Annotated in this window: 101 protein-coding genes, 2 pseudogenes and 1 riboswitch (1 of these 104 only partly in view); of the genes and pseudogenes, 46 read left to right on the forward strand and 57 right to left on the reverse strand. The window is 72.8% G+C overall.

The genetic code is table 11. From position 1 onward, the window contains the following. Positions 1 to 164: 164 nt before the first annotated feature. Complete coding sequence (locus ACFUJY_RS06505; RefSeq protein ID WP_383295439.1) at positions 165 to 911, reverse strand: SigE family RNA polymerase sigma factor; 747 nt, start codon at positions 909 to 911, stop codon at positions 165 to 167. A gap of 212 nt (positions 912 to 1,123) precedes the next feature. Between ACFUJY_RS06505 and afsQ1 the strand changes: the two genes are divergently transcribed. The 5 genes from afsQ1 to ACFUJY_RS06530 all read left to right on the forward strand — a co-directional run bounded on the left by afsQ1 (position 1,124) and on the right by ACFUJY_RS06530 (position 4,861). Next, positions 1,124 to 1,801: a two-component system response regulator AfsQ1 gene (afsQ1, locus tag ACFUJY_RS06510; protein ID WP_026171255.1), complete on the forward strand. Its 678-nt coding sequence runs from the start codon at positions 1,124 to 1,126 to the stop codon at positions 1,799 to 1,801. After that, a complete protein-coding gene (locus ACFUJY_RS06515) occupies positions 1,798 to 3,339 on the forward strand; it encodes an ATP-binding protein (RefSeq protein ID WP_383295443.1) in 1,542 nt (513 codons plus the stop codon). The genes afsQ1 and ACFUJY_RS06515 overlap by 4 nt, the downstream gene beginning before the upstream one ends. Continuing rightward, the gene (locus ACFUJY_RS06520; RefSeq protein ID WP_383295445.1) at positions 3,336 to 3,947 is read left to right on the forward strand and encodes a hypothetical protein; all 612 of its coding nucleotides are present in this window, start codon (positions 3,336 to 3,338) and stop codon (positions 3,945 to 3,947) included. The genes ACFUJY_RS06515 and ACFUJY_RS06520 overlap by 4 nt, the downstream gene beginning before the upstream one ends. Before the next feature lie 71 nt (positions 3,948 to 4,018). Next, the gene (locus tag ACFUJY_RS06525; RefSeq protein WP_383295448.1) at positions 4,019 to 4,567 is read left to right on the forward strand and encodes a VanZ family protein; all 549 of its coding nucleotides are present in this window, start codon (positions 4,019 to 4,021) and stop codon (positions 4,565 to 4,567) included. Positions 4,568 to 4,657: 90 nt separating this feature from the next. Then, a complete protein-coding gene (locus ACFUJY_RS06530) occupies positions 4,658 to 4,861 on the forward strand; it encodes a PspC domain-containing protein (RefSeq protein WP_164403039.1) in 204 nt (67 codons plus the stop codon). 74 nt (positions 4,862 to 4,935) lie between these two features. On the opposite strand, the gene ACFUJY_RS06535 is transcribed toward ACFUJY_RS06530, so the two are convergent. Together ACFUJY_RS06535 and ACFUJY_RS06540 are read right to left on the reverse strand one after the other, a co-directional pair. Continuing rightward, positions 4,936 to 5,250 (reverse strand): hypothetical protein, encoded by a 315-nt coding sequence (locus ACFUJY_RS06535; RefSeq protein ID WP_383295451.1) that lies wholly within the window; start codon positions 5,248 to 5,250, stop codon positions 4,936 to 4,938. Between the two features lie 135 nt (positions 5,251 to 5,385). After that, entirely contained in the window at positions 5,386 to 6,540 is a 1,155-nt protein-coding gene (locus ACFUJY_RS06540; RefSeq protein ID WP_383295453.1) for an adenosine deaminase, read from the reverse strand. Between the two features lie 139 nt (positions 6,541 to 6,679). On the opposite strand from ACFUJY_RS06540, the gene ACFUJY_RS06545 reads away from it, so the two are divergent. After that, a complete protein-coding gene (locus ACFUJY_RS06545; RefSeq protein ID WP_383295456.1) occupies positions 6,680 to 7,444 on the forward strand; it encodes an alpha/beta hydrolase in 765 nt (254 codons plus the stop codon). Between the two features lie 6 nt (positions 7,445 to 7,450). Here ACFUJY_RS06545 and ACFUJY_RS06550 read toward each other — a convergent pair whose 3' ends face one another. Both ACFUJY_RS06550 and ACFUJY_RS06555 read right to left on the reverse strand, forming a co-directional pair. After that, a complete protein-coding gene (locus tag ACFUJY_RS06550) occupies positions 7,451 to 9,160 on the reverse strand; it encodes a phosphodiester glycosidase family protein (RefSeq protein ID WP_383295458.1) in 1,710 nt (569 codons plus the stop codon). Between the two features lie 74 nt (positions 9,161 to 9,234). Beyond that, the gene (locus tag ACFUJY_RS06555; RefSeq protein WP_383295461.1) at positions 9,235 to 10,188 is read right to left on the reverse strand and encodes a LysR family transcriptional regulator; all 954 of its coding nucleotides are present in this window, start codon (positions 10,186 to 10,188) and stop codon (positions 9,235 to 9,237) included. A 63-nt stretch (positions 10,189 to 10,251) separates the two neighbouring features. On the opposite strand from ACFUJY_RS06555, the gene ACFUJY_RS06560 reads away from it, so the two are divergent. The 3 genes from ACFUJY_RS06560 (at position 10,252) to ACFUJY_RS06570 (ending at position 13,485) form a co-directional block, all read left to right on the forward strand. Then, a complete protein-coding gene (locus ACFUJY_RS06560; RefSeq protein ID WP_383295464.1) occupies positions 10,252 to 11,550 on the forward strand; it encodes an MFS transporter in 1,299 nt (432 codons plus the stop codon). Positions 11,551 to 11,653: 103 nt separating this feature from the next. Further along, positions 11,654 to 12,370, forward strand: a complete 717-nt coding sequence (locus tag ACFUJY_RS06565; protein WP_383295466.1) for a L,D-transpeptidase family protein — start codon at positions 11,654 to 11,656, stop codon at positions 12,368 to 12,370. A 98-nt stretch (positions 12,371 to 12,468) separates the two neighbouring features. Next, positions 12,469 to 13,485, forward strand: a complete 1,017-nt coding sequence (locus tag ACFUJY_RS06570; RefSeq protein WP_383295468.1) for a sigma-70 family RNA polymerase sigma factor — start codon at positions 12,469 to 12,471, stop codon at positions 13,483 to 13,485. Between the two features lie 48 nt (positions 13,486 to 13,533). Here the strand turns inward: ACFUJY_RS06570 and ACFUJY_RS06575 are convergent, their stop codons facing one another. Continuing rightward, positions 13,534 to 13,953, reverse strand: coding sequence for a DUF4265 domain-containing protein (locus ACFUJY_RS06575; protein ID WP_383295471.1), 420 nt, complete (start codon positions 13,951 to 13,953; stop codon positions 13,534 to 13,536). A gap of 547 nt (positions 13,954 to 14,500) precedes the next feature. Here ACFUJY_RS06575 and ACFUJY_RS06580 point away from each other — a divergent pair. Continuing rightward, positions 14,501 to 15,089 (forward strand): annotated as a pseudogene (locus ACFUJY_RS06580) (site-specific integrase); the annotation flags it as partial. Positions 15,090 to 15,339: 250 nt separating this feature from the next. On the opposite strand, the gene ACFUJY_RS06585 reads toward ACFUJY_RS06580, so the two are convergent. The 9 genes from ACFUJY_RS06585 to ACFUJY_RS06625 form a co-directional block, all read right to left on the reverse strand. Further along, complete coding sequence (locus ACFUJY_RS06585; RefSeq protein ID WP_383295474.1) at positions 15,340 to 17,250, reverse strand: RHS repeat-associated core domain-containing protein; 1,911 nt, start codon at positions 17,248 to 17,250, stop codon at positions 15,340 to 15,342. Positions 17,251 to 17,575: 325 nt separating this feature from the next. Further along, positions 17,576 to 18,172 (reverse strand): Uma2 family endonuclease, encoded by a 597-nt coding sequence (locus ACFUJY_RS06590; protein WP_383295476.1) that lies wholly within the window; start codon positions 18,170 to 18,172, stop codon positions 17,576 to 17,578. 98 nt (positions 18,173 to 18,270) lie between these two features. Beyond that, complete coding sequence (locus tag ACFUJY_RS06595; RefSeq protein ID WP_383295479.1) at positions 18,271 to 19,548, reverse strand: thymidine phosphorylase; 1,278 nt, start codon at positions 19,546 to 19,548, stop codon at positions 18,271 to 18,273. A gap of 120 nt (positions 19,549 to 19,668) precedes the next feature. Then, positions 19,669 to 20,073: a cytidine deaminase gene (locus ACFUJY_RS06600; protein WP_383295482.1), complete on the reverse strand. Its 405-nt coding sequence runs from the start codon at positions 20,071 to 20,073 to the stop codon at positions 19,669 to 19,671. After that, positions 20,070 to 21,359 carry an ABC transporter permease gene (locus ACFUJY_RS06605; protein WP_383295484.1) on the reverse strand — a complete coding sequence of 430 codons (1,290 nt, stop codon included), beginning with the start codon at positions 21,357 to 21,359 and terminating at the stop codon, positions 20,070 to 20,072. The genes ACFUJY_RS06600 and ACFUJY_RS06605 overlap by 4 nt, the downstream gene beginning before the upstream one ends. After that, complete coding sequence (locus ACFUJY_RS06610; protein ID WP_383295486.1) at positions 21,356 to 22,471, reverse strand: ABC transporter permease; 1,116 nt, start codon at positions 22,469 to 22,471, stop codon at positions 21,356 to 21,358. Before ACFUJY_RS06610 ends, ACFUJY_RS06605 begins: the two co-directional genes overlap by 4 nt. Continuing rightward, the gene (locus ACFUJY_RS06615) at positions 22,468 to 24,057 is read right to left on the reverse strand and encodes an ABC transporter ATP-binding protein (protein WP_383295488.1); all 1,590 of its coding nucleotides are present in this window, start codon (positions 24,055 to 24,057) and stop codon (positions 22,468 to 22,470) included. The genes ACFUJY_RS06610 and ACFUJY_RS06615 overlap by 4 nt, the downstream gene beginning before the upstream one ends. 309 nt (positions 24,058 to 24,366) lie before the next feature. Then, positions 24,367 to 25,410: a BMP family protein gene (locus ACFUJY_RS06620; RefSeq protein ID WP_383295490.1), complete on the reverse strand. Its 1,044-nt coding sequence runs from the start codon at positions 25,408 to 25,410 to the stop codon at positions 24,367 to 24,369. Between the two features lie 138 nt (positions 25,411 to 25,548). Beyond that, positions 25,549 to 26,778: an amidohydrolase gene (locus ACFUJY_RS06625; RefSeq protein ID WP_383296454.1), complete on the reverse strand. Its 1,230-nt coding sequence runs from the start codon at positions 26,776 to 26,778 to the stop codon at positions 25,549 to 25,551. Positions 26,779 to 27,108: 330 nt separating this feature from the next. Between ACFUJY_RS06625 and ACFUJY_RS06630 the strand changes: the two genes are divergently transcribed. Then, positions 27,109 to 27,351 (forward strand): type II toxin-antitoxin system Phd/YefM family antitoxin, encoded by a 243-nt coding sequence (locus ACFUJY_RS06630; protein ID WP_383295493.1) that lies wholly within the window; start codon positions 27,109 to 27,111, stop codon positions 27,349 to 27,351. Beyond that, a complete protein-coding gene (locus ACFUJY_RS06635) occupies positions 27,351 to 27,725 on the forward strand; it encodes a type II toxin-antitoxin system VapC family toxin (protein ID WP_383295496.1) in 375 nt (124 codons plus the stop codon). The genes ACFUJY_RS06630 and ACFUJY_RS06635 overlap by 1 nt, the downstream gene beginning before the upstream one ends. Before the next feature lie 18 nt (positions 27,726 to 27,743). On the opposite strand, the gene ACFUJY_RS06640 is transcribed toward ACFUJY_RS06635, so the two are convergent. From ACFUJY_RS06640 to ACFUJY_RS06655, 4 genes are read right to left on the reverse strand one after another with little or no spacing between them, the layout of a single operon-like run. Next, positions 27,744 to 28,802 carry a hypothetical protein gene (locus ACFUJY_RS06640; protein WP_383295499.1) on the reverse strand — a complete coding sequence of 353 codons (1,059 nt, stop codon included), beginning with the start codon at positions 28,800 to 28,802 and terminating at the stop codon, positions 27,744 to 27,746. A gap of 11 nt (positions 28,803 to 28,813) precedes the next feature. Further along, entirely contained in the window at positions 28,814 to 29,749 is a 936-nt protein-coding gene (locus ACFUJY_RS06645; RefSeq protein WP_383295501.1) for an N-acetylneuraminate synthase family protein, read from the reverse strand. A gap of 11 nt (positions 29,750 to 29,760) precedes the next feature. Beyond that, entirely contained in the window at positions 29,761 to 30,993 is a 1,233-nt protein-coding gene (locus ACFUJY_RS06650) for a cytidylyltransferase domain-containing protein (RefSeq protein WP_383295504.1), read from the reverse strand. Positions 30,994 to 31,025: 32 nt separating this feature from the next. Beyond that, complete coding sequence (locus ACFUJY_RS06655) at positions 31,026 to 32,375, reverse strand: DUF6716 putative glycosyltransferase (RefSeq protein WP_383295506.1); 1,350 nt, start codon at positions 32,373 to 32,375, stop codon at positions 31,026 to 31,028. Positions 32,376 to 32,584: 209 nt separating this feature from the next. Here ACFUJY_RS06655 and ACFUJY_RS06660 point away from each other — a divergent pair, with 209 nt between their 5' ends. The 4 genes from ACFUJY_RS06660 (at position 32,585) to ACFUJY_RS06675 (ending at position 38,446) form a co-directional block, all read left to right on the forward strand. Further along, a complete protein-coding gene (locus ACFUJY_RS06660) occupies positions 32,585 to 33,562 on the forward strand; it encodes a glycosyltransferase family 2 protein (protein WP_383295509.1) in 978 nt (325 codons plus the stop codon). Continuing rightward, on the forward strand, positions 33,562 to 34,953 hold the full coding sequence (locus tag ACFUJY_RS06665; RefSeq protein WP_383295513.1) for a polysialyltransferase family glycosyltransferase: 1,392 nt from the start codon (positions 33,562 to 33,564) through the stop codon (positions 34,951 to 34,953). The genes ACFUJY_RS06660 and ACFUJY_RS06665 overlap by 1 nt, the downstream gene beginning before the upstream one ends. Positions 34,954 to 34,956: 3 nt before the next feature. Beyond that, positions 34,957 to 37,440 (forward strand): YfhO family protein, encoded by a 2,484-nt coding sequence (locus ACFUJY_RS06670; protein ID WP_383295515.1) that lies wholly within the window; start codon positions 34,957 to 34,959, stop codon positions 37,438 to 37,440. A 79-nt stretch (positions 37,441 to 37,519) separates the two neighbouring features. After that, positions 37,520 to 38,446, forward strand: a complete 927-nt coding sequence (locus ACFUJY_RS06675; protein WP_383295517.1) for a class I SAM-dependent methyltransferase — start codon at positions 37,520 to 37,522, stop codon at positions 38,444 to 38,446. An 18-nt stretch (positions 38,447 to 38,464) separates the two neighbouring features. On the opposite strand, the gene leuE is transcribed toward ACFUJY_RS06675, so the two are convergent. After that, positions 38,465 to 39,133 (reverse strand): leucine efflux protein LeuE, encoded by a 669-nt coding sequence (gene leuE, locus ACFUJY_RS06680; RefSeq protein ID WP_383295519.1) that lies wholly within the window; start codon positions 39,131 to 39,133, stop codon positions 38,465 to 38,467. Positions 39,134 to 39,334: 201 nt separating this feature from the next. On the opposite strand from leuE, the gene ACFUJY_RS06685 reads away from it, so the two are divergent. Then, positions 39,335 to 40,252 carry a L,D-transpeptidase family protein gene (locus tag ACFUJY_RS06685; RefSeq protein ID WP_383295521.1) on the forward strand — a complete coding sequence of 306 codons (918 nt, stop codon included), beginning with the start codon at positions 39,335 to 39,337 and terminating at the stop codon, positions 40,250 to 40,252. Positions 40,253 to 40,417: 165 nt separating this feature from the next. On the opposite strand, the gene ACFUJY_RS06690 is transcribed toward ACFUJY_RS06685, so the two are convergent. The 5 genes from ACFUJY_RS06690 to ACFUJY_RS06710 form a co-directional block, all read right to left on the reverse strand. Beyond that, positions 40,418 to 41,551, reverse strand: a complete 1,134-nt coding sequence (locus tag ACFUJY_RS06690) for a hypothetical protein (RefSeq protein WP_383295525.1) — start codon at positions 41,549 to 41,551, stop codon at positions 40,418 to 40,420. After that, positions 41,551 to 42,372: an RNA polymerase sigma factor gene (locus tag ACFUJY_RS06695; protein ID WP_383295527.1), complete on the reverse strand. Its 822-nt coding sequence runs from the start codon at positions 42,370 to 42,372 to the stop codon at positions 41,551 to 41,553. Before ACFUJY_RS06695 ends, ACFUJY_RS06690 begins: the two co-directional genes overlap by 1 nt. Positions 42,373 to 42,687: 315 nt before the next feature. Beyond that, positions 42,688 to 43,260, reverse strand: coding sequence for a hypothetical protein (locus ACFUJY_RS06700; protein WP_383295531.1), 573 nt, complete (start codon positions 43,258 to 43,260; stop codon positions 42,688 to 42,690). 158 nt (positions 43,261 to 43,418) lie between these two features. Then, positions 43,419 to 44,243 (reverse strand): DUF4328 domain-containing protein, encoded by an 825-nt coding sequence (locus tag ACFUJY_RS06705; protein ID WP_383295534.1) that lies wholly within the window; start codon positions 44,241 to 44,243, stop codon positions 43,419 to 43,421. Between the two features lie 130 nt (positions 44,244 to 44,373). After that, positions 44,374 to 45,963 (reverse strand): glycoside hydrolase family 20 protein, encoded by a 1,590-nt coding sequence (locus ACFUJY_RS06710; protein ID WP_383295536.1) that lies wholly within the window; start codon positions 45,961 to 45,963, stop codon positions 44,374 to 44,376. A 309-nt stretch (positions 45,964 to 46,272) separates the two neighbouring features. Between ACFUJY_RS06710 and ACFUJY_RS06715 the strand changes: the two genes are divergently transcribed. The 6 genes from ACFUJY_RS06715 to ACFUJY_RS06740 all read left to right on the forward strand — a co-directional run bounded on the left by ACFUJY_RS06715 (position 46,273) and on the right by ACFUJY_RS06740 (position 51,326). Continuing rightward, positions 46,273 to 46,782, forward strand: coding sequence for a 2-oxo-4-hydroxy-4-carboxy-5-ureidoimidazoline decarboxylase (locus tag ACFUJY_RS06715; protein WP_383295539.1), 510 nt, complete (start codon positions 46,273 to 46,275; stop codon positions 46,780 to 46,782). A 243-nt stretch (positions 46,783 to 47,025) separates the two neighbouring features. Next, complete coding sequence (gene sdhC, locus ACFUJY_RS06720) at positions 47,026 to 47,406, forward strand: succinate dehydrogenase, cytochrome b556 subunit (protein WP_026171265.1); 381 nt, start codon at positions 47,026 to 47,028, stop codon at positions 47,404 to 47,406. 5 nt (positions 47,407 to 47,411) lie between these two features. Further along, entirely contained in the window at positions 47,412 to 47,885 is a 474-nt protein-coding gene (locus tag ACFUJY_RS06725; protein ID WP_383295542.1) for a succinate dehydrogenase hydrophobic membrane anchor subunit, read from the forward strand. 30 nt (positions 47,886 to 47,915) lie between these two features. Beyond that, entirely contained in the window at positions 47,916 to 49,670 is a 1,755-nt protein-coding gene (sdhA, locus tag ACFUJY_RS06730; protein ID WP_383295545.1) for a succinate dehydrogenase flavoprotein subunit, read from the forward strand. Continuing rightward, positions 49,670 to 50,446: a succinate dehydrogenase iron-sulfur subunit gene (locus ACFUJY_RS06735; RefSeq protein ID WP_383295548.1), complete on the forward strand. Its 777-nt coding sequence runs from the start codon at positions 49,670 to 49,672 to the stop codon at positions 50,444 to 50,446. Before sdhA ends, ACFUJY_RS06735 begins: the two co-directional genes overlap by 1 nt. Positions 50,447 to 50,534: 88 nt before the next feature. Further along, positions 50,535 to 51,326: a hypothetical protein gene (locus ACFUJY_RS06740; RefSeq protein ID WP_383295550.1), complete on the forward strand. Its 792-nt coding sequence runs from the start codon at positions 50,535 to 50,537 to the stop codon at positions 51,324 to 51,326. Position 51,327: 1 nt separating this feature from the next. Here the strand turns inward: ACFUJY_RS06740 and ACFUJY_RS06745 are convergent, their stop codons facing one another. Continuing rightward, positions 51,328 to 51,837: a MarR family transcriptional regulator gene (locus ACFUJY_RS06745; RefSeq protein WP_361023918.1), complete on the reverse strand. Its 510-nt coding sequence runs from the start codon at positions 51,835 to 51,837 to the stop codon at positions 51,328 to 51,330. Positions 51,838 to 51,935: 98 nt separating this feature from the next. Here ACFUJY_RS06745 and ACFUJY_RS06750 point away from each other — a divergent pair, with 98 nt between their 5' ends. Together ACFUJY_RS06750 and ACFUJY_RS06755 are read left to right on the forward strand one after the other, a co-directional pair. Further along, on the forward strand, positions 51,936 to 53,183 hold the full coding sequence (locus ACFUJY_RS06750; RefSeq protein WP_383295554.1) for an MFS transporter: 1,248 nt from the start codon (positions 51,936 to 51,938) through the stop codon (positions 53,181 to 53,183). Between the two features lie 27 nt (positions 53,184 to 53,210). Next, positions 53,211 to 53,939: a TetR family transcriptional regulator gene (locus ACFUJY_RS06755; RefSeq protein WP_383295557.1), complete on the forward strand. Its 729-nt coding sequence runs from the start codon at positions 53,211 to 53,213 to the stop codon at positions 53,937 to 53,939. Between the two features lie 39 nt (positions 53,940 to 53,978). Here ACFUJY_RS06755 and ACFUJY_RS06760 read toward each other — a convergent pair whose 3' ends face one another. From ACFUJY_RS06760 to ACFUJY_RS06770, 3 genes are all read right to left on the reverse strand, one after another. Beyond that, the gene (locus ACFUJY_RS06760; RefSeq protein WP_383295559.1) at positions 53,979 to 55,532 is read right to left on the reverse strand and encodes an ABC transporter substrate-binding protein; all 1,554 of its coding nucleotides are present in this window, start codon (positions 55,530 to 55,532) and stop codon (positions 53,979 to 53,981) included. A gap of 220 nt (positions 55,533 to 55,752) precedes the next feature. Next, a complete protein-coding gene (locus tag ACFUJY_RS06765; RefSeq protein WP_383295562.1) occupies positions 55,753 to 57,021 on the reverse strand; it encodes a metallophosphoesterase in 1,269 nt (422 codons plus the stop codon). 65 nt (positions 57,022 to 57,086) lie between these two features. Further along, complete coding sequence (locus tag ACFUJY_RS06770; protein WP_073964337.1) at positions 57,087 to 57,332, reverse strand: SCO4848 family membrane protein; 246 nt, start codon at positions 57,330 to 57,332, stop codon at positions 57,087 to 57,089. 121 nt (positions 57,333 to 57,453) lie between these two features. Between ACFUJY_RS06770 and ACFUJY_RS06775 the strand changes: the two genes are divergently transcribed. Beyond that, positions 57,454 to 58,728 carry a D-alanyl-D-alanine carboxypeptidase family protein gene (locus ACFUJY_RS06775; protein ID WP_383295565.1) on the forward strand — a complete coding sequence of 425 codons (1,275 nt, stop codon included), beginning with the start codon at positions 57,454 to 57,456 and terminating at the stop codon, positions 58,726 to 58,728. On the opposite strand, the gene ACFUJY_RS06780 is transcribed toward ACFUJY_RS06775, so the two are convergent. Beyond that, positions 58,676 to 59,644 (reverse strand): YihY/virulence factor BrkB family protein, encoded by a 969-nt coding sequence (locus tag ACFUJY_RS06780; protein ID WP_383295567.1) that lies wholly within the window; start codon positions 59,642 to 59,644, stop codon positions 58,676 to 58,678. The two genes, ACFUJY_RS06775 and ACFUJY_RS06780, sit on opposite strands and share 53 nt — an antisense overlap. Before the next feature lie 140 nt (positions 59,645 to 59,784). Between ACFUJY_RS06780 and ACFUJY_RS06785 the strand changes: the two genes are divergently transcribed. Further along, on the forward strand, positions 59,785 to 61,125 hold the full coding sequence (locus ACFUJY_RS06785; RefSeq protein ID WP_383295569.1) for an FAD-binding oxidoreductase: 1,341 nt from the start codon (positions 59,785 to 59,787) through the stop codon (positions 61,123 to 61,125). A gap of 32 nt (positions 61,126 to 61,157) precedes the next feature. Then, the gene (locus ACFUJY_RS06790; RefSeq protein ID WP_383295571.1) at positions 61,158 to 61,946 is read left to right on the forward strand and encodes a decaprenylphospho-beta-D-erythro-pentofuranosid-2-ulose 2-reductase; all 789 of its coding nucleotides are present in this window, start codon (positions 61,158 to 61,160) and stop codon (positions 61,944 to 61,946) included. Between the two features lie 4 nt (positions 61,947 to 61,950). Here the strand turns inward: ACFUJY_RS06790 and ACFUJY_RS06795 are convergent, their stop codons facing one another. Both ACFUJY_RS06795 and trpS read right to left on the reverse strand, forming a co-directional pair. Beyond that, positions 61,951 to 62,544, reverse strand: a complete 594-nt coding sequence (locus ACFUJY_RS06795; protein WP_383295574.1) for a 2'-5' RNA ligase family protein — start codon at positions 62,542 to 62,544, stop codon at positions 61,951 to 61,953. A 106-nt stretch (positions 62,545 to 62,650) separates the two neighbouring features. Then, positions 62,651 to 63,664: a tryptophan--tRNA ligase gene (gene trpS, locus ACFUJY_RS06800; protein WP_383295577.1), complete on the reverse strand. Its 1,014-nt coding sequence runs from the start codon at positions 63,662 to 63,664 to the stop codon at positions 62,651 to 62,653. A 343-nt stretch (positions 63,665 to 64,007) separates the two neighbouring features. Between trpS and rocD the strand changes: the two genes are divergently transcribed. Beyond that, the gene (rocD, locus tag ACFUJY_RS06805) at positions 64,008 to 65,213 is read left to right on the forward strand and encodes an ornithine--oxo-acid transaminase (protein ID WP_383295579.1); all 1,206 of its coding nucleotides are present in this window, start codon (positions 64,008 to 64,010) and stop codon (positions 65,211 to 65,213) included. Positions 65,214 to 65,307: 94 nt separating this feature from the next. Here rocD and ACFUJY_RS06810 read toward each other — a convergent pair whose 3' ends face one another. After that, positions 65,308 to 66,714 (reverse strand): PLP-dependent aminotransferase family protein, encoded by a 1,407-nt coding sequence (locus tag ACFUJY_RS06810; protein ID WP_383295581.1) that lies wholly within the window; start codon positions 66,712 to 66,714, stop codon positions 65,308 to 65,310. Positions 66,715 to 66,761: 47 nt separating this feature from the next. Here ACFUJY_RS06810 and ACFUJY_RS06815 point away from each other — a divergent pair, with 47 nt between their 5' ends. Both ACFUJY_RS06815 and ACFUJY_RS06820 read left to right on the forward strand, forming a co-directional pair. Further along, positions 66,762 to 67,271, forward strand: a complete 510-nt coding sequence (locus ACFUJY_RS06815; RefSeq protein ID WP_383295583.1) for a carboxymuconolactone decarboxylase family protein — start codon at positions 66,762 to 66,764, stop codon at positions 67,269 to 67,271. A gap of 8 nt (positions 67,272 to 67,279) precedes the next feature. Further along, positions 67,280 to 68,002, forward strand: a complete 723-nt coding sequence (locus tag ACFUJY_RS06820; RefSeq protein WP_383295586.1) for an isocitrate lyase/phosphoenolpyruvate mutase family protein — start codon at positions 67,280 to 67,282, stop codon at positions 68,000 to 68,002. An 87-nt stretch (positions 68,003 to 68,089) separates the two neighbouring features. Here ACFUJY_RS06820 and ACFUJY_RS06825 read toward each other — a convergent pair whose 3' ends face one another. The 3 genes and pseudogenes from ACFUJY_RS06825 to ACFUJY_RS06835 form a co-directional block, all read right to left on the reverse strand. Next, complete coding sequence (locus tag ACFUJY_RS06825; protein ID WP_361023876.1) at positions 68,090 to 69,079, reverse strand: malate dehydrogenase; 990 nt, start codon at positions 69,077 to 69,079, stop codon at positions 68,090 to 68,092. A 356-nt stretch (positions 69,080 to 69,435) separates the two neighbouring features. Beyond that, positions 69,436 to 69,837: pseudogene (locus ACFUJY_RS06830) on the reverse strand (DUF3017 domain-containing protein); the annotation flags it as partial. Between the two features lie 102 nt (positions 69,838 to 69,939). Then, positions 69,940 to 70,809, reverse strand: coding sequence for a bifunctional methylenetetrahydrofolate dehydrogenase/methenyltetrahydrofolate cyclohydrolase (locus ACFUJY_RS06835; protein WP_383295588.1), 870 nt, complete (start codon positions 70,807 to 70,809; stop codon positions 69,940 to 69,942). A 226-nt stretch (positions 70,810 to 71,035) separates the two neighbouring features. On the opposite strand from ACFUJY_RS06835, the gene ACFUJY_RS06840 reads away from it, so the two are divergent. Further along, positions 71,036 to 71,617 (forward strand): RDD family protein, encoded by a 582-nt coding sequence (locus ACFUJY_RS06840; protein WP_383295591.1) that lies wholly within the window; start codon positions 71,036 to 71,038, stop codon positions 71,615 to 71,617. Between the two features lie 84 nt (positions 71,618 to 71,701). On the opposite strand, the gene purH is transcribed toward ACFUJY_RS06840, so the two are convergent. Further along, entirely contained in the window at positions 71,702 to 73,255 is a 1,554-nt protein-coding gene (purH, locus tag ACFUJY_RS06845; protein WP_383295593.1) for a bifunctional phosphoribosylaminoimidazolecarboxamide formyltransferase/IMP cyclohydrolase, read from the reverse strand. Next, positions 73,242 to 73,898 carry a phosphoribosylglycinamide formyltransferase gene (gene purN / locus ACFUJY_RS06850; protein WP_383295595.1) on the reverse strand — a complete coding sequence of 219 codons (657 nt, stop codon included), beginning with the start codon at positions 73,896 to 73,898 and terminating at the stop codon, positions 73,242 to 73,244. Before purN ends, purH begins: the two co-directional genes overlap by 14 nt. Before the next feature lie 319 nt (positions 73,899 to 74,217). Here purN and ACFUJY_RS06855 point away from each other — a divergent pair, with 319 nt between their 5' ends. Then, a complete protein-coding gene (locus ACFUJY_RS06855) occupies positions 74,218 to 75,102 on the forward strand; it encodes a hypothetical protein (protein ID WP_383295598.1) in 885 nt (294 codons plus the stop codon). Between the two features lie 130 nt (positions 75,103 to 75,232). Beyond that, positions 75,233 to 75,403 (forward strand): hypothetical protein, encoded by a 171-nt coding sequence (locus tag ACFUJY_RS06860; protein ID WP_383295601.1) that lies wholly within the window; start codon positions 75,233 to 75,235, stop codon positions 75,401 to 75,403. A gap of 52 nt (positions 75,404 to 75,455) precedes the next feature. On the opposite strand, the gene ACFUJY_RS06865 is transcribed toward ACFUJY_RS06860, so the two are convergent. Next, the gene (locus ACFUJY_RS06865) at positions 75,456 to 77,177 is read right to left on the reverse strand and encodes a DUF6350 family protein (protein WP_383296456.1); all 1,722 of its coding nucleotides are present in this window, start codon (positions 77,175 to 77,177) and stop codon (positions 75,456 to 75,458) included. A 125-nt stretch (positions 77,178 to 77,302) separates the two neighbouring features. Here ACFUJY_RS06865 and ACFUJY_RS06870 point away from each other — a divergent pair, with 125 nt between their 5' ends. Then, positions 77,303 to 78,613, forward strand: coding sequence for a helix-turn-helix domain-containing protein (locus tag ACFUJY_RS06870; protein WP_383295604.1), 1,311 nt, complete (start codon positions 77,303 to 77,305; stop codon positions 78,611 to 78,613). A 102-nt stretch (positions 78,614 to 78,715) separates the two neighbouring features. Here the strand turns inward: ACFUJY_RS06870 and sucD are convergent, their stop codons facing one another. From sucD to ACFUJY_RS06895, 5 genes are all read right to left on the reverse strand, one after another. Next, positions 78,716 to 79,600, reverse strand: coding sequence for a succinate--CoA ligase subunit alpha (gene sucD / locus ACFUJY_RS06875; protein WP_383295607.1), 885 nt, complete (start codon positions 79,598 to 79,600; stop codon positions 78,716 to 78,718). Positions 79,601 to 79,621: 21 nt separating this feature from the next. Then, positions 79,622 to 80,803, reverse strand: coding sequence for an ADP-forming succinate--CoA ligase subunit beta (gene sucC / locus ACFUJY_RS06880; RefSeq protein ID WP_073964356.1), 1,182 nt, complete (start codon positions 80,801 to 80,803; stop codon positions 79,622 to 79,624). Between the two features lie 189 nt (positions 80,804 to 80,992). Next, complete coding sequence (locus ACFUJY_RS06885; protein ID WP_383295609.1) at positions 80,993 to 82,198, reverse strand: VWA domain-containing protein; 1,206 nt, start codon at positions 82,196 to 82,198, stop codon at positions 80,993 to 80,995. Further along, entirely contained in the window at positions 82,195 to 84,588 is a 2,394-nt protein-coding gene (locus ACFUJY_RS06890) for a DUF5682 family protein (protein ID WP_383295612.1), read from the reverse strand. Before ACFUJY_RS06890 ends, ACFUJY_RS06885 begins: the two co-directional genes overlap by 4 nt. Then, positions 84,585 to 85,697 (reverse strand): AAA family ATPase, encoded by a 1,113-nt coding sequence (locus tag ACFUJY_RS06895; RefSeq protein WP_383295615.1) that lies wholly within the window; start codon positions 85,695 to 85,697, stop codon positions 84,585 to 84,587. The genes ACFUJY_RS06890 and ACFUJY_RS06895 overlap by 4 nt, the downstream gene beginning before the upstream one ends. A gap of 129 nt (positions 85,698 to 85,826) precedes the next feature. Between ACFUJY_RS06895 and ACFUJY_RS06900 the strand changes: the two genes are divergently transcribed. Further along, complete coding sequence (locus ACFUJY_RS06900) at positions 85,827 to 87,227, forward strand: SWIM zinc finger family protein (protein WP_383295618.1); 1,401 nt, start codon at positions 85,827 to 85,829, stop codon at positions 87,225 to 87,227. A 29-nt stretch (positions 87,228 to 87,256) separates the two neighbouring features. Further along, positions 87,257 to 88,921 carry a DUF5691 domain-containing protein gene (locus ACFUJY_RS06905; protein WP_383295621.1) on the forward strand — a complete coding sequence of 555 codons (1,665 nt, stop codon included), beginning with the start codon at positions 87,257 to 87,259 and terminating at the stop codon, positions 88,919 to 88,921. 497 nt (positions 88,922 to 89,418) lie between these two features. Here ACFUJY_RS06905 and ACFUJY_RS06910 read toward each other — a convergent pair whose 3' ends face one another. Then, positions 89,419 to 89,832, reverse strand: a complete 414-nt coding sequence (locus tag ACFUJY_RS06910) for a cobalamin B12-binding domain-containing protein (RefSeq protein ID WP_383295624.1) — start codon at positions 89,830 to 89,832, stop codon at positions 89,419 to 89,421. A 339-nt stretch (positions 89,833 to 90,171) separates the two neighbouring features. Between ACFUJY_RS06910 and ACFUJY_RS06915 the strand changes: the two genes are divergently transcribed. Further along, positions 90,172 to 91,029 (forward strand): esterase/lipase family protein, encoded by an 858-nt coding sequence (locus tag ACFUJY_RS06915; protein WP_383295627.1) that lies wholly within the window; start codon positions 90,172 to 90,174, stop codon positions 91,027 to 91,029. Between the two features lie 198 nt (positions 91,030 to 91,227). Beyond that, entirely contained in the window at positions 91,228 to 92,673 is a 1,446-nt protein-coding gene (locus ACFUJY_RS06920) for a peptidoglycan DD-metalloendopeptidase family protein (protein WP_383295630.1), read from the forward strand. Between the two features lie 57 nt (positions 92,674 to 92,730). Here the strand turns inward: ACFUJY_RS06920 and pcrA are convergent, their stop codons facing one another. Beyond that, the gene (gene pcrA, locus ACFUJY_RS06925) at positions 92,731 to 95,169 is read right to left on the reverse strand and encodes a DNA helicase PcrA (protein WP_383295633.1); all 2,439 of its coding nucleotides are present in this window, start codon (positions 95,167 to 95,169) and stop codon (positions 92,731 to 92,733) included. Positions 95,170 to 95,330: 161 nt separating this feature from the next. Beyond that, positions 95,331 to 95,481, forward strand: a riboswitch (cyclic di-AMP (ydaO/yuaA leader). On the opposite strand from pcrA, the gene ACFUJY_RS06930 reads away from it, so the two are divergent. Further along, positions 95,480 to 96,640, forward strand: coding sequence for an NlpC/P60 family protein (locus tag ACFUJY_RS06930; protein WP_383295637.1), 1,161 nt, complete (start codon positions 95,480 to 95,482; stop codon positions 96,638 to 96,640). (Overlaps the previous riboswitch by 2 nt.) Before the next feature lie 48 nt (positions 96,641 to 96,688). On the opposite strand, the gene ACFUJY_RS06935 is transcribed toward ACFUJY_RS06930, so the two are convergent. Then, on the reverse strand, positions 96,689 to 97,042 hold the full coding sequence (locus tag ACFUJY_RS06935) for a hypothetical protein (protein WP_361023816.1): 354 nt from the start codon (positions 97,040 to 97,042) through the stop codon (positions 96,689 to 96,691). Positions 97,043 to 97,352: 310 nt separating this feature from the next. Between ACFUJY_RS06935 and ACFUJY_RS06940 the strand changes: the two genes are divergently transcribed. Both ACFUJY_RS06940 and ACFUJY_RS06945 read left to right on the forward strand, forming a co-directional pair. Next, positions 97,353 to 98,399, forward strand: coding sequence for an NlpC/P60 family protein (locus ACFUJY_RS06940; protein ID WP_383295640.1), 1,047 nt, complete (start codon positions 97,353 to 97,355; stop codon positions 98,397 to 98,399). A 46-nt stretch (positions 98,400 to 98,445) separates the two neighbouring features. After that, a complete protein-coding gene (locus tag ACFUJY_RS06945; protein WP_383295643.1) occupies positions 98,446 to 99,216 on the forward strand; it encodes a GNAT family N-acetyltransferase in 771 nt (256 codons plus the stop codon). Here ACFUJY_RS06945 and ACFUJY_RS06950 read toward each other — a convergent pair. Together ACFUJY_RS06950 and ACFUJY_RS06955 are read right to left on the reverse strand one after the other, a co-directional pair. Next, entirely contained in the window at positions 99,213 to 99,917 is a 705-nt protein-coding gene (locus ACFUJY_RS06950) for a LuxR C-terminal-related transcriptional regulator (protein WP_383295645.1), read from the reverse strand. The genes ACFUJY_RS06945 and ACFUJY_RS06950 overlap by 4 nt on opposite strands. Next, positions 99,901 to 101,199, reverse strand: a complete 1,299-nt coding sequence (locus tag ACFUJY_RS06955; protein WP_383295648.1) for a PspC domain-containing protein — start codon at positions 101,197 to 101,199, stop codon at positions 99,901 to 99,903. Before ACFUJY_RS06955 ends, ACFUJY_RS06950 begins: the two co-directional genes overlap by 17 nt. Before the next feature lie 186 nt (positions 101,200 to 101,385). Here ACFUJY_RS06955 and ACFUJY_RS06960 point away from each other — a divergent pair, with 186 nt between their 5' ends. Both ACFUJY_RS06960 and ACFUJY_RS06965 read left to right on the forward strand, forming a co-directional pair. Continuing rightward, entirely contained in the window at positions 101,386 to 102,699 is a 1,314-nt protein-coding gene (locus tag ACFUJY_RS06960) for a PspC domain-containing protein (RefSeq protein WP_383295651.1), read from the forward strand. Beyond that, positions 102,686 to 102,949, forward strand: a complete 264-nt coding sequence (locus ACFUJY_RS06965) for a hypothetical protein (protein ID WP_383295654.1) — start codon at positions 102,686 to 102,688, stop codon at positions 102,947 to 102,949. The genes ACFUJY_RS06960 and ACFUJY_RS06965 overlap by 14 nt, the downstream gene beginning before the upstream one ends. Here the strand turns inward: ACFUJY_RS06965 and ACFUJY_RS06970 are convergent. The 8 genes from ACFUJY_RS06970 to ACFUJY_RS07005 form a co-directional block, all read right to left on the reverse strand. After that, a complete protein-coding gene (locus tag ACFUJY_RS06970; RefSeq protein WP_383295656.1) occupies positions 102,856 to 103,377 on the reverse strand; it encodes a DoxX family protein in 522 nt (173 codons plus the stop codon). The genes ACFUJY_RS06965 and ACFUJY_RS06970 overlap by 94 nt on opposite strands. A gap of 114 nt (positions 103,378 to 103,491) precedes the next feature. Next, positions 103,492 to 104,757 carry a hypothetical protein gene (locus ACFUJY_RS06975; RefSeq protein WP_383295659.1) on the reverse strand — a complete coding sequence of 422 codons (1,266 nt, stop codon included), beginning with the start codon at positions 104,755 to 104,757 and terminating at the stop codon, positions 103,492 to 103,494. Between the two features lie 146 nt (positions 104,758 to 104,903). After that, a complete protein-coding gene (locus ACFUJY_RS06980) occupies positions 104,904 to 105,659 on the reverse strand; it encodes an SAM-dependent methyltransferase (RefSeq protein ID WP_383295662.1) in 756 nt (251 codons plus the stop codon). Positions 105,660 to 106,051: 392 nt separating this feature from the next. Beyond that, positions 106,052 to 106,414: a GntR family transcriptional regulator gene (locus tag ACFUJY_RS06985; RefSeq protein WP_383295665.1), complete on the reverse strand. Its 363-nt coding sequence runs from the start codon at positions 106,412 to 106,414 to the stop codon at positions 106,052 to 106,054. A gap of 2 nt (positions 106,415 to 106,416) precedes the next feature. Further along, positions 106,417 to 107,400, reverse strand: coding sequence for a DUF1648 domain-containing protein (locus ACFUJY_RS06990; protein ID WP_383295668.1), 984 nt, complete (start codon positions 107,398 to 107,400; stop codon positions 106,417 to 106,419). A 112-nt stretch (positions 107,401 to 107,512) separates the two neighbouring features. Then, positions 107,513 to 108,187, reverse strand: a complete 675-nt coding sequence (locus tag ACFUJY_RS06995; protein ID WP_383295670.1) for a DUF6304 family protein — start codon at positions 108,185 to 108,187, stop codon at positions 107,513 to 107,515. Between the two features lie 95 nt (positions 108,188 to 108,282). Continuing rightward, positions 108,283 to 109,326 carry a family 2 encapsulin nanocompartment cargo protein polyprenyl transferase gene (locus ACFUJY_RS07000; RefSeq protein ID WP_383295673.1) on the reverse strand — a complete coding sequence of 348 codons (1,044 nt, stop codon included), beginning with the start codon at positions 109,324 to 109,326 and terminating at the stop codon, positions 108,283 to 108,285. A gap of 131 nt (positions 109,327 to 109,457) precedes the next feature. Further along, complete coding sequence (locus ACFUJY_RS07005) at positions 109,458 to 110,864, reverse strand: family 2B encapsulin nanocompartment shell protein (protein WP_383295675.1); 1,407 nt, start codon at positions 110,862 to 110,864, stop codon at positions 109,458 to 109,460. 223 nt (positions 110,865 to 111,087) lie between these two features. Here ACFUJY_RS07005 and ACFUJY_RS07010 point away from each other — a divergent pair, with 223 nt between their 5' ends. Both ACFUJY_RS07010 and ACFUJY_RS07015 read left to right on the forward strand, forming a co-directional pair. Beyond that, positions 111,088 to 111,537: an RrF2 family transcriptional regulator gene (locus ACFUJY_RS07010; protein ID WP_383295678.1), complete on the forward strand. Its 450-nt coding sequence runs from the start codon at positions 111,088 to 111,090 to the stop codon at positions 111,535 to 111,537. 88 nt (positions 111,538 to 111,625) lie between these two features. Further along, positions 111,626 to 111,972, forward strand: the beginning of a protein-coding gene (locus ACFUJY_RS07015; protein WP_383296459.1) for a globin domain-containing protein. 847 nt of this gene lie beyond the right edge of the window; only the first 347 of its 1,194 coding nucleotides appear in the window; its start codon is at positions 111,626 to 111,628; the stop codon falls past the right edge of the window.

Below are 111,972 nucleotides of genomic sequence, written 5' to 3' on the forward strand. Positions count from 1 at the left end.
TTGAGGAGCGGGGGTCCGGGGGCAGAGCCCCCGAAACGCGCCGCGGGGTCGGACGGGACCCCCCGGCCCGTCCGACCCCGCGACTTCCCCGTATCCCCGTTGCCCCCCGTAACAACACCACCGCGTCCCCCAACGCGGCAGCGCGCCCCCGTTCCCCCCAGCCTTCAGGCCACCAGCTCGCCGAAGGACTCCTCCTCGTCACGGCCGAAGCTCAGGACCTCGTCCTCGCGCAGCCGGCGGAGCGACCGCCAGATGCTCGACTTCACCGTGCCGACACTGATGTCGAGGATGGACGCGATCTCGGGGTCCGTACGGCCCTCGTAGTACCGCAGGACGAGCATCGTGCGCTGCAGCTCGGGGAGGCGCGCCAGCGCCTGCCAGAGCACGGCGCGCAGCTCCGTACCGCGCATCGCGTCCGTGTCGCCCGCCGTCTCCGGCAGCTCCTCGGTCGGGTATTCGTTCAGCTTGCGCCTGCGCCAGGCGCTGATGTGCAGATTGGTCATCGTGCGGCGCAGATAACCGCCGACAGCGGCCTTGTCGCTGATGCGGTCCCAGGCCCGGTACGTCGAGAAGAGGGCGCTCTGGAGCAGGTCCTCCGCCTCGAACCGGTCACCGGTCAGGTGGTAGGCGGTGGCGTACAGGGAGGCGCGGCGCTCCCGGACGTAGGCCGTGAACGCCGCTTCGGCGTCCCCGGACCGCTCCGGTGCCTTCCGCTCCCCCGAGTCCTCCCCGTACGCGCTTCCCCTGTTGCCCCCCGCGTCAACCACCGTCATGAATGACGTGTGCTGACGCCCGGCGCCTCGAACGCACCCCCGTCCGTTCACCGCGGCGCCGGACTTCTCGGTGCTCCGCCCGACATCGTGGAGACGCGTGACAACTGCGCTTGCGTTGATGCTGTGAGTTGCGTTCATCTCGCGCCCCCCATCGGTGGAGTCCGTCCGTTCCTTGTGCCAACGAGCTTGCCGGGGCAGTTTCATGGCGCTGTCCGCCGACTGTCACAGGGCTGTCACAGGGCCTGGCGACGGCACGAATCCGTGCTTCCGGATGCATGAGGGACGTATGGGGCACGCATCAGGGGGGACCAACTGTCGAACTGGGACGTCCCATGGGTCAGAATGACCAAGTGCCTTTCCTGTTGCTGATCGAGGACGACGACGCCATCCGCACGGCCCTCGAACTCTCGCTGTCACGCCAGGGCCACCGTGTGGCCACCGCGGCGACGGGAGAGGACGGCCTCAACCTGCTGCGCGAGCAGCGCCCCGACCTGGTCGTGCTGGATGTGATGCTGCCCGGGATCGACGGTTTCGAGGTGTGCCGGCGCATCCGCCGCACCGACCAGCTGCCGATCATCCTGCTGACCGCCCGGAGCGACGACATCGACGTCGTGGTGGGTCTGGAGTCCGGCGCCGACGACTACGTCGTCAAGCCGGTGCAGGGCCGGGTGCTCGACGCCCGTATCCGCGCGGTGCTGCGCCGCGGCGAACGGGAGTCGACCGACTCCGCGACGTTCGGGAACGTGGTGATCGACCGCTCCGCCATGACCGTCACCAAGAACGGCGAGGACCTTCAGCTCACGCCGACCGAGCTGCGCCTCCTGCTCGAACTGAGCCGCCGCCCCGGCCAGGCCCTGTCCCGCCAGCAGCTCCTGCGCTTGGTCTGGGAGCACGACTACCTGGGCGACTCCCGGCTGGTCGACGCCTGTGTCCAGCGGCTGCGCGCCAAGGTGGAGGACGTACCGTCGTCGCCGACCCTGATCCGTACGGTGCGCGGCGTGGGTTACCGGCTGGACTCGCCGCAGTGAGCACGGCTGTGCGGCGGGGCCTGCGCGCCGGGCTCCGCTGGACCAGCCTGCGACTGCGGCTCGTCATCGTCTTCGGCCTCGTCGCGCTGACCGCCGCCGTGTCGGCCTCCGGCATCGCGTACTGGCTCAACCGCGAGGCGGTGCTGACGCGTACCCAGGACGCGGCGCTCGGCGACTTCCGCCAGGAGATGCAGTCCCGGGCGGCCTCGCTGCCGCTGCGCCCCACCAAGGAGGACCTGCAGACGGCCGCCGTGCAGATGGCGAGCAGCAGCCCCGGCTACAGCGTGCTGCTGATCGACGAGCGCGATCCGGGCAAGCCCATCGTCGGCAACAGCGACCTGGACACCTTCACCCGCGACAACGTGCCGCTGTCGTTGCAGGAGCAGGTGGACCGCAAGCAGCCGGTCAAGGCGGGCAACAAGTACGAGTACCACCTGTTCTGGCAGCGCACCTCGATACGCGGTACGCCGTACCTCGTCGCCGGTACGAAGATCATCGGCGGCGGGCCGACCGGCTACATGCTGAAGTCGCTGGACCAGGAGCGGCAGGACCTCAGCTCGCTCGCCTGGTCGCTGGGGATCGCCACGGCGCTCGCCCTGGTCGGATCGGCGCTGCTCGCGCAGGCGGCGGCGACGACCGTGCTGCGGCCGGTGCAGCGGCTCGGGGACGCGGCCCGCAAGCTCGGCGAGGGCAAGCTCGACACCCGGCTCGCGGTGTCCGGCACCGATGAACTGGCCGATCTTTCGCGGACGTTCAACCGGACCGCCTGCTCGCTGGAGAAGAAGGTCGCGGACATGAGCGCCCGCGAGGAGGCCAGCCGCCGGTTCGTCGCCGACATGTCGCACGAGCTGCGTACGCCGCTGACGGCGCTCACCGCGGTCACGGAGGTGCTGGAGGACGAGGTCGACAGCCTCGACCCGATGATCGCCCCCGCGGTGAACCTGGTGGTCAGCGAGACCCGCCGGCTGAACGACCTCGTGGAGAACCTGATGGAGGTGACCCGCTTCGACGCGGGCACCGCCCGCCTGGTCCTGGACGACGTGGACGTCGCCGACCAGGTGACCGCCTGCATCGACGCCCGCGCCTGGCTGGACGCGGTCGAACTCGACGCGGAGCGCGGCATGATGGTCCGCCTCGACCCGCGCCGGCTCGATGTGATCCTGGCGAACCTGATCGGCAACGCGCTCAAGCACGGCGGTTCGCCGGTACGGGTCGCGGTGCGGATCGAGGGCGAGGAGCTGGTGATCGAGGTCCGGGACCACGGCCCCGGCATCCCCGAGGACGTCCTGCCGCACGTCTTCGACCGGTTCTACAAGGCGAGCGCCTCCCGGCCGCGTTCGGACGGCAGCGGGCTCGGCCTCTCCATCGCCATGGAGAACGCGCACATCCACAACGGCGACATCACCGCCCGCAACTCCCCCGACGGCGACGGCGCGGTCTTCGTGCTGCGCCTGCCGCGCGACCCCGGGGCGCCGAGCGGCACCGCCGGGGATCACGACGCACCGATACCGGACCACCAGGAGGACGACGCGACGTGAGGCGCAGCGAACGCCGGGGACACCGAACCGCCGCCGCCCTGGCAGGTGCCGCACTCTGTGCCGTGCTGGCGGCGGGCTGCGGAATCCGTACGACATCGGTGCCGGTGGACGCCGGCGCCGCCCCGTCCAGGGTGCCGTGCGCGATGCCCGCCGAGGACGCCGCGGCCCAGGCCCGGCGGGGCATCCCCGTGCAGGTGTACCTGGTCTGCGCCTCGCAGCTGGTGACGGTGGACCGGGCGGTGCAGGTGCAAGGGGCCGGGTCGGACCGGCCGGCGATCGCCACGGAGCTGCTGGACGAGTTGCGCAGGCAGCCCTCGGCGGGCGAACGGCAGGCGGGTTTCTCCACCGATGTGCCCGCGTCGCTCCGCGTCCTCGGCCCCCGCCCGGGCGACGCGAAGGACGCGCTGCGGCTCAACGAGCAGCCGGAGGACCTGCCGGCCGAGGCCCTGGCCCAGGTCGTCTGCACCTTCGCGGACAGCGATTCCCTGACCCCCGGCGACACGGTGACGCTGGGCGGCCCGGGCGACTACCCGGCCCGCGGCTACCTCTGCACGGCGGAGACGAAGGCCAGCCCGAAGGCGGTTCCGAGCACGGTGGGGGTGCCGTAGGGGGCCGTGGTGAGCCAGGTCTCCCCGGGTCCTGCGGAACCGATCCTGCCGCCGCCCGCGTCTAGGGCTTCGTGCGTCAAGGTACGGACGGCCGGGCCGTCATCCGCTTCCGCGCGGTCGGGGTGTCGCTGCTCCTCGCGCATCTGCTGCTCGTCGGGTGGCTCACCCTGCGTCCGCTGGACGTGCCGTGGATGGACGCCGCCAACCTCTCACCGTTCGCCGGTATCAAGGCCGATCTGTCACTCGGTCCCGCCGCCGCGTTCCGCCGGATCGGGGGCGGGCTCCTCCTGCTGGCGCCGCTGGGCGTGCTGCTGCCGATGGCCGGGGGCCGGCTGTACGTGTCCCCGTGGCTCTCGCTGGCCCGTACGGTCGCGGCCGGTTCGCTGATCTCGCTGGCCATCGAGCTGGGGCAGACCGGGGTGCCCGGCCAGGTGGTGGACGTGGACTCGCTGTTCCTGAACACGGCGGGCGTGGCCCTCGCCCACGCCCTGGTGGTCCCCGCGTGCCGGGCGCGCCTGCGCCGGCGGGGCGGACCGGAGCCGCGGGTGGCGTCGCGGAGCGGGCACGAGGCCCCTCAGGGTTCGACCCCGACGATTTCCGGGGTCGGAATGGCCCCGTAGAGCGAGGCTTCGTCCGGTTCGTCGCGCGACGATGGATGCATCGGGAGCACAACGGACTGCTCCCCGCAACGGTTCGCGAAGGAGCCCACCATGGCCGCACTTGCCCGCCCCCGCGACGGACGCATGATCGGCGGAGTGTGCGCAGCGCTGGCGCGGCGTTTCGGCACGTCGGCGAGGACCATGCGCATCATCTTCCTGGTCTCGTGCCTGCTGCCGGGACCGCAGTTCCTGCTCTACCTGGCGCTGTGGCTGCTGCTGCCCCAGGAGCGGCCGTCGTCCTCGGCGGCCTGGTAGCCGTTCCCGCGCCCATGCCTGTGGGCGGGCACCCCGGCCGGGGTGCCCGCCCACAGACGTGTTCCGGCTCGGGCTCAGCGACCGAGCGGCAGACCGTTGGCGGACAGGCCGCTGGTGGTCAGACCGCCGGCCGGCATGCCGCCGAGGAGGCTCTTGACAGGGGTGGTGGCGTCGCCGAGGACCTTGGTCTGGCTGGTGCCGAGGAGCTGGTCGGCGGTGTCCTGGACCGGCAGCGTCGAGGTGGCGTCGGCCACGGCACCGGCGACGGGCAGGACGCCGGTCACGGTCTCCAGCGGCAGCGCGGAGGCGGAGGCGGTACCGGCGGCGGCAGCGGCGAAAGCGGCACCGAGAGCGGCGACACCGAGCGTCCTGGCGGCAGACTGCTTCATATGACATTCATCCTTGGGGAAGGGGATGTGAGCGGCTATGCAACGTAGTCAGCCGCAGCCCCGCTCCGCAAACATCCGCCACCACGGAAAAACGGCCGGGAAAACCTCTTCCCGGCCGTTCCCCGCACGACTCCGTCAGCCGGCCAACGAGGAAGACACGCTGGTCGCAGCGGTCTGCTCGAAAAGCCATTCGGATTTCAGCTCGGCGTACCCGGGCTTGATGACGTCATTGATCATCGCCAGACGTTCATCGAAAGGAATGAATGCGGACTTCATTCCATTGACGGTGAACCATTGCATGTCGTCGAGCGTGTATCCGAAAGCCTCGGTCAGCTTCTCGAATTCCTGACTCATGCTGGTGCCGCTCATCAGCCGGTTGTCCGTGTTGACGGTGGCCCGGAAGTGCAGCTTGCGGAGCAGCCCGATGGGGTGCTCCGCGTACGAGGACGCGGCCCCGGTCTGGAGGTTGGACGTCGGGCACATCTCCAGCGGGATGCGCTTGTCCCGTACGTAGGAGGCGAGCCGGCCCAGCTTCACCGAGCCGTCCTCCGCGACCTCGATGTCGTCGATGATGCGGACCCCGTGCCCGAGCCGGTCGGCGCCGCACCACTGGATGGCCTGCCAGATCGACGGCAGCCCGAACGCCTCGCCCGCGTGGATCGTGAAGTGGTTGTTCTCGCGCTTGAGGTACTCGAACGCGTCCAGGTGCCGGGTGGGCGGGAACCCGGCCTCGGCGCCCGCGATGTCGAAGCCGACGACGCCCTGGTCCCGGTACCGGTTGGCGAGTTCGGCGATCTCCAGGGAGCGCGCGGCGTGCCGCATGGCGGTGAGCAGGGCGCCGACGCGGATGCGGTTGCCGTCCTGCCGGGCCCGCCGCTCGCCCTCCCGGAACCCCTCGTTGACGGCCTCGACCACCTCTTCGAGGGTCAGCCCGGCCTCCAGGTGCTGCTCGGGGGCGTACCGCACCTCGGCGTAGACGACACCGTCGGCCGCCAGGTCCTCGGCGCACTCGGCGGCGACCCGGACCAGCGCGTCACGCGTCTGCATGACCGCACAGGTGTGGGCGAAGGTCTCCAGATACCGCTCCAGCGAACCGGAGTCCGCGGCCTCCCGGAACCAGATGCCGAGTTTGTCGGGCTCGTTCTCGGGAAGCGCGTCGTATCCGATCGCCGCCGCGAGATCGACGATCGTTCCGGGGCGCAGACCGCCGTCGAGGTGGTCGTGCAGAAGGACCTTGGGGGCACGCCGGATCTGGTCCGGGCCGGGCACATGGAGGGTCGGGCTCATCATCCAGGCACTGTAGCGCCTACGCGCGTAGAGCGGGCTAGTCGTTGCATAACGGTACGGTCGAGCCTTCGCGCGCCCCGCTGCGTAACAGACCCCGCGAACGGGGGTGGCGGACCCGCGCCCGTCTGACACTGTGTACGCCATGGCACAGCGCGCACTCCCCCAGCCGGCGGCACGGCTGGGACGGGCCGTCGGAGCGGCGGCCGGAACATCAACGGTCGGCGGCGTGGTCCTGCTGCTCCCGGACGGCGAGCCCCACTCGCACCGCCGCCCCTCCTCCCTCTCCCACGCCCGCCTGCTCCCGCTGGCCCGCGCCCTGGCCCACGCGGGCCGCACCGACGGCCTCACCGCCCATGTGGTGCGCTACCGCTGCCGCGGCTGGAACGAGGACGACGCCCACCTCGCGGCGGACGCCGAGTGGGCGGTGGACGAGGCCGTACGCCGCTACGGCGACGTCCCCCTCTGCCTGGCCGGCCACGGCATGGGCGCCCGGGCGGCCCTCCGCGCGGGCGGCCACCCGGCGGTCGGCGCGGTCATGGCCCTGGCCCCCTGGCTCCCCGGCGACCCGTCCGCCGACCCCGAACCGGTCAAGCACCTGGTCGGCCGCCCGGTCCTGCTGGTCCACGGCACCAACGACACCCGCTGCGCCCCGGAGCTCTCCTTCCGCCTGGCCGAACGCGCCAAGAAGACCAACCGCGACACCTGCCGCTTCGAGGTCCACTCGGACGGCCACGGCTTTCGGCAGCACCGCTCCGAAGTCGCCGCCCTGGCCGCCGACTTCGTACGCGGCACACTGTTCGGCCACGCGTACGCCCGCCCGGTGACGGACGCGCTGGCGGCCCCGCCGCCGTTGGGGTTGCGGATGCCGCTGGCGGTGGGGTTCGGGGAGTCGCTGGGGGTGGGGTGAGGGGCCCTACGAACGCGGCACCACGACCACGACGTTGCTCATCCTGCGCTCGCGGAGAGCGGTGTCCTCCCACTCGTCCCAGGGCCGGTTGTAGAGGCTGCCGCCCACGACCATCGTGGTGTCTCCTCCGCTGCCGAGGCCCACGGCGTCCCGGGCACCGAGCCAGCGCATCACCTCTGCGGCTTCCGGCAGCGTCACGCCCACGCTGTACGCCGGGTTGCGGCCGTCGATGGTGACGAGCATCAGGTGACCGTCCGCCGAGATGCCCGCCAGGGTACGGGCGTGCCGTGAGGTCAGCACCCCGCTCGGCCGGCAGCCGCTCGCGGGGGCGGGCAGGACGCAGGAGGCGTGGGCCATCCCGTTGACAGCCGGGTTGAGCATGATCTCGCCGTCCCGCAGCAGGGCGGGGGTCCCGCCCCCGACGGCGGAGAAGGCCGGCGAGGTCACCGAGACACCGTCCGGATCGGTGATCGTGGTCCGCGGCGTGACCTTCTCGCCGGGAGTGAGGGAGGCGAGCCACGTGCCGCCTCGGCCGATGCCCTGCAACACCCGGCCGCCCGCCGGGATGGGGCCCGGGGCGTGCCGTACGGACAGCACCTCCCAGTTACCGTTCATCACCACTTCGGTGACTGCGGCATCAGCCCACTTCTTGGCCGGCCCAGGGGTGGTGGCTCCCCATTCCGGGCGGAACACCACGATCTCGTCCGGGTCGTAGCAGGTGCCGTTGCGCACCGGGTCCGTCCAGGGCTTCGGGCCGTCGGGGAACTCCCTGAAGTCACCGCCGACCCCACCGCAACCGAGTATCTGGCCCGCCACCCGGTTCACCCCGTCCACGTCCCGCTCCCCCTTGCCCGGGACGGACACCCAGGTCCGGGAGGTGGTTTCGGTGATGCGGTGGCCACCCCCGGCGGCGTTGAGCAGGAGCGCGGTGCGGCCGTTGTTGGGAGCGCCCAGCAGGACGTTGTTCCGTACGTACAGCCCCTGGGGAACTCCCTCGTAGCCCATGAAGGACGGGTTGTTCGGCGACGCGATGTCGAACTCGGTACCGTTGACGGCCGCCAGCGCACCGGAGGCGTTCGCCATCTGCTTCACCGTCTGGGAGGTGGAGACGTCCGTACCGTGCTCGGTGCGCACGTCGACCTCGGCGCCGGGCGCCACGGTGATCACGCGGATCTGCCAGGGGCCCCGGGACTCAGGGTTCGTCTCGGCCGTGAAGAACGTGCGGGTGCTGGGGTAGCCCGCCGCCTTCAGCCGGGTCCGGGTGTCCGCCGCGGCGGCAGCGGTACCGTACGGGCCGACGTGCACGCCGTAGAACGTCATGGCGTACGTGTCCGTGGTGGCGGGCGAGGTCAGGGGTACCGCCTCGGCGGGAAATCCGGCGTCCCGCAACTTCTGCGCGTACGCCGTCGCCGTGGCGGCGACGGTAATCATTTCCTGCCCGTCGGGGTACCGCACCCACACGGCCCATCCGTCGCTCGCCGCCGTCCCCTGTGAGTACACCCGGTAGGTGACACCGGAGCCCAGCTGCGTGATCCCGCTCCTCGGTGCCGAGCCGTCTCCGAGCGGGAAGACGGAGCCGACGGGGGGATAGTCCGGAACGGCGGCCGCCGCCACGACCTCCGACGCGCGGGCGGACGGAATGAGCAGGGAGGCCAGGACCATGGCAGCGGCCAGGCTCGCCGCCGCCCGGTGGGGTCTCAGACGTGAGGTGATCATGGCGGGATGATTCGCGCTTCCGTACGAATCTGTCCAGTTCGCCATACGGCAGGTATGCGGCGGGCTTTTCCCCCTCACCCCGGCAGCAAGCTCCCCCTCCGCCCCAGCAGGAACTTCTTGAACGCCGCCACCGGGGCCGTGTCCGGGTGCCCGTCCAGCCAGGCCACCCCGATCTCGCGCACCGCCCTCGGCGCCGTCACCGTCAGCTCCACCACGCCCGGGCGGGCCACCGCGGGCGGTGGGAGGAGGGCCACGCCCAGGCCCGCCGCCACCAGGCCCCGCAGGGTCTCCGCCTCCTCGCCCTCGAAGGCGACGCGGGGGACGAAGCCGGCCGCCGCGCAGAGGTCGTCCGTGATGCGGCGGAGGCCGTAGCCGGGTTCCAGGGTGACGAAGGTTTCGTCGGCGGCTTCGGCGAGGCGGATGCGGCGGCGGGTGGCGAGGCGGTGGTCGTCGGGGACGACCAGGCGCAGGCGTTGCTCGTCGAGGCGGCGGGTGACCAGGTCGGGGGCGTCCGGGACCGGGGAGGTGAGGCAGAGGTCGAGGCCGCCGGCGCGGAGGCGTTCGATCATGGCCTCGCCGTAGTTCTGGACGAGCTGGAACCGGACCCGGGGGTGGTCGGCCCGGAAGGCGCGGATGAGGGCGGGGACCGTTTCGGAGCCCATCGTGTGGAGGAAGCCGAAGGCCACCTTGCCCGCGGTGGGGTCGGCGTCGGCGCGTACCGAGTCGGCTGCTTTCTCCACCTCCGCGAGGGCGCGCTCGGCCGAGCCGAGGAAGGTGCGGCCGGCCGGGGTCAGGGAGACCGTGCGGCCCTTGCGCGCGAACAGGGCGACGCCCAGGTCGTCCTCCAGGCGCACCATCGCGCGGGAGAGGGTGGACTGCGGGACGCCCAGTTCCTGGGCGGCGCGCGTGACGTGCTCGTGGCGGGCGACCGCCTCGAAGTACGCGAGGCGCGGTGCGAGGACCGCGCGGATGTCTTCTTCGTAACTACTCGGTGACAGCCGAGGCCGTGAGCTGTGCTGATGCGCCATGGGATTGATTATTCGCTGTTTGTGCATTGGACGCATGAATCCCGCGCGTCCTACCGTCGTCGCATGCCTCCTGCCAGTACCGGGGCGTCCACCCTCACCGTGGCCGCCTCGACCCAGTCGTCCCCCGTCGCCGACACCACCGGCCGGCTCGAACCCGGGCGCCCCGGCTACCGCCGGATGAGCTTCGCCCTCTTCGCCGCCGGTGTCGCGACGTTCGCGCTCCTCTACTCCACGCAGGCGCTGCTGCCCGCCGTCTCCGCGTCGTTCGGCGCGACGGCCGGGCAGGCGAGCTGGACGGTGTCCGCGGCGACCGGCGCGCTGGCGCTGTGCGTGCTGCCGCTGAGCGCGCTGTCCGAGCGGTTCGGGCGGCGGCAGATGATGACCGCCTCGCTGGCGATCGCGGTGACGGTCGGGCTGTTCGTCCCGTTCGCGCCCTCGCTGGGCACGCTGATCGCGCTGCGCGCCGTCCAGGGCGCCGCGCTCGCCGGACTGCCCGCCTCCGCGATGGCGTACCTGGCGGAGGAGGTGCGGCCCAAGGCGCTCGTCGCCGCGATCGGGCTGTTCGTGGCCGGGAACAGCATCGGCGGGATGACCGGCCGCATCCTCACCGGCTGGATCGCGCAGCTGTGGGGCTGGCGTGCGGCGGTCGGCGCGGTCGGGCTGCTGGCCGTGGCGTGCGCGATCGTCTTCCACTTCATGATCCCGCGCGCCCGGCACTTCACCCCGGGCACGCTGAACCCGAAGGCGCTCGCGAAGACCGTCGGCTCGCACCTCGCCAATCCGCTGCTGCGGCGGCTGTACGCGATCGGCGCGCTGTTCATGACGGTGTTCGGCGCCGTGTACACGGTCATCGGATACCGGCTCGTGGAGGCCCCGTTCAACCTGCCGCAGGGCATCGTGGGCTCGATCTTCCTGGTGTACCTGGTCGGTACGGTCTCCTCCGCCGCGGCCGGACGGCTGGTCGCGCGGCTGGGGCGGCGGGGCGCGCTGTACCTCGCCGTCTCCACCACGGCCGCCGGGCTGCTGCTGTCGCTGGGCGACCGGCTGGCCGCCGTGCTCCTCGGCCTGGTGCTGATCACGGCCGGCTTCTTCGCCGGGCACGCGGTCGCCTCCTCGTCGGTGAGCCGTACGGCGACGACGGGCCGCGCCCAGGCGTCGGCGCTGTACCAGTCGGCGTACTACCTCGGCTCCAGCGCGGGCGGCACGCTCGGCGCGGTGGCCTTCCACGCCGGCGGCTGGGCGGGCACGGTCGCGCTGGGGCTGCTCGCGGTCCTCGGAGTCGTATCCATCACGCTCTACGGGACGCGGGCCGCCCGCGCCGAACGGCTGCGGCCCGCGGCCGTGGCGCCCGTACAGAACTGAGACATTCGGCGCACAACCCGTCGCCCCCCTTCGCGCATCTAGCAGGCGGAATCACCGCAGTGCGCGCGAAGGGGAGTTGGCGTACATGGGAGTCAGGAAGAACATGCGGAACCTACGGGACATCACGGGCACACGGGCGCGAAGGGGGCTCGTCCTGTCCGTCGCGGGTCTGACCGCGATACCGGCGTTCGTCCTCGGTACGGGCACCGCCGCGCAGGCGGCGTCCTGCACGACGTCCACGGGCCCGTACCAGAAGCAGGTCGAGAAGTACCTGCACCTGAAGGTCGACGGCAGGCAGTCGGCGGCCGACTGCAAGAAGATCCGGTCGTTCCAGAGCACGTACGGGGTCACCCCGACCATCGGTTACGCGGGACCGGTCACCTGGCGCACGATGCAGACGCTCACCGCGCAGAAGGCGGCCGGCAAGAACCCGAACAAGGCCGGGAAGTGCCCGACGAACAAGGGGCGCATCGCCTGCGTCGACCTGACGCGCCAGATCAGCTGGATTCAGGACGGCAAGAAGCTGAAGTTCGGGCCGGTGCCGGTGCGGACGGGGAGGGACAAGTACGAGACGCGGACGGGCGCCAAGAAGGTCTACTGGCGCCACAAGAACCACGTGTCGTCCCTCTACCACGTGGCCATGCCGTACTCGCAGTTCTTCGACGGCGGCCAGGCGTTCCACGCGGTCGGCGTGAAGATGTGGAATCCGCCGGGGTCGCACGGCTGTATCAACATGCGCACCTCGGACGCGAAGTCATACTGGAACCTGTTGAAGAACGGCGACGACGTCTACGTGTACGGCCGCAAGCCGGGGACCTGACGGCTGCCGCTCGCCCGCCCCGTTGTCAGTGCCCCGCTGTAGCTTCCGAAGTGCTGGATGAAGTGAGCGGTGTCACGGCACGACAGGGTGGATCGGCGATGAGTGGACTGACAGCGGCGGCAGCGGGTCCCGGCGCCGGGACCGGTGCTCCAGGCGACATCGACCGTCGCTTGGAGGGGCACCGGGTCGAGCTGACCGGTTACTGCTACCGGATGCTTGGCTCGGCGTTCGAGGCGGAGGACGCGGTCCAGGACACGCTCGTACGGGCCTGGCGCGGCTTCGACAAGTTCGAGGGCCGGTCCTCGATACGGTCCTGGCTGTACCGCATCGCCACCAACGTCTGCCTGGACATGCTGAACGCGGGCAAGCGGCGGGCCCGGCCGGTCGATCTGACCGGGCCGACGCCGCTCGCGCAGGCCGCGCTCAATCCACTGCCGGAGCACACCTGGCTGGAGCCCATGCCGGACGGCCGGATCATTCCGACGACCGACGATCCGGCGGAGGCGGCGGTGGCGCGCGAGTCGGTGCGCCTCGCGTTCGTCGCGGCGCTCCAGCACCTGCCGCCGAAGCAGCGCGCCGTGCTCATCCTGCGCGAGGTGCTGGCGTGGAAGGCCGCGGAGGTCGCGGAGCTGCTCGGCACCTCCGTCGCCTCGGTCAACAGCGCCCTCCAGCGGGCCCGGGCGACCCTGACCGACCACGAGTCCGTGGCCGCCGACGCGGCGGACCCGCTGGACGAGGAGCAGACGGCCCTGCTCGAACGGTACGTGGCGGCGTTCGAGGGCTACGACATGAAGGCGCTGACCGCCCTCCTCCACGAGGACGCGGTGATGACGATGCCGCCGTTCGACCTGTGGCTCCGGGGCCACGACGACATCACCGGCTTCATGACGTCCCTGGGCGCGGGCTGCGCCGGCTCCCGCCTGCTCGCGACCTCCGCCAACGGCTCCCCGGCCTTCGCCCACTACAAGCCGGACCCGGAGGGCCCGGGCTTCGTCCCGTGGGCGGTCCAGGTCATCGACATCCGGGACGGCGCGATCACGGGCCTGCACTGCTTCCTGGACGTGCCGCGCTGGTTCCCGCTGTTCGGGCTGCCGGAGCGGCTGGAGGCGGCCTGAGCGGTCCCCGGCGGCGATTCGTGAAACCCCCACCGCCCGGGATCAGCCTCAGCGGATTACTTCATTTTCCCAGGCGTCTCCGACGCATGACTCCTCGTAATCCCACCAGCCTTCCTTGCCGCCTTGCGCCAGAAGTCGCTTCACGGCTGCGATATCGACCGCCGGAGGCACATTCAGCCCGACCATACGGAATTGCCCCACCACCTCTGCCGCCACACCCAGAGGCTCAAACAGGGCGACAACGCGCGCCAGATCCCCGCGGAGGGCACCCGACGCATAGGGAATGACGCGAATGGTGCAGTTTCCCGACCAGCGAATCCTTTCGACCGGTTCCACATCGCCCGAGCCGGAATTTTCGCGCGTGCTCACGAGATCGCCCAGAGCAAGATTGGGAACGAACCACGGGATATTGTCGATGCGCACCAGCTCCGCACTCAACGGAGTCGCCCATACGCGTTCGACGGCCACAGGGGGCCACCTCTCGTCCTGCTCAAGCTCGAAAACCACTCGAACACGGTCATGAGCCGTTTCACGCTCAGACATCTTCACCCCGCCCGCATGCACCCTGCTTCGACCCGGACCGTGAACGCAGCCGAGACCACCACCCACCCACACCCCATCGCTGCCGTCGCCCCATACCCGTGCCGACTCGACCTCAAGCAAGTAAACCCTTACGCCCTGGGCCAGGGTAAAGCCCACGAAGCCGACCGGCCCCACCTCCGGGCCTGGCGCTCGCCGTGCTGGCGTGTCCGGCTTCTCCGCGCTTCCGGTCGTTCGCTGTGCTGTCTTTGTGCGGCCTGGTCGCTGGCCGGCCCGTGGTGGCAGAGTCGAGAGCGGGCGGGTGGGTGGCCGTGCCGCGCGACCCGCGTCAGCGGGTCGCCTTGAAGACGTAGAGAAAGTTTGGACGCAACCCACTTCGGCGGTACGCCCTGGTTGTCGGATGAAGCGTTCGGTTGGACTGTAGGCCTGGTGGGATGGTCTGTGGCGTGTGGGTCCTGTTCCGGATGTCGGTGGGGCTCGCGCCGACCGGCTCCACGTGCTGTACGAACTTGCCCTGCGCACCGGACTCCGTAAAAGTGAACTCCTCGGCCTTCACTGGGATGACCTCGACGTCAACGCCGGAACAGCCAGCATCCGCCACTCGCTCCAGCGCACCCGCACCGGCGGCCTAACCCATCTACCCATCAAGACCCGAACGTCCGAACGCCGTATCGCCCTCCCCACCGAATGCCTCCGCTCCCTCAAGGAGCACAAGCAGCAGGCCACGGAGCGCGAGACGGCAGGGTCAACATCGGCCTCGTCTTCACCACGCTCACAGGACGGCCTCTCGACCCGGCCAACCTCACCCGCCGCTTCCTCAACCGGGCCGGGCTCCGCCGCATCCGCTTCCACGAACTCCGCCACTCAACCGCCGCCCTGCTGCTGGAAAGAGGCGTCGACCTCGTCGTGATCAAAGACCTCCTCGGCCACGCCCACATCGGCAACACTGCCGCGTCTACGCACCCGTCCGACTCCAGCGCCAAGCCACCGACACCCTGGGCACCGCACTCGACCTGGACAACGACGAACCTGACGACCCATCCGACGCAGCAGCCGTCCGCTGACGTTGCCGTCAGCGTTGCCGTCAAACGTCCAGAGAGCCCTGCCGGACTGCATTCGGCAGGGCTCTCTGTCTTGACATTTTTCCGCAGCGCTTCCCCTTCACTGCCTGGGACTTACTTACAGGCCCGAAGTAGCGAAGTGACTTACCCGCGGTCGCACCGCACGCTCCGAGTGCTCCGGTCGTGAAGCAGTCCAGGGCGTCTGTGATGCCGAGTTCGTCGGCTGCGATCTTGGCCAGTTCCTTGGCCGCGGCTATCGCGCGCTGCTTGCGATGTCCGCGTCCGTCTGGGCCCGGCGGGCCTTGTACTGCGCCGGGGTCTCGGTGGGCGCCTGCACCCCGTAGTAGGTGTAGTACTGCTCGGTGGGCTGGACGCTCCAGCCGCCGTTGCCGGTCGGCTTGCAGGAGATGCCGACCATAATGCAGTCGTCCGGCGCCAGGCCGCCCGGGTCCGAGAACGTGACCGGGTTGTTGAGGCTGTACGCGTAGCCGTTGATCTGTTGCGGGTCGGTGTAGTCGATGATCGGGTCGGCGGAGATGAACCGGCCCGTCGAGTCGTCGTACTCCCGCGCTCCGAGGGTCGTGAGGCCCGTGACCTTCTGGACCGTGCCGCCGACGAAGCCCTTGTCGTCGACCCAGTCCGTCGCGGACCCTTCGCGTTCCGCTCCGAAGGGGTCCATGCGGCGGCGCTGGGTGGCGCCGGTGGCCGCGTTCACGGCGAGCTGCGCCGTTCCGTGGTGGTCGGAGGCGAGGAAGGTGACGCCGCCGTTGTCCCTGACCGCCACGGTCTGGCCGGCCAGGCTGTAGTAGCGCGCGGCCGTCACCGCACCCGTGGACTTCTTCAGGTGCAGTTCCATGCCGGGCAGGTAGAACGTCGTCTCCTCGGCCGTCTTACTGAGCAGGCGGTCGCCCGACGCGTCGTAGACGTAGTCCGTAGTGGCGCCGTCCGCGTTGGTGACCTTGGTCAGCTCACCCTGCTTGTCCCAGCTCAGCTTCTGTGTGTCGCCGTTGAGGACGCGCTGCTCGGTGTTTCCGGTCGCGTCGTAGGAGTACGTGTTGGCCAGCTTGACCGCGGGAGTGGTCGACGTGGCCGTGGTGTCCACGACCTCGGTGGTGAGCTGGTGGGGGCCCTCTCCGTTCTCGCCGTACGTGTAGGACTTCGTGGACGTGGCCGCGCCGTTCAGGCCGTAGTCGGTCGCCGACGTCCGGTTGCCCAGTGTGTCGAATCCGTACTTCGACCAGTAGGGCGCGGTTCCGCCCACGGTCGCGGTCGAAGGCGCCGACGCGCAGGCCGCCTCTGTCGCTCCGGTGCCCACCGCCTTGTTCGGGGTGACATTCGACGTCCAGGCGTCCGTCATCTGCCGCAGGCCGTCGTACCGGAAGCACTGCACGTCCCGGGTGCCGCCGTCGGGTGCGTCCGTGATGGACCGGACGTTGCCGCCGTCGTCGTAGGTGTAATGAGCGTCGTACGCCACCGAGGCGGCGCCCTTTACATCGACCCGGGCGTTGATGAGGCGTGAGGTGCCCTGCTCGTAGGAGTAGGACAGCCAGGTCTTCTTGGCTCCCGTCTCGCCGGTGGTCAGCTCCAACTGCTCCAGCTTGTTGGTGGGCGAGTACGCCACCTCGGAGACGTAGCTCATCCCTCCGAGCGAGGTGTCCATCGCCACCGGACGCTGGAGGTCGTCGTACTGGTAGGACAGGGCTTCGGCGGGCAGGCCGCCCGCAGCCGGGAAGTTCTGCCCGGCGACCGTGCCGTCCTTGTTGTACTGGGTGTCGAACTGGTAGGTGCCGCCCAGCTCGGGTTCGGCGGTCTTGGACAGGTAGTACTTGGTGGTGGTCGGTTCGAGGTCGTCGTCCAGGGCCGGGTAGGTCACCGACGAGAGGACGGCACCGTCCTTGTAGGTGTACGTGCCGTACAGCTCACCCTTGGCCACCGTGTCGTACTTGGAGACGGACAGCTTCGTACCGGTGCCGGCCGCTCCCTGCCACGTTTCGGTGGTGCGGCCGATCTTGTCGTACACCGTCGTGGTGGTGTTGGAGCGGGAGTCGGTGGTGGAGACCAGCCGGTCGAGGTCGTCGTACCGGTAGGTCGAGGACCCCGTGTCCGGGTCGGTCGCGGTGTGCTTACGGCCGCGCTGGTCGTACGTGTACGACCAGACTGCCACTGGCTGGAACAGGCCACTGACGCCATAGCCGGGCGCTAAGAAACCAGCAACGGCGAGGCCGAGGAGCTTGAATCGTGGAATAACGCAGCATGGTTGTAGTCGGAAATGCTTGCGGTACTCCACGAGACCGACGTATTTCCCGCGGCAACCGTCGTCCGAAACCGGACTGCTCCGAGCCGACTACCCGTCACCCTGTGTGAGGAGACCCCCGGCTCCCCCGGCTCCCCCGGCTCCCCCGGCTCCCCCGGCTTCACCAGCTCCGACCGTCACGTGCGGGCGGACGATGCCGCTCAGGTCGCAGTGCACCGCGTCGGAGAGGCCCTTCTCAGCTGACCGGGAAGATTCCCGTGTCCAGGTCGAGCCCGAACGGGTCGGGCAGGGCCAGCTTGTCGCCGTACTCGACGGTGGCCAGCTGGCGGTACGTGCCGTCCTGCGGCTCCCCGTAGAGCGTGGCGGTGGGGCGGCCGGAGTGCCAGGGGTCCAGCAGGAGGAAGAGCGCGACGCCCGCCTTCGCGTAGCCGTGCGTCTTGCCGATGCGGTCGTGGTTGGCGTTGTATTGCGAGGTGATCTCCACGACCAGCAGCGCCTCCTCGGCGGGGACGTTGTTGCCCGGTCCGCTCGCCACGGCTCTCGGGACGACCGCGAGGTCGGGGATGTAGAGCCCCGCCCGGCCCAGGACCGAGACCCTCAGGGTCTGATAGATGCCCCAGTCCTCAGGAATCACGGAATAGAGCCTGCGCTGGAGCAGCTCGGCAGTGGTGTTGTGGTCCTTGGACGGTGGCGGCGACACAGTGACGATCCCCTCGATGATCTCCACCTTGCAGCCCTCGGGCGCGTCCGTCTCCTCCCAGATCCGGACGAGGTCGTCCCACTCCTGGCCCTGTCCCGGGCCCGGCGCGGGATCGACGGTGAGTGCGCTCATGGCGGTCTCCTCTTATCGGTGCGTCGCCGAGTCCAGCATGCCGAACGGGACCGGCGGCAGTCCACCGGTCCCGTTCACCCGTACGAGGAAGCCGCAGGTCAGGCGATACGTTCCCGCACCACCGGGGTCGCCGCGAACGCCGTGCCCGCGGGCTCGATGTCGTACGCGTCCGGGAGCGCCTTGAGGGCGTAGTCGAACTTCTCCGGGGTGTCCGTGTGCAGCGTCAGCAGCGGCTGGCCGGCGGTGATCTCGTCGCCGGGCTTGGCGTGGAGCTCGATGCCCGCGCCGGCCTGGACCGGGTCCTCCTTGCGGGCGCGGCCCGCGCCGAGGCGCCAGGCGGCGACACCGATGTCGTAGGCGTCCAGGCGGGTCAGGATGCCGGAGGACGACGCCTTGATGACGTGCTGCTCGCAGGCGACCGGGAGCGCGGCGTCGGGGTCGCCGCCCTGGGCGGAGATCATGCGGCGCCAGACGTCCATCGCGGAGCCGTCCTGGAGGGCCCTCTCCGGGTCGGCGTCCTTGAGGCCCGCCGCGTCCAGCATCTCGCGGGCGAGGGCCAGGGTGAGGTCGACGACGTCCTTCGGACCGCCGCCGGCCAGGACCTCGACGGACTCGCGGACCTCCAGGGCGTTGCCGGCGGTGAGGCCGAGCGGGGTGGACATGTCGGTGAGCAGGGCGACCGTGCGGACGCCGCTGTCGGTGCCGAGGGCGACCATGGTGGAGGCCAGTTCGCGGGCGTCGTCCAGGGTCTTCATGAAGGCGCCGGAGCCGACCTTGACGTCGAGGACCAGGGCGCCGGTGCCCTCGGCGATCTTCTTGGACATGATCGAGCTGGCGATGAGCGGGATCGCCTCGACCGTGCCGGTGACGTCGCGCAGCGCGTACAGCTTCTTGTCGGCGGGGGCGAGGCCGTCGCCCGCCGCGCAGATGACCGCGCCGGTGGTGTCGAGGACGTCCAGCATCTCGGCGTTGGAGAGGTGGGCGCGCCAGCCGGGGATGGACTCCAGCTTGTCGAGGGTGCCGCCGGTGTGGCCGAGGCCCCGGCCGCTGAGCTGGGGGACGGCCGCGCCGCAGGCGGCGACGAGGGGGGCGAGCGGCAGGGTGATCTTGTCGCCGACGCCGCCGGTGGAGTGCTTGTCCGTGGTCGGGCGGGAGAGGCTGTCGAAGTTCATCCGCTCGCCGGAGGCGATCATCGCGGCGGTCCAGCGGGCGATCTCCGTACGGTTCATGCCGTTCAGCAGGATCGCCATGGCCAGCGCGGACATCTGCTCGTCGGCGACCTCGCCGCGGGTGTACGCGTCGATGACCCAGTCGATCTGCTCGGGGGTCAGCTCGCCTCGGTCCCGCTTGGTGCGGATGACGGAGATGGCGTCCATGGTCTGGCGTCCTTCCGGCCGGTACGTACGGTGCGCGTGGGCCCTGTTGACTCTACGCGCATAGAGAGGAAAAAGAGGCGCCGGGCGGGCCCGCGCAAGGGGCCCGCCCGGCGGGAGACGTCAGCCGAGGTGCGCCGGGCCGAACGCCTGGGGCAGCATCTCGTCCAGGGTGCGGAAGCCGTCCGGGGTCTCCAGGATCAGCTCCGGGCCGCCGAACTCGTACAGCAGCTGCCGGCACCGGCCGCACGGGACCAGGCTCTCGCCGGCCCCGTCCACGCAGGTGAAGTGGGTCAGCCGGCCGCCGCCCGTGGCGTGCAGCTCGGAGACCAGGCCGCACTCGGCGCACAGCCCGATCCCGTACGAGGCGTTCTCGACGTTGCAGCCGGTGATCGTACGGCCGTCGTCCACCCGGGCCGCGACGCCGACCGGGTAGCCGGAGTAGGGGGCGTACGCCCGGGACATGGCGTCCCGGGCCGCGGCCCGCAGGGCCTCCCAGTCGGCCTCGGTGAAGGGCGGGGGCGTCACTTGCCCTGGCCCTTGCGGTAGCGCATGCCGTCCGCCTTCGGCATCCGCAGCCGCTGCGCGGAGAGCGAGAGGACGAGCAGCGTGACGATGTACGGCGTGGCGCTGACGAACTCCGTGGGCACGCTGTCCGTACCGAGGTACCAGACCAGGACGGCGGCCGCGATGACCGCGCTGACGACGCCCTGCACGTAGCTCTTGCGGTAGAGCTTCCACACGGCGAGGCCGACGAGCACCACGAACAGCAGCAGGAGCAGCGCGTGCACGGACTCGCCGCCGTTGCGCAGCTGGAGCGCGTCGGCGAAGCCGAACAGGCCCGCGCCCATGGCGAGTCCGCCGGGGCGCCAGTTGCCGAAGATCATCGCGGCGAGACCGATGTAACCGCGTCCGCCGGTCTGGCCCTCGTTGTAGATGTGCGAGGTGACCAGGGAGAGGAACGCGCCGCCGAGTCCGGCGAGCCCGCCGGAGACGATCACCGCGGCGTACTTGTACGTGTAGACGTTGACGCCCAGCGATTCGGCGGCGACCGGGTTCTCGCCGCAGGAGCGCAGCCGCAGGCCGAACGCGGTCTTCCACAGGACGAAGAAGGTCCCGATGAACAGGACGACGGCCAGGATCGTCAGCAGCGACAGGTTGGTGACGAGTCCGCCGAGGATGCCCGCCAGGTCGGAGACGAAGAACCAGTGGTGCTTCTCGACGGAGTGCAGCCAGTCCGAGAGGCCGGGGATCGTCACCGAGGTGATCTTGTCGGCCGGCGGGGACTGCTTCGGGGAGCCGCCCGCGGCAGCCGCGTCGCCCGTGTTGAACCACAGCTTGGCGAAGTAGGTGGTGAAGCCGAGCGCCAGGATGTTGATCGCGATGCCGGAGATGATGTGGTCGACGCCGAAGGTGATGGTCGCGACCGCGTGGAGGAGACCTCCGAGCATGCCGCCGACGACGCCGGCGAGGACACCCAGCCAGGAACTGGTCTGCCAGCCGGCCCAGGCACCGAAGAAGGTGCCGAGGATCATCATGCCTTCGAGGCCGATGTTGACCACGCCGGCGCGTTCGGACCACAGGCCGCCGAGACCGGCGAGGCCGATCGGCACGGCCATGGCGAGCGCGGCGCTGATCTGGCCCGCCGAGGTGACGTCCTGGGCGCCGGTGATGGCGCGCACGGCGGACAGCGCGAGCAGGGCGCCCGCGACGATCAGCAGGACGACGGGGAAGGAGAGGCGGGAACGCCCGCTCTTGCCGCCGGAGACCTTGGGGGCCGCCGGGGGCGGGGTGGAAGTCGCCGTGGCGGTCACGCCGACACCTCCTGCTGGTCGGAGTTACGGGCGGCCTGTGCGGCGAGTTCCGCGCCGACCTTGCTCTGCTGGCGCTTGAGTCCGTAGCGGCGGACGACTTCGTACGCGATGACGACGCACAGGACGATGACGCCCTGGATCACGCCGACGATCTCCTTGTCGTACCCCTCGAACTCCAGCTTTCCGGTGCCGCGCTCCAGGAAGCCCCAGAGCAGCGCGCCGAGCGCGATGCCGATGGGGTGGTTGCGGCCGAGGAGGGCGATGGCGATGCCGGTGAAGCCGATGCCGACGGGGAAGTCGCCGCTGAACTCGTGGCTGTCGTTGAGCAGCGTCGGCATGCCGACGAGGCCGGCGACGGCGCCCGAGATGAGCATCGAGGTGATGACCATGCGGCGGACGTTGACGCCGCTCGCCTCGGCGGCGGAGCCGGACTGGCCGACGGTGCGCAGGTCGAAGCCGAAGCGGGTACGGGAGAGCGTGAACCAGTACGCGACGCCGGCGGCGACGGCGACGACGATGAAGCCCCAGACGGGGGTCGGCGTCGTCGGGAACTCGAAGAAGTGCGAGGACTCCGGGAGCGGCTTGGTGGAGATCTTGGTGCCGGCCTCGTCGAGGTGGCCGAGGCGGTTCTGCTGGAGCAGGTAGCCGATGACCGCGGTCGCGATGGAGTTCAGCATGATCGTCGAGACGACCTCGCTGACGCCCCGGGTGACCTTGAGCAGACCGGCGATGCCGGCCCACATGGCGCCGACGATCATCGCGGTGAGGATGATCAGCGGGATCTGGAGCGCGCCGGGCAGGGTCAGGGCGCCGCCGAGCGCGGCGGCGAAGAAGGCGGCGAGGCGGTACTGACCGTCGACGCCGATGTTGAAGAGGTTCATCCGGAAGCCGACGGCCACCGCGAGACCCGCGAGGTAGTACGTCGTGGCCTTGTTGAGGATGTAGACCTGGCTGTCCGACTTCAGACCGTAGTCGAACATGATGCCGAAGGCGTTGAACGGCTCCTTGCCGGTGGCGGCGAGCACGAGTGCCGTCACCAGGAAGGCGACCACGATCGCGAGTACGGGGGCCGCGATCCCCAGGAGCAGCCGCTCCTTGTCGATCTTCTTCATCGGTCCTCTCCCCCTTCGCGGGGGTCGGTGTCGTCGTCCGTGGCGGGCGCGGCGGGCGCCTCGCCCTCCTCCGGCGCTTCCAGGTGGCCGCTGGCCGCGCCGGTCATCGCCGAGCCCAGCTCCTCGGGGGTGATGTCGGCCGGGTCGGCGTCCGCGACCAGGCGGCCGCGGTACATGACGCGCAGGGTGTCGGAGAGCCCGATCAGCTCGTCCAGGTCGGCGGAGATCAGCAGGACCGCCAGGCCCTCGCTCCGCGCCTCGCGGATCTGGTCCCAGATCTGGGCCTGGGCGCCGACGTCCACGCCCCGGGTGGGGTGCGCGGCGATCAGCAGCTTGGGCGCGTGGCTCATCTCGCGGCCGACGATCAGCTTCTGCTGGTTGCCGCCGGAGAGGGAGGCCGCGGTGACGTCGATCCCGGGGGTGCGGACGTCGTACTCGCGCACGATGCGCTCGGTGTCGGTGCGGGCGGCCTTGATGTCGAGGAAGGCGCCCCGGCTGTTGGGCCGCTCGGTGACGTGGCCGAGGATGCGGTTCTCCCAGAGCGGGGCCTCCAGGAGGAGGCCGTGCCGGTGGCGGTCCTCGGGGATGACGGCCATGCCGCCCTCGCGGCGCTTGCGGGTCGGCGTACGGGAGATGTCCGCGCCGTCCAGCGTGAGGGTGCCCTCGTCCGGGGTGCGCATGCCCATGATCGCGTCGACCAGTTCGGACTGGCCGTTGCCCTCCACGCCGGCGATGCCGAGGACCTCGCCCTTGTGGATGGTGAAGGTGATGCCGTCGAGCACGGCGCGCACGGCGCCGTCCGGGTCGGTCGCGGTGAGCCGCAGGCCGTCCACGGTGAGCATGGGCGTGTCGGTGACCGTGGACTCGCGGGTCTCCGGGGACGGCAGCTCGCTGCCGACCATCAGCTCGGCGAGCTGCTTGGTCGTGGTGTTCCGGGGGTCGGCGGTGCCCACGGTGGTGCCGCGCCGGATGACCGTGATCTCGTCGGCGACCGACAGGACCTCGCCCAGCTTGTGCGAGATGAAGATGACGGTCAGGCCCTCGGCCTTGAGCTCGCGCAGGTTGTCGAAGAGCGCGTCGACCTCCTGGGGCACGAGGACGGCGGTCGGCTCGTCGAGGATCAGGGTGCGGGCGCCCCGGTAGAGGACCTTGAGGATCTCCACGCGCTGGCGGTCGGCGACCCCGAGGTCCTCGACCATGGCGTCCGGGCGGACGCCGAGGCCGTACGCGTCGGAGATCTCCCTGATCTTGGCGCGGGCCCGGTCGCCGATGCCGTACAGCTTCTCGGAGCCGAGGACGACGTTCTCCAGGACGGTGAGGTAGTCGGCGAGCATGAAGTGCTGGTGCACCATGCCGATGCCGCGGGCGATGGCGTCGCCCGGGTTGGAGAACACGGCCTGTTCGCCGTCCACCGCGATGGTGCCCTCGTCCGGCTTCTGCATGCCGTAAAGGATCTTCATCAGAGTGGACTTGCCGGCGCCGTTCTCACCGACGAGGGCGTGGACGGTGCCGCGGCGCACGGTGATGTCGATGTCGTGGTTGGCCACGACCCCGGGGAACCGCTTGGTGATACCGCGGAGCTCCACGGCGTTGGGACTGCTGGACGCGTTGATGGCGCACTCTCCTTGGCAGGAGCGGAGGGCGGGGGCGGTGAGGACGGGAAGGCGGTGGACGGCGGACGGGGCGGTGTACGGCTCGTGGGGCGTGGGAGGGCGTACGGGGCGCGCCGGAAAACGTATCGCGCCCGACCGGCCCCGGTCCTCACGCTACGCGCGTAGCGTCGCCGAATCGTCGGCCACCCGACCACAGGTGGCCCGCGTCCCGCCGGGGAGTACGTGAATCGGGGCCCAGGCGGGCGGCTTCGGCCGTCCGCCTGGGCCCCGATCGACGGTGGATCAGGTCGTGGTCTTGACCTTGATGGTGCCGTCGACGATCTTCTTCTTGGCCTCGTCGAGCTGGGTCTGGATGTCCTTGAGGTGGTCACCCGTGGGGGTCAGGCTGACGCCGCCCTTGGCCAGCGAGTACGTCTGGGTGCCCGTGATCGGCTTGCCGTCCTTGACCGACTTGACCAGGTCGAAGACGCCCGAGTCGACGTTCTTGACGACCGAGGTCAGGATGGTGTCGGCGTACTTCGCCAGGGCCGGGTCCTTGGCCTGGTCGGAGTCGACGCCGATGGACCAGGCGCCCTTCTTGCCGGCGACGGCCTCGATCGAGCCGGCGCCCGAGCCGCCCGCGGCGGCGAAGATGACGTCGATGCCCTTGTCGAGCATGCCCTTGGCGGCGGCCTTGCCCTTGTCGGGGCTGCCGAAGCCGGAGAGGTCCGAGCCGGTGGACAGGTACTGGATCTGCACCGTGGCCTTCGGCTTGGTGTCCAGGACGCCCTGGCGGAAGCCGGCCGCGAACTTCTTGATCAGCGGGAGGTCCACGCCGCCGATGAAGCCGACCTTGTCGTCCTTGGACTTCAGCGCCGCCGCCACACCGGCGAGGTACGAGCCCTGCTCCTCGGTGAAGACGATGTTGTCGACGTTCTTCACGTCGGAGACCGAGTCGACCAGGCCGAAGGTGATCTTCGGGTACTTGGGCGCGATCTTGTCGACCGCCTCCTTGTACGCGAAGCCGATCGCGATGACCGGGTTGTAGCCGCCCTCGGCGAGGGACTGGAGGCGCTGGTCGCGGTCGGCCGAGCTCTCACCGGTCTTGGCGGTGAGCTCCTTGGTCTCGGCGCCGAACTCGGCCTTGGCCTTGTCCAGGCCGCGCGCGGCGGAGTCGTTGAACGAGTTGTCGCCACGGCCGCCGACGTCGTAGGCCATGCCGATCTTCATCTTGCCGTCGTCCGTGGAGCCGCTGCTCTCGTCGGACGACTCGCCGCACGCGGTGGCGGTGAGTGCGAGAGCCGCGGTGACGGCGATCGCGGCGCTGATCTTGGATACCCGGCGCAAGGGAAGGCTCCTTCAAACCTGACCGAAGCGCCTCTTCCGGCGCTGGTTTCGCGGCGATCGTAACGCGCGTAGATGTCAGATAAAGCCCTGTACGGAAGCCGTTATCGGATCGTCGCGAACCTGCGGTGACCTGTCCGGTCACAGATGGTTGACGTGGAGCAACGCGGAGGCGGTGAAGAGCTCGACGCCGACCGTGATCGCTTCCTCGTCGGCGTCGAAGTTGCCGCGGTGGAGGTCGAGTCCGCGGGTGTCGCCGGGGGTACGCACGCCGAGGCGCGCCATGGCCCCCGGAACGTGCTCCAGGTACCAGGAGAAGTCCTCGCCGCCGAGGCTCTGCTCGGTGTCCTCGATGGCGTACGGCCCCCGGCGCGCGGACATCGCGCCGGCCAGGAGGTCGGTCGCGGCGGCCTCGTTGACGACGGGCGGGACGCCCCGGATGTAGTTGATCACCGTCTTGGCGCGGTGCATCCCGGCGACCTCGTCGATCGCGGCGTGCACCAGGTCCGGAGCCTCGCGCCACGCCTTGAGGTCCAGGCAGCGGACCGTGCCGGAGAGCTCCGCGTGCTGCGGGATGACGTTGCAGGCGTGGCCGGTCTCCAGCCGCCCCCAGGTCAGGGCGAGCCCGGCCCGCGCGTCGACCCGGCGGGCCAGCAGGGCGGGCACCTCGGTGGCGACCTTGGCGGCGGCGGTGACCAGGTCCGTGGTCAGGTGGGGACGGGCGGTGTGGCCGCCGGGTCCGTCCAGGGACAGTTCGAGGCGGTCGCAGGCGGAGGTGATCGCGCCGGCCCGGAGCCCGATCCGGCCGGCGTCCACCTTCGGGTCGCAGTGGACGCCGATGATCCGGCCGACGCCGTCGAGGACCCCGGACTCGATGGCGTCGGGCGCCCCGCCGGGCAGCACCTCCTCGGCCGGCTGGAAGATCAGCCGCACCGGGTTGGGCAGCAGCCCCTGCCGGTCCAGCTCGGCGAGCACGAGGCCGGCCCCGAGCACGGTGGTGGTGTGGACGTCGTGCCCGCAGGCGTGCGCGCGGTCGGGCACGGTGGAGCGGTACGGCACGCCGCTCTTGGTGTCCGGGATGGGCAGCGCGTCGATGTCGGCCCGGAGCGCGAGCATCGGCCGGGTGTCCTCCCCGCGCGTCCCGACGTCGCACATGAGCCCGGTCCCGGAGGCGAGCACCTTCGGCGCGAGCCCGGCCCGTTCCAGCCGGGCCTTGATCGCCGCGGTGGTGCGGAACTCCTGGTTGCCCAGCTCGGGGTGCATGTGGAGGTCCCTGCGGAAGGCGATCAGCTCGGCGCGGAGGGCGTCGGGCAGGGTGCCGGGCAGGCTCTCGCCCTGGGAGGGACCGGCTTCGGACTCGGGGCAGATCAACTGGCTCACCTTTTGAAGGGTAAGCCTGTTCCCTCCTCAACTGACCATGAAACAAGAAAACTTCAGCCACACAGGCGAATGTTTGGCCGCGTCTCGGCGTGTGGGACGCGCGTGGGATGGGTAGACTCCCGCGCTCGCCAGCGCCTCGGCCGCGGGGTGCCCGCCACCGGGTTCGCCGTGTCGCGGCCGGCGGGAACCTCCCCGACGGCCGCGCGGGGCGCGGACCCGGGAGCCGAGCGTGGCGGGGCAGCACGGAGTAGACTTAGTCCAGCGGTTAGTCCACCCCAGTCCAGTGGTTAGTCCACCCCCACCCACCCCCGTGAGGCAGCCGTGGAAGCAGCTCGTCAGTACAACGTCCACGAGGCGAAGACCCACTTCTCGCGCATCCTCGAGCAGGTGGCCACCGGCGAGGAGGTGGTCATCTCCAAGGCTGGGGAGCCGGTTGCGAAGGTGGTACCGCTGCGGGCCCGGGTGGCCCGGACCGGGCGGGGCTCGCTGCGCGGACAGATCCGCATCGGCGACGACTTCGACGAACTGCCGGACGACGTGGCCGACGCCTTCGGGATGCGCTGATGAGACTGCTGCTCGACACCCACGTCGTTCTGTGGTGGCTCGGTGACTCCCCGGAGCTCGCCGAGGAGGTCAAGCACCTGCTGGACACGGAACCGTCGGTCTTCGTCAGCGCGGTCACTCCGTGGGAGATCTCGATCAAGCAGTCCCTCGGGAAGCTCGGCGGGCCGACGGACCTCGCGGAACGGGTGCGGGACAGCCAGTTCACCTCGCTCCCGATCACCGCGGGACACGGCGTACGGGCGGGCAGACTGCCCGAGCACCACCGCGATCCCTTCGACCGGATACTGATCGCGCAGGCCCAGACGGAGGGGATGACCATCCTGACCAGAGACAAGTGGATTCCCTCCTACGACGTGCGGGTCATGCCCGTCTGACCCGGCGCGCCCGTCCCCTCACGCCTCCCCCGCCACGGCCGTGACGTGCCAGGAAGCCAGGCGGTGGACGTCGCGGGCGGTCTCCGTGACGCCGCTCAGGAAGCCCTGGGCGCGCGGGGACGCCGTTTCGTGGAGCCATTCGGGGGCGATGTCGCAGACCGCGACCTTCACCTCGGTGCCGGCCAGCGCGAGGGGCAGGGTGTGCACCACGGTGGACGGGAAGCTCAGCACCGTACGGCCGATGGGGCCGCGGCGGGCGATGAGCTCCAGGGGGAGGTCGGGCCGGACGATCTCCAGACCGGTGGCCGCCTCCAGGGCGTGCAGCTTCTCGGTGGACTCGCGGCGGTGCGCGAAGTAGCGGGTGGCTCCGTGCGTACGGGCGAGGGCGGCGACCGCCTCCAGATAGCGGGCCCGGTCCACCACGCCCGTCTCGACCAGCGAGGTGCCGACCAGGTCCGCGCCCTTGGTGAGCGACGGCGGACCGAAGCGGGACCGGGTCCAGGAGAAGGTGTTCGGGATCAGGGTGACGCCCGGCGGCGGGATGACGGGCATGGCGGTGAACAGCTCGACCTCGCGCGCCGCCGACGGCGTGAACCTGCGCCGCGCGGTGGACGTCACCGGGGCGAGGGCCAGCTCGCGCGGGCTGAGGCCGCCGCGCCGGTGCCAGCGCACCAGGCGCTCGCCCCGGGTGAGCTGGGCGACGAACTCCATGGTGGCGGTGCCGTCGTCCACCACGGTGAGGCGGCGGGGGCGGACCAGCGAGAGCAGCAGCTGCACGTAGCGCGAGAACGGGTCGCCGATGACGATGTGGTCGGCGTTGCGGACGAGCCGGGTAAGGGCGCGCAGCGACTTCAGGGGGGTGCCCGAGTCGCCGCGCGCCTCCTGCCAGCGCACGGTGATGCCCTCGTCGCGGGCCAGCTCCGCCATCCGGCGCAGCTGACCGCGCGACATCGGGTCGACCGGGGGGAGGACGACGACGGTGACGTCCGTGAGGACGCGCCCGCCGCCCCCCTCGGTGACGGCCCACTCCAGGACGTTCAGGAGCTGGACCGGGCTCTCGACGAAGGCGAGGTTCACCGGCCGGCCCGTCAGACCGCGACCGGCTCGGCGGCCGGGGCCGCCGCGTCGCTCTCCGCCACGACGCCCGGGACCCGGCGGAGCTTCCTCATCGGGCCGAGCTCGGACTCGTACACCTTTTTGACGCCGTCGCCGAGGGACGCCTCGATGGTGCGGATGTCGCGGACGAGGCGGGTCAGGCCCTGGGGTTCGACGGAGGCGGCCTGGTCGGAGCCCCACATGGCGCGGTCCAGGGTGATGTGGCGCTCCACGAACGCGGCGCCGAGGGCGACGGCGGCGAGGGTGGTCTGGAGGCCCGTCTCGTGGCCGCTGTAGCCGATCGGGACGTTGGGGTACTCCTGCTGGAGGGTGTGGATGACCCGCAGGTTCAGCTCTTCGGCCTTGGCCGGGTACGTGGAGGTGGCGTGGCAGAGCAGGATGTTGTCGGAGCCCAGCACCTCGACGGCGTGCCGGATCTGGCGCGGGGTCGACATGCCGGTGGAGAGGATCACCGTGCGGCCGGTGGCGCGCAGGGTGCGCAGCAGTTCGTCGTCGGTGAGCGAGGCGGAGGCCACCTTGTGGGCGGGGACGTCGAACTTCTCCAGGAAGGCGACGGCCTCGGTGTCCCACGGCGAGGCGAACCAGTCGATGCCGCGCTCGGCGCAGTGCTCGGAGATGGCCCGGTACTCGTCCTCGCCGAACTCGACGCGGTGGCGGTAGTCGATGTACGTCATGCGGCCCCAGGGGGTGTCGCGCTCGATGTCCCACTGGTCGCGCGGGGTGCAGATCTCCGGGGTGCGCTTCTGGAACTTGACGGCGTCGCAGCCGGCCTCGGCGGCCACGTCGATCAGCGCGAGGGCGTTGCCGAGGTCGCCGTTGTGGTTGATGCCGATCTCGCCGGTGATGTAGACGGGGTTGCCGGGTCCGGCGGTGCGGTTGCCGAGGGTGCGCAGGCGGGAGGTGCTCATGAGGGTGTTCCTTACTCGGTGGGGACTGAGGTGGGGGCTGCGGTGAGGGTGGGGCCCAGGAGCCAGGCCGCGATCTCGCGGATGGCGCCGGAGCCGCCCGGGGTGGTCGTCACGGCGCGCGCCGCCGCGCGCACCGAGTCGTGGGCGCTCGCGACGGCCACGGGCCAGCCGGCGAGCGCGAAGCAGGGGAGGTCGTTGACGTCGTTGCCGACGTACATGACGCGTTCGGGTGCGAGGGACTGCTCGTCGCACCACTGCTTGAGCGCGAGGTCCTTGCGGTCGACGCCGTGCAGGACGGGCACGCGCAGTTTGCGGGCGCGGGCGGCGACGACGGGGTTCTGCTCGGTGGACAGGATCAGCAGCGGCACGCCCGCCTTGCGGAGGGCGGCGATGCCGAGTCCGTCGCCCCGGTGCACGGCGACGGTCTCGCGGCCGTCGGAGTCCACGAGGACCCGGTCGTCGGTCTGGGTGCCGTCGAAGTCGAGGACCACAGCGTCGATGTCGTCCAGGGTCGGCAGCGGGGCCGGGTCCAGGAGCGGGGCGAGCGCGCGGGCGCGGGCCAGGTCGTGCGGGTCGTCGATCTCCAGCACGCGGGCCGGGTCGGTGCGGACCAGCGCGGTGTGGCCGAAGAAGCGGTGCCGGTGGGTGCGGAAGCCGGCGGCGTCCATGGCGTAGGCGGCGCCCGTCTCCAGCAGGTCCTCGGGCCGGTCCTGGCGGCGCGGGCGGACCCGCTTGTCGTGGTTGACGCCGTAGTTGTGGTCCTCGACCGCGGTGCCGTCGCGCCACAGGAAGCCGTGGAACGGGGCGACGGTGACGGCGGTGTCGGCGCCCTCGCGAGCGACGGCGGCGGCGACCCCGTCGACGTCCTCGCGGGTGACGAAGGGGCTGGTGCACTGGACGAGCAGGACGACGTCGGCGGTGCGTCCCCGCAGCGCCTCGTAGGCGTCGAGGGCGTGCAGCACGGCGGCCTCGCTGGTCGCGGTGTCGCCCGCGATCTCCTCGGGGCGCTGGACGCAGTGCAGCCGGCCGCTCTCGCCGAGGGCTTCGGCCGCCGCGCGGGCGGCCTCGGCGACGGCGGGCGCGTCGGTCGTCACCACGACGTCGGTGACCTCGCCGGAGGCCAGGCAGGCGCGGACGGCGCGGGCGACGAGCGGGACACCGCCGACCCGGGCGAGGTTCTTGGCGGGTACGCCCTTGGAGCCGCCGCGCGCGGGGATGACGGCGAGCACGGTGGGTTGGGTCATCGGTGCTCCACTAGGTGACTTGGCGGTGGTGTTCACAGCTCCCCCATCCGCCGGACGACCGGGGCGACGCGCTGGACGCCGTGCCGGTACGCGCCCCGGGCCGCGTCCCGGACCGCCTCGCGCACCGCCGTCCTGACCCGGCCGGCCTCGCGGGGCGCGGCGGCGCCGGGCAGCGGGTGGCCGTCGGGGGCCAGGTGGTGGCGGGCGAGGATGCCGGGGAGGTAGCCGGGGGCGGTGGCGGGCGTGTAGTAGGGCGCCGGGTCGGGCAGCCGGCCCCGGGCCAGCAGTGCGGTGACCCGGGTCCGGGCGGTGTCGTACGCGGTGGCATAGCTGCCGTCGGCGGCGACGCCCTGGCCGGCCAGCCATTCCGGGTCGGGTTCCGGGTGCCCGCCGCCGTCGAGGTGGTCGAAGGAGGTGAGCAGTCCGGAGCCGGTGAAGTGGTGGTTGCCGAGGGCTTCGCGCACCCCGAGGTCGGTCAGGACCGCGGTGGGGATGCGGCGGTGCAGGGCCTCCAGGGCGGCCGTGGACGAGACGGTGACGAGGAGGTCGGTGCGGTCCAGGACCTCGCCCATGTGCCCGTACACGAGGCGGAAGTTGGGCGGGAGGCCGCCGGGCAGCCGTTCGGCGAGCCGCTGGTACGGGTGCTCCTCGATGTGCGTGGTGTGCTCGCCGGGCTTGGAGCGCAGCTTCAGCAGGACCTCGCGGCCGGGGTGCAGCCGGGCGTGCTCGACCAGCCTGCGCAGCAGGTACGTCCGGTCGGCGCGGCTCTCCGGTACGGAGGGCTGGGCGGCGAACACCAGGGTGTCGCGGCCCGGTTCGGGGCGGTACGGGTCGCCGCCGAGGAACGGGAGGGCGGCCTCGGTGACGGCCGAGGCGTCGGCGCCCACTCCCTCGTACACCGTACGGAAACGCTGTGCGTCGTGACGGGAGTTGGCGAGGACGACGTCGGCGCCGTGGCGCAGCAGGAGTCCGTCGGTCAGCTTCTCGTAGACGACGCCGACGTAGCCGGTGACGAGGACCGGCCGCGTGGGCAGCCGGAGCGCGGCGATGCCGTGCAGCATGGCCTGCACCGCGCCCCCGACCAGGGCGAGGACGACGACGTCGTACCCCTCGTCCCGCACGGCGTGCAGGAATTCGACGGCGGTGACCTCGCGCACCCGGCCGGCCGGAATCCCCACGTCGCCGACCTCGGCGAGCTGGCGGGGGGTCGGGGTCGCCCGGCCGCGCAGCAGCAGCCCGCTGATCTCCACCCGCTGGGCGGGCGCCCCGGACACGGGGGCGGTGAGGCGGTGCGCGGTGAGCGCACCCCATTTCCACCGGGTGTCGGAGTCGGCGATCACGGCTGCCCTGAGGGCGGTCGTCTTTTCGGTACGTCGTGGCACGTCTCCGAATTTAGGAAGCCATTCGGATTCGCGGCCCAACGTGACGGCAACAGCGGGTTAACAGCCCGCCGACACCCGGAGAATCAGCTGATGGAAAGGGCGCTCCCGGGCGGGGAATCGGGCCGGTTCATTGTCCCGACATTCTTCGTTCACCTGGTGTACCCGTCGGGTCCAGGGTAAATGCCGGACCGGCGCCTAGCGTGGTCCGCGTGGTCAAGCTCTCCGTCATCGTGCCGTTCTACAACGTTCGGGCCTATGCCCCCGACACCCTGAGAAGTCTGCGGGCCAATGCCCGCGACGGTGTCGAATTCATCCTCGTCGACGACTGTTCGACCGACGGGACGCTGGACATCCTCCGGCGCGCCGAGCGCGAGCTCCCGGGCGCCGTCCTGGTCCCGCACGAGCGGAACGGGGGCCTGGCCACCGCGCGCAACACGGGGATCGACGCGGCGCGCGGCGCATACCTCACGTTCCTGGACGGCGACGACTGGGCGGCGCCCGGGCACTACGAGCGGCTGCTCGCCGCGATCACGGCCCTGGGCTGCGATTTCGTCCGTACGGACCATGTGCAGTTCACCGACCGGGTGCGCACGCTCCACCGCGTCCCGTTCGGGCCGCGGAACACCGTGGTCAGCCCGCGCGAGGTGATCCTGCCGGCCGACCGGTCGACGCCGGTGGACTACGCGTACGCCTGGGCCGGGGCCTACCACCGCAGGCTCGCGGATTCGGGGCTGCTGCGGTTCCGGGACGGGCTGCGCACGGCGGAGGACCGGCCGTGGATCTGGCGGCTGCACCGGGAGGCGGAGTCGTTCGCGGCGGTCGGGCTGCCCGGGATCTTCTACCGGCGCGGGGTCGCCTCCTCGCTGACCCAGATCGGCGATGTGCGCCAGCTGGACTTCATCCGCGCGTTCGACCAGGTGCTGGAGGAAACGGCCCTGGACCCGGAGGCGGACCGGCTGATGCCGAAGGCCGTGCGTACGTACTGCGCGGTCATGGCGCACCATTTGGAATCCATCGAAAGGTTCGAACCAGCAGTGGCCAGGAAATTGCGCTCGATGAGTGCGGCTTCGCTGCGGCGCATGCCCCAGGACATTCTCGCGGAAACGCTGAATTCGCTGGGTGAACGCCGTGCGGACCGGCTGCGCCGGGTGCGCCGCCGCTCCGTTGCGCGGGAGGTCGCGGCCTGATGCCCGGCACCACGGACACAGCGCCGGCCGGCCGGTCCACCACCCAGATCTTCTCGGCGTGCACGCAGTACGCCGCCGCCACGCTCGTCGCGGCCCTGCGCTCCGGCATGTTCGGACCGCGCTCCGGGCACCGGCGCGTCCTGGTCGTGAGCGACACCTCGCCCGCGCCGGAGCTGGGCACCCCGCTGCACCGGCGCCCCGGATTCGAGGCGCTGGCCGCGGAGTTCGACGCGGTGCGGTCCTGGAACGACTTCATCAGCCCGTTCCACCCGGGCGGCTGGTCGCCCCGGGAGCAGGACGCCCCGCTGTGGGAACGGGCGGTGCGCGCCGCCTGGGACCTGGGCGACGGACCGGTCGAGCTGGCCTGCGAGTCCATCCAGGCCAACCCCGCGCAGGCCCTGGCGACGGTCTTCGGGGACAGCCCGCTGCACGTGTACGCGGACGGGCTGATGAGCTACGGACCGACCCGCAGCCGACTCGACCAGCTGGTCGGCACCCGCATCCGCCGGCTCCTCCACCTGGACCTGGTGCCGGGTCTGAAGCCGCTGCTGCTCACGGAGTTCGGGGTGGAGCCGGAGGTCGTCCCGACGGACGCGTTCCTCAAGGTGCTGGGCGAGCTGGCCGATCCGCTCGCGCTCCCCGTGGTCCCCGGCGAAGGGCCGCGCCCCGCCCTCCTGCTCGGCCAGTACCTCTCCACGCTCGGCATCCTGACGCCCGGCCAGGAGGAGGAGCAGCACGTGCGGATGGTGCGCGGCGCGGTCGCCCTCGGCCACACCCGTATCGTCTTCAAACCGCATCCCAGCGCGCCCGCCCACTGGACGCGCGCCCTGGAGGAGGAGGCGGTACGGCTCGGCGCCACGCTCACCGTGGCGGACAGCCCGGTCCTGGCGGAGACGCTGTTCGAGTCGATGCGCCCCGCCCTCGTCGTCGGCTGCTTCTCCACCGCCCTGCTCACCGCCGCCTCGTTCTACGGGCTGCCGGTCGCCCGCCTGGGCACGGGCCCGCTGCTGCAACAGCTCAGCCCGTACCAGAACAGCAACCGCATCCCCCTGACCATCGTGGACGCGCTCCTCCCCGACCTGGACGACCCGCGAGCGGTGACCGGCTGGTCGATGCCCTCGCCCGAGGCGGTCGCGCGCGGGGCCGCCGGGCTGGTCGGCGCGGTCGGCTACGCGATGCAGCCGCAGCTCCAGGCCCCCCTGCGCCCGGCCGCCGAGCGCTATCTCAGCGGCCACCGGGACAGCGTGCGGCGGTACTTCAAGCGGCGGCGGCTGACCGCGCTCGGGCTGCCCGGGGCGATTCCGGCGCAGCTCACGTTCATCCCGCGCAACGCGACGGTCCGCCGCATCGCGCGCCGGGCCCGGACGCTGAAGAGGGCGGCGGCCGGCTGAGCCATGAGGAAACTCCCGATCATCCGGTCGCCGCGCGGCCGGGCCGCCGCGCTGGCCGCCGTGCTCGCCGCCCTGACCGTCTGCGCCGGGGACGCGGTGGCCCGCAGCTATCCGTTCGGCCCGCACACCCGCAGCGTCAACGACCTGGGCAACCAGTTCGTCCCGTTCCACGCCCGCCTCCGGGACCTGTTGCACGGCCACGCCGACGGCGGGCTGCTGCTGAACTGGCAGTCCGGCTTCGGCACCGGCTTCCTGCCGGACTTCGGTACGTATCTGAGCAGCCCGTTCGCCCTGCTCGTCGGGGTCTTCCCCCGGGACCGCATCGACCTGGCCGTGTACGCGGTGACGCTGGTCAAGACCGGGGCGGCGGCGGCCGCGATGACCTGGCTGCTGACGGCGTTGCGGCGGGGCCGGGGCCGGGAGTGGGCCGCGGTCGTGCTCGGAGCCTCGTACGCGCTGTGCGGGTGGTCGGTGATCGAGGCCGTGTACAACCCGATGTGGCTGGACGGACTGATCGCGTTCCCGCTGCTGTGCCTCGCCGCCGAGTGGGCCCGCACGGGCCGGCGGCCGGTCCTGGGCGCGCTGCTGGTGACGCTGGCCTGGGTGTCGAACTTCTACACCGCGTACATGGCGACGCTCGGTGCGGCGCTGGTGCTGGTGGTGCGGCTGGTCCTGGAGGACGGGACGCGCCGGGAGCGGGTACGGGGGCTGGGGCGGGCGGTGCGGACGGTCCTGCTCGGCGTCGGTCTCGCCGCGCCGGTCCTGCTGCCGGTGTTCCTCGGGACGCGGCACGCCTATCCGGGCTGGACGCGCGCGTTCGCCCCGGCCGCCTGGTCCGACGCCGCGGCCCGGCTGCTGCCGGCGACGTACAGCTTCTTCACGCCCGCGGTGTTCCTGGGCACCGGCGCCCTGCTCCTGGCGGGCGCCCTGGCCTTCCACCGGGCCGTCCCGCGCACCGAACGCCTGGTGTGGGCGGGGCTCGTGGCAGGGGTCGCGCTGTCGTTGCAGTGGGGGCCGACGCATCTGCTGTGGCACGCCTTCGCGACGCCCAACGGCAGCCCGTACCGCCAGACGTTCGTGCTGTCCGGGCTCCTGGTGATCGCCGCCTGGCTGTCGGTCGCCTCCGGCTGGCCGGACCGGCGGGCGCTGCTGGGCGGCGCCGGGGTGCTCGTGCTGATCGCCGCCGGGGCCGCGTCCAGCGCCCTGGTCACCACGTGGACGTACCCGCTGTTCGCGGCGGGGCTGGCGGCCGTGGCGGGCGCCCTGGTCCTGGCCCGGCGCGGCCGGTACGCCGTGCTGGCGGCGCTCCTCCTGGTCGGGGCGCAGGCCGGGCAGGCCGCCGCGACGACCACGTACGCCGACCGGCAGCGGCTGGGCAGGCTGGACGACTACGCGCCCTGGGGCGAGCGCCAGCGCCTCCAGGCCGCGGCGGTCGCCGAGGCGGACGGCTGGCCGCGCTACCGGACCGACCCCGGTCTGGAGCAGAGCACGGCGAACGATCCGCTGCTGGTCGGCGGGCAGGGCGGGGCGTACTACAGCAGCCACACCCCGGACGTGCTGACCCGCACCTTCCTCGCCCTGGGCGCCGGCTGGACGTCCAACGGCCGGGCCCTGCACGACCTGGACAGCCCGGTGACGGACGCGGTGTTCTCCGTGGGCGCCCGGGTGCACATGCCCCGCGACCCGCACCAGGGCTGGAACCGCCCGGACGCCCGCCCGGTCACGGTGACGCGAGCGGAGGTGCCGCCGCTGGTGACGGTCCGGCCCGACAACGGGCCCGCGCGCTACGGGCGTTCGCCCTTCCGCAACCAGGAGAAGCTGCTCGGCGCCTCCGTCTACACGGTGCCGGCGACCGCCCTGCGCGCGGCGGACGGGAGCGGTGCGCCGGACGCGGGGGCGTACGACTACGCGGTGCGGCCCGGCACGTACACCCTCCGGGCGGCCTGCCCGGCCGGCAGCGAGGTGTATCTGTGGGCGCCCGACCTGTTCGGCCGCGCCCGGCTGGGGGCGGCCGAGGAGGCCGACTTCCGGGGCGAGCTGCCCGGGCGGCGGGCCGGACTGCGGAAGCTGGGCGAGGGGGGCGGGGCGCTCGCCGTGTCGTTGCGGGTGGCCCGGCCGGGGACCGTCCCGCACGGGGCCGTGGGCTGCCTGGACCGGGACCGGCTGGCCGGCGCGGTGGCCGGGCTGAAGCGCACGGGGGCGACGCGGGTGACGGTGACAGGGAGCGGTGTTCGCGCCGAACTCCCCGCCGGTACGCGGGGTGTGGCGGTGCTCGCGGCGCCCCGGATCGCCGGGTGGAGCTGCGGGGGCCGGCCGGCCGGCTCGTACCTCGGGCTGGTCGCGGCCCCGGTGAGCGGCGAGCGCCCGGTGCTCGACTGCTCGTACCGGCCGCCGGGGCTGAAGGCGGGGAGCATCGCGGGGGCCGGGGCGCTGCTGGGGCTGGTGGCGGTGGGGGTGATCGGGCGGCGGCGCCGGAAGGCGCCGTAAACCCCCGCACCCGCGACGACACCGAGACTTCATCTCCGCGTGGTGGGGCGGCCCGGCGCTCGCGCGTACGTTCCCAGCCATGGTCTCCCTTCTGAACAACCGCCTGGCCCGGCGCGCCCTGCGCCCCGCCGCCGCCCTGGTCGACCGCCGCGTCCAGCAGCGCGTGGAGCGCGCCGCCGAGCCGTTGCGCGGCGAACTCGCGGCCCTGCGCCGGGAGTACGAGGCGGAGCGGCACGGCCGTCAGGCCCTGGAACTGCTGCTCGACGGGACCGGGCGCGGCGCGCACCGGATGCCCCCGGTGCACGAGGTCGACCGGCTGGTCCGCGAGGTGGGCGCACTGGCCGGGAACGGGGCGGCGGCGCGGCGGAGCGTGGTCTCCGCCTACCGCACGGTGGTCGCGCTGGAGGCGCTGGGCGTGGGCCGGCTCGCGGGCTCGACGTCCAATGTGTGCGGCAAGCTGGCGACCGTGCCGCTGCTGGCCCCGCCGAACGGGCGCATCCTGGAGATCGGCACGCTGTACGGGCTGTTCGCCGCCGCGCTGACCCGGATGACGCACCGGGCGGGGGTGGAGCCGGAGCTGACGATCGTCGACCCGCTGGCCGGTTCGCAGCTCCAGCCGGGCACCTCGCAGCCCGCCGACCCGACGGGCACCCCGGTGCGCGCGGACGTGGTGCGGGCCAACCTGGCGCTGACCGGGGGCGGCACGACGCACCACCCCCGGATCGTCCGGGGCTTCTCCAGCGCCCCCGAGGTGCGGGCGGAGGCGGGCGACCGGGAGTACGGGGTGGTCGTGGTGGACGGCGACCACTCCATGGCGGGGGTGGCCGCCGACCTGGAATGGGTCGAGGAGATCGTGGCCCCCGGCGGGGTCGTGGTGCTGGACGACTACGGCGACGCGGCGTGGCCGGGCGTCCAGGAGGCCCTGGACAAGCATCTGGCGGGCGGTGGATCGCGGCTGCGGCTGCTGGGCCGCGTGTCGACGTCGGCGTACCTGCGGGCGGCGTGAGGGCGTACGGCCGCGCCGTCAGACGCTGCTGAGCGACAGCTTCGCGGCGAACCCCAGGAACAGCACCCCGGCCGCCGAGGTGGCCCCGGCCGAGAGCCGCCGGCGGCGGCGGAACGCGGCGGACAGCCGGGTGCCGCCGAAGATCAGCGCCGACAGGTACAGGAAGCTGGCGATCTGGAGCAGGGTGCCCAGGACGAGGAACGACAGGGCCGGGTAGGCGTATCCGGGGTCCACGAACTGCACGAAGAACGAGATCAGGAAGAGAATCGCCTTCGGATTGAACAGGCTGACCACGAGCGCCCGCCGGTACGGCCGCTCCAGGGTGCCGGGGGCCTGTGCCTCGTCCGGCGTCTCCCCGGTGATCTCGGCGACCCGCCGGTGCCGTTCGCGCCACATCGACCGGGCGGCCCGCAGCATCCCGATCGCCATCCAGGTCAGATAGCCCGCGCCCGCGTACTTGACGATCGCGAACAGCACGGGCGTCGTCTGCAGCAGCGACGAGGCGCCCAGCGCGGACAGCGTCATCAGCACGGTGTCCCCGGTCCACACCCCGGCCGCCGCCACGTACCCGGTCCGCACCCCGCGCCGCGCGGCGACGGACAGCACGTACAGCGAATTCGGCCCCGGCAGCAGAACGATCAGCACGAGGCCGGCGAGATAGGTCGGAAGGTCGGTGACACCCAGCATGGAACGGAGTCTCGCACGCGTCCACGACAGCGCGGAAGCGGGAATTCCGGGGCTGCGGGCACGGAGGGATGCGTTCTGCGTCACAGCTGCGCGACGGTAGGTGGGTGCAGGATTCGGCAACCAGGTGGAGCGGGAACCCGTCCCATGGGATACGCGGGTTCAGGGGCCGAGGACGCCGGGCCGAGGATGCAGGGGGCTGGGATGATACGCACGGGCAGGACCGGACGCGGCTACGCGCTCCGAGGGGCCGCTGTGGTGGCCGTGGTGGCGATGGCCGGGGTGACCGCCGGGTGCAAGGAGCAGCCCGCGGCCGGTGCGCCGGCGGCGCCCTCGGCACCGGCGGGCAGCAGTTCCCCCACCGACGACGCCAAGCCGGGCGGCGCCTCCACGAGCCCGTCGGCGAGCGCGGAGCCGGCGCCGAAGGAGCCGGTCAAGGCGTCACCGAAACCGAGCGCGACCCGCACCGCGCCGCCGGCCGATCCGCAGGGCAAGGTCCTGATGGCGAGCGGGTCACAGGGCGGGCAGGTGCGCGAACTTCAGGCGCGACTGCGGCAGATCGGGCATTTCAATCGCAGCCCCACGGGCTACTACGGGACCGTCACCGTGGCCGCCGTGCAGTCCTTCCAGGGCAAGCGCGGTCTGACGCGGACCGGGAAGACGGACACCCTCACCTGGCAGAAGCTGCTCGGCATGACGCACGAGCCGACGGCCGCCGAGCTGAAGCCGCCGACGACCCGCCCGGTCGCGAAGCCGGACAAGCGGTGCCTGACGGGGCGGGTGCTCTGCATCAGCAAGAACAGCCGCACGCTGTCCTGGATGATCGACGGCAAGGTCGTCTCGTCCATGGACGTGCGGTTCGGCTCGCAGTACACGCCGACCCGCGAGGGCACGTTCTCCGTGTACTGGAAGTCGCGCCACCACGTGTCCTCGATCTACCACACGGCCATGCCGTACGCGATGTTCTTCAGCGGCGGCCAGGCGGTGCACTACTCGTCGGACTTCGCGGCCCGCGGCTACAACGGGGCCTCGCACGGATGTGTGAACGTCCGGGACGAGGGGAAGATCGCGGCGCTCTTCGCGCAGGTGCGCACCGGCGACAAGGTCGTCGTCTACAAGTGAGGTGAGGGGCGCGGGCGGGACCGGGGGAACGTGTCCCGCCCGCGCCATGTGCGCCGAGCCGAAGGTACGGGGGGAACCCCGGCTCAGGGCGCTGCCGATGACCAGTCGGCTCATTCCGTACAGCGTCCGCAGGCCGGAAAACGTCACACCGGCCGGTAGCAAAGGTCAGCGGGCCGCCGCGGAGGCGGCCGGCACCGGGGTGGTGAAGGCGTCGGAGCCCGCCGTCGTGCCGGTCTCCGTGCCCGTGTCCGTCCCCGGGTCCGGGGCGACGGCCGCCGTCGAGGGGCCGGGCGACTCGGTGAAGCGGATGGCGGGGAGCGGCGCGGAGGCGTCCCCGCCCTGCTCGCCGTCGCCCGCGCCGCCGTGTCCGTTCTCCTCGGCGGCGAGCAGCCGGTCGCAGAACCGGTCCAGGTTGCGGGCGCCCTTGGCCAGGGCTTCGAGGCGGGTACGGCGGTCGGCGTCGAGCGTGCCGTCGCGGTAGTCGCGGCACGCCTGGAGGGTCTTGGCGTACCAGGAGCCCGAGGCGTCGTCGCCCCCGTGGTCGTTCCCCTTCCCGGGGTCCTCGTTCCCGCCGTCGTCGGAGGCGTCGTCACCGGGGTCCGCCCCGCCGCCGGTCCGGGTGCCGCCCGTCCGGTCGCCACCGGCCGCGTCGTCCTCGCCCTTCCGGTCGTCGTGGGACGCGCCGTCGCCGGGGCGCGCGGTGTCCTCGTCGTCGGAGTCGGTGCCGGTACGACCGCCGGGGGTCGGGGCGTCCGGGGCGGGGGTGCCGGGCGGCGGGGGCGCGGAGGTCTCCTCGTCGGGGACCACGTCGGTGCCCAGTTCCTCGGGGGACTCGGCGGCCGACACCGAGGTCGCCGGTGTGGGGGTGTGCCGGCCGAAGGGGCCGGGCAGCATCCCGGACCCGGCGGCCACGGCCACCCCTCCTATGGCACAGCAGGCCAGGGAGGCGGCGAGCCCGAAGCGCAGGGGCCGGCTCCAGCGGAACGGGCGGTCACCGCGCGGACCGGCCGCCCTGCCTATGTGGACGGGGGCGAGCACCGCGGTCTCGGCATCGTCGTGGGCGGCCGTGGCCCCGGCGGCGCGGGGGCGGCGGGGGGCGGCACGGAAGGCGGCGAGCGCGGCGGCCTCGCCGGGCAGTTCACCGGTGGCGGGGCGGGCGGTGCGGGCGACGGCGTCGAGGGCGGTGGCCAGGCGTTCGGCGTCCTGGCGGGGACGGCCTTCGGCAGGGTCGACCGGTTCGCCGCGGAGCAATTTCTCCGCCGCTTCCTTGTCAAGCCATGCGTACTGCTCGTCGGCCATCACATGTCCTTCTGCGTCCACAGACGCGAATGCGTCACACCGGCGGGAGCCACCAGGCCGGTGCGTGGGGGGCGTTGTACGGGTACGGCACCGAGCCCTCCGGTCCGTCCCGGCGCGTCCCCCGCATTCTCCCGGAAGGACGCCGAGGGACCGCCGAGCCCCTCCGGCTCTCCGCCGTACCGCCGGCCGCTGTCCGGGGCGCCGGGGACGGGTGCGGGGGCGGGGCCGGGCTGCCCGTCCCCGTCGCCCGGGCGCGGGGCCGCGGTCGCGTCGTCCGCCCGGAGCAGTTCGGCGAGCCGCTTCAGCCCCCGGTGGGCTGCGGTGCGCACCGCGCCCGGCCGCTTGCCGAGCGTCTGCGCGGCGCTCTTCGCGTCGAGGCCGACCACCACACGGAGCACCACCGCCTCGGCCTGGTCCTGCGGCAGCTGGGCGATGAGCGACATGGTGCGCCCGGTCGCCAGGGACTCGATGGCCTCGTCGGCCGTGTCGGAGCCGGCCGGCTTGTCGGACAGCTCCGTCTCGTCGCCGCCTATGGCCGGGCGCCTGCCGCGCATCCGGAGATGGTCCAGCGCCCGGTTGCGGGCTATGCGCGCGGCCCAGCCCCGGAAGCGGTCGGCGTCCCCGCTGAAACGGTCGAGGTCACGGGCTATCTGCAGCCACGACTCGGACGCCACGTCCTCGGCGTCCGGCTCCCCCACCAGTGTCCTTATGTAGCCAAGCAGCCGCGGCTGCACAGCGCGGTACACAGTACGGAAGGCGTCCTCGTCCCCGCGCTGTGCCGCGAGCACCGCGGCAGTAAGCCCCGCGTCGTCCCCCAGCACTACCTCAACCCTGCCCTGCTGTCCGAATCGCAGCTGGTCACCACTGCCGCGCCACCCTGCGCGACTCCGCACGCTACGTCCTTGGCGTGCGCCGCGTCCATGACTTGTACAACCCGCAACATTCCATCGCCCCGCCCCGGTGTGACAGAAAACGCACCGGCGGCGCAGAGATGAGTACGGGGTCGTCCTGCGGCCCCGCGGAAGACGACCGGGGCCTCTCCTGTGGGGGGTGGCGGCCCCGGTCGTCCTCGTTCTTCCCGCCGCGCGGGCCGTGCCACGCCCCCGGCGGACGCCCGGCGACGGGCGCCCCGGGGCTCAGGGCCGCACCCGCCCCCGCCGGGCCGCCGCCGCCCGCAGCACCCGCCGGCCCTCCGTGGACACGTCGCGGATCTGGCGCAGGCCGGCCGCGGCGGGGGCGGCGTCGTCCAGGGCGGCGAGCATCTCCAGGATGGCGGTCTGGCGGGCCGCCTCGCCGGCCAGGAGCGGGCCCGCGCCCGAGGGGTCGCCGGCCCGGCAGCCGGCCACCGGGTCCGGGGTCGCGGGCGCGGTCCTGTCGTGGCCGAGGTGGACCTCCAGGGCCAGTACCGAGCAGGCGTCCGCCCAGCCGCGCAGCGCCTCGCCCGCCCGTTCGTCCGGGGCGGCGGCGAGCACGTCCCGGACGCGGGCGGCCGGTCCGCCGGGGTCCGCGGGGGCGGCGTCCAGTGCGGCGCGGGCCTCGGCGAGGCGGGCGGGCCAGAGGCGGGGCTCCACGCAGGCGGCCCAGAGCGGGCGCAGCGGGTCGGGGCCGGCGCCCGGGGCGGGCCGGGGCAGACAGCGTTCGAGGCAGGCGACCGCTCCGGCGGCGAGCCCGCGGTCGTCGGCGGCGGCGATCAGGTCGAGCAGGCTCATCGGCGTCTCCTGTCCGCCCTCCCGTACGTACCCCATGCCGGGACACAGGGGGGCGCAGCGCTTCCTGTTATCGCATTCAGCGCCGAATGGCCGAAAAGCGTCACTGTCACTGGCTGATTACCACCGCCCCGCCCGCCGTCGGCGCGCCCGGTGCCGCCTCAGTGTTCCCGGAGCGCGGACGGGCCGGCAGGGAACGCGCCGAGGTTCGCGCGCTCGGACTGCATCGCGGTCAGCCGGCGGACGAACAGGATCGCCAGGACCGCCGCGGCGAGGTCCAGGGCGTCGGTGGCCGCGACCAGGTCGAGCCCGCGGATGATCTCGTCGCCGGTCTCCGCGTCGGCGTAGAGGCGGCCGGTGCCCCGGCTCACGAGCTGGTCCGCGACGAACACCGCCCACCAGGCGTTCAGCGGCCCGCGCGGCGCGGCGGGCCGGCCGCCGGGGGTGCCGATCGGGGCGCTCGCGGTCCAGACACCGCTCGCCACCCGGTACGGCAGCCACAGGTTGCCGAGGGGGATGAACCAGCCGCCGATCGCCCAGCCGGGCCTCATCGGATGGGCGGACGGGTCGAACACCTCGGCGTTGAGCCGGACCCGGCGCATCCACACGAGGAAGACGACCGCCGCCGCCAGGAAGGTGAGCATCTGAAGGGACCCGGCGAACCCGTACAGCCTGTCGGCGCGCGTCCACGCCTCCTCGTCGACCGCCAGGAACCCACCGTCCAGCCCGTCCGCGAGCAGCATGCGGGAGTGGACACCGGCGGCGATCGCCACCACGTCCGCGACCGCCACGGCGCCGAGCAGCACGCACACCGCCTTGGCCAGGCCCTCCGGCGAGCGCAGATGGTCCAGCCGGGGCGGGGCCGGCGCCCAGCCGGGGCGGTCGGCCCAGGACCGGCCCCCGTCGGCGCCGGCCGTGACGGCGCACACGCCGCACCGCACATCGGCGGTGCCGGCCGGTCTCGTACCGCAGAGTGAACAGAGCATGGAAACGGAACCCCCCAGGATTCGGACGTCGGTGCGAGAAGCGCGCCCGCCCCTCCCCGGACGGCGCGGCCACCGGACCGTATGCCTCGAAAGCCGCGTTGTCCATGGTCAGAGGCCCCGCTACGGCAGCTCAGCCCGCGTCGAGCTCCTTCGCCAGCGACTGGAACCGCGCATAGCTCAGCTTCGGTTTGCCCGGGACCCACAGCTTCTGGGCCGTCGCCCGCAGCGGCATCCGGATGCCCGCCGCGACCTGCTCGGCGGTCTGGGCATTCGGGAAGTCGCCCCAGACGGCGAACCGGCCGCCCAGGATCTGGTCCGAGTAGCGGGCCGGGACCGGGGTGGTGCCGCGCAGCACGAGCGGGGTCCACTGCTCGTAGATCCGCTTGCCGGTCGGATAGACGAAGGCGTTGGGCTGGCCGAGCACGTAGTACATGAACTCGTCGTTGAGGTTGAGGACCTTGCGGCCCTCGCGCAGGTACTCCTCCGGCGACCGGGCCCCGTACTCCTTGCCCGTCCAGTACTCGACCTCGATGTCCTTGTCGGCGCGCACCTCGCTGTCGCGGAACTGCCCGTCGTTCCACGCCTTCGGCCGCATGCCGTGCTTGCGGACCACCTCCGCCCGGTCGTTGAGCCAGCCGGTGGCGAGGTCGGCGATGCCGGCCCCGGAGCCGTACTTCGCGACGGCCGCGCGCTGCAGCTGCGGGTAGGAGGCGGCCGGGTCGCCCGCCATCAGCGCCCGGTACTCGTCGCCGCCCAGGTGCCAGTACGCACCGCCGAACAGCTCCGCGTACTCGCCCAGCAGCTCGTCGATCAGCTTCGCCGCGCCCGGCTTCGAGATGTCCAGCGATCCGGTCGAGGCGACGCCGGAGACGTTGTGCAGCTGGAGCTCGGGGTGGGCGCGCAGCACCGCGCCGAGGTGGCCGGGCGAGTCGATCTCCGGCACGACCTGGATGTGCAGCCGGCCGGCCAGGGCGACGATGTGCCGGACCTGCTTCTTGGTCAGATGGTCCGGGGAGACCACCTCGGGGTGCGTGTCGGACTCGATGCGGAACGCCTGGTCGTCGGAGAAGTGCAGGCCGAGCTGGTTGAGCTTGAGGTCGGCCATCTCCCGCATCCTGGCCTCGATCCAGGACGCGGTGTAGTGCTTGCGGGCGATGTCGAGGTTGAGACCGCGCTGCGGCTTGTCCGGCCGGTCGCGCACCACGCCCTCGGGCATCGAGCCGTCGGCGCGCACGGACTGCTTGAGGGTGCGGGTGCCGTAGAAGACGCCCGCCTCGCCGGGGCCGCTGATCCGCACCCGCCCGTCGGCGGTGCGCAGGGTGTACGACTCCGGCCCGCCGGACGCCTTCGGGGTGAGGGCGAGTTCGACGTCACCGGCGCGGGCGGGCACCTCGCCCCGGTAGTGGATCTTCAGCTCGCCGGCCAGCAGCTTCCCCTCGTCGGCCAGCGCACCGCTGCCGTCCGCGATGACGACCCCGCTGTCCTCGCCGGGCTTCCAGCCGGGCCCGTGGGCGGCGGTGTGCTCCCGTACGGCGGGGATGGTGCGGGGCGCCTCGGAGAGCGGGTAGCTCCGGGACGGGGCGGGGGAAGGGGAGGACGCCGCGCGGGACGTCTCGGGGCCGTTGCCGTGCTCGGCCCCGGAGCCGTCGCAGCCGGCGAGGGCGACGCCCGCCGCGGCCACCGCCGTCACGGCCAGGAGGGCGCCGCGTGAGGGTGCCATCAGTCAGAAACCTCCGGTTCGGGAGAAAGGGAGCAGAAAGGAAACAGAACAGTCAGAAATCGGCGCAGATGTAGGGAGGTAACCGGGCATTCTCCTCACACATCCGCTCGTCAGGCATCGCGGAACTCTCCCGTCCGGGTGAAATTCGCGCATCCTTCGCCCACCCTTATCCCCGCGTCGCTAGCGTTAAGCCCCCTTCGTATCCGAGTCCCCCTTCGTCTCTTCTTTCGGGAGCTCACGCTGTCCAGGTCCAGCGAGTCCCACGCCGGCCGTCCCGGGCAGCCGCCCCGGCCCGCCCGGCGCACCGCCGTGCCCGTGCAGAGCCGCGGCGGCGCGCCCGCCCGGTCCGCCGCGCCCGCCTGGGACCTCTCCCGGTTCAACGCCGCGCCGGCGCCCGAGGCCGAGGCGGCCCTCCTGGGGTGCTTCGGCAGCGCGGCCTGGGCGCGGCGCCTCGCCGGCCACCGCCCCTACCCGGACGCGGGGGCGCTGCTCGCCGCGGCCGACGAGGCGGCGTACGACCTCTCCCCCGGCGATCACGCCGAGGCGCTGACGGCCGAGGTGTCCCCGGGGCTGCGCCCGGACGCGCCGCGCTCCGCCCATCTCGCGCTGGCCGCCGCCCACGCCGAGTACGAACGCAAGTTCGGCCACGTCTTCGTGATCTGCCTGGACGGCTATCCGCCCGCCGAGCACCCCGATCAGGTGCTGGCCGGCATCCGGGCCCGGCTGGCGCACGAGGAGGACCAGGAGCGGGCGGTCACGGCGGACGAGATGCGACGACTCGCCCGGGGCCGCCTGGCCGCGTTGATATCGAGTCGGTAACGGGTTGGGGACGGGCCGCGCGGCCCGGATTCCCCGGCACGGAGGGGCCGGGCAGGGTCGCGGAGGGCCGTCCATAGCCCGTCCGTGCCTGTTTCGTTGCCACTTTGATCACACCGGAGGGCCCCGCGCGATCGAACCGACGATCCGTCGCTACGATGGCCGGGGCCGGTGGACCGTACCCGGCCGGGTCAGACCGACAGTCAAGCCGGCCGACCCCAATCCCCGCTCCCGGAGGGTTCTTCCGTGCCGGCTGGAACGCTGTACCGCGGCCGGGAAGGCATGTGGTCCTGGGTGGCTCATCGAGTCACCGGTGTCCTCATTTTCTTCTTCCTGTTCGTGCATGTCCTGGACACCGCCCTCGTCCGCGTCTCCCCCGAGGCCTACGACGACGTCGTGTCCACGTACAAGACGCCGATCGTCGCGCTGCTCGAATACGGCCTGGTGGCCGCGATTCTCTTCCACGCGCTGAACGGTCTGCGCATCGTCGCCGTGGACTTCTGGGCCAAGGGCCCGCGCGTTCAGAAGCAGATGCTCTGGGTCGTGCTGGGTATCTGGATCGTGCTGATGCTGGGTGCCCTGTACCCCGTCCTCGGCCACGCCGTACGCGAACTCTTCGGGAGCTGAGGCCCATGTCCACCGAGACTTCCGCGATCGGCGCCGTCGAAGGCGTCTCTCTGTACGACGTCGACCATCCGGCCCCCGTCATCGAGCCGCCGCGCAAGCGGACCGGCAAGACCCCCAAGGGCTCGCGCACCAACTTCGAGATGTACGCCTGGCTCTTCATGCGCCTGTCGGGCATCGTGCTGGTCGTCCTGGTCATCGGCCACCTGCTGATCCAGCTGGTGCTGGACGGCGGCGTGTCCAAGATCGGCTTCGCCTTCGTGGCGGGCCGCTGGGCCTCGCCGTTCTGGCAGGTCTGGGACCTGGCGATGCTGTGGCTCGCCATGCTGCACGGCGCCAACGGTCTGCGTACGGTCATCAACGACTACGCCGAACGGGACAACACCCGCTTCTGGCTGAAGATGCTGCTGTACACCGCCACGGTGTTCACCGTCCTGCTGGGCACGCTGGTGATCTTCACCTTCGACCCGAACATCCGCTAGGCGCCGGGCCCGAAGGACCAGAGGTAAACCATGCAGATCCACACGTACGACACCGTCATCGTCGGCGCCGGCGGCGCCGGCATGCGCGCGGCCATCGAGTCGACCAAGCGCAGCCGCACCGCCGTGCTGACCAAGCTCTACCCCACCCGCTCCCACACGGGCGCCGCGCAGGGCGGCATGGCCGCCGCGCTGGCCAACGTGGAGGAGGACAACTGGGAGTGGCACACCTTCGACACGATCAAGGGCGGTGACTACCTGGTCGACCAGGACGCCGCCGAGATCCTGGCGAAGGAGGCCATCGACGCCGTCCTCGACCTGGAGAAGATGGGCCTGCCGTTCGGCCGTACCCCCGAGGGCCGGATCGACCAGCGCCGGTTCGGCGGTCACTCCCGCAACCACGGCGAGGCCCCGGTCCGCCGCGCCTGCTACTCGGGCGACCGCACCGGCCACATGATCCTCCAGACCCTCTACCAGAACTGCGTCAAGGAGGGCGTGGAGTTCTTCAACGAGTTCTACGTCCTGGACCAGCTGGTCGTCGAGGAGGACGGCGTCAAGAAGTCCGCCGGCGTCGTCGCCTACGAGCTGGCCACCGGCGAGATCCACGTCTTCCAGGCGAAGTCGGTCATCTACGCCTCGGGCGGCACCGGCAAGTTCTTCAAGGTGACGTCCAACGCGCACACCCTGACCGGTGACGGCCAGGCCGCCTGCTACCGCCGGGGGCTGCCGCTGGAGGACATGGAGTTCTTCCAGTTCCACCCGACCGGCATCTGGCGGATGGGCATCCTGCTGACGGAGGGCGCCCGCGGTGAGGGCGGCATCCTCCGCAACAAGGACGGCGAGCGCTTCATGGAGAAGTACGCGCCCGTCATGAAGGACCTCGCGTCCCGTGACGTCGTGTCCCGCTCCATCTACACGGAGATCCGCGAGGGCCGCGGCTGCGGTCCCGAGGGCGACCACGTCTACCTCGACCTGACGCACCTGCCGCCGGAGCAGCTGGACGCCAAGCTCCCGGACATCACCGAGTTCGCGCGTACGTACCTCGGCATCGAGCCCTACACGGACCCGATCCCGATCCAGCCGACCGCGCACTACGCCATGGGCGGCATCCCGACCAACGTCGAGGGCGAGGTGCTGGCCGACAACACCACCGTCGTCCCGGGCCTGTACGCCGCCGGCGAGGTCGCCTGCGTGTCGGTGCACGGCGCCAACCGCCTCGGCACCAACTCGCTGCTCGACATCAACGTCTTCGGACGCCGCGCGGGCATCGCCGCCGCCGAGTACGCCGCGAAGAGCGACCTCGTCGAGCTTCCGGAGAACCCGGCGCAGCAGGTGATCGACCAGGTCGAGCGGCTGCGCAACTCCACGGGCACCGAGCGGGTCGCGACGATCCGCCAGGAGCTCCAGGAGTGCATGGACGCCAACGTGATGGTGTTCCGCACCGAGCAGACGATCAAGACCGCGGTCGACAAGATCGCGGAGCTGCGCAAGCGCTACCTGGACGTGTCCATCCAGGACAAGGGCAAGCGGTTCAACACGGACCTGCTGGAGGCCATCGAGCTGGGCAACCTGCTCGACCTCGCCGAGGTCATGGCGACGTCGGCGCTGGCGCGCAAGGAGTCCCGCGGCGGTCACTACCGCGAGGACTACCCCAACCGCGACGACGTCAACTTCATGCGCCACACCATGGCGTACCGCGAGGTCGCCGAGGACGGCACCGAGTCGATCCGGCTGGACTACAAGCCGGTCGTCCAGACCCGCTACCAGCCGATGGAGCGTAAGTACTGATGGCTACACCCACCCTGGACAAGGCCGACAAGGCTCCCGAGCCCGAGCCCGGCTTCGCCGACTCGCCGTACATCACGGCCACGTTCCGCATCCGGCGGTTCAACCCGGAGGTCTCCGACGAGGCCCAGTGGCAGGACTTCCAGATCGAGATCGACCCGAAGGAGCGTGTCCTCGACGCCCTTCACAAGATCAAGTGGAACCAGGACGGGACGCTCACGTTCCGCCGGTCCTGCGCGCACGGCATCTGCGGTTCGGACGCCATGCGGATCAACGGCAAGAACAGGCTCGCCTGCAAGACGCTGATCAAGGACCTGAGCCCGGAGAAGCCGATCACGATCGAGGCCATCAAGGGCCTCACGGTCCTCAAGGACCTCGTGGTCGACATGGACCCGTTCTTCCAGGCGTACCGCGACGTCATGCCCTTCCTCATCACCAAGGGGAACGAGCCGACCCGCGAGCGCCTGCAGTCCCCCGAGGACCGCGAGCGCTTCGACGACACCACCAAGTGCATCCTGTGCGCCGCGTGCACGTCCTCGTGCCCGGTGTTCTGGAACGACGGCCAGTACTTCGGCCCGGCGGCGATCGTCAACGCGCACCGCTTCATCTTCGACTCGCGCGACGAGGGCGGCGAGCAGCGCCTGGAGATCCTCAACGACCGTGACGGTGTGTGGCGCTGCCGCACCACCTTCAACTGCACGGACGCCTGCCCGCGTGGCATCGAGGTCACCAAGGCGATCCAGGAGGTCAAGCGCGCGCTGATCACGCGTCGCTTCTGATCCCCGGAGCGCACGAAGAGGCCCGGACCCCGGCGAGGGGTCCGGGCCTCTTGCCGTGTCCGGGGGCCCGGACGGTACGGTCGTCCGGATGACCACCCTCCGGCACTCCGTCACCGTCCTGGCCGTCGAGCGCGGCCTCGTCGCCGAACTGGCCCCGCTCCTCTGGGACCTGGCCGAGTCGACCCGGGCCGACGGCGCGACCGTCCGCACGCCCGACGGGCAGCCCGTCGAAGACCTGCGGCTGATGAAGGGGCGCCACCTCCGGCCCGGGGCGCTGTACGAGCTCGGGCGGCCGGACGACGACGAGCGGATGGCGATCCGCGTACGGGAGTGGCGGCGCACCTCCGCCATCGAGCTGGAGCAGCTGCTGAGCGCTCCGGACCTGAACGCCAGGGTGACCCTGCGGCTGACCGCGCCCGACCGGCCCCGGCTCGTCGAGGGGCGGGGGCGGATGTGGGGGCCGGACGGCTCGGGCGTGCTGCGGCGCGGGGCGGGGAGGGCCCGCGCCGATCTCGCGGCTTGGTGGGACGCGGCGGCGCTGCCGCCCGGTGCGCCGCCCGCCGCGCGCGCCCCGGTGACGGTGCGGCTGAAGCACCTGCTGGGTGAGGCGCGGCTGCGGCTGCGGCCCCGGCGCGCGGAGGACGGGCGCTGGCGGGTGGAGGCGGTGGCCTCGGTGCGCGGGCGGTGGCTGCTGCGCCCGGTCGCCGCTGTGGTCCTGCTGCTGGCCGGGGGTCCGTTGCGGCGGGGGTTCCGGGACGCGGTGGAGCAGGCGGCGGAGGGGTGGGACCAGGCGGTGGCCCGGCTGCTGGAGCTCGGTCCGGAGGGGGTCCGGGAGGAGCTGGCCCGGCGTGCGACCGAGGGGCGCCCGGCGACGGACTGACTCAGTCCCAGGCCGCGCCGCCCCGGTCCTCCGCGACCACCATGATGCGCCGCAGCATGTCGTTGAGCAGGGCCCGCTCGTCCGCGTCCAGGACGCCGAGGAGCCGTTCCTCCTCGTGCCCGAGGAAGGCCATCGCGCCGAGCCAGGTCGACCGGCCCTCGTCCGTCAGCACCACGTCGACGCGGCGCCGGTCCGTGGTGGACGGGGTGCGCCGGACGAAGCCGCGGCGCTCGACCGCGTCCAGCCGGCCGGTGACGGACGCGGGGGCGAGGTCGAGGTCGGCGGCCAGTTCGGACGGGGCCGCCGTGCCGCCGCGTCCGGCCAGCTTGTGCAGGGTGTCGAACTCCTGGCGGTCCAGGTCGAAGTCGATGAGGGACTGCTCGCGCACCCGGCGCAGATGGACGGAGAGCTTCTTCATCCGGGTCACCGCGCCCTCGACATCCGGGTCGAGCTCGGGAAGCACGGGTCTCCACCGCTCCACGTGCCCGTCGGTCCAGTCGCGTAGCTCCATGGCGCTCAGCCTACGCGGGCGCTCCGGAGGGGGACGGGATCGTTCGGAAGCGAAATTCTCGTTGACGGGTACTTCGGTACCGAAATAGATTGCGGCCCATGGCCCACCCCTTAAGGACCCGCTCGTTCCGGCTGCTGTTCATCGGACGCTCCCTGTCGATGCTGGGCGACTCCGCGATCCCCGCCGCGCTCACCCTCGCCGTCTATCTGGCCACCGGATCGACCGGCGCCCTCGCCCTGGTGCTGGGGTGCGCGATGGTCCCCAAGCTGCTGCTGCTCCCGCTGGGCGGTGTCGTCGGTGACCGCTTCAACGCCCGCACGGTGGCCCTGACCACCGACCTCGTGCGGTGCGCGACCCAGCTCTTCGTCGGCGCCGAACTGCTCTCCGGCACCCCGGCCCTCTGGCAGATCGCCCTGGCCGAGGCGGTCGGCGGCGCCGCCGGGGCCTTCGCGATGCCGACCTCCGCCCCGCTGGTCCGGGGCACCGTGGACGAGTCGGGGCTGCTGCGCGCCAACGCGCTGATGGCGGTGGCCTCCGGGACCGCGCGGATCGGCGGGCCGGCCGTCGCCGGGGCCCTGATCCTCACCGCCGGACCGGGCTGGGCCTTCGTGTTGGACGGCGCCAGCTTCGCGGTCAGCGCCGCCCTGCTGTACGTGATCCGGGTCCGCCACGTCCCGATCCCCCGGCGCTCCCTGCTCGGCGACCTCAAGGGCGGCTGGACCGAGGTCCGCAGCCGCGACTGGTACTGGACGAGCCTGATCGCGCACGCCGTCTGGAACGGGGCGGCGGCCGTGCTGACCACGCTCGGCCCGGCCCTCTTCCTGCACGGCCCCGGCGGCAAGGGGAGCTGGGTCGTCCTGCTCCAGACCGGCGCGGTGGGCCTGCTGGCCGGCTCGCTGGTGGCCGGCCGCGTCCGGCCCCGCCGGGCGGTCCTGGCCGCCAACCTCGCCGGCGCGCTGTACGTGCTGCCGCTCTGCCTGCTGGCCGCGCACGCCCCGGTGGCCGTCTCGCTCACCACGTACGGGATCGCCATGGCCGGTCTCGGCTTCCTCAACCCGGTCTGGGAGACCGCCGTCCAGTCGGCGGTGCCGCCGCAGGCCCTGGCCAGGGTGACCTCGTACGACTGGCTGCTCTCGCTGGCCGCGATGCCGCTGGGCTACACGCTCGCCCCGCTCGCCGCCTCCGTCTGGAACACGGAGGCCCCGCTCGCCGCGGCCGGGCTGCTGGCGGGCGCCGCCTGCGCGGCCACCGCCGCCGTGCCGGGCGTACGGCGCTTCGGGGCGCCCGCCGCCGGCGCCGCGCGGGAGACCGGGGCGGCGGCCGGGACGACGCCCGCGGCGGGATAGCGGGCGCGGCCCGGATACGCTCGGGCCGTGGTGAAGGAAGAGAAGGACGTGAAGGCCGTCAAGGCCCCCCGCAGCGAGCAGACCCGCGCGCTGATCCTCGAAACCGCGCTCCGGCTCTTCCAGGAACGCGGCTACGACCGGACGACCATGCGGGCCATCGCCCAGGAGGCGGGCGTCTCCGTGGGGAACGCCTACTACTACTTCTCGTCCAAGGAGCACCTGGTCCAGGGGTTCTACGACCGGCTGGCCGCCGAGCACGCGGAGGCGGTGCGGCCGGTCCTGGACGGCGAGAAGGACCTCGCGGCCCGGCTGCGCGGGGTGCTGCTGGCCTGGCTGGACGTGGCGGAGCCGTACCGCCCCTTCGCCACGCAGTTCTTCAAGAACGCGGCCGATCCGGAGAGCCCGCTCAGCCCGTTCTCGGCGGAGTCGGTCGCCGCGCGCGAGGCGGTCATCGCGATCCACGCGCGCTGCCTGACCGGCTCGACCACCCGGACGGACCCCGAACTGGCCCCGGTGCTCCCGCGGCTGATGTGGCTCGCGCACATGGGTCTGGTGCTGTTCTGGGTGTACGACCGGACGGACGGGGCCGCCCGCAGCCGCCGGCTGGTCACGCGTACGGTCCCGATCGCCGCCCGCGCCCTGGCGCTGTCCCGGTTCCGGGTGCTGCGACCGCTGGTCCGCCAGGTGCACGAGGTGCTGGAGGAGTTCCTGCCGGGAGAAACGACGGCGCGGGCGGCCGGACCGGTCAGGTCCTAGCCGCCCGCGCGGCGCAACGCGGGGATCAGATCACGGGGATCAGATCCAGCCGAGCTCCCACAGGCGCCACACGCCCGTGCCGTCGGAGAGGTACTGCGAGCCGGAGACGTCCGACTTGGCGATGACGTAGTCCTTCTTCTGCCACAGCGGCACCAGCGGCACGTCCTCGCCGACCAGCTTCTGGAGCTCCTTGAAGTCGTTCGAGGCCCGGCTGCGGTCGCTGTACTGCAGCGTGGCGCTGATCAGCTCGTCCATCCTCTTGCTGGTGTAGCCGTTGTGGAGGCTGCTGTCGCGGCCGACGAGCGGCTGGCTGAAGGTGTCGGGGTCCGGGTAGTCGGGGAGCCAGCCGACGGTGTACATGTCGTACTCACCGGCCGCGTAGCCCTTCTGGAACCGGGTCCACTCGACGGGCTTGATCTTCACCTTGAAGAGCCCGGTGGCGTTCAGCTGGCGCTGGATCTCCTTGGTCTCGTCGGTGTACTGGTCGCCCTCTCGGTAGGCGAAGGTGAGGGCCAGCGGCGTCTGGACGCCGGCCTCGTCCATGAGCGCCTTCGCGCGCTTGGCGTCCGGCGAGGGGTAGGCGTCGAAGAACGGGGTGCTGTGCCCGATGGTGCCCTGCGGGATCAGCGAGTAGAGCGGTTCCACGGTGCCCTTGTAGATCTTGCTCACCAGCGGGCCGCGGTCGATGACCGCCGCGATGGCCTGGCGGACCTTGCGGTCGGCGAGCGGGGCGTCCTTGCGGACGTTGAAGACGAGGTTGCGGATCTCGGCGCTGTCCGCCTCGGTGACGCGCTTGTCGGTGTCGCCCGGGTTCAGCTCGGCGAGCGTGGACGGCGGAAGCTGACGGTGCGTCACGTCGACCTGACCGGACTTCCAGGCCGCGAGGAGGTGGTCGGACTCCTTGTAGTACCGCACGGTGACCGGGCCGCCGGTCTTGGTGATCGCGCCCTTGTACCGCGAGTTCGGCACCAGCTCGGCCTTGACGCCGGGCTCGTAGGACTTCAGGACGTACGGGCCCGAGCCGGTCACCTTGCCGTCGTTGCGCAGCTTGTGCTCCGAGTAGGAGTCCTTCTGCACGATCGCGCCGGCACCCGTGGCGATCTTCTGCGGGAAGGTCGCGTCGCGCGAGGAGAGGTTGAAGGTGATGGTCCGGCCCTCGGTGACCACGTTCTTCAGGCTGGGGAAGAGGACCGACGGACCGACGTCCGTCTTGATCTCCAGCATCCGGTCGAACGAGTACTTGACGTCCTCGGCGGTGAGCTCGTCGCCGTTGGCGAACGTCAGGTCGTCACGGAGCTTGCACTGGTACGTCTGCAGCTTGCCGCCGATGAAGCCGCAGCTCTCGGCGGCGTCCGGCTCGGGCACGATCCCGCCGGACTTGAACGTCATCAGGGACTGGTAGACGTTGCTGTACATCGCCCAGGAACCGGCGTCGTAGGCGCCCGCCGGGTCGAGCGAGGTCACCGCGTCGGTCGTACCGACGACGACCGGATCGGAGTTCCCCTCGTCCGAGGGAAGGAGTTGCCAGGCGACCACGCCTGCGATGACCAATACCGCGAAAATCGCGAGAATCCGTAGCCGGATCGACCGCATTGACGTGCTCTCCCTTAACAGCCCCACCTCGGTGTCGCGCTCAGATACGCAGATCACCGCACGTTCGCGCCCAGCAAATCACACGATTTTCACATCTGGAAGGGGAGATCAGAGGCTCATAGCCAATTGTTTGTCAGTCGAAACCTTTGACGCTTAGGCCGAATACAGAGGGTTCCCGGACGGTCACCCGTTCCGCCATTTCACGTGCGTACGCGGGGGATTACGCCTGCCGGGAGGCGAGCTCGACAACGGTGATGTCGGACGGCGCGCCGACCCGCACGGGCGGGCCCCAGGCGCCGGCGCCCCGGGTGACGTAGAGCTGGGTGTCGCCGTGGCGTTCGAGCCCGGCGACCGTCGGGTTGGACAGTTCCGCCACGTAGTTGCCCGGCCACAGCTGGCCGCCGTGGGTGTGCCCGGACAGTTGCAGGTCCACCCCGTGCGCGACGGCCTCGTCGATCACCACGGGCTGGTGGGCCATGAGCACGACCGCGCGGGCGGGGTCGCGGTCCCCGAGGGCGCGGGCGAAATCGGGGCCCTGCCCTTCGCTCTCGCCGGCGATGTCATTGACCCCGGCCAGATCGAAACCACCGGTCTCCACCCGGGCGTTCTCCAGCGGGTGCAGCCCCAATTCCCTTACATGATCAACCCATTGGGCGGCGCCGGAGTAGTACTCGTGATTGCCGGTGACAAAGAACGCGCCGTGCCGGGCGCGGAGGCCGGCGAGCGGTTCGGCGGCCGGGCCGAGATCGGCGACCGATCCGTCCACCAGATCACCGACGACCGCGATGAGATCGGGCCGGGTCCCGTTGACCGCGTCCACGATCCGTTGCGTATGGGAGCGGCCCAGGATCGGACCCAGGTGGATATCGCTGACGACGGCGATGCGGAAACCGTGCGCGGACCTCGGCAGCCGGGCGAGCGGCACGGTGACCCGCTTCACCCGGGGCCCGCGCAGCACCCCGTACGCCCCGTAGCCCACGGTCCCCAGCCCGGCCGCGGCGGCGGCGCCCCCGACCGCCCGCGCCACGAACAGCCGCCGCGACGGGGGCGGGAGGGCGGGCACGGCGGGTTCCGGCGCGGGCGCGGCCTCCGGCGCGGGCTCCGGCGCCGGTACGGGGACGGGCGCGGGCGCGGGTTCCCGTACGGGTGCCGCGCCGGCCACCGCCCGGCGGGCGAGCCACCGGCGCAGCAGGGGCCGTACGGCCTCGCCGACGAGCAGGGCGATCGTCAGGTAGAGCAGCGCGGCGAGCCAGAGGTACCCGGGCCAGGCCAGCGCCTGCTGGACCGGGAAGGGGGCGCCCGCGGGCCCGGCGACCAGGGCGCCGGCGCTGAGCAGCGGCAGCACGTACGCGGCGATCGTGCCGGCCCTGCGCCACGGGCTGCCCTGGGCCGTCGTGTCACCGACGAACCGGCGCCACACATAGCGGTGCACGGCCACCAGCAGGGCGACCACGGCGAGTACCGCCAGCCCGGCCCCCACGACCCGCATGCCCGCTCCCCCATCCCGTTCGTCCGGGTACCGCCCGGTTCAGGCCCCGGCCGGGACCAGTGATTTCAAGCCTTTTCGGCGCGCAGGGCCCTGACGCCCCGGAACCCGATCCAGCCCACGGCCGTCCCCAGGAGAAAGGACGTGATGGCGAGCAGCAGATGCACCCAGAAGTACGCGGTCGGGTCACCGGCGTCGTCGAAGGCGAGGCCGCTGCCGTCCTTCCACAGATTCTTCACGAAGGTGACCCAGATGACCCACGACCACGCCCCGAAGGCGAGCAGGAACCAGGAGACCGGGCGGCTGAGCTTCATGGATTCAGTATCGCCGCCGCGCTCCGGGGGGCTCGGGCGGGGTGGTCCGTACCGGCGGTCCGTCCGGCGGGTCACGTCGCCGGTACATATATTCACATCAACTGCATGTACGTTTTCGACCGTGCCAGCTCTCAAGAAGGCCGCGTCGGCGGTCACCTCTGCCGCCCTGCTGTCCGCTTTCGCCGTCACGCCCGCCTCCGCGGCCGACGGGAACGACGACGCCCCCAAGCCCCCCGCGACCATGTCGCAGGTCGGCGGCGCGCAGCTGGGACGGGCCGGCACCCAGGTCAACCTCGGGCCGGGCGCCCCGGTGCTGCCCAAGAAGCTGACGGGCCGGTCGTGGATGGTCTCGGACGCGGAGACCGGCGAGGTGCTTGCCGCGCACAACGCCCACTGGCGGCTGCCCCCGGCGTCCACGCTGAAGATGCTCTTCGCGGACACCCTGCTCGACGATCCCGCGCTCCTGCCGAAGACGCGGGAGTACACGGTGAAGGACGAGGACCTCGCCGGCATGGGCGAGGGCAGCAGCCTCGTCGGCATCAAGGAGGACCTCAGCTACACGGTGCACGACCTGTGGCTCGGGGTCTTCCTGCGCTCGGGGAACGACGCGGTGCACGTCCTGGCCTCGATGTACGGCGGTGTGCCGAAGGCCGTCCAGGCCATGCAGGACCGCGCGGTGGAGCTCCAGGCGCTGGACACGCACGTGGTGTCGCCCGACGGGTACGACGCGCCCGAGCAGGTCTCCAGCGCGTACGACCTCTCGCTCTTCGCCCGCGACGGGCTCCAGAACGCGGACTTCCGGGAGTACTGCTCGACCGCCACCGCGCAGTTCCCCGGCGAGAAGAAGAAGGGCAAGAAGCGCGAGACCTTCGGCATCCAGAACACCAACCGGCTGCTCACCGGGGCCGACGGCGTCACCGCGTACAAGGGCATCGCGGGCGTCAAGAACGGCTACACCACGCATGCCGGCAACACGTTCACCGGTGTCGCCGAGCAGGGCGGCAAAGTCCTCCTGGTCACCGTCATGCACCCGTCGTCCGAGGAGACGCACTCGGTGTACAAGGAGGCGGCCCGGCTCCTGGACTGGGGGTTCGCGGCGACCGGCAAGGTCACCCCGGTCGGTGAGCTGGTCGCCCCGAAGTCCGCGGTCACCGGCGACGGCGCGGACACCGCCGGGGCGGGCAAGGGCGCCGAGGCGGACACGGCGGCCACGGACAAGGGCGGCCACGGACCGGAGAAGGCCGCGCGGGCGGCGGCCGCCACCGACGGCTCCAGCGGGGTCGGTGTCGCGCTGGGCATCGTCGGCGGGGTGCTGGTCCTGCTGGCGGGCGGGGTGTTCCTGGTCAACCGGCGCTGGCCGCTGCCGGACCTGATGCGTCGCCGCCCTCGCCCGTGACGCGCCGGGCGGCGGGCGTGGAACCCCCCTCCGCGTCCGCCGCCGGCCGGTCCTCCGCCTCCTCCTCCTTGCTCGGCGTCGCCGTCCAGGCGGCACAGAACAGCAGCAGCTTCGCCGTGAAGTTGATCCACAGCAGCAGGGCGATCGGCACCCCGAAGGCGCCGTACATGCTCTTGGACGCGACGCCCTTCATATAGCTGCCGAGCAGCAGCTTGAGCAGTTCGAACCCGACCGCGCCGAGCAGCGCGGCCACCATCAGCCGGCGGCGCGGCGGTTCGACGCCGGGGAGCAGCGTCAGCAGATAGAGCAGCAGCAGGAAGTCGGCGACGACGGCCACCAGCAGGGCGGCGATGCGCAGCAGGACCCCGCCCGCCCCGTTCTCGGGGATGTGGAGCAGGTCGGCGACCCAGCCGACCGCCACCGAGCCGACCGAGGAGATGGCGAGCGTCACCAGCGCCGCGCCGCCGAGACCGAACAGCACCCCGGCGTCCTTGAGTTTGCGCAGGACCGGATTGCCCTCGTCCAGGTCGTCCATCTCCCAGACCGCGCGCAGGCAGTCGCGCATCGAGCCGATCCAGCCGACACCGGTGAAGAGCAGCAGCGCACCGGCCACCAGACCGACCGTCCCCGCGTGGGCGACCAGATTGTCGATGCCGAGCTGGTCGGAGATGCCGGGCACCTGCTCGGCGATCTTGTCCTCGATCGTGTTCAGCTGCTTGTCGGTCAGCAGCGCGGCACCGATGGCCGCGCCGACCGCGATCAGCGGGAAGAGCGCGAGGAAGCTGATGAACGTGATGGCCGCCGCCAGCCGGGTCCAGTGGACCCGCACCAGCGTCTCGTAACTGCGCCAGGCGTGCGTCTCCGTCAGCCGGGAGACGAGTGGCCCGATGACGGGGAGTTTCTTCAGCCAGTCCATAGGCCACGACTACCCCTCCGGCGCGCGAAAACCGAAGCCCGGTGCCGGGTGCGGAGGATGACGGGCCCTCAATCACCCATTTCGGTGAGTGTTGTAACAAATCCCTCAAAGGTGTTATCCCGGGCGATACGGTCACCCTCATGTCTGTCGACACCGTGTCCCTGACCGGCTGGGGCCGCACCGCCCCGACGACCGCGCTGCGTTTCCGCCCCCGTAGTCACGAGGAGGCCGCGGCGACCGTGCTGGGCTGCGGGCCGCGCGGCTCGATCGCCCGGGGCCTGGGCCGGACGCACGGCGACGCGGCGCAGAACGCCGGGGGTTCGGTCCTCGACATGACGGCGCTCGACCGCGTCCGGGCCATCGACGCGGCGGCCGGCCTGGTGGTCTGCGACGCGGGCACCACACTGCACCGGCTGCGCGAGGTGATGCTTCCGCTCGGCTGGTTCCCGCCGGTGGTGCCCGGCGGGCGTTACGTCACGGTGGGGGGCGCGATCGGCTCGGACGGGCACGGCGACAACCACCGCGCGGCCGGCTCCTTCTCCCGGCACGTCACGGAGTTCACGCTGCTCACCGCCGACGGCGAGGCGCGTACGGTGCGCCCGGGCACCCCACTCTTCGACGCGACCGCCGGCGGTCTCGGCCTGACCGGGGTCATCCTCTCGGCCACACTGCGGTTCCGGCCCGTCACCACGGCCCTGATGGCGGTCGACACCGAGCGGGCGGCCGGCCTGGACGACCTGCTGGCCCGGATGGCGCGCGGCCACCGGCCCTACGAGTACGCCCGGATCGACCTCACCGCCCGGGGCCGGGCCACCGGCCGGGGCGTCCTGGTCCGCGCGGACCACGTCCCGGTGCGCGCGCTCCCGGAGCGCACCCGGCGCACCGCGCTCGCGCTCGGCCCGGCGCGCCGCCCGGCCGCGCCGCCGCTGCTGCCCCGCCTCTTCGGCCGGCTGGCCGCCACCGCGCTCAACGAGATCGGCTACCGCTCCGCACCCCGGTCGCGCGCCGGTGAACTCCAGCCGCTCGGCACCTTCTTCCGCGCCCTGGACGCCCGGCCGCACAGCAATCGCGTCTCCCCCACGGGCGGCCGCATCCACTACGCGTTCCTGGTCGGCCACGGGCAGGAGGAGACGCTGCGGCGGATCGTCGGGCGCATCGCCCGCAGCCGCTGTCCGTCCTTCCGGGCGGTGCTCAGGCGGTGCGGCGAGGGCGGCCCCGGCTGGCTGTCGTTCCCCGCGCCCGGCTGGCACCTCTCCCTCGACCTGCCGGCCGGGCTGCCGGGGCTGGCCCGCTTCCTCGATGCGCTGGACGAGGAGGTGGCGGCGGCGGGCGGCCGGGTCTCCCTGACCGAGGACGCCCGGCTGCGCCCCGACGCGCTCGCCGCGATGTACCCGCGGCTGCCCGACTTCCGGGCGCTGCGGGCCGAACTGGACCCGAACGGGGCGTTCCGCTCGGACCTGTCCCGCCGGCTGTCGCTGTAGACCCCCTCTTCCCCCCTGCAAGGAGCGTTCCCGTGAAGGATGCCTTCGGTGCCCCGCAGTCCCTGCTCGTCCTCGGCGGCACGTCGGAGATCGGGCTCGCCACCGCACGCCGGCTGATCGCCCACCGCACCCGCACGGTCTGGCTGGCCGGCCGGCCCTCCCCCGCCCTGGAGGCGGCGGCGGAGGACCTGCGCCACCGGGGGGCGTACGTACAGACCGTGGCGTTCGACGCGCTGGACACCGAGTCCCATGAAACGGTCCTGGGCAAGATCTTCACCGAGGGCGACATCGACATGGTGCTCCTCGCCTTCGGCATCCCGGGCGACCAGGAGCGCGACGAGGAGGAACCGCTCGCGGCGGTCCGGGTGGCGCAGACGAACTACACCGGCGCGGTCTCCGCCGGACTGGTGTGCGCGGGCGCGCTCCAGGCGCAGGGGCACGGTTCGCTGGTGGTGCTGTCCTCGGTGGCCGGTGAGCGGGCCCGGCGCGCGGACTTCATCTACGGGTCGAGCAAGGCGGGCCTGGACGTCTTCACGCAGGGCCTCGGCGACGCGCTGCACGGCACGGGGGTGCACGTGATGGTGGTGCGGCCCGGGCTCGTGGTCCCGGACGCGGCGGCGGTGCGCGGGGCCGGGGGGCCGCTGGCGACGATCCCGTTCACCCGGACGCCGCTGGTGACGACGCCGGGGGCGGTGGCCGACGCGATCGTGGCCGGGCTGCGGAGGCGTTCGGAGACGGTGTGGGTGCCGGGGGCGCTGCGCGGGGTGATGTCCGCGCTGCGGCACGTGCCCCGGCCGCTGTTCCGGCGGCTGCCGGTGTGACCCTTTACGGGTGCAGCGAGGGGGCGTCCAGGGTGCTGCCGCTCTGCGCGGGGACGGCGGGGCCCGTGCCGCCCGCGCCGAACGGGAACTCGTTGATCTTGCGCCAGACGCGGTCCAGCCGGCCCTGCTCGTACAGCGCGAAGGAGCCGCAGATCCAGGACGCCTCGTAGTCGGCGAGCTCCTCGTACGCCCGGTCCATCGCCGCTTCGGGGATGTCGTGGGCGACGGTCACGTGCGGGTGGTACGGGAACTGGAGCTCGCGCACCAGGGGCCCGGAGGCGTCCCGTACCCGCTTCTGGAGCCAGGCGCACGCCGAGGCGCCCTCGACCACCTGGACGAAGACGACCGGCGACAGCGGGCGGAAGGTGCCCGTGCCGGACAGCCGCATCGGGAAGGGCCGGCCGCCGGTCGCGATCGAGGCGAGGTGCGCCTCGATCGCGGGCAGGTCGGCCGCCAGGGCCTCGGTCGGCGGCAGGAGGGTGACGTGGGTGGGAATGCCGTGTGCGGCAGGGTCCCCGAAGCTCGCGCGGCGCTCCTGGAGCAGGCTGCCGTAGGGCTCCGGGACCGCGATCGAAACGCCGAGCGTTACGGTCCCCACGTCGTTCTCCTCAATCCTCGGTGGTCTGTTTTCAGCCACTGACGGCCGCAAGCATCACGCCGCAAGTGTGCCGCCTGCGGGCCCTGTGCCGCCAGGGTCCTTGGACTCAGTGCTTGGCGGGCAGAAGGCCCATCCGGTCGTAGGTGAGCGCCAGGGTCTCGGCGGCCACGGCCCGCGCCTTCTCGGCGCCCGCGGCCAGGATGGAGTCCAGCGTCTCCGGGTCGTCCAGATATTCCTGCGTCTTCGTCCGGAACGGTGTGACGAAGTCGACCATGACCTCGGCGAGGTCCGTCTTCAGCGCGCCGTAGCCCTTGCCCTCGTACTTCTGCTCCAGCTCCGGCACCGAGGCACCGGTGAGCGTCGAGTAAATGCTGAGCAGGTTGCTGACGCCGGGCTTCTCGGCCCGGTCGAAGCGGATCACCGTGTCGGTGTCGGTGACGGCGCTCTTCACCTTCTTGGCGGTGGTCTTCGGCTCGTCCAGGAGGTTGATCAGACCCTTCGGGTTCGCCGTCGACTTGCTCATCTTCGAGGACGGGTCCTGGAGGTCGTAGATCTTCGCCGTCTCCTTGAGGATGTACGGGTCCGGGACGGTGAAGGTCTCGCCGTAGGTGCTGTTGAACCGCTCGGCGAGATTACGCGTCAGCTCCAGGTGCTGGCGCTGGTCCTCGCCCACCGGGACCTGGTCGGCCTGGTAGAGCAGGATGTCGGCGACCATCAGCATCGGGTAGGTGAAGAGGCCGACCGTGGTGCGGTCGGCGCCGTGCCGGGCGGACTTGTCCTTGAACTGCGTCATGCGGGACGCCTCGCCGAACCCGGCCAGGCAGTTCATCACCCAGCCCAGCTGGGCGTGCTCGGGCACGTGGCTCTGGATGAACAGCGTGCAGCGCTCGGGGTCGAGCCCTGCGGCGAGCAGCTGGGCCACGGCGAACCGGGTGTTGGCCCGCAGCTGCGCGGGGTCCTGCGCGACGGTGATGGCGTGCAGGTCGACCACCATGTAGAAGGCGTCGTGGGACTCCTGCAGGGCCACCCACTGGCGGACGGCGCCGAGGTAGTTGCCGAGGTGGAACGAGCCGGAGGTGGGCTGGATTCCGGAGAGCACGCGGGGACGTTCAGAGGCCATGGGCTCATTGTCTCAGGTGTACGGCCCTTCCCGGGCGCCCGGTGAAGGAATCGCCCGACGGGCCCGCGCCGCGGATTTTCCGGGCGCGCCGTGAACCGAAGGTTTCCTCGCGGACGAACCGACCGACGATACAAAGTGGGCCCGGGGGTGCCTCGCCGCCCAGGGGCGGACAGGCCGCGGCGTCTGGTGCGGTGCATCGCAAGGCGCCGGAGCGTCCTCATCGCGGAGCGATTAGGGCGTTTCGGCAACGCCGCGAGGTGCCGTGCCAGGCGTCGCGGACCCGCCCCTGGGCGGCGAGGCACCCCCCAACCCCGGCTCACGCCGCACGACGATCGGAGATCCCGTGTCGACCACGGAAAACGCCATCGCCTCCGCCGAGGCGCACAGCGCGCACAACTACCACCCGCTGCCCGTCGTCGTCGCCACGGCGGACGGGGCCTGGATGACCGACGTCGAGGGCCGCCGCTACCTCGACATGCTCGCCGGATACTCGGCGCTCAATTTCGGCCACAGCAACCGCCGGCTGATCGACGCGGCGCGGGCGCAGCTGGAGCGGGTGACGCTCACCTCCCGGGCCTTCCACCACGACCGGTTCGCCGACTTCTGCACGCGCCTGGCGGAGCTGTGCGGCATGGAGATGGTGCTCCCGATGAACACCGGGGCGGAGGCGGTCGAGACCGCGGTGAAGACGGCCCGCAAGTGGGGCTACCGGGTCAAGGGCGTCCCGGACGGCATGGCGAAGATCATCGTCGCCGCCGACAACTTCCACGGCCGCACCACCACGGTCATCAGCTTCTCCACGGACCCGGAGGCCCGCGCCGACTTCGGCCCGTACACACCGGGGTTCGAGATCGTGCCGTACGGGGACCTCACCGCGATGCGCGAGGCCATGACGGAGAACACCGTGGCCGTGCTGATCGAGCCGATCCAGGGCGAGGCGGGCGTGCTGGTGCCGCCGCCCGGCTACCTCGCCGGGGTGCGGGAGCTGACCCGTGAACGGAACGTGCTGTTCGTCGCGGACGAGATCCAGTCCGGTCTGGGCCGGACCGGGAGGACCTTCGCCTGCGAGCACGAAGGCGTCGTGCCGGACGTGTACCTGCTCGGCAAGGCCCTCGGCGGCGGTGTGGTGCCGGTGTCGGCCGTGGTGTCGTCGGCGGCCGTGCTCGGGGTGTACCGCCCCGGGGAGCACGGCTCGACGTTCGGCGGCAACCCGCTGGCCTGCGCGGTGGCGCTGGAGGTCATCGACATGCTGAGCACCGGCGAGTACCAGCAGCGCGCGGCCGAGCTGGGCGACCACCTCCACCACGAGCTGGGGCTCCTGGCGGGCGGGGGCACGGTGCAGGCCGTCCGGGGACGCGGGCTGTGGGCGGGCGTGGACATCGAACCGGAGCTGGGCACGGGCCGCGAGATCTCCGAACGGCTGATGGAGCGCCGGGTCCTGGTGAAGGACACCCACGGCTCCACGATCCGGATCGCGCCGCCGCTGGTGATCGGCAAGGAGGACCTGGACTGGGGACTCGAACAGCTGCGGGAGGTCCTGCGGGGCTGAACCGGGGCGGCGGGGGCGCGGCCCGGGGGCGCGCGCCGGGATCGCGGTCCGGGGGCCGGGCGCGCGCCGGGTGCGTGGCCCGGGGCGCCGCCCCTCAGGTCAGCACCCGCAGCAGCGCCTCCAGCGTCCCCGCCCAGGCGCTGTCCGTCGGGGTGCCGTAGCCGATGACCAGCGCCTCGCGCTTCAGGCCGGCGTCCGGGTGGCGGTAGAAGGCCAGGCCCTCGACCGCGAGGCCCTGCCAGGCCGCCGCCCGGATCACCTCGGCCTCGCTGCCCTCCGGGAGTTCGAGGACGGCGTGCAGCCCGGCGGCGATCCCGCTGACCCGGATCTGCGGGGCGCGTTCGGCCAGCGCCGCGACGAGCTGGTCGCGGCGGTTGCGGTAGCGCAGCCGCATGGACCGCACGTGCCGGTCGTACGCCCCCGAGGCCATGAACTCCGCGAGCGTCAGCTGGTCCAGCGCGCCCGGCGCCCAGTCGCTCGCCCCCTTCGCCCGGGCGACCGCGGCGGCCAGGGCGCGCGGCACCACCATCCAGCCGAGCCGCAGCCCCGGTGCCAGGGACTTGCTGGCGGTGCCCAGGTAGACGACGCGTTCCGGGTCCAGGCCCTGGAGGGCGCCGACCGGCTGGCGGTCGTAGCGGAACTCGCCGTCGTAGTCGTCCTCCAGGATCAGCCCGCCGGTGGACCGGGCCCAGTCAACGGCCGCCGCCCGCCGGTCCGGGTGGAGCGGGACCCCCGTGGGGAACTGGTGCGCCGGGGTCAGCAGGACCGCGCCCGCGTGGCGCAGGGTGTGCAGTTCACCGGTCCGGGTGCCGGACTCGTCGAGCGGCAGGCAGGGGATGCGGAGCCCGGCGTCGGTGAGCAGGCGGGTGTGGACGCCGAGGCCGTACGACTCGACGGCCACCTCCCGCACCCGGCGCTCGCGGAGCACCTTGCCGAGCAGCATCAGGGCGTGCACGAATCCGGAGCAGACGATGATCCGGTCCGGGTCGGCGTACACGCCGCGCGCCCGGGCCAGGTACTCGGCGAGGACGGTGCGCAGCTCGGTCCGGCCGCGCGGGTCGCCGTAGCCGAACGCGTCGTTCGGCGCGGCGGACAGGGCGCGCCGGGCGGCCTTCAGCCACTCGGCGCGCGGAAAGGTGGCCAGGTCGGGGGTGCCCGGCTTCAGGCTGTACGCCGGTGCGCCGCGCGGCGGTCTGGCCGGGGGGGCCTCGGGCGTCGCCGGGGGCCGGGGGTCGGCGCGGCGGGCCACCCGGGTGCCGGAGCCCTGGCGGGCGGTGAGCCACCCCTCGGCGACCAGCTCCGCGTAGGCGTCGGCGACGGTGTTGCGGGCGATGCCGAGGTCGGCGGCGAGAGTGCGGGACGACGGCAGACGGGTGCCGGGCGTCAGGCGGCCGGTGCGGACGGCCTCGCGCAGGGCGTCCATCAGACCGGCCCGCAGACCGGACGAACCGGTCGGGTCGATGTGGAGGTCGGCACCGAAAGTGGCCCAGGCGTCTGTCATGCGAATGGACCATACCGCTGCGCCACTCTCCCCGTAGCGTTGAGGGCATGACGACGAACGAGAACAGCAACGACACTTCCGGCTACTGCCCCGAGCACACCCCGCGGCTGGCGTGGGCGCAGCACGCCCCCGACGTCTACAAGGCGATGGCCCGGCTGGACGCCGCCTCCCGCAGGGGCATCGACCCGGTGATCGCCGAACTGGTGAAGATCCGCGCCTCGCAGATCAACCACTGCGCGTTCTGCCTGGACATGCACACCAAGGACGCGCTCGCGGCGGGCGAGTCGCTGGAGCGGATCATCCAGCTCAGCGCGTGGGAGGAGTCGCAGCACTTCTACACGCCGAAGGAGATCGCCGCGATCGAGCTGACCGAGGCGGTGACCGTGCTGACCGACGGCTTCGTGCCGGACGAGGTGTACGCCCGGGCCGCGAAGCACTTCGGCGAGGAGGAGCTGGCCCACCTCATCGCCGCGATCATCACGATCAACGCGTGGAACCGGTTCGCCGTGTCCACCCGCATGGTGCCGGGCCACTACACGCCCGGCGACCACGGCTGAGCGGCCCGGTGACCGCGTCGGGCCTGCGGGCCCTGCACCACGGCCGCGCCCCCGGCGACCCCCTGGTCCTGCCCGGTCCGTGGGACGCCGCGAGCGCCCAGGTCTTCGCGGACGCCGGCTTCCCCGCGCTCGCCACGCCGAGCGCGGGGGTCGCCGCGTCCCTGGGTCACGAGGACGGCTCGACGCCCGCCGCCGAGATGTTCGCGGCGGTGGCCCGGATCGCCCGCGCCGTCTCCGTACCGGTCTCCGCCGACATCGAGGCCGGATACGGGCTGGCGCCCGGCGAGCTGGTGGAGCGGCTGCTCGCGACCGGGGCGGTCGGCTGCAACCTGGAGGACACCGTGGACGGGGTCCTGCTGGACGCCGGAGCGCAGGCGGACCGGCTGGCCGCGGTGCGGGCGGCGGCCGGGGACGCGCTCTTCGTGAACGCCCGGATCGACACGTACGTCACGGGTGTCCCGGACGGGGTGGACCCGGCGGCGGAGACCCTGCGCCGGGCGCGGCTCTACGCGGCGGCGGGCGCGGACTGCGTCTATCCGATCCTGGCCCCGCCCGAGGCGTTCGGGCCGCTGGCCGGTGCGCTGCCCGGGCTGCCGCTGAACGCGCTGGCCCGGCCGGACGGGCCGGGGCCGGGCCGCCTCGGTGAGCTGGGCGCGACCCGGATCACCTTCGGGCCGGGCCTCCAGCGGCGGGCCATGGCCGCGCTGCGGGAGATCACGGCCGGACTCTGACCGCCTGACGCACACACGCCCCCCGACGCACACACGCCCCCGGCAGCGCTGCGGCTGCCGGGGGCGTGTGCGTGACCCCGGGGGGTCTCAGATCAGGCCGAGCTCGCGGACCGCGTCGCGCTCCTCGGTGAGCTCCTTCACCGAGGCGTCGATGCGCGCACGGGAGAACTCGTTGATGTCCAGGCCCTGGACGATCTCGTAGGTGCCGTTCTTCGTGGTGACCGGGAACGACGAGATGATGCCCTCGGGGACGCCGTAGGAGCCGTCCGACGGGATGCCCATCGAGGTCCAGTCGCCCTCGGCGGTGCCGTTGACCCAGGTGTACACGTGGTCGATGGCGGCGTTGGCGGCGGAGGCGGCGGAGGACGCGCCACGGGCCTCGATGATCGCGGCGCCGCGCTTGGCGACGGTCGGGATGAAGGAGTCGGCCAGCCACGCCTCGTCGTCGACCAGCTCGGCGGCGTTCTTGCCGGCGACCTCGGCGTGGAAGATGTCCGGGTACTGGGTGGCCGAGTGGTTGCCCCAGATCGTCAGCTTCTTGATGTCGGAGACGGCGGCACCGGTCTTGGCGGCCAGCTGCGAGATCGCGCGGTTGTGGTCCAGGCGGGTCATCGCGGTGAAGCGCTCGGCCGGGACGTCCGGGGCGGCGGCCTGCGCGATGAGCGCGTTGGTGTTGGCCGGGTTGCCGACGACGAGGACCTTGATGTCGTCCGCGGCGTTGTCGTTGATCGCCTTGCCCTGCGGCTTGAAGATGCCGCCGTTGGCGGAGAGCAGGTCGCCGCGCTCCATGCCCTTGGTGCGGGGGCGGGCGCCGACGAGCAGGGCGACGTTCGCACCGTCGAAGCCGACGTTCGCGTCGTCGGTGATCTCGATGCCGCGCAGCAGCGGGAAGGCGCAGTCGTCGAGCTCCATCGCGGTGCCCTCGGCGGCCTTCAGCCCCTGGGGGATCTCCAGGAGACGCAGGTTGACCGGCACGTCCGGGCCGAGCAGGTGGCCGGAGGCGATGCGGAAGAGCAGTGCGTAGCCGATCTGGCCGGCTGCGCCGGTCACGGTGACATTCACGGGAGTGCGGGTCATGGCGATCTCCGTTAGACAGCTGGCGGTCCGGGCTCCTGGCCCCTGGTGCGGGACATCTCCCTGAATCTTGATGTGAAGAGATATCCGTCGGCCAGGCTATCCGACCCGGAACGCCACGGCCGCCCGGCCCCCGTTGCCTGTCGATCACACCATGGCGGAATGGTCACTTCCGTGCCACAGGGAACAGCCATCCCTTGAACGGGTGAGGGCCGTCAACAAGGCTGGACGCAGGACGGGGCAAGGCCGCTCGACCGCCGCTTCGGGAGCCACGCGCTCCGGGTTGCCCCGCCTCCGGTGTCCGTCCCTTCTCGGGGGAGGGGACGGCCACCGGCTTCTTCCGCTCCGCGGAGCGCGGGTCAGCGGACCGTGAAGTGGACCGCGTCCTCCAGGAACGGGATGTCGAGCCACGGCTGCGGCTGCGCGACCAGCGCGAGCAGCACGATGAGGACGCCGAGCAGGCCGTACGTCACCAGATCGGTGAAGCGGGACCGCACCGCGAGCATGCCCACCGACCGGACGGTGACGCGCAGGACCGCGCCCAGGACGAGGGCGACGCCGATCAGTATCGTGCCGACGCGGAAGGCCTCCTCGAACGGATCGGCCGCCACGATCAGCAGCCCGGTGCCGGCCGTGCAGAGCACCGTGAGCAGCGGCCACTGCCGGGCCGGCGCCGGCGCGTCACCGCCGGCCGCCCGCCCGCCGCCCTCGGGCCGCGCGGTGTCCCGGGTCAGCGAGAACCGCCGGGACCGCCGGGTGGCGGCGGAGGCGGTGCCGGAGGGCTCGGAGGAGACCGCCGTGGACCCGGTCGCGCCGGCCTCCTCCGTGGAGCCGGTGTCCGGACTCGTACCAGCAGCCACGGGTCAGCCGGCGGAGACGGCCGCGGCGTCGCGCTCGGCGGCCTCGACCACGTTGACGAGCAGCTGGGCGCGGGTCATCGGGCCGACACCGCCCGGGTTCGGCGAGATCCAGGCGGCGACCTCGGCCACGCCGGGGTGGACGTCGCCGACGATCTTGCCGTTCTCGTCGCGGCTGACGCCGACGTCCAGGACGGCGGCGCCCGGCTTCACGTGCTCGGGCCGGATGATGTGCGGCACGCCCGCAGCGGCGACGATGATGTCCGCCTGCTTCAGGTGGGCGGCCAGGTCCCGGGTGCCGGTGTGGCACTGGGTCACCGTGGCGTTCTCCGACTTGCGGGTGAGCAGCAGCGGGATGGACCGCCCGATGGTGACACCGCGTCCGACGACCACGACGTGGGCGCCGTTGATCTCGACGCCGTGGTGGCGCAGGAGCTGGACGACGCCCTGCGGGGTGCACGGCAGCGGGCCGGTCTCGTTGAGCACCAGGCGGCCGAGGTTCATCGGGTGCAGGCCGTCGGCGTCCTTGGCCGGATTCATCAGTTCCAGGACGCGGTTGGTGTCGATTCCCTTGGGCAGGGGCAGCTGCACGATGTAGCCCGTGCAGGCGGGGTCGTCGTTGAGCTCGCGGACGACCGCCTCGATCTCCTCCTGCGTGGCGGTGTCGGGCAGTTCGCGCTGGATGGAGCCGATGCCGACCTGCGCGCAGTCCTTGTGCTTGCCGTTCACGTACCACCTGCTGCCAGGGTCGTCCCCGACCAGCAGGGTTCCCAGGCCGGGCGTGACGCCCCGGGCCTTGAGGGCCGCCACGCGGGCGGTCAGATCGGACTTGATCGCGGCTGCGGTGGCCTTGCCATCGAGAATCTGGGCAGTCATGGTCCCCATACTCCCGGATGACCCCACCCTCGGACCAATCAGGTACCAGGCGTGGACGCAAGGTTGCACTTGGACAACTTCTTGAGCTGCGGCTGGACAAACGTACTAACTGCTTATAACGATGAAGGCCGCTGTGCCGCAGCAGTAACCGGGGGGCTGGACCGCTGACGTTTTCTCTTCCTCCGTGCGGCCGCACCGTCCCCGTACGTCTGTTGGAGGAACGCCCATGAGCTTCGGCGACCCGAACCCGAACAACCCCTACGGGCAGCAGCCCGGTCAGCCGCAGCCGGGCTACGGCTACCCCCAGGCCCCGCAGGGCGTGCCGCAGCAGGGCTACGGCTACCCGGCGGCCCCGCCGGTGCCCGGCGGCGACTACGGCCAGCAGCCCGGTTACGGCGCCCGTCCGCCGCTGGCGAGCTGGGGACGCCGCGTCGGCGCGTACCTGGTCGACATCATCGTCATCGGTGTCCCGTACGGCATCCTCCTGGGCATCGGCGGTGCCGTGGGCGGCGGCGCGGGCGCCGCGCTCATGGGCCTCGGCATCCTCGTGTGCATCGGCGGCTTCCTCTTCAAGCTGTACAAGGAGGGCACGACCGGTCAGTGGATCGGCAAGAAGGCCCTCGGCATCAGCCTGCTGCGTGAGGCGGACGGCCGGCCGCTCGGCTTCGGCATGGCGTTCGTCCGCCAGATAGCGCACTTCCTGGACAGCATCGCCTGCTACCTCGGCTGGCTGTGGCCGCTGTGGGACTCCAAGAACCAGACGTTCGCGGACAAGGTCTGCTCCACCGTCGTGGTGCGCGTCGGCTGACCGGCCGTCGGACAGGCCCGAGGGCCGTAACCCCACGCGTAGCGCGCGGGGTTACGGCCCTCGGGCGTACGGGGGCGAACCGGCTCAGTGGAAGAAGTGCCGGGTGCCCGTGAAGTACATCGTCACGCCGGCCTTCTTCGCGGCCTCGACCACCAGCTCGTCGCGGACCGAACCGCCCGGCTGGGCCACGGCCTTGACGCCGGCCGCGGTCAGGATCTCCAGCCCGTCCGGGAAGGGGAAGAAGGCGTCGGACGCCGCGTAGGAGCCGGCGGCCCGCTCCTCGCCCGCGCGCTCGACGGCCAGCTTCGCGGAGTCGACCCGGTTGACCTGGCCCATGCCGACGCCGACCGAGGCGCCGCCCTTGGCGAGCAGGATGGCGTTGGACTTGACCGCCCGGCACGCCTTCCACGCGAAGGCGAGCTCCTTCAGCTCCTCGGCGGAGAGCGCGTCGCCCGCGGCGAGCGTCCAGTTGGCCGGGTCGTCGCCCTCGGCCTGGAGGCGGTCGGTGACCTGGAGCAGCGCGCCGCCGTCGATCGGCTTGACCTCGACCTCGGCGGACGGGGCCTCGGGGCAGCGGAGCACGCGGATGTTCTTCTTGCGGGACAGGACCTCGACCGCGCCGTCCTCGTACGCCGGGGCGACGATGACCTCGGTGAAGATCTCCGCGACCTGCTCGGCCAGGGCGACGGTCACCGGACGGTTGACCGCGATGACACCGCCGTACGCCGACAGCGGGTCGCAGGCGTGGGCGTTGCGGTGCGCCTCGGCGATGTCGTCGGCGATGGCGATCCCGCACGGGTTGGCGTGCTTGATGATCGCGACGCACGGCTCGGCGTGGTCGTACGCGGCACGCCGGGCGGCGTCGGTGTCCGTGTAGTTGTTGTAGGACATCGCCTTGCCGTGCAGCTGCTCGGCACCGGCCAGGCCGCCGGTGCCCGAGGTGTAGAGCGCGGCGGGCTGGTGCGGGTTCTCGCCGTAGCGCAGGACGTCCTGGCGCTCGTACGTCGTACCGAAGAAGTCCGGGAAGCCGGAGTCGTCGGCGGCGGCGTAGCCGTCGGCGAACCAGCCGGCGACGGCCACGTCGTAGGCGGCGGTGTGCTGGAACGCCTCGGCGGCGAGCCGCTTGCGGGCGGCCAGGTCGAAGCCGCCCGCCCCGACCGCGGCGAGCACGTCGGCGTACCGCTCCGGGCTGGTGACGACGGCCACGGAGGGGTGGTTCTTGGCGGCGGCGCGGACCATGGACGGGCCGCCGATGTCGATCTGCTCGACGCACTCGTCGGCGCTGGCGCCGGAGGCGACGGTCTCCTTGAACGGGTACAGGTTGACGACCACCAGGTCGAACGGCTCGACGCCCAGCTCGGCCAGCTGCTCGCGGTGCGCGTCGAGGCGCAGGTCGGCGAGGATGCCGGCGTGGACGCGGGGGTGCAGCGTCTTGACGCGGCCGTCGAGGCACTCGGGGAAGCCGGTCAGCTCCTCGACCTTGGTGACCGGGACACCGGCGGCGGCGATCTTTCCGGCGGTGGACCCGGTGGAGACCAGTTCGACACCCGCCTCGTGCAGGCCGCGGGCGAGGTCTTCGAGGCCCGTCTTGTCGTAGACGCTGACCAGGGCGCGGCGGATGGGCTTATTCTCCGACATGACCGAGATGAACCTTTCGTCCCTCAATGCGATAGCCGTCGCGGGCGAGCCGCCCCACGGCCTCGACGAGCAGCTTGCGCTCGACTTCCTTGATGCGTTCGTGGAGGGCCGCTTCGCCCTCCGGGGTGTCCTCTTCGGTCACCTCGACCACGCCCTGCGCGATGATCGGACCGGTGTCGACGCCGTCGTCGACGAAGTGGACGGTGCACCCGGTGACCTTCACGCCGTACGCGAGCGCGTCACGCACGCCGTGCGCACCGGGAAAGCTGGGGAGCAGGGCGGGGTGGGTGTTGATGAACCGGCCGCCGAACCGGGCCAGGAACTCCTTGCCCACGATCTTCATGAACCCGGCGGACACGACGAGGTCGGGCCGGTGCGCACCGGTCGCCTCGGCGAGCGCGGCGTCCCACTCCTCGCGGGTGGCGTGGTCCTTGACGCGGCACGTGAAGGTGGGGAGCCCGGCGCGCTCGGCCCGGTCCAGGCCGGCGATGCCGTCGCGGTCGGCACCGACCGCGACGATCCGGGCACCGAAGCCCTCGGGATCGTCACCGATCGCGTCGAGCAGGGCCTGGAGGTTCGTACCGGAACCGGAGACCAGGACGACCACACGGGCCGGGGCGGCAGAGGGAAGCGGGGAGGCCACGGCTGGGCCCTTTCTCGCGTGCGAGCGGTTCGAAGCGGCCGGCCCGCCACCACGGCACCGGGGCGGCGGCCTGCGATTTGTACGGTCGTACGAAAGAAACACGCTCCCCCGTACGGGGAACCCTACGAACGCGCCGACCGTCAGCAACGATACCGGCACCGCGCCGCACCCCCGCCTGACGGGGGTGACGGAGCCGGGGCCCGGGAGGGTCACGGACCCCGTGCTCCCCGCTTTCGGCGTCTCCTCACCGGAAGGTAGCGTCAGGGGCAGCGAACCGTCCGCCGGGCGGAAACGACGAGATGGGGAAGACGTTCACCACATGCCGGACCGACGCCGCCGCACCGCCTTCCGCCAGCCGCTGCCCGAGCGGGCCACCCTGCTGATGCGCGAGCGCTCCTCCTCGTCCTCTTCCGGCTCCTCCGGTTCGTCCGGTGCCCCCGGCTCTTCCGGGAGCCGGGACGACGACAACCCGTTCGCGCCGCCGCCGGAGGGCCGGCCCGACCAGCCCTGGCAGCCGCGCCACCCGTCCGGCTCAACGGACGGCTCCGCGAACGGCTCCGCCGACGGCTCGGCCAACGGTGGCGACGGCGACCGGCCCGGGAACGGGTCCTCCGACGACCGGCCCGTGTGGGGCAGCCAGTGGAGCAGCCGGCAGCCCGGCCGCCAGAACGGCTCCTTCGGCGGGCGGCCCTCCGGCCCCGGCGGTCAGGAGAGACCTCCGGCCGGCCCGCGCTGGGACCCGACCGACCCCGTCCAGCGCCGCGCCCGCTACGCGCTGCTGTCCGGTATGTGGGCCTTCTTCTTCGCGATCTTCGACTTCTCGGAGATCGCCCTGCTGCTCGGCGCGCTCGCCACGTACTGGGCGGTCAGCGCGCTGCGCGCCAAGCCGAAGCCGCCCGCGGCGGGCGCCGGTGCGCCCGGTGGGGCGGCGGGCCCCGGGGCGCCGGGCGCGGCGGACGGGACGGGTCCCGCGTCGGACACGCTCGCCGCGCAGCGCGGGGGCCGGCAGCAGACCACGGCCGCGGTGAGCGGTCTGGTGACGGGCGTGGTCGCGCTGGCGATCGTCGCGACGACGTTCACGGTGCAGATGGTCTACCGCGACTACTACACCTGTGTGAACGACGCGCTCACGAAGTCGGGTCAGCTGACCTGCAACGACCTGCTTCCGAAGCCGCTGGAGCCCTTCTTCGGCGTCAAGCACTGAAGAAGGGCTCCCGGCGCCGGGCCCCGCGGTGACGCGGACTCCGGCGCGGTGCGTCACCGGCCGATGTTGCTCTGCGGGCCGGTGTACTGCTTCAGCAGGCCCGGGGCGTCCCGGGCCTGCCGTCCGGTCCGTGGGCAACACCTGGGACGCGGCGGGTCCGGACGTGTCCCTGGGCGACCTCGGCTCGAACGACCCGCGCGAGGCGCAGGGCCCGCGGCGAAGTGACGGCTCACTCCCCCGTACGGCCTTCCTCCGCCCCCGCGACCCGGACCTCCCGGTGGGTGCGCCGATGGCGCCCTGACGACCGCGCCGCCCGCGATCCCCGGCCGCCGGAACGGGGCTCCGCCCGGGGGTCAGGCCGACTCCGGCTCACCGGGGGCGTCGTCACCGTCAGGCGGGCGCGGGGCCAACGGTGGCGAGGCCGACGAGTGCGGGGCCGGGGGCTGCGGGGCTGACGGCTGCGAGGCCGACGGCTGCGAGGCCGACGGCTGCGGGGCCGGGGGCCCGTCGGCCGGCGTCCGCGCGTGCCAGGGGTCGGTCGGCAGGAAGTCGTACGCGTCGAGGTCCGCCTCTTCGCCGCCGCCACCGGACGGCGGTACGAGAACGGCGGGTGCTGACGTCTCCTCGGGCCCCGGCGCCGTCTCCCCGGCGGCGCGACCGCCGGTGCGGGACCACCAGCGGCGGTGGGGGGCGGCCGGGGACGCGGGGCTCACCGGCCCGGCGGACTCGGGTGCGGGCAAGGGTGACGGGGGCACGGGCGCGGCGGCCTTCCGGCGGCTCTCCGTGGCCGGTTCGCCGTCCTCCTCCTTCGTACGGCCGCGCAGCCGCCAGGCCCGTAGCAGCAGGGCGAGGGGGACGCCGACGACCGTGGTCCACGCCAGCGCCGCCGCCCCGGTGCGCCACCACACCGGGCCGAAGTCCGCCAGGGCGTGCGTGCCCAGCGGTCCCCCGGAGGCCGCCGCCAGCAGCGCCGCGCCGAGCCCGCAGCCCACCGCCCCGAGCGCGGTGGTGAGCGCGGTCTCCCCCAGGCTCCACGCCTCTTCCCGCTCGCCGTCGGCGGGCACCGCCCTCCGCACGGTGAACCAGGCCACCGTCAGCGCCGCCGCCACCGGGACCGCCCCGGCCGCCCAGTTCCACGGCGCGCCCGGGCCGTGGGCGGGCATCGCGGCCAGCAGCGGGAAGTCGGGGACGGCCGGGGGCCCGGTGAAGGCCAGCGGGGTGACCGTCGACGCGGTGCCGAGGGCGAACCCGGGGCCCAGCCCGTACGCCGCGCCCCACACCGCCGCGTTCGGCACGAGTCCCAGCGCCAGCAGGAGTACGGCGATGCGGCCGCCCCGGTCGGTGGAGAGCCGGAGGAACGATTCCTGGACCGGTGCGCCGTGCCACACCAGGGCCGACGCGACGACCAGCGCACCGCCGCCCAGCAGCACCGCCGTCCCGGCCAGCGCCGACCGGCCCACCGCGTCGGCCCGCCGCAGGAACCGGGTGCGCGCCATCGCCTCGTGCAGCCGCACCGGCGCCCAGGAGGGCGGCGGCCCGAGCGGGCGCCCGCAGGCCGTCCACACCCCGGCCGCCGCCGCGCCCGCCACGACGAGGGCGCCGGGGAGGAGCAGGGAGAGCGGGCGCGCGGACAGCGACGCGCCCCGTGCGTAGAGGGCGACCGCCCCGCCGACCAGCAGATATCCGCCCGTCACCAGGGCGAACGCGGCCCCGGGCGACGGGGCCCCGCGCCCCTCGTCGGGCTCCAGCACGTCCCTGGCCGCCCGGTGCACCAGGCAGACCGGCAGCACGGAGAGCAGCAGCGGCACGACGCCCACCGGTGCCGGGGCCCCGGTCAGCGTCTCGGTCCTGACGAGCTCGGCGCCGTGCGCGAGGAGCCAGAGGCCGGCCGCCGCGTGGAACGCCTCGCCCGGACCGCTGTCCGGGGCCGGTGAGCTGATCCAGAGCGCGGCGACGAGAACGGCGACGCATCCCAGGCCGAGCCCGGCCGCGATGGCCCCGCGCAGCGCCGCGGAGACCAGTACGGCGGGCCGCCCCCGCTCGTCCCGCGACAACAAGGGGCTGCGTTCGGTCACTTGGGTCACGCGGTCATGCTGCCAACGACACGCGCTTATTTCGTGTAACGGGCGAACAGCCGGGGTGTCGATCAATATACGTTTATGTACTTTTTCACCCGGTGCAGGCCGCGTGGGCGGCCCTCATGACGCAGAGCACGTCCGAGACGGCCGCCGCCCCTCCGCTGCCCTCGCCGAAGGAGCGGCGCAGACTGCGGGAGGCCCTGTCGCTGACGGAGGAGCAGGTCGCGTCGGCCGTCGGCGTGACGCGGGCGACGGTGCGGGCCTGGGAGACGGGCCGCACCACCCCGCGCGGCCGCAAGCGGGAGGCGTACGCCCGGCTGCTCGGGACGGACACGGCAGCTGCGGCCGCCCCGGCGCCCCCTCCGCCGGCGCCCCCTCCGCCGGTTCCCGCCGAAGCCCCCGGGAGCGCCGCCGTGGAGGTGGCCGATCCGGACGGGGCCCCCGTGGAGATGGCCGACGCTGAGGCGCCCGAGGTGCCGGAGGTGCCCGAGGTGTCTGAGGTGCCTGAGCAGGTGCCGCAGATGCCTGCAGAGGCGCCCGAGATGCCCGCGGCGTCCACGGCTCCCGCGGCACCCGAGACGCCTCCGGGTGAGCCGGATGCCGACCCCACGGACGGCGCACCCGCTGCCGCGTTCGACGCGTTGTACCGGTACGCCGCCTCGGCCCTCTTCCAGCAGACCTATCTGCTGACCGGGCAGCGCGCGCTGTCCCGCGCGGCCGTGACCAAGGCGTTCGAGCTGGCCTGGGAACGGTGGCCCGAGGTCGCGGTGGACCGGGACCCGGTCGGCTGGGTGCGGGCGGCCGCGTACGAGTACGCGATGTCCCCCTGGCGCCGGCTGAACCGGGAGCACCGCCGCCCCGACCCGCCGCCCGAGGCACCGGCCTCGCGGGCACTGCTCGACGCGCTGCTGGCCCTGCCCCCCTCGTACCGCCGCACGCTGGTGCTGCACGACGGTGTGGGGCTCGGGCTGCCGGAGACCGCGGCGGAGACCGAGGCGAGCACCCGGGCGGCGGCCGGCCGGCTGGTCACCGCGCGGGCGGCCGTCGCCGAGCGGCTGCCCGAGATCGCGGAGCCGGACACACCGGCCGAGCAGTCCGCGCTGCTCCACGAGCGGCTGGGCACGCTCGCCCGCAGCCGGTCCGCCTCCTCGCTGCCGGTGCCCGAGCTGATCCGGACCGGCAGCGAACGCAAGGCTCAGCTGTGGGCCCGGACGGCCATCGCGTTCACCGTGCTGATCGTCGGGCTCACGCTGATCACCCTGGCGACGGCTCCCCGGAAGTACGAGACGCCCCCGGCGCCCGCCCAGAAGGTCGGCGGGGTGCCGCCGGTCGGGGGCCCGCAGAAGCTGACGCCGCAGGACGTCAAGCTGCGGAAGAAGCTCGGCGACGAGCTGTTCCACGGCCCGGCCCGGCTGGTGCCCGAGGCCGGCTGAACCGGTCCGCGCACACGACGACGCGGGCCCGTCCCCCGGTGAGGGGGGCGGGCCCGCGTCGTACGTACGGTGACACCCTGCCGCGCGAGCGCGGCGGCGGCGTCAGGCGCCGAGGATCTCGCGCGCCAGCTTGGCGGTCTCGGTCGGCGTCTTGCCGACCTTCACGCCGGCGGCCTCAAGGGCCTCCTTCTTGGCCTGCGCGGTGCCGGAGGAGCCGGAGACGATGGCGCCGGCGTGGCCCATGGTCTTGCCCTCGGGGGCGGTGAAGCCCGCGACGTAGCCGACGACCGGCTTGGTGACGTTGGCCTTGATGAAGTCGGCCGCACGCTCCTCGGCGTCGCCGCCGATCTCGCCGATCATGACGATCAGGTCGGTCTCGGGGTCCGCCTCGAACGCCGCGAGGGCGTCGATGTGCGTCGTACCGATGACCGGGTCGCCACCGATGCCGACGGCGGACGAGAAGCCGATGTCGCGGAGCTCGTACATCATCTGGTAGGTCAGCGTGCCGGACTTGGACACGAGACCGATGCGGCCGGGCTTGGTGATGTCGCCCGGGATGATGCCGGCGTTGGACTGGCCGGGGGTGATCAGGCCGGGGCAGTTCGGGCCGATGATCCGGGTCTTGTTGCCCTTCGAGCCGGCGTACGCCCAGAAGGCGGCCGAGTCGTGGACGGCGATGCCCTCGGTGATCACGACGGCGAGCGGGATCTCGGCGTCGATCGCCTCGATGACGGCGGCCTTCGCGAAGGCCGGCGGCACGAAGAGGACGGACACGTCGGCGCCGGTCTTCTCCATCGCCTCGGCGACGGTACCGAACACGGGCACCTCGGTGCCGTCGAAGTCGACGGTCGTGCCGGCCTTGCGCGGGTTGACGCCGCCGACGATGTTGGTGCCGTCGCCCAGCATGAGCTTGGTGTGCTTCATGCCCGTGGCGCCGGTCATCCCCTGGACGATGACCTTGCTGTCCTTGGTGAGGAAGATAGCCATGGTGGTCTGAGTCCCTCTTCCTTACTTCGCAGCCGCGGCGAGCTCGGCGGCCTTGTCGGCCGCGCCGTCCATGGTGTCCACGCGCTGGACCAGCGGGTGGTTGGCGTCGGAGAGGATCTTGCGACCCAGCTCCGCGTTGTTGCCGTCGAGACGCACGACGAGGGGCTTGGTGACGTCCTCGCCCTTCGACTTGAGCAGCTCCAGGGCCTGGACGATGCCGTTGGCGACCTCGTCGCAGGCGGTGATGCCACCGAAGACGTTGACGAAGACGGACTTGACGTCCGAGTCGCCCAGGATGATCTCCAGGCCGTTCGCCATGACCTCGGCGGAGGCGCCGCCACCGATGTCGAGGAAGTTGGCGGGCTTCACGTTGCCGTGCTTCTCACCGGCGTACGCGACGACGTCCAGGGTCGACATGACCAGACCGGCACCGTTGCCGATGATGCCGACCTCGCCGTCAAGCTTGACGTAGTTGAGGTTCTTGGCCTTGGCGGCGGCCTCGAGCGGGTTGGCCGCGGCCTTGTCCTCGAGGGCCTCGTGCTCCGGCTGGCGGAAGTCGGCGTTCTCGTCGAGCGAGACCTTGCCGTCCAGGGCCAGGATGCGGCCGTCCTTGGTCTTCACCAGCGGGTTGACCTCGACGAGGAGCGCGTCCTCGGCGACGAAGGTCTCCCACAGGGTGACCAGGGCCTCGGCGACGCCCTCGGCCACGTCGGCCGGGAACTTCGCCTGGGCCACGATCTCGCGCGCCTTGGCGATGTCGACGCCGTCGACGGCGTTGACCGGGACCTTCGCAAGGGCCTCGGGGGTCTTCTCCGCGACCTCCTCGATGTCCATGCCGCCCTGCACCGAGGCCATGGCCAGGAAGGTGCGGTTGGTGCGGTCGAGCAGGTACGAGACGTAGTACTCCGCCTCGATCTCCGGCGACAGCTCGGCGATCATCACCTTGTGGACCGTGTGGCCCTTGATGTCCATGCCGAGGATGTCGGTCGCGCGGGCGACCGCCTCGTCGGCGTTCGCCGCCAGCTTCACGCCGCCGGCCTTGCCGCGGCCGCCGACCTTCACCTGCGCCTTGACGACCGACTTGCCGCCCAGCCGCTCGGTCGCCTCGCGGGCTGCCTCAGGCGTGTCGATGACTTCACCGGCCAGCACCGGTACACCGTGCTTGGCGAAGAGGTCCCTCGCCTGGTACTCGAACAGGTCCACGCGCGTCCGTCCCTTATCAATGGTCTCGCGGTTGGTTTTCTGCGTGGGCGTGCCGCGAGGGGCAACGTGACTGCGGTGTCACTAGGAAGGCGCACACGGTGACCGGATACGCGGCATGTCCATCTCGCAGGTTATCCCCGCGCCCCGCGTGACCCTAAATCGCAGATCACACCCGGGCGGTGATTACGGTCACAGATTCCCACTGGTGGCGGCGTTCTCCGGGTCCGGTATCGGCAGCGGTCGCTTCTCGATCGCGGCGGCCATGACGTCCGGGAAGAGGTCCGGCGTACAGGCGAAGGCGGGGGCGCCGAGGGCGGACAGCGCCGCCGCGTGATCGCGGTCGTAGGCCGGGGCGCCCTCGTCGGAGAGTGCGAGCAGCGTGACGAACTGCACCCCCGACGCCTTCATCGCGGCCACCCGCTTCAGCATCTCGTTGCGGATGCCGCCCTCGTACAGGTCGCTGATGAGCACGACGACGGTGTCGGCCGGCCGGGTGATCCGGGACTGGCAGTAGGCCAGCGCGCGGTTGATGTCGGTGCCGCCGCCGAGCTGGGTGCCGAACAGGACGTCGACGGGGTCATCCAGCTGGTCGGTGAGGTCGACCACCGCCGTGTCGAAGACGACGAGCCGGGTACGGAGGGCGCGCATCGAGGCGAGCACGGCGCCGAACACCGACGCGTAGACCACGGAGGCGGCCATCGAGCCCGACTGGTCGATGCAGAGGATGACGTCCTTCTTCACGGACTGGGCGGCCCGCCCGTATCCGATGAGCCGTTCGGGGACGACCGTGCCCGCCCCGTCCCGGCCGGGCAGCTCCAGGTAGTTCTTGAGGTTGGCCCGGATGGTGCGGTCCCAGTCGATGTCGTGGTGGCGGGGGCGGGTGATCTTCGCCGACCGGTCGAGCGCGCCGGTGAGCGTGGCCCGGGTGCGGGTGGTGAGCCGCTTCTCCAGCTGCTCGACCACCTTGCGGACCACGGCCCGGGCGGTCTCCTTCGTCGTCTCGGGCATGGCCTTGTTGAGCGAGAGCAGGGTGCCGACGAGGTGCACGTCGGCCTCGACGGCCTCCAGCATCTCCGGTTCGAGCAGGAGCGCGGAGAGGCCCAGGCGGTCGATCGCGTCGCGCTGCATGACCTGGACGACGGAGCTGGGGAAGTACGTCCGGATGTCACCGAGCCAGCGGGCCACGGAGGGCGCCGAGGCGCCGAGCCCGGCCGAGCGCCCGCCGCCGCCCCGGCCGCCGGGCCGCCCCCCGCTCTCGTAGAGCGCGGTGAGCGCCTGGTCCATCGCGGCGTCGCGCCCGGTGAGCCCGCGGCCGGTGCTCTCCTCGCTGTCGGCGCCCAGCACCAGGCGCCAGCGGCGCAGCCGCTCGTCGTGGGCGGTGTCCGTGGTCGTCATGCCGTCTCCCCCAGGTGCGGGTCGTCGTGGTGGGCGGGGGCCGTGGGCGTCGCCGAGGGCTCGTCCAGGCCGAGGAGCAGGCGGAGCACCGGGACCACCGCGTCCGCGCGCGTCGTGTCCAGGACCGGGCCGAAGCCCGGGGCCGTGGCGCCCGCGCCCGCCGGGGACCCGGTTCCCGGCGCCCCGGCGAGGGCCGGGCCGCGCCGGACGAGGTCGCCCAGGGTGCGCCGGACGCCCGGTTCGTACGCGGAGAACGTGCGCCGCAGCAGGGGCAGCACGTCGGTGAACGTGTCGGCGGGGACTCCGGTGAGCCAGGAGTCGACCAGGGCGAGCAGCCGTTCGTCGTGGACGAGGAGCATGCCGCCGCCCGCCGCCCCGCCGACGAAGCCCTCGATCCAGGCGGCGGCGTCGGCCGGCGGGGTGCCCGGGGAGAGGGCGAGGCCCATCAGCCGGGCGGCGGCGTCCTGGTCGAGGTGGCCGTCGTCCAGGAGCAGCCGGGCGGCCCGGCCCCGGATGACGCCCGCGACCGTGTCCCGGACGGTCAGTTTCCGCAGCACCGCGCGCCAGCGCTCGCGCAGCCCGTCCGCGCTCGACCGGACGGCGCCGGCGAGCAGCCCGATCGCGGTGTGCACGCCGTCCACCTTGCGGCGCAGCGCCTCCGCGCCCTCGGCGTCGAGACCAGTGCAGGCGGGGGGCAGGCCGACGCAGATCCGCTCCGCGAGGCCGGCCGCGACCTCGCCGAGTGCGGTGGTGTCCGTGGCGCGGACGTCCCCGTAGCGCAGGGTGCGGGCCAGGGCCGGGAGGGCGTCCGCGAGGTGGCCGACGTCGGCGTCGAGCGCGGCCCGGTCGGCGAGGGCCCGCATCACGACCGGCAGGGCGTCCGGCAGGTCGGCGAGCAGGCAGCGCTCGGCCAGCCCGGTGACCTCGGCGAGCGCGGTGGCGGCCAGGGCGTCCGACTCGGCGCGGGCGGTGGCGGCGGAGAGCACGGTGGTGCCCCAGACGCCCGCCTCGGCGACGCGCACGTACAGCTCGGGCTCCCAGCGCAGCCGCCAGCTCTCCCGGAAGGTGCCGGTGCTGCCCCGGCCGGCGGCCGGTTCGCCCCAGCCGATGCCGAGGACGCGGAGCCGGTGCAGCAGGCGGCAGCGGGCGGCGTCGGTGTCCTTGCGCAGGTCGAGCTCGATCTCCCGCTCGTCGGCCTCCGGCTTGATCCGCAGGGTGCGCTGCTGCCGGGTCAGGTCGCGCTGGAGGGGGACAGCGGGGGCGGTGTCGGGCACCTCGCCGAGCGTGGTGCCGACCACGAGGCGGTCGTGGACGAGCGCGAGCGGCACGTCGGAGCCCTCGCACATGACGGCCCGGATCGCGTCGGTCGTCTCGCTCAGCCCGGCGAGCGGCCGGCCGCGCATCGCGGCGAGCGTCTCGGCGAGCCGGACGGCCTCGATGGCGTGGGCGGACGAGACGAACCGGTCCTCGTCGCGCAGGAGTCCGGCGACCTTGGTCATCCAGCGCTCGATCGGGCGGTCGGGGGCGGCGAAGAGGTGCTCGTACCAGCCGGGCGACTCGATGCCCGCGCCGTATCCGCTGTGCCGGGCGAGTCTGCGGTGGGTCCAGGGCACCCAGGTCAGTTCGGCCTTGGCCTTGGGCAGGCCCTTGAGCAGGGCCCGGTCGGCGGTGAGCGTCGTACGCGTGCCCAGGGCGGGGACGTGCCAGGCGCCGCAGACCACGGCGAAGTCGTCGCCGAACTCCTTCCGCGCCGTGCGGAGCTGGATGCGCATGTACGCCTCGCGCACCGCGTCCCGGGGATGCCCGCCGTCCCCGTACGCCTCGCGGAGCGCGGTCATCGCCTCGCCGAGCGCGGCGAACGCGGCGAGCGGTCCGGCCGCCTCACCGCTGCCGGGCACGCGGTGCTCGACCACGTCCTCCCACCAGCGCTCGGGGTCGTCGTAGCCGGCGGTCTCGGCGAGCACCCGGATCGGGTCGACGGGGACGGCGACGGGCCGCTCGTCCGGCTCCTCCCCGGGGGTGTCGTCGCCCTGGTCCGTCTCCGCGTCGGCCCGCATGGCCAGCGAGTGCGCGGCGGGCAGGTCGATGAAGCGGACCGGCACGTCCCGGGCCAGGGCCCAGCGGATGGCGACCCACTCGGGGGAGAACTCGGCGAACGGCCAGAACGCCGCCCGGCCGGGGTCGTCCACGGCGTGGGCGAGCAGGGCGACCGGGGGCCGCATCTCCTCGTCGGCCGCGAGCGGCAGCAGCGCATCGCCCTCGGGCGGGCCCTCGATGAGGACCGCCCGGGGGTGCGCGGTGTCGAGGGCGGCGCGCACGGCGCGGGCCGAGCCGGGGCCGTGGTGCCGCACCCCCAGCAGCAGCGGCCCCGGTCCGCGGGTGCCGGTCATGCGGACGCCTCCCGGCAGGCGCGGTAGAAGTCCTTCCAGCCGTCCCGCTCGCGCACCACGGTCTCCAGGTACTCCTGCCAGATCACCCGGTCGGCCGCCGGATCGCGGACGACCGCGCCGAGGATGCCGGCCGCCACGTCGCCCGGGCGCAGCACCCCGTCCCCGAAGTGGGCGGCGAGCGCGAGGCCGTTCGTGACGACGGAGATGGCCTCGGCCGTGGACAGCGTCCCCGACGGCGACTTGAGCTTGGTGCGGCCGTCGGTGGTGACACCGTCGCGCAGTTCGCGGAAGACCGTGACGACGCGGCGGATCTCGGCGAGGCCGTCGGGCGCGGGCGGCAGGTCGAGCGAGCGGCCGACCTGGTCGACGCGGCGGGAGACGATGTCGACCTCCGCCTCCGGGGTCGCGGGCAGCGGCAGGACCACGGTGTTGAACCGGCGGCGCAGCGCGCTGGACAGCTCGTTGACGCCCCGGTCGCGGTCGTTGGCGGTCGCGATGACGTTGAACCCGCGCACCGCCTGGACCTCCTGTCCCAGCTCGGGCAGGGGCAGCGTCTTCTCGGAGAGGATCGTGATCAGCGAGTCCTGCACATCGGCGGGGATGCGGGTCAGCTCCTCGATGCGGGCGGTCATGCCCTGGGACATGGCGCGCATCAGCGGGCTGGGCACGAGGGCGTCGCGGCTGGGGCCGTGGGCGAGCAGCTGCGCGTAGTTCCACCCGTAGCGGACGGCTTCCTCCGGGGTGCCCGCCGTGCCCTGGACGAGCAGCGTCGAGTCACCGCTGACGGCCGCCGCCAGGTGCTCGGAGACCCAGGTCTTGGCGGTGCCGGGGACGCCGAGGAGCAGCAGCGCGCGGTCGGTGGCGAGCGTGGTGACGGCGACCTCGACGAGGCGGCGCGGTCCCACGTACTTGGGTGTGATGACGGTGCCGTCGGACAGGGTGCCGCCCAGCAGGTACGTCGCGACGGCCCAGGGCGACAGGCGCCAACGCTCGGGCCTGGGGCGGTCGTCGGCCGCCGCGAGCGCCTTCAGCTCGTCGGCGAAGGCGTCTTCGGCGTGCGGGCGCAGGGCCTCGCCGGAACTTGCCTCGGTGGTGTGTGACACGGTCATGGATCTCCCCCTCCGGATCGGTCGACGGATCGGTCGGCCGGATGTGGTTCCACCGTGCACCATGGCACTGACAATCGGCCTTTGCGCAGGTCAGGGCCATTGTCAGTGGGGCCGCCTAACGTCGTTGGCATGCTGCTGACTGACGGGGGAGAACCCTTGGCCGACGCTGCCTCGGCCGCGCGCTGGACGGTGGAGCAGGTGCTGGCCCTGGCGCCTGACGACGCCTCACGCAAGGCGGGCAACAAGCTCGCCGCGTCCGGCTCCTGGTCGGAGACCGGGTGCGAGGCGACGGGTGCGGTGTGGGGGCTGTGCAAGGGCAGTGGGAGCAAGCCGTACCGGACGGTGGTCGACACCACCGGCCCTGCCTACAAGTGCAGTTGCCCCAGCCGGAAGTTCCCGTGCAAGCACGCGCTGGGCCTGCTGCTGCTCCGCGCCGCCGACGAGGCGGCGGCGCCCGCCGGGACGCCGCCGGACTGGGCGCGGGAGTGGCTGGACGGCCGTCGCGCTCGTGCGACGGCGAAGGCGCGGCCCGCCGGGGGTGACGGCGCGTCGGGTCCCGCCGATCCGGAGGCCGCGCGCAAGCGGGCGGAGAAGCGCGCCGAGCGGATCGGGGGCGGTGCGCGGGAGTTGGAGCAACGCCTCACCGACCTGCTGCGGGGCGGCCTCGCGGCGGCCGAGCAGGCGGGGTACGGGCTGTGGGAGGAGACGGCGGCCCGCATGGTCGACGCCCAGGCGCCCGGTCTCGCGGGCCGGGTGCGGGAGCTGGGCGCCGTCCCGGCATCCGGTCCGGGCTGGCCGGTGCGGCTCCTGGAGGAGTGCGCGCTGCTGCACCTGCTGGACTCGGCGTGGCTGGGCCGCGACCGGCTGCCGCCCGCACTCGCGGCCACGGTCCGTACGCGGGTGGGGCTGCCGGCCTCCCCGGAGGGTCCGCCGGTCCGCGACCGCTGGCTGGTCCTCGCCCAGTACGACACCCCCGAGGGCAAGATCGTCACCCGCCGCATCTGGCTGTACGGCGAGGAGTCGGGGCGCACGGCGCTGCTGCTGTCCTTCGGGGCGGCCGGCCGCTCCCCCGCCCAGGCCCTGCCCGTGGGCGTGACCGTGGACGCCGAGCTGACGCCCCATCCGGGCTCCGGGCAGCTCCGCGCCGAGCTGGGCGAACGCTTCGGCGCGCCCGGGCCCGTCGTCACGCCTCCGCCGGGGGTCACGGTCGGCGAGGCGATCGCCGCGTACGGGCGGGCCCTGGGCGACGACCCGTGGGCGGAGTCCTGGCCGGTGACCCTGCGCGATGTCATACCGGTGCCGTCCCCGGACGGCTGGCAACTGGTGGACGCGGAGGGCCGGGAGGCCCTGCCCGTGTCCCCCGCCGCGCTGAACCGCCCGCCGCTCTGGATGCTCGTCGCGGTCTCGGGCGGGGCCCCGCTCACGGTCTTCGGCGAGTGCGGCCACCGGGGCTTCGACCCGCTGGCGGCGTGGGCGGGCGGGTCCGTGCCCGCCCCGCCCGGTGGCGTCGAGACCGTCACGCTCATCTGACTCCGCAGTCCGGCTCCCGAGGAGGGGCGATGTCCCGTACGACCACACCAGCCGACAGCCCGACAGCGAGCGGGGCCGCCGCGCCCGGCGGGCTCGCCTCCGTGCCGTGGGAGGAGCTGGTCACCTCGGCCCTGCTCGGCACGGACCGCCGGCCGCCCGGTGGCGGGTCCGGCACCGGCCCGGACGACGCGGCCGCCGCGCTGCTGGACGCCGCCGTGCTGCACACCGTGCGGCGCCGGGCGGGGCTGCTGCCCGCCGCCGCGTCCCCGCGCCCCGCCGTGGCGCCCGACGACCCCCGGCCGCCGCTGCCGGAGGCCGCCCGTGGCCGGCTGGCCCAGCTCCTGGCGGACCGGGCGGCTGGCTCCGGCGGCAGGCGGGGCGCGGCCCCGGACCTGACGGAGCTGATCCCGCAGTGGCTGGCCACCGCCAACGTGCACGGTTACCGGGCGCCGGACTCCGCCCTGCCCGCGCTGCTGGACGCGGCCCGGGCCCGCACCGATCTCCGCCCGCAGACCCTGGAGTTCGCCGGGCCGCGCGGCCTGTGGCTGGCCGGGCTGAACCCGGAGTGGAAGTTCGCGCTGCGCGGCGCGTCCGGCAGTGCGCTGCTGCCCTCGCCGGACGACGCGGAGGCGGTGCGGCGGCTGTGGGAGGAGGGCCTGTTCGCAGAGCGGATCGCGTTGCTCGGAGCGGTACGGGCGCATGACGCGGAGGCGGCCCGCGCGCTGCTGGCGACCACGTGGAAGACCGAACGGGCCGAGGACCGGCTGATGTTCGTGGACTCGCTGCGGACCGGGCTGTCCGCCGCGGACGAGGCGTTCCTGGAGCAGGCGCTCGCCGACCGCAGCCGCAACGTCCGGGCGACGGCGGCCGAGTTGCTGTCCGCGTTGCCCGGTTCGGCGCTGGCCCGGCGGATGGCGGACCGGGCGCTGTCCTGCGTGAGCCCGGGGCTGACCGGCGACGAGCCGTTCGTCGCGGTGGAGGCGCCGCACGAATGCGACGAGGCGATGCAGCGTGACGGGGTGGTGCCGCTCCCGCCGTCCGGTCGGGGCGAACGGTCCTGGTGGCTGGGCCAGTTGGTGGAGGCGACCCCGCTCTCCGTCTGGCCGGCCCGGTTCGGCGGGCGTGGCGCGGAGGAGATCGTGGGCCTGCCCGTGGCGGACGGCTGGGGCGAGGAGCTGCACGCGGCCTGGTGCCGGGCCGCCGTCCGGCAGCGCGATGCCGCGTGGGCGCGGGCGTTGCTGGGGCCGCCGTCGACGCCCCCGTCCAACGGTCCGGGTACGGCGTCGCTCGCCGAGCGGGCGAAGCTCCTGGCGGTGCTGCCGCCGGCGGAACGGGCCGCCTGGGTGGGGGATTTCGTCGCCGCGCACGGTTTGTCGGAGGCGTTCCAGCTGCTGGGGGTCTGCCCGGTCCCGTGGGCGCCACCGCTCGGCCGGGCCGTGGTCGACGCGCTCGACATCGCGAGGGACGCGGGCAGCTACCCGTGGAGCTTCAGCGGCGTGATGGGCCTGGCCGAACGCTGCCTCGACCCGGCGGAGGCGGCCCGCCTGGAGGTCCTGACGACGACCCCCGCGGAGCCGGCGGACGCCTCCCCCGGCGCGAACGGCTACTGGACGGAGGCGTTCCAGCGCCTGGTCTCCACGCTGCGCCTGCGCGCCACGATGGACAGCGAGCTGTCCGGGTCCCCGATGCGGTGACCCGACGACGGGCACGCCCCGCCTCCGGCGCCCGGGCCCCGACGCGTCCACGCCCCGGCGCCCCGGACCACGGGCACGCCTCGCCTCCGGCGCCCGGCCGCCCCGGGACCACCGGGCCCGAATCCCCGGCCCACGCCCGGCTCACGGCAGACCCCCGCACCCCGGACCACGGGCACGCCCCGCCCCGACGCCCAGCCGCCCCCAGGACCACAGCGCCCCGACGCGTCCACGGCCCCGGCGCCCCGACAACGGGCACGCCTCCCCTCCGGCGCCCGGCCGTCTCGGGAACGCAGCGCACGGGGGCCGGCGCGTCCAGCGGACCCGGCCCACGGCACGCCCGCGCACCCCGGACCACGGACCGACCGCGCCCCGGCGCCCGGCCGCCCCCCGGACCGCGGGGCTCGGCCCACGCCCGGCGTCCGGCCGCCCCCGGACCCCGGCGCGTCCAGCGGCCCCCCGCGCCCCGTGCCCCGGCGCCTCCGGCGCCCTCCGACGCCCTACGCCTCTGCCGGGTGGCGGACGTTCGCGTTGACCCAGTCGACGATCGCCGTCGTCGTCGCGCCCGGGGTGAAGATCTCCGCGACGCCCTGGTCCTTCAGGGGGGCGATGTCCGCCTCCGGGATGATGCCGCCGCCGAAGACCTTGATGTCCTCCGCCTTGCGGTCCTTCAGGAGTTCGATCACCTTGGCGAAGAGCGTGTTGTGCGCGCCGGAGAGGATCGAGAGACCGATCGCGTCGGCGTCCTCCTGGATCGCCGTGTCCACGATCTGCTCGGGCGTCTGGTGCAGGCCCGTGTAGATGACCTCCATACCCGCGTCACGCAGCGCCCGCGCGATCACCTTCGCCCCGCGGTCATGGCCGTCGAGGCCCGGCTTGGCCACCACCACACGGATCGGACCGGTCACACCCATCACTGCCTCCACATGCGTCTCCCGTGCCTGAAGGGCCGGGGATGTGAACGAACGTTATCCACAGCATCCCGCAAGCGGCCGTTTCGCGGTGGGCCGGGAGGGGGAAATCACACATGGGACATTGTTCACGGGCACCGGTTCCAGGGCCCGCGGTGGTTGCGCCGTGGCGTCGCCGTACGGGACCGGCCGCCCGGGGAGCCGCATCGGGTCGCCGTATCACCGCGCCGTCAGCCGCACGGCACGGTGGTACGGGCCTCCGTCCGCACGGGCCGCCTCCGGCACGGCGCCCCGCCCGGACCCTCCGCCGGCGCGGCGCCCGTCCGGAGCAGGAGGCCGACCATGAAGACCCCCAGCCTGCCGTTCCCCGCCCCGCCGACCGCACTGCTGAGGGCGACCGCCCTGGAGCTCGTCGTGCTCGCCGGGCACGCCCTGCTGTATCCGACCGGGATCGCCGGGGAACGCCACCCGGGCCGGAAGCCGGCTGACGACGGCGCCGAGCCCGCCCCCGCCGGCATCGAACCCGCCGGCATCGCACCCGCCGACCGGCCACCCGTCGTCTTTCTGCACGGTTTCATCGACAACCGCTCCGTCTTCGTCCTGCTGCGCCGCTCCCTGGCCCGGCACGGCTGGGCCCATCTGGAGTCGCTCAACTACTCGCCGCTGACCAGCGACATCCGTACGGCCGCCGAGCTGCTGGACCGGCACATCGAGGAGATCTGCGCCCGCACCGGCCACCACCGGGTGGACATCGTGGGCCACAGCCTCGGCGGCCTCATCGCGCGCTACTACGTACAGCGGCTGGCCGGTGACCGCCGGGTGCGCACCCTCGTCACGCTGGGCACGCCGCACGCCGGGACCGCCGTCGCCCCGCTGGCCGGGGCGCTGCCCATCGTGCGGCAGATGCGCCAGGGCTCGGCCCCCGTCGAGGAGCTGCGGCTGCCCGCACCCGGCTGCCGCACCCGGTTCGTCAGCTTCTGGAGCGAACTCGACCGGGTGATCGTGCCCGCCGAGGCGGCCTGCGTCGACCACCCGGACCTGGAAGCGGTCAACGTACGCGTCACCGGCATCGGCCACCTCGCGCTGCCGGTGCACCCGGCCGTGGCGGCTGCCGTACGGCAGGCGCTGGACGAAGCGGAACCGGCCCGGGAGGCACCCCGGAGCACCCCCGGGGCCACCCCTTCCACCCCCGCCGCCTAATCGAACAAACTTCGAACGTAGAGCCAAGGCTCTGTGCGCTCGCCGCCGAAAGACGGCCGATTGCCCGTTTTCCCGGGCGCCTCGGAGCCGTCGAAGATTGTCGATGACGGATACCGCCGGGTACAGTCGCCGCCAGTTCTCCCGGGGCACCCCACGGCTCCGGAACCTGGTCCTGCTGCCGAGGCGAGAGAGAAGTTGGTGAACGACCAGCACCCCCACGCCGGGTATGCCGGATACGACGGCTACTCCACGGGCAGCTTCGAGACGGACCCGCTCTTCGGCTCGCTCCCCGGCACCGGCGTCACCTACGACGGCGGCCATGACGCCTCGTACGACACCTCGCAGGGCTACGGCATCGCGTACACCGGCGGTGAGACCGGATACGGCGGCGCGTACGGCACCACCCAGTGGGACACGGGCGCGCACCAGGCGTACGAGACCCCGCGGCACCCGCAGTACGACACCGCCCCGTACGACGCGACGCCGCAGTACGACACCGCCGGCTGGCTGCCGACGGAGGGCTACGCCCCCGGCATCCCGTCCCAGGGCGGCGCCCCGGACTCCTCCGGCCAGTGGGACACCACCACCTGGACCGCCGCCGCCACCGCGTGGCCCTCCGAGGACACCGGGACGTACGACACCGGCGCGTACGACGCCACCGCCTGGAACACCGGCGCCACGCCCGGGCACGAAGAGCAAAATGTGCAAAGTCCGGCCGCCTCGAACGAAGCCGAACAGGCCGGCCCCCCGGAGACGTACGAGACCTACACGTCGTACGACGAGACCGGCTCCCACGACTTCGACCCGTACGAGTCCCACCACCGCGCCGGCGACGAGCCGGACGAGGCCGCCGAGCCGCACCCCGACCTCGCCCCCGCCGAGCCCCGCCGCGGCGGTGGCCGCAGTCGCAGGCGTTCTCCCGCCAAGCGCTCCGCACTCCTCACCGTCGCCGTTCCCTCCGCCTGCGTGATGAGCGTGGCCGGGATCGCCGCCGCCTCCGTGAGCGGGATGGGCGGGGACGAGGCGAAGCAGGACGCGACCACCACCATGGCCGCCGCCGACCCCGGCACGGTCAAGCCGGTCGCGGCCAACAACGAGCTGGACACCCAGCTCGCCAACCTCAGCGCCGACGCCGAGAACTTCGCGGACCGCGCCAGCCGCACCCAGGAACGCATCGACCTGAAGCAGCGGCAGGCCGCCGAGAGGAAGAAGCGCGCGGCGGAGGCCGCCCGCAAGGAGGCCCTGCGCCCCAAGTTCGTGATGCCGGTCAAGCAGCACGGGCTGAGCGCCTACTTCGGACAGGCGGGCGTCAACTGGATGTCCGTGCACACGGGCATCGACTTCCCCGTCCAGTACGGCACCCCGGTGATGGCGGCGACCGACGGCACGGTCCGTACGCAGTACAACAGCGCCTACGGCAACATGGCCATCGTGACCATGGCCGACGGCACCGAGACCTGGTACTGCCACCTCAGCAGCACCCGCATCCGCTCGGGCCCGGTCAAGGCCGGCGATGTCATCGCGTACTCCGGGAACTCCGGGAACTCGACCGGCCCGCACATGCACTTCGAGGTGCGGCCGGGCGGCGGCGCGGCGATCGACCCGCTGCCGTGGCTGCGCGGGCACGGGGTCAACCCGACCTGAGCGGGACGGACCACTGCGGCGGCCGGGGCCTCGGGGGCTCCGGCCGCCGCCGGTTTCTCAGAGCTTCTGCACCGGCGCGTACCGCAGGAGCAGCTTCTTGGGGCGGTCGTCGCCGAAGTCGACCGTGGCCTTCGCCTGGTCGCCGACGCCCTCGACCGCCGTCACCGTGCCCAGGCCGAACTGGTCGTGTGTGACCCGGTCGCCCGCCACCAGCGTGATCGTCGGCTTGTCCGAGGTCCGCCGGGTCGCGAAGCCGGAGGGGCCGGAGCGGGCGCGGGAGGCGGAGAGCGACGAGGTGATCCCCGAGGTGGGGCCCGCCGGGGCGGCCATCGGGCCCTTCCGCTTCCAGTCCAGGTGCTGGTCCGGGATCTCCTCCAGGAACCGCGACGGCGGGTTGTACGAGGGCTGGCCCCAGGCGCTGCGCATGGCGGCCCGGGTCAGATACAGCCGCTCGCGGGCGCGGGTGATGCCGACGTACGCGAGGCGGCGCTCCTCCTCCAGCTCCTTGACCTGGCCGAGCGCCCGCATGTGCGGGAAGACGCCGTCCTCCATGCCGGTCAGGAAGACGACCGGGAATTCGAGGCCCTTCGCGGTGTGCAGGGTCATCAGCGTGATGACGCCGGAGCCGTCGGTGTCCTCGTCGGGGATCTGGTCGGAGTCGGCGACGAGCGCGACCTGCTCCAGGAACTCCGCGAGCGTGCCGGTGCCCTCCTCCTCGCCCCGGTCCTGCTCGAATTCGAGGGCGACGGCGGCGAGCTCCTGGAGGTTCTCGATGCGGGTCTCGTCCTGCGGGTCGGTGGACGCCTGGAGCTCGGCGAGATAGCCCGTACGCTCCAGGACCGCCTCCAGCACGACGGCGGGCCCGGCGCCGGACTCCACGACCGTGCGCAGCTCCTCCATCAGCGTGTTGAACCGCTTCACGGCGTTGGCGGAGCGGGCGGCCATGCCGTACGCCTCGTCCACCCGGCGCAGCGCCTGCGGGAAGGTGATCTTCTCGCGCAGCGAGAGCGCGTCGATCATGGCCTCGGCGCGCTCGCCGATGCCGCGCTTGGGGACGTTGAGGATGCGGCGGAGCGGGACGGTGTCCTCGGGGTTGGCGAGGACCCGCAGGTAGGCCAGGACGTCCCGGACCTCCTTGCGCTCGTAGAAGCGGACGCCGCCGACGACCTTGTAGGGCAGGCCGACGCGGATGAAGATCTCCTCGAAGACACGGGACTGCGCGTTCGTCCGGTAGAAGACGGCGACGTCGCCGGCCTTCGCGTCGCCCGCGTCGGTGAGGCGGTCGATCTCCTCGGCAACGAACTGCGCCTCGTCGTGCTCGGTGTCCGCGACGTAGCCCGTGATGCGGGCGCCGGTGCCGGCCTTGGTCCACAGGTTCTTGGGGCGGCGGCTCTCGTTGCGCTCGATGACGGCGTTGGCGGCGGAGAGGATCGTCTGGGTGGAGCGGTAGTTCTGCTCCAGGAGGATCGTCGTCGCGTCCGGGTAGTCCTCCTCGAACTGGAGGATGTTGCGGATGGTCGCGCCCCGGAAGGCGTAGATCGACTGGTCCGCGTCGCCCACGACGCACAGCTCGGCGGGGGCGTTCTCGGGACCGGCCGGGCCGACCAGCTCGCGCACCAGCGTGTACTGGGCGTGGTTGGTGTCCTGGTACTCGTCGACGAGGACGTGCCGGAAGCGGCGGCGGTAGTGCTCGGCGACGTCCGGGAACGCCTGGAGGAGGTGGACCGTCGTCATGATGATGTCGTCGAAGTCCAGCGCGTTGGCCTCGCGCAGGCGGGCCTGGTACATCGCGTACGCCTGGGCCAGGGTCTTCTCGAACCCGTCGGCTGCCTGGCCCGCGAAGGTCTCCTCGTCGATGAGCTCGTTCTTGAGGTTGGAGACCTTGGCGGTGAAGGACTTCGGCGGGTAGCGCTTCGGGTCCAGCTCCAGATCGCGGCAGACCAGGGCCATGAGCCGCTTGGAGTCGGCCGCGTCGTAGATCGAGAACGAGGACGTGAAGCCGAGCTTCTTGGACTCGCGGCGCAGGATGCGGACGCACGCGCTGTGGAAGGTCATGACCCACATGGCGTTGGCCCGGGGCCCGACCAGCTGCTCGACGCGCTCCTTCATCTCGCCGGCGGCCTTGTTGGTGAAGGTGATCGCCAGGATCTGGCCGGGGTGGACGCCCCGCTCGGCCAGCAGGTGGGCGATGCGGTGGGTGAGCACCCTGGTCTTGCCGGAGCCGGCGCCGGCCACGATGAGCAGGGGCGACCCGGAGTGCACGACGGCGGCGCGCTGCTCGGTGTTCAGTCCGTCGAGCAGCGCCTCGGGGTCGATGACGGGGCGGTGCGCGCCGTCGCGGTAGTACGCGTCGCGGGCCGGCGGGGGCCCGTCGAACACGCCCGCGAACAGGTCCTCCGGCACCGCTTCGGGTGCAGGGTCCTCGGGGGGCGGCGGGGGCGCGTCCTCCTCCTGCTGGAGGCCGGCCAGGAAACTGTCGTCGAATAGGCTGCTCATCGCTGTCCGAGTCTAAGGCGCCCGACCGACACCCGGCCCCGCTCCGAAAAGGTCACGGAAATGTATCGGGCATATCGAACACCAACCTTCACAGCGGCCCCATGAGTTGGCTAGCGTGCACGTTCGGACGGCCCGTACCCCCAGAGGCGACCCACGCCGAGCGTGCCGCCACGCCGAATCCGGGCCCGCCCGGAACCGGGGACCCACACGCAGTACCGGGGTGAATCGGTCCTTCCCCACCGGACCGTAGGGCAGCCTTCCGTTCCGCCCGAACCCGACAGCTAACCCGGTAGGCGGTCCACGGAAGGAGATGCCGGCCTTGGCGTCGCATCGCAAACCGCGCACCCGGGTGCGCTCCACCGCCCCCGCCATCGGTCTGACCTCGGCCGCGCTGGCCTCGGTGACCCTGCTGTCCTCGCAGAGCGCGATGGCCGCGCCGGCGCCGAAGCCGAGCATCGAGGAAGTCCGGAAGAAGGTGGACGACCTCTACCGGCAGGCCGGCAACGCGACCCAGAAGTACAACCAGGCGAAAGAGGCCACGGACAAGCAGCGGTCCAAGGTCGACGCGCTGCTCGACGACGTGGCCAAGCGCACCGAGAAGCTGAACGACGCCCGCAGGACGCTGGGCAACTACGCCGCCGCCCAGTACCGCAACGGCGGCCTCGCGCCGACCGCCACCTTCTTCCTGGCCGACGACCCGCAGTCGTTCTTCGACCAGACCCACCTCATGGACCGCATGGCCGAGCGCCAGCAGCAGGCGGTCGCGAACTTCCGTACGCAGCAGGCGAAGGCGTCGAAGCAGCGCGCGGAGGCCGTGGAGAGCCTGGAGACGCTGACCGAGTCGCAGGCCGCGCTGCGTACCAGCAAGCAGGACGTCCGGACGAAGCTGGCCGAGGCCCGGACGCTGCTGTCGAAGCTGACCGCCGAGGAGAAGGCGCGTCTGGCGGAGCTGGAGCGCAAGAAGGAGGCCGAGGCCAAGCGCAAGGCGGCGGAGCTGGCGAAGAAGCAGGCCGCCGCCGCGAAGGAGGCCGAGCGGAAGGCCGAGGCGTCGGGCGGCAGCGGTACGGAGACGGGCTCGGGCTCCGACACAGGCTCCGGCTCCGACACCGGCACCAGCGCGTCCACGAAGGCGGAGAAGGTCCTCGCGTTCGCCCGCGCCCAGATCGGCAAGCCGTACGTCTGGGGGGCGACCGGCCCCTCCTCGTACGACTGCTCGGGGCTGACGCAGGCGGCCTGGAAGGCGGCGGGCGTCGACATCCCGCGGACCACCTGGGACCAGGTGAACGTCGGCACGCGCGTCGCGACGGCCGATCTGCAACCCGGTGACCTGGTGTTCTTCTACGACGACATCAGCCACGTCGGGATCTACAAGGGCGACGGGATGATGATCCACGCGCCGAAGCCCGGGGCGAACGTGCGCGAGGAGTCGATCTACTACATGCCGATCTACGGGAGTGTGCGCCCGGCCTGACCGGGGAAGAGGGCCGGCCCGCGCCCGGGCCGGCCGGCGCGCGGCCGCTCAGGTCCAGAGCGTGGCGATGAAGATGTTCGCCAGGGTCAGCGCGCCGACCGCCGCGAAGAACCCCTTCTCGACCTTCTCCTCGTCGCGCTTGACGTAGACGAGCCCCAGGATCACGACCAGGAACAGCAGCTTGATCCCGATCTTGACGTTGTTCACGGGGTGGTCGTCGGCCTGGTCCAGGCCGACCAGGGCGACGCCGGTGACCAGCATGGTCAGCGCGCCGTGCAGCATGCCGGGGACGAACCGGGCGGTGCCGGCCTTCATCGCCTTCATCTGGCCGAGGAAGCCGCCGAGCAGGGCGGCGATGCCGATGATGTGCAGGGCGACGACGAAATCGATGAGTACGCGCATGGTTCCGCACCCTAGAGCCCTCCCCTCCGGTCACTCCGGGCAGGGTGGGGCCTACGGCCCGCTTGAATGATGAATGCACTTTTTGCCTGACTCTGTGGCCCTTTTCCCGGTCGTTCATGCTTCACAGGCGGTCATCCCCCGACAATGCCACGCCAAGACCAGGCAATAGCAGTCATAACGACACCTTCCCGTGACCTCGGATTAGCGTCCCTTCCCGGTGGCCGTGGACCAGGAACCGTTCTCGCCGGCCACCCGAGGAACCCCGCCGGTAGACCCCGCCGGGCCGTCGCACGGAAGGACGCCCGCCCCCGTGGCAGCGCATCGCAAACCCAGGCAGCGCCTCACCACCGCCTCCGCGGCCCGCACCGCGGCGACCCTCGCCGTCGCCGGAGCCGCGACGGCCGCCGTGCTGCCGGGAGCCGCGCACGCGGACCCCGCGCCCACCGCACGGCAGGTCAAGGCCCAGGTGGACCGGCTGTACCGGGAGGCGGAGGTCGCCACCGAGAAGTACAACGGCGCGAAGTCCGAGGCGACCGCAGCCGCCGAGTCGGTCGACGCCCTGCGCGACGAGGCCGCCCGCAGGACCGCCCGCCTCAACACCGCCCGCGACGTGCTCGGCGCGTACGCCGCCGCGCAGTACCGGTCCGGCGGCATCGACCCCTCCGTGCAGCTGGCGCTCTCCTCCGACCCCGACCAGTACCTGCGCCGCGCCACCTACGCGGAGCGGGCCGGCGAGCGCCGGGCCGCCGAGGTGCGCTCGGTGCGCCGCCAGGTCGCGGAGATCGCCCAGGTACGCGCCGAGGCGGCCGGGAAGCTCACCGAGCTGGCCGCCCGGCAGGCCGCCCTGAAGGAGCACCGGGCGACCGTCCGCGCCAAGCTGGCCGAGGCCCGCCGCCTCCTCGCCCGCCTCACCCCGGCCGAACGCGCCGCCTACGACGCCTCCGAGAACGGGCGCGGGGCCGGTCACGCGGACCGGAGCGCACCGCGCACCGCCGTCGCCGCGCCCAACGCCCGCGCCGCCCAGGCGGTCGCCTTCGCGTACAGCGCCCTGGGCAAGCCGTACGTGTGGGGCGCGACCGGGCCCCACTCGTTCGACTGCTCCGGTCTCACCCAGGCCGCCTGGCGCGCCGCCGGGGTCTCGCTGCCCCGGACCACGTACACCCAGATCAACGCCGGGCAGCGGGTTCCGCGCTCCCAGCTGGCCCCCGGGGACCTGGTGTTCTTCTACTCGGGCGTCAGCCATGTCGGCCTGTACATCGGGAACGGTCGGATGATCCACGCGCCGCGCCCCGGGGCCCCGGTCCGGATCGCGCCCATCGACGAAATGCCCTTCGCGGGGGCGACCCGGGTGGCATAGGCTCCGGCGCGGCCCCCGACCTCAACGGCCCGAAGGACACCCGCCGATGCCGATGGACGCCGACGTCCAGACCCACGCCCGTACGCTCACGCTGCGCTCCCCGGACCATGTCCGCGTCGGGCCGTTCGTGATCCGCTACAACCCGAACTGGTCGCTGAAGTACGCCAACTACGCGATCCCGGACCAGGACGCCGAACCGACGCCCGGTGAACTCGACGCGCTCATAGCGGCGTTCCGCGAGCGGGGCCGGATGCCCCGCCTGGAGTTCCTGCCCGGCTGGGCGCCCGCCGTCGAACCGGCGCTGCTCGCCGCCGGGTTCACCGTCGAGAACCGGGCCCCGCTCCTCGCCTGTGCCCCCGGCGGCCTGGTGGAGCCGAAGCCGGTCGCGGACCTGGTCATGGCCGAGCCGGCCACCGAGGCGGAGTTCGCCGCCGCCGCGCTCGTCCAGCACCTGGGCTACGGCGGCGAGGGCGAACCCGAGGACGGCACGGCGGAGTGGCTGCGGAACGCGGCGGCGGGCGGCGGGGTCGCCGCGCTCGCGACGGTCGGCGGGACCCCGGCGGGTGCGGGCGGCTGCTCGGTCCCGGTGGACGGCCTCAGCGAGCTGGCGGGCCTGGCGGTCGGCGCGGAGTTCCGCCGCCGGGGCATCGGCGCCGCGCTCTCCGCCCACCTGACGCGCACCGCGTTCGAGCGGGGCTGCCGGGTGATGTGGCTGGAGCCGGGCGACGCCGACGTGGAGCGGATCTACGCGTCGATCGGCTACCGCCGGATCGGCGAGAAGCTGAACATCTCGCTCGACCCGGAGGCGGACCGCTAGACCAGCCGGCGCGCCGTCGCCCAGCGGGTCAGTTCGTGGCGGTTGGAGAGCTGGAGCTTGCGCAGCACCGCCGAGACGTGGGACTCGACCGTCTTGACGGAGATGAACAGCTGCTTCGCGATCTCCTTGTACGCGTAGCCCCGGGCGATCAGCCGCAGGACCTCGCGCTCGCGCTGGGTCAGCCGGTCCAGGTCCTCGTCGACCGGGGGTGCGTCCGTGGAGGCGAAGGCGTCGAGGACGAAGCCGGCCAGGCGGGGCGAGAAGACCGCGTCGCCGTCCTGGACCCGGAAGACCGAGTCGACCAGGTCGGTGCCGGTGATCGTCTTGGTGACGTAGCCCCGGGCGCCGCCCCGGATCACGCCGATGACGTCCTCGGCGGCGTCCGACACGGAGAGCGCGAGGAAGCGCACCGGGTTCTCGGCGGCGCCCATCAGGGGCGCGCAGCGGCGCAGCACCTCGACGCCGCCGCCGCCGGGAAGGTGGACGTCGAGGAGGACGACCTCGGGGCGGGTCGCCGTGATGACGGTGACCGCCTGGTCGACGTCGGCCGCCTCGCCGACGACCTCGACGCCGGTCTCCTCGGTGCGGCCGATCTCGGCCTGCACGCCGGTGCGGAACATCCGGTGGTCGTCGACGAGCACGACTCGTACCCGGCGCTCCGGGTTCTCCCGGCCCCCGGCCGCCTCACTGGTCCCGTTCATCGCTCGTCCTCTCCATCTCAAGCTCGACCTCGGTGCCCCCGCCGGGCACCGAACGCAGCCGGGCCGTGCCGCCGTTGCGCTGCATCCGGCCGATGATCGATTCTCGTACGCCCATTCTGTCCCCCGGTACGGAGTCCAGGTCGAATCCCGGGCCCCGGTCGCGCACGGAGACGAAGACCGTGCGGCCCTCGACCTCCGCGTAGACCTGGACGGCACCGCCCTCGCCACCGTACTTGGCGGCGTTGACCATCGCCTCGCGCGCGGCCTGCATCTGGGCGGCCAGCTTCTCGTCCAGCGGGCAGTCGCCGACGACGACGACCTCCAGCGGGACGCCGTGCTTGTCCTCGACCTCGGCGGCGGCCCGTTTGACGGCCTCGGCCAGCGTCTCCGGCTCGTCGTCCTCGTCCTTGCCGGTGCCCTCGGGGTTGTACAGCCAGTTGCGCAGCTCGCGTTCCTGGGAGCGGGCCAGCCGGCGGACCTCGCCGGCGTCGTCGGCGTTGCGCTGGATCAGGGTGAGGGTGTGCAGCACGGAGTCGTGGACGTGGGCGGCGACCTCGGCGCGCTCCTGGGCCCGGATGCGCATGAGGCGTTCCTCGGAGAGGTCCTGGGTCATGCGGACGAGGTAGGGGCCGGCGAGGAGGGCGATGCCGGTGAGCACGGCGATGGCGGCGGTGATGACGTTGCCGAGCTGGGCGGCGGAGCCGCGTACGACCATGAAGACGGCGAGGCCCAGGCCGACCAGCGCGACTCCGGCCAGGGCGCGCGCCACTTGCAGGACGCGGCGGCGGCTGCCGACCTCCATCCAGCGGGCGCGGCGGGCGTTGTCGGCCTGGCGCCACACCAGGACGGAGCCGGCGCCGATGAGGAGGCTGGGCCAGATGTAGCGGTCGGCCTTGCTGCCCATGTCGACGTTGCCGACGAAGATGAAGGCGCCGACGAGCAGCGCGATGAGGGCGAAGACCTGGCCCTTGTCGGGCTTGCGGAGGCGGCGGGTGCCGTCGGGGGCGGTCTCGAAGACGGACCTGGGCCCCTCCACGCCGCCGACGCCGAGCGGGACCACGATCCAGAACACCGCGTACAGCAGGGCGCCGAGGCCGTCCGCGAAGAACAGGCCGAGGAAGACGAACCGGAGCCAGGCGACCGGGAGTCCGAGGTGTCCGGCGAGTCCGCGCGCCACTCCGCCCAGGAGCCGGCCGTCGGCGCTGCGGTACAGCTTGCGCAGCGGGGGCTCCTCCGGGTCGGCGGCGTGGGAGCTTGCGGCTCGGGTGGTGGCGGCTGGCATGGTCCGATCGTCACATGCCCGCGCGGGTGAGGACATCAGGGTCGGCCCCCGGTTCGACCCTGAGACGGCTGGGACGCGGGGGCGGGGCGGGGCCCGGCATCCCTGAGAGGCGGGCGGGCCAATATCAGGGACCGGCCAGGGTCGGGGCGGGTGCCGGTGGGGCCCGGGGGCCGTCACCATGGAGCCATGACCGTTCCCCAGGACGCGCCGCCCGGCGCCGCACCGCCGCCTCCCGAGCCCGCTCCGCGCCTGCACCGCAGCCCGCGGCACAAGGTGGTGGCCGGGGTGTGCGGCGGGATGGGCCGGTATTGCGACGTCGATCCGGTGATCTTCCGGATCGTGCTCGGGGTGCTGTCGGTGACCGGGGGCTTCGGGCTGATCTTCTACGGCTTCGCCTGGCTGCTGATCCCGGTGGAGGGCGAGGACGAGAACGAGGCGCGGCGGCTGCTGTCGGGCCGGGTCGAGCTGGCGTCGCTGAGCGCGGTGCTGTGCGCGCTGATCGGCTGCGGTCTCTTCCTGTCGATGCTGGGGAACGGCGGCACGCTGGCGTTCTCGGCGATGCTGTCGGTCGCGGTCCTGGGCTTCTCCATGTGGACGCAGGCGCGCAAGAAGGCCGGTCCGGAGGACCCGCTGCACCAGGCGGCCGCGCAGGCGGCGTCGGAGGCGCCGCCCGAGGTGAAGGCGCCGCCGACCCTGTCCGGGCCCTCCTGGTGGCGCGACCCGATCGTCAAGGACGGCACGACGGGGCCGGTGGCCGCCGGTTATCTGTGGGGGCCGCCGGACACGGAGGTCGCCGGGGTGCCGCGCGGGGCCACGCCCGACGCCCCGTTCCGCCCGCCGCCGCCCCGGTCGCGGGAGGTGCGGGGGCCGCGCTCGATCGCCGGCCCGGCGTTCCTCGTCGCCCTGCTCGCGGGCGGGCTCGGTACGGGGCTGACCTGGGGGTCCCAGCCGCTGGGCACCAGCCTGGAGGTCGGTCTCGCCGCCGCGCTCGGGGTGTTCGGCCTGGCGATGCTGGTCAGCGCGTTCGTCGGGCGGACCGGCTTCGGCACCCTGCTGCTGGCGACGATCACGTCCGGGCTGCTGGTGGGCGCCGCGGCGCTGCCCAAGGACATCGGCACGGACTGGGTGCGCGAGGAGTGGCGCCCGGCGTCCGTCGCCGCCGTCCAGCCGTTGTACGCGATCGGCGCGGGCCAGGCCGAGCTGGACCTGACCCGGATCACGGTGGAGAAGGGCGAGACGGTGCGGACCCGGGTGGAGGCCCGGGCGGGCCGGGTCCTCGTGCACGTCCCGCCGGAGGTCACCGTCCGGGTGCACGCGCGGACCCGGTTCGGCGCGCTCGTGGTGGTGGACGGGCGGCACAAGGGCGATCTGGACATCCGCGCCACGCAGGACCAGCGCAGGACGCTGTCGCCGGCCGAGGGCAGCACCCCGGGCGGCACGGTCGACCTGGATCTGGAAGTGGACTACGGACAGGTGGAGGTCAACCGTGCCGCGTCATGAGTTCCGGCCGGGCCGGGCCGTCACCGGCCTGGTCATGCTGGCCCTGGCCGCCGGATACGCGGCGGACGCGGCGGGCGCCTGGGACGCCCCGCCGCAGTTCTTCGTCGCGCTGTTCTGCGGCGGGCTGTGGACGGCCGCCTGGGCGACCTGGATCACCTACCGCATCCGCCGCCGGCGCGCCGCGAGGAGCGCGTCCAGCGAGAGCGACGCGGCCCCGCCCAGCAGCAGCGGCAGCCACGCCATGAGGTAGACCAGGTCGTTGCCGAGGTAGTACGGGGAGACCTGCCAGCTGACGGTGAGCCACAGGCTCAGCGAGATGAGGGCGCCGCCGAGCGCGGCGATCCTCGTCCACAGGCCGAGGAGGGTGCCGATGCCGACGGCCAGCTCGCCGATGGCGATCGCGTAACCGAAGCCGGCGGGGGCGTTCAGCGCGAGGTCGACCAGGCCGGGGATCGCGGCGGAGTCGCGGACGGCGTGCATCTGCCCGCCGACCGACCCGGGGCCGGTGGCGTGGAAGAACGCGCTGTCGGTGAGCTTGTCGAGCCCCGCGTACACGAAGGTGACGCCGAGGAAGACGCGCAGCGGCAGCAGGGCGTGCTCCCGCGCCAGGTCCCGCAGGCTGCTGCCCTCGCCCTGGACGCGCCCCAGGCCCCGCCCGTTACCGCCGTACCCGTACATGCTGCTCCCGCCTTCCGCGGCCGTGCCCACCGGACCGTGCGGCCCGTCACCCGACCTTACGTACGAACGCGGCGAAAGCGTTCAGCGCGGTCCGGGTTCGCGGGTGGGGCCGGCTCAGTCGGTGACGTCGATGGCGACGGGGGCGGTCTCCGTGCCCGCGGCCGTCACGACCTGCACCTCGACCACGCCCGGCTCCACCTCGACCGGCACCGGCACGGTCAGCAGCGTGTCGGAGGGGTTCGCGAAGCCGCCGGGGACCGGCACCAGCGGGACATGGACGTGCACGGTCCCGATCCGCACCACGACCCGGGCCAGCCGGTCCGGGGCCCCCGCGCCCGGCGGCACGAACCCGGCGCCCCGGATCTCGATGTCGTCCCCGGTCCGGATGGGCGCGTCCAGGTCGCCCGCCTCCCGGGACCGGACGACGGAGAGCACGACGGGCCGGCCGCCCTCGCCGTACTTGCCGGTGAAGTAGACGGCCGCCGACACCGCCACCAGGAGGGCGAGGCCCCACGGCAGGTCGGGCAGCTGCTCGGGCCTGCGGGCCAGGCGGACGGCGGCGAACACCACGGCGACCGTGGACACCAGGACGTACTGCACGTCCGTGAAGGTGCCGCGCCCCGAGTCGTCGGTGAGCAGGTCCGCCGCGCGCGGCCGGTCGGCGCGCAGCTTCTGGAGCCGCCCGGACAGTACCCGCACGCTCACCACCCGGCGCACGGCCACCGCCACGGCGCACACCAGCGCCAGCACGGCCACGATCCCGGCGCCGCGCGCCAGGTCCAGCCCCTCGATCAGCTCGTCGCGCCGGGCGTGGCCGGAGGCGGCGGCCAGTTCGAGGGCGAGGACGAGCACGGAGAACACGGCGAGCAGCACCCAGGACGCGGCGACCGCGCGGGAGGTGGAGAGCCGGTTGTCCTCACCGATCAGCGGGGCGAGGAGGCCGCCGCGGGCCCGGTGGACGTGGGCGGCGGCGGTCAGCAGCGCGGCGGTGACCAGTCCGGCGACGAGTCCGGCGGTACGGGCGTGGGTCCAGCCCGCCCCGATCGCGGTGGCGGCCTCGGCGAGGGCGAGGACGGCAAGGCCGCCCCAGACGACGACCAGGGTGCGCTGCCAGACCCGGTACAGCCAGGCGTCACCGGCCTCGCGGCCCCGGTCGGCCACCTCGCGCGCGGACTCGGTCAGCTCGTCGGAGACCCACTGCCGGGTCGCGGACGCCGACTGGGCGACCCCGGCGGGCAGTCCCTGTCCGGCGGCGAACCCGTCGCGCTTGGCCAGGAAGGCGGCCACCGCGCGCCGGTGTCCCTGGCGCGCCCCGTGCGGGCAGTCCCCGCAGGTGCAGCCGCCGCCGTGCGCGCCCTGTCGTGCCTCGTCCAACGCCACGGAGAACGCCGCCCTTTCCCGCCCCTGTCGCCACCCCGGGGCAGCCAACTCGTCTGTGAACGCAGCGAATTGTGCCGTACGGGGCGGCGGGCCGCCGCATCGGGGCGCACCGGAGGGGCACCTTCGTCAGCGTGTTCGATACCTGCTCAGGCGCTGAGCACGAGGTACGCCAGGCCGAACGTGCCCCGGTAGCCGCCGTAGTAGCCGGTGCGCCGCTCGTCCACGGCGGCGACGACCCCGTCGTGCAGGGGGTGGTCCGGGTGGGCCAGCGCCCAGCGTTCGCCCCGGCCGATGTTGGCGTGCGACTCGAAGAGGTCCCATTCGCGCCGGTCGGCGGCGGTCACCTGGAGCGCCCGCAGCCCCGCGGCCTCGGCCTGCCGGATCAGGTCGAGCAGCGAGCCGAAGTCCCCGGGCTCGGCGCCGAGTCCGGCGAGCGCCGCCTCGTCCGGCTCCCGCTCCCAGAAGCCCTCACCGAACAGGACCCGGCCGCCGGGCCGTACGGACGCCCGCAGCGCGGCCAGGGCCTCGGCGGTCCCGCCGGGCCAGGCGTGCGAGGCGCCGATGGACACGGCCAGGTCGTAGTTCCCGTCCGGCCATTCGGCGGCGGGGACCTCGTGAAACCGTACGCGGTCCGCGAGTCCCCGCTCGGCCGCGAGCGCCCGGCCGCGCGCCACGGCCTCCGGGTCGGTCTCGACGCCGTCGCCGGTGCTGTCGGGGGCGGACTCCACGAGGCGCATCAGCAGCTCGCCCCAGCCGCTGCCGAGGTCCGCGATCCGCGCGCCGGGCGGGGGTGCGCAGGCGGTAATCAGTTGGGCGGCGTGCTCTTCGGAGAGGGGGGTGTTCCAGGTCAGGCGGTCGTTGTGGGCGGCGGACATCAGGGCGCGGATCTTTTCGGATGACATGGGGGCGGAGCGTGTCATGGGTGCCCCGGCGCGCGCCATGCGTTTTTGGGGGCGGGGTTGCGGGGGGAGGTGCGGGGGGCGGGGGCGCCTGCGGCGGGCCTGTTCCCCTCCCCGCCCCTTCCCGTAACCGGGGGGCCGCCCCCCCCCCCCCCCCCCCCACCCCCCCGGGGGGGGGGGGGGGGCCCCCCCGGGAACACCCGCGCCCGCGCCGCGCCCCGGCGCGCCCCCAACCGGCCAACAGACCCCCACCCCACAGGCCCGCCGCGGTAAAAAGGACGGTGGCATGTCCGGGTCCGCCCCCCCGCCCCCCCCGGGGGGCCCCCCCCCCCCCCCCCCCCCCCCGGGGGGCCCCCCCCCCCGCCGGGGCCCCCCCGCCGCCATGCCGGAGGCCGTCAGCCGGTGGTGCCGTATTCGGTACGGACCAGGGTCAGCAGTTCGTCCGCCGTGAGGCCCAGGCCCCTGGCCTCGGCCACCGTCTCGCGGACCCGTTCGAGGAGGCGGGCGCGGTGCGGGGACGCGCCGTCCGCGATGGCCGCGCCCCGGCCCCGGCGCAGCTCGATCAGGCCCTCCTCGCGCAGCCGCTGGTAGCCCCGCAGCACGGTGTGCACGTTGACGCCGAGCGATTCGGCCAGCACGCGGGCGGCGGGCAGCCGTTCGCCGGGGGCCGCCGCGCCGTCGGCCACGGCGCGGCGCACACAGGCGGCGATCTGGTCGCCGAGCGGCACGGTGGAGGTGGGATCGACCCGGAAGAGCATGGTCAGTGGTCCGTTCGGCGCTGGTCGATCAGGGTGTTGAGGAGCGCGACCCCGGTCGCCGAGTCGTCCACGGTCACCGCGAAGTCGCGGCCGCTGGTCAGCCGGGCCACGATGCCCTCCCCCGACCGGATCATGACACCGCTGCGTCCGGGCCGGATGCGGTACCCCCAGCCGCCGTACTCGGCGAACGGGCTGATGTCACGGCTGACCGCCGCCTCTATCCGGTCCAGCGGGACCCGGACGCGCGGCCAGGGCAGCAGCCCGGAGACGGTGATGCCGCGCCGGTCCACGGTGACGTACGGACGGGCGAAGCTCGCGGTGAGCAGCCCGAGGACGAGGGGCAGCACGGCGAGTGGCCGGCTCGCGGTGAACAGCATGGCGGTTCCGGTCCCGATGAGCAGGAGGGCCGTGAGCGGCAGCCACCAGGACCCGGTGCCACGGGCCCAGCCGGCGACCTCCCCGGCTCCCAGCGCGACGCGCTCGCCGCCCGCTTCGGGTCCGTCGTCCCCGTCCGGTTCGGGGACGGGCGTCAGCGCCGCCGCGAGGTATCCGAGCCCGAAGGCGACGACGCCCGCGCCGAGGGCCACGGCCATGTGCCACATGGGGAAGTGGACGCCCTGCCCCCGGCCCTGCGCGTCCTCGACCGCGTCCACGTTGATGAGGAGGACGGCCCCCAGCAGGTAGCCGATCAGGGCGGCGAAGGAGTACCCGAAGGCGACCAGCATGCGGTGCGCCGTACCGGCGAACTTCCCGAACCCCGCCATCAGCGCCCACAGGAGGCCCGTGCCGAGCAGTACGAGCGTGGTGACGACCAGGTACGAGCTCTGGCCGGCGTAGTCGTCCACCCGGCCGTTGCCCACGAAGTGGCTGGCCAGCTGAGCGGGCAACCGGTCGCGGTGGGTGGCGAAGAGCAGCAGGTCGACGGCGAGCGCGAGCAGGAACGGCAGGGCGGTGAGCACCACGCGGCCGACGGATTTCAGGTTCATCAAAACCTCCCTTGTTCGCATGTTAGTAGAACAATGGAGGCGACGGCAACGGCATAAGGGCTACGCGCGTCGGGAGGGACGGTGGCAGACGGGCGGTCCGGCGCCCGGCCGGTCAGGCCGTTTCGAGCGGGAACGCCCCCCGGTGGCCCGTACCGGCGCCCTCGGTCGGCCGGGGCTCGAACTCCCGGCAGCTCCAGACCTCCTGGACGAAGCCGGTCCGCCGCTCCCACAGCCCCAGCACGTCCTGCTCACCGGCCGTGCCCCGGTACGCCTCCTTGGCGCCCCGGAAGCAGGCGAGGCCGCCGGAGAGACCGCGACCGGGCGCCGGGGCCGGGAAGTAGTCGGAGAACGCGCAGGCTATGCAGGTCCGCAGCCGGATTCCGGGGGGCAGCTCCCGCTGGATCGTCGCCAGCGCGGACCCGAAGTCGCTCTCGGCCCGCTGCGAACCGAAGGCCGCGCCACCGAACCGGAGTTCCAGGTACAGATACGGGTCGGGCCTGCGCAGCGAGAGCAGGCAGCTCAGGGTCGCCTGCCGCTCCACCCCCTCCGCCATGACGGGGAACGGCAGGTCCCATTCCAGGACGCAGTCGCCCAGCACACCGTCCGTCAGCGTGAACAGCCCCTGCTCCGCCGGTCCGGCGGCCACCGGCCGCAGGCCGTCGAAGCTGCCGCCCTCGAAGTCCACGCCCCGGACGCGGAGGCGGAGTTGCTGCCCGTCGGTGGTGAGGATGACGGCGTCCGATCCCTGCCGGTCCCGGTACCACCCTGCCCACGACTCATCTGTCATGAGCAGGGACTGTAGCCCCTGCCTCCGACACCGCCCCTGCCGCCCTCCGCTACGCCGGAGCCGCCCCTCGACACCTCCTTCCGGCCGGCGCCCCGTCAGTGCTTCCGGCGGGTGACGAACTCGGCCAGGGCCAGCAGATCGCCCGCCGCCGAGAGGTCCGGGACCGCCCTGGACAGGTGGTGCACGGCCCGCGCCATGCGGTCGCCGGCGCAGCTCTGCGCCCAGTCGCGGCCGCCCGCCCGGTCCACCGCCTCGGCGGCCCGGCTCACCTCGGCGCGGGTGTTCATCGCGCCCCGGTACAGCTCGGCCAGCTCCGCCGCGGCCGGCCCGCCCGCGGTGAGCGCCGCCACCACGGGCAGCGACTTCTTGTGGGCGCTGAGATCCGCGCCGACCGGCTTCCCGGTCTGGGCCGGGTCGCCCCAGATGCCGATCAGGTCGTCGATCAGCTGGAAGGCGAGGCCCGCCTCCCGGCCGAAGCCGTCCATGGCCCGGACCGCCCGCTCGCCGGCGCCCGCGTAGAGCGCGCCCAGCGCGCAGGCGCAGCCGAGCAGCGCGCCGGTCTTCGCCGTCGCCATGGTCAGGCACTCGTCCAGCGACACCTGGTCCGGGTCGCGCTCCTCGAAGGCGCAGTCGGCCTGCTGGCCCGCGCACAGCTCGATGACGCAGGTCGAGAGCCGGGCCGACGCGGCGGGCGACATCGCTCTGCCGTCCTCGGCGAGCAGCCGCTGGGCGAGGGCCAGCATCGCGTCGCCGGCGATGACGGCGTCCGGGACGCCGAAGACCGTCCAGGCGGTGGCCCGGTGGCGGCGGGTGTGGTCCTCGTCGATGACGTCGTCGTGGAGCAGGGTGAAGTTGTGGACGAGCTCGACGGCGACGGCGGCCCGGACGGCCTGTTCGGGGTCGCCGCCCAGCGCGCGGGTGGCCGCCAGGACCAGCGCCGGTCTGATCGCCTTGCCCGCACCGCCCGCCGCCGGGCTGCCGTCGGCGTGCTGCCAGCCGAAGTGGTACATCGCGACGCGCCGGATCGAGCCGGGCAGGGAGGCGACCGCCGCCCGCAGGTGCGGGTCCACGAGGGTCCGGGTGTACTCAAGGAGCGCCGCGGCCTCGTTGCCCTCGGTCGCGGCGTCTGTTCGGGTCATGGTCAATCGGTCACCCCTGTCGTTGCCGCCCCGGCCCGGGCCGCTGTCGCGGCCTGGGCCGGGGTCGTGGGTGGTTGCTGGGAGCGCGGGCGGCAGGGGGCCCGGACCGCGCGGGGTCCGGGCCCCGTGGCTCACCGCCAGCGGCTGACCTCGACGTTCTCCAGGACACCGAGGGCGTCCGGGACGAGGACCGCCGCGGAGTAGTAGGCCGTCACGAGGTAGGAGATGATCGCCTGCTCGTCGATGCCCATGAAGCGGACCGAGAGGCTGGGTTCGATCTCGTCCGGGATGCCCGTCTGCTGGAGGCCGATGACTCCCTGCTCGGACTCGCCGGTCCTCATGCAGATGATCGACGTGGTGCGGGCGTCGCTGACCGGGATCTTGTTGCAGGGGAAGATCGGGACACCGCGCCAGGCCGGCACATGGTGTCCGCCGACGTCCACGCTCTCCGGGACGAGGCCGCGCTTGTTGCACTCACGGCCGAAGGCGGCGATGGCGCGCGGGTGCGCGAGGAAGAGCTTGGAGCCGCGCCGGCGCGAGAGCAGTTCGTCCATGTCGTCGGGGCTCGGCACCCCGTCGTGCGGCTGCAGCCGCTGCCCGTAGTCGCAGTTGTTGAGCAGGCCGAACTCGCGGTTGTTGATGAGCTCGTGCTCCTGGCGCTCGCGCAGCGCCTCGACCGTGAGCCGCAACTGCTGCTCGGTCTGGTTCATCGGCTGGTTGTAGAGGTCCGCGACGCGGCTGTGGACCTTCAGGACGGTCTGCGCGACGCTCAGTTCGTACTCGCGTGGCGCCGCGTCGTAATCCACGTACGTGTGCGGGACGACGGCCTCGCCGACGTGGCCCGCGGAGAGGTCGATCGCCGCCTCGCCGTACTTGTTGGTGCGCTGCTGCGGAACGGCCAGCAGCCCGGCGAGATGGCCGCGCAGCGAATCGGCCCGTTCCGCGAGGTTGAGCACGTCCGCCCGCCGGAGCGTGAGCACGGTGCACGCGGTGACGGCCCGGGCCGTGTACTCCCAGACGGCGTCGCCCTCGATGAGGGAGTGGTCCCCGAAGTAGGCCCCGTCCGCGTGGACCCCGAGCACCGTCTCGTCACCGTAGGGGCCGGTGCCGACCTTCTCGACCTTGCCGTGCGCCAGCAGGTACACCCGGTCGGCCGCCTCGCCCGCCGTGGCCAGGAGCTGCCCGGCGGGGATCTCCCGCTGCTCGCACCTCCGGGCCAGCTCGGCGAGGACCTCCTCGTCCCCGAAGTCCCTCAGCGCCGGAAGCTCCCCCAGCTCGGCGGGGATGACCGCGACCCGGTCCCCGGTCTGCACGAACGTGACACGGCCGTCCCCGACCGAGTAGCTCAGCCGGCGGTTCACCCGGTACGTGCCGCCCTGCACCTGGACCCACGGCAGCATCTTCAGGAGCCACCGTGAGGTGATCTCCTGCATCTGCGGAGCGGACTTGGTGGTCGTCGCGAGGTTCCGCGCGGCCGCCGTGCCGAGACTCTGCTGCGGCGGCACCTGCACGTTCTGAACCTCTTCACCAACGGACATGTGTCGTCCTCTCGATCTATCGGCTGACCTGCGGGAAGAACACTTCCAGCACGAGGACGGGGCACGCCATTACACAAAAGAGTGTGACTAATCGGGCTTTGGGCGGGGCACAACGCAGCGCGATGCCCGCCCGACGCCCATGCGATGCCCAAGCGATGCCCAAGCGATGCTCCCGACGCGCTTAAATTTGTATCCGGAATGCCAATTAACTAATCTGGCCGCCATGCGGCTGACCAGATTCACCGACGTCGCGCTGCGCGTCCTGATGCGCCTCGCCGTCGTGAAGCACGAGGACCCGCCGACCACCCGCGAGGTGGCGGCGACCATGCAGGTGCCGTACTCGCACGCCGCGAAGGTCGTGGCCCGCCTCCAGCACCTCGGCCTGATCGAGGCGCGGCGGGGCCGGGGCGGCGGGCTCACCCTGACCGAGGCGGGCCGGACGGCGTCGGTCGGCGGGCTCGTCCGCGAACTGGAGGAGCCGGGCGACGTGGTCGACTGCGAGGGCTCCACTCCGTGCCCACTGCGGGCGGCCTGCCGGCTGCGCGTCGCCCTGCGCGAGGCCGAGGAGGCCTTCTACGCCTCGCTGGACCCGCTCACCGTCGCGGAGCTGACCGCCGCACCCACCGGCCCCCTGCTGATCAGCCTCGGCGCCGCACCACCACCCCGGGACTGACCCCCGGCGCACCGGGCCGCCCGCCCGGTGCCTACACTGCCGTTAAATGCGCATCCAAGATGCCAATTCAACATCCGAGGAGTCACCGATGCTCTCCGAGTCGTCCACCGCCACCGTCCGCGCCACCCTGCCCGCCGTCGGCGCGGCCATCGGGGACATCGCCGATCTCTTCTACCGCAAGCTGTTCGACGCCCACCCGGAGCTGCTGCGCGACCTGTTCAACCGGGGCAACCAGGCGTCCGGCGCCCAGCGCCAGGCGCTCGCCGGCTCCATAGCCGCGTTCGCGACCCAGTTGGTCGAGCAGCCCGACACCCGCCCCGACGTGATGCTCAGCCGGATCGCGCACAAGCACGCCTCGCTCGGTGTCACCCCGGCCCAGTACGACGTCGTCCACACCCACCTCTTCGCCGCGATAGCCGAGGTCCTGGGCGACGC

Source organism: Streptomyces sp. NPDC057249, from assembly GCF_042669245.1.
In the GTDB taxonomy this organism is placed as follows: Bacteria; Actinomycetota; Actinomycetes; order Streptomycetales; family Streptomycetaceae; genus Streptomyces.

Excerpts from the sequence above, each read along its gene's own strand:
- ACFUJY_RS06505 (WP_383295439.1), bottom strand. The coding sequence starts at position 911 with ATGAACGCAACTCACAGCATCAACGCAAGCGCAGTTGTCACGCGTCTC.
- ACFUJY_RS06530 (WP_164403039.1), top strand. The coding sequence starts at position 4,658 with ATGGCCGCACTTGCCCGCCCCCGCGACGGACGCATGATCGGCGGAGTG.
- ACFUJY_RS06535 (WP_383295451.1), bottom strand. The coding sequence starts at position 5,250 with ATGAAGCAGTCTGCCGCCAGGACGCTCGGTGTCGCCGCTCTCGGTGCC.
- ACFUJY_RS06540 (WP_383295453.1), bottom strand. The coding sequence starts at position 6,540 with ATGATGAGCCCGACCCTCCATGTGCCCGGCCCGGACCAGATCCGGCGT.
- ACFUJY_RS06545 (WP_383295456.1), top strand. The coding sequence starts at position 6,680 with ATGGCACAGCGCGCACTCCCCCAGCCGGCGGCACGGCTGGGACGGGCC.
- ACFUJY_RS06550 (WP_383295458.1), bottom strand. The coding sequence starts at position 9,160 with ATGATCACCTCACGTCTGAGACCCCACCGGGCGGCGGCGAGCCTGGCC.
- ACFUJY_RS06555 (WP_383295461.1), bottom strand. The coding sequence starts at position 10,188 with ATGGCGCATCAGCACAGCTCACGGCCTCGGCTGTCACCGAGTAGTTAC.
- ACFUJY_RS06560 (WP_383295464.1), top strand. The coding sequence starts at position 10,252 with ATGCCTCCTGCCAGTACCGGGGCGTCCACCCTCACCGTGGCCGCCTCG.
- ACFUJY_RS06565 (WP_383295466.1), top strand. The coding sequence starts at position 11,654 with ATGCGGAACCTACGGGACATCACGGGCACACGGGCGCGAAGGGGGCTC.
- ACFUJY_RS06570 (WP_383295468.1), top strand. The coding sequence starts at position 12,469 with ATGAGTGGACTGACAGCGGCGGCAGCGGGTCCCGGCGCCGGGACCGGT.
- ACFUJY_RS06590 (WP_383295476.1), bottom strand. The coding sequence starts at position 18,172 with ATGAGCGCACTCACCGTCGATCCCGCGCCGGGCCCGGGACAGGGCCAG.
- ACFUJY_RS06595 (WP_383295479.1), bottom strand. The coding sequence starts at position 19,548 with ATGGACGCCATCTCCGTCATCCGCACCAAGCGGGACCGAGGCGAGCTG.
- ACFUJY_RS06610 (WP_383295486.1), bottom strand. The coding sequence starts at position 22,471 with ATGAAGAAGATCGACAAGGAGCGGCTGCTCCTGGGGATCGCGGCCCCC.
- ACFUJY_RS06635 (WP_383295496.1), top strand. The coding sequence starts at position 27,351 with ATGAGACTGCTGCTCGACACCCACGTCGTTCTGTGGTGGCTCGGTGAC.
- ACFUJY_RS06645 (WP_383295501.1), bottom strand. The coding sequence starts at position 29,749 with ATGAGCACCTCCCGCCTGCGCACCCTCGGCAACCGCACCGCCGGACCC.
- ACFUJY_RS06650 (WP_383295504.1), bottom strand. The coding sequence starts at position 30,993 with ATGACCCAACCCACCGTGCTCGCCGTCATCCCCGCGCGCGGCGGCTCC.
- ACFUJY_RS06665 (WP_383295513.1), top strand. The coding sequence starts at position 33,562 with ATGCCCGGCACCACGGACACAGCGCCGGCCGGCCGGTCCACCACCCAG.
- ACFUJY_RS06670 (WP_383295515.1), top strand. The coding sequence starts at position 34,957 with ATGAGGAAACTCCCGATCATCCGGTCGCCGCGCGGCCGGGCCGCCGCG.
- ACFUJY_RS06675 (WP_383295517.1), top strand. The coding sequence starts at position 37,520 with ATGGTCTCCCTTCTGAACAACCGCCTGGCCCGGCGCGCCCTGCGCCCC.
- leuE (WP_383295519.1), bottom strand. The coding sequence starts at position 39,133 with ATGCTGGGTGTCACCGACCTTCCGACCTATCTCGCCGGCCTCGTGCTG.
- ACFUJY_RS06685 (WP_383295521.1), top strand. The coding sequence starts at position 39,335 with ATGATACGCACGGGCAGGACCGGACGCGGCTACGCGCTCCGAGGGGCC.
- ACFUJY_RS06690 (WP_383295525.1), bottom strand. The coding sequence starts at position 41,551 with ATGGCCGACGAGCAGTACGCATGGCTTGACAAGGAAGCGGCGGAGAAA.
- ACFUJY_RS06700 (WP_383295531.1), bottom strand. The coding sequence starts at position 43,260 with ATGAGCCTGCTCGACCTGATCGCCGCCGCCGACGACCGCGGGCTCGCC.
- ACFUJY_RS06705 (WP_383295534.1), bottom strand. The coding sequence starts at position 44,243 with ATGCTCTGTTCACTCTGCGGTACGAGACCGGCCGGCACCGCCGATGTG.
- ACFUJY_RS06710 (WP_383295536.1), bottom strand. The coding sequence starts at position 45,963 with ATGGCACCCTCACGCGGCGCCCTCCTGGCCGTGACGGCGGTGGCCGCG.
- ACFUJY_RS06725 (WP_383295542.1), top strand. The coding sequence starts at position 47,412 with ATGTCCACCGAGACTTCCGCGATCGGCGCCGTCGAAGGCGTCTCTCTG.
- sdhA (WP_383295545.1), top strand. The coding sequence starts at position 47,916 with ATGCAGATCCACACGTACGACACCGTCATCGTCGGCGCCGGCGGCGCC.
- ACFUJY_RS06735 (WP_383295548.1), top strand. The coding sequence starts at position 49,670 with ATGGCTACACCCACCCTGGACAAGGCCGACAAGGCTCCCGAGCCCGAG.
- ACFUJY_RS06740 (WP_383295550.1), top strand. The coding sequence starts at position 50,535 with ATGACCACCCTCCGGCACTCCGTCACCGTCCTGGCCGTCGAGCGCGGC.
- ACFUJY_RS06745 (WP_361023918.1), bottom strand. The coding sequence starts at position 51,837 with ATGGAGCTACGCGACTGGACCGACGGGCACGTGGAGCGGTGGAGACCC.
- ACFUJY_RS06750 (WP_383295554.1), top strand. The coding sequence starts at position 51,936 with ATGGCCCACCCCTTAAGGACCCGCTCGTTCCGGCTGCTGTTCATCGGA.
- ACFUJY_RS06760 (WP_383295559.1), bottom strand. The coding sequence starts at position 55,532 with ATGCGGTCGATCCGGCTACGGATTCTCGCGATTTTCGCGGTATTGGTC.
- ACFUJY_RS06765 (WP_383295562.1), bottom strand. The coding sequence starts at position 57,021 with ATGCGGGTCGTGGGGGCCGGGCTGGCGGTACTCGCCGTGGTCGCCCTG.
- ACFUJY_RS06770 (WP_073964337.1), bottom strand. The coding sequence starts at position 57,332 with ATGAAGCTCAGCCGCCCGGTCTCCTGGTTCCTGCTCGCCTTCGGGGCG.
- ACFUJY_RS06780 (WP_383295567.1), bottom strand. The coding sequence starts at position 59,644 with ATGGACTGGCTGAAGAAACTCCCCGTCATCGGGCCACTCGTCTCCCGG.
- ACFUJY_RS06785 (WP_383295569.1), top strand. The coding sequence starts at position 59,785 with ATGTCTGTCGACACCGTGTCCCTGACCGGCTGGGGCCGCACCGCCCCG.
- trpS (WP_383295577.1), bottom strand. The coding sequence starts at position 63,664 with ATGGCCTCTGAACGTCCCCGCGTGCTCTCCGGAATCCAGCCCACCTCC.
- ACFUJY_RS06810 (WP_383295581.1), bottom strand. The coding sequence starts at position 66,714 with ATGACAGACGCCTGGGCCACTTTCGGTGCCGACCTCCACATCGACCCG.
- ACFUJY_RS06815 (WP_383295583.1), top strand. The coding sequence starts at position 66,762 with ATGACGACGAACGAGAACAGCAACGACACTTCCGGCTACTGCCCCGAG.
- ACFUJY_RS06825 (WP_361023876.1), bottom strand. The coding sequence starts at position 69,079 with ATGACCCGCACTCCCGTGAATGTCACCGTGACCGGCGCAGCCGGCCAG.
- ACFUJY_RS06835 (WP_383295588.1), bottom strand. The coding sequence starts at position 70,809 with ATGACTGCCCAGATTCTCGATGGCAAGGCCACCGCAGCCGCGATCAAG.
- ACFUJY_RS06840 (WP_383295591.1), top strand. The coding sequence starts at position 71,036 with ATGAGCTTCGGCGACCCGAACCCGAACAACCCCTACGGGCAGCAGCCC.
- purH (WP_383295593.1), bottom strand. The coding sequence starts at position 73,255 with ATGTCGGAGAATAAGCCCATCCGCCGCGCCCTGGTCAGCGTCTACGAC.
- ACFUJY_RS06855 (WP_383295598.1), top strand. The coding sequence starts at position 74,218 with ATGCCGGACCGACGCCGCCGCACCGCCTTCCGCCAGCCGCTGCCCGAG.
- ACFUJY_RS06870 (WP_383295604.1), top strand. The coding sequence starts at position 77,303 with ATGACGCAGAGCACGTCCGAGACGGCCGCCGCCCCTCCGCTGCCCTCG.
- sucD (WP_383295607.1), bottom strand. The coding sequence starts at position 79,600 with ATGGCTATCTTCCTCACCAAGGACAGCAAGGTCATCGTCCAGGGGATG.
- ACFUJY_RS06885 (WP_383295609.1), bottom strand. The coding sequence starts at position 82,198 with ATGACGACCACGGACACCGCCCACGACGAGCGGCTGCGCCGCTGGCGC.
- ACFUJY_RS06890 (WP_383295612.1), bottom strand. The coding sequence starts at position 84,588 with ATGACCGGCACCCGCGGACCGGGGCCGCTGCTGCTGGGGGTGCGGCAC.
- ACFUJY_RS06895 (WP_383295615.1), bottom strand. The coding sequence starts at position 85,697 with ATGACCGTGTCACACACCACCGAGGCAAGTTCCGGCGAGGCCCTGCGC.
- ACFUJY_RS06900 (WP_383295618.1), top strand. The coding sequence starts at position 85,827 with ATGCTGCTGACTGACGGGGGAGAACCCTTGGCCGACGCTGCCTCGGCC.
- ACFUJY_RS06905 (WP_383295621.1), top strand. The coding sequence starts at position 87,257 with ATGTCCCGTACGACCACACCAGCCGACAGCCCGACAGCGAGCGGGGCC.
- ACFUJY_RS06910 (WP_383295624.1), bottom strand. The coding sequence starts at position 89,832 with ATGGGTGTGACCGGTCCGATCCGTGTGGTGGTGGCCAAGCCGGGCCTC.
- ACFUJY_RS06915 (WP_383295627.1), top strand. The coding sequence starts at position 90,172 with ATGAAGACCCCCAGCCTGCCGTTCCCCGCCCCGCCGACCGCACTGCTG.
- pcrA (WP_383295633.1), bottom strand. The coding sequence starts at position 95,169 with ATGAGCAGCCTATTCGACGACAGTTTCCTGGCCGGCCTCCAGCAGGAG.
- ACFUJY_RS06930 (WP_383295637.1), top strand. The coding sequence starts at position 95,480 with ATGCCGGCCTTGGCGTCGCATCGCAAACCGCGCACCCGGGTGCGCTCC.
- ACFUJY_RS06935 (WP_361023816.1), bottom strand. The coding sequence starts at position 97,042 with ATGCGCGTACTCATCGATTTCGTCGTCGCCCTGCACATCATCGGCATC.
- ACFUJY_RS06945 (WP_383295643.1), top strand. The coding sequence starts at position 98,446 with ATGCCGATGGACGCCGACGTCCAGACCCACGCCCGTACGCTCACGCTG.
- ACFUJY_RS06950 (WP_383295645.1), bottom strand. The coding sequence starts at position 99,917 with ATGAACGGGACCAGTGAGGCGGCCGGGGGCCGGGAGAACCCGGAGCGC.
- ACFUJY_RS06955 (WP_383295648.1), bottom strand. The coding sequence starts at position 101,199 with ATGCCAGCCGCCACCACCCGAGCCGCAAGCTCCCACGCCGCCGACCCG.
- ACFUJY_RS06960 (WP_383295651.1), top strand. The coding sequence starts at position 101,386 with ATGACCGTTCCCCAGGACGCGCCGCCCGGCGCCGCACCGCCGCCTCCC.
- ACFUJY_RS06970 (WP_383295656.1), bottom strand. The coding sequence starts at position 103,377 with ATGTACGGGTACGGCGGTAACGGGCGGGGCCTGGGGCGCGTCCAGGGC.
- ACFUJY_RS06980 (WP_383295662.1), bottom strand. The coding sequence starts at position 105,659 with ATGTCATCCGAAAAGATCCGCGCCCTGATGTCCGCCGCCCACAACGAC.
- ACFUJY_RS06985 (WP_383295665.1), bottom strand. The coding sequence starts at position 106,414 with ATGCTCTTCCGGGTCGATCCCACCTCCACCGTGCCGCTCGGCGACCAG.
- ACFUJY_RS06990 (WP_383295668.1), bottom strand. The coding sequence starts at position 107,400 with ATGAACCTGAAATCCGTCGGCCGCGTGGTGCTCACCGCCCTGCCGTTC.
- ACFUJY_RS06995 (WP_383295670.1), bottom strand. The coding sequence starts at position 108,187 with ATGACAGATGAGTCGTGGGCAGGGTGGTACCGGGACCGGCAGGGATCG.
- ACFUJY_RS07000 (WP_383295673.1), bottom strand. The coding sequence starts at position 109,326 with ATGACCCGAACAGACGCCGCGACCGAGGGCAACGAGGCCGCGGCGCTC.
- ACFUJY_RS07005 (WP_383295675.1), bottom strand. The coding sequence starts at position 110,864 with ATGTCCGTTGGTGAAGAGGTTCAGAACGTGCAGGTGCCGCCGCAGCAG.
- ACFUJY_RS07010 (WP_383295678.1), top strand. The coding sequence starts at position 111,088 with ATGCGGCTGACCAGATTCACCGACGTCGCGCTGCGCGTCCTGATGCGC.